This window comes from Haloarcula sebkhae, from assembly GCF_014647415.1.
Taxonomy (GTDB): domain Archaea; phylum Halobacteriota; class Halobacteria; order Halobacteriales; family Haloarculaceae; genus Haloarcula; species Haloarcula sebkhae.
In genome coordinates, this window is sequence record NZ_BMPD01000009.1 from 55,035 (window position 1) to 147,977 (window position 92,943).

81 protein-coding genes, 1 tRNA gene and 1 pseudogene (1 of these 83 cut by a window edge) are annotated in these 92,943 nt (G+C 63.4%); 31 read left to right on the plus strand and 52 right to left on the minus strand.

Annotated features, from left to right (window positions below; genetic code table 11):
• The 6 genes and pseudogenes from IEY38_RS19145 to IEY38_RS19170 all read right to left on the minus strand — a co-directional run.
• Positions 1–202, minus strand: partial view of a DUF7344 domain-containing protein gene (locus tag IEY38_RS19145; RefSeq protein WP_188980302.1) — the 5' portion only. 137 nt of this gene lie to the left of the window's left edge; only the first 202 of its 339 coding nucleotides appear in the window; its start codon is at positions 200–202; the stop codon falls past the left edge of the window.
• Between the two features lie 55 nt (positions 203–257).
• Positions 258–557, minus strand: coding sequence for a DUF5785 family protein (locus IEY38_RS19150; protein ID WP_188980305.1), 300 nt, complete (start codon positions 555–557; stop codon positions 258–260).
• Positions 558–602: 45 nt separating this feature from the next.
• Positions 603–1,864, minus strand: a pseudogene (locus IEY38_RS21790) (PGF-pre-PGF domain-containing protein).
• Positions 1,865–2,330: 466 nt separating this feature from the next.
• Positions 2,331–2,963: a hypothetical protein gene (locus IEY38_RS19160; RefSeq protein ID WP_188980307.1), complete on the minus strand. Its 633-nt coding sequence runs from the start codon at positions 2,961–2,963 to the stop codon at positions 2,331–2,333.
• A gap of 269 nt (positions 2,964–3,232) precedes the next feature.
• Positions 3,233–3,316 (minus strand) — tRNA-Ser (locus tag IEY38_RS19165).
• 26 nt (positions 3,317–3,342) lie between these two features.
• Positions 3,343–4,095, minus strand: a complete 753-nt coding sequence (locus IEY38_RS19170; RefSeq protein ID WP_188980309.1) for a hypothetical protein — start codon at positions 4,093–4,095, stop codon at positions 3,343–3,345.
• A 100-nt stretch (positions 4,096–4,195) separates the two neighbouring features.
• On the opposite strand from IEY38_RS19170, the gene IEY38_RS19175 reads away from it, so the two are divergent.
• Entirely contained in the window at positions 4,196–4,738 is a 543-nt protein-coding gene (locus IEY38_RS19175) for a hypothetical protein (RefSeq protein ID WP_188980311.1), read from the plus strand.
• On the opposite strand, the gene IEY38_RS19180 is transcribed toward IEY38_RS19175, so the two are convergent.
• The 4 genes from IEY38_RS19180 to aroA all read right to left on the minus strand — a co-directional run bounded on the left by IEY38_RS19180 (position 4,739) and on the right by aroA (position 8,402).
• Positions 4,739–5,365, minus strand: a complete 627-nt coding sequence (locus IEY38_RS19180; protein WP_188980313.1) for a uracil-DNA glycosylase — start codon at positions 5,363–5,365, stop codon at positions 4,739–4,741.
• Between the two features lies 1 nt (position 5,366).
• The gene (gene aroC, locus IEY38_RS19185) at positions 5,367–6,566 is read right to left on the minus strand and encodes a chorismate synthase (RefSeq protein WP_188980320.1); all 1,200 of its coding nucleotides are present in this window, start codon (positions 6,564–6,566) and stop codon (positions 5,367–5,369) included.
• 48 nt (positions 6,567–6,614) lie between these two features.
• Positions 6,615–7,010, minus strand: coding sequence for a hypothetical protein (locus IEY38_RS19190; protein WP_188980322.1), 396 nt, complete (start codon positions 7,008–7,010; stop codon positions 6,615–6,617).
• Positions 7,011–7,112: 102 nt separating this feature from the next.
• Entirely contained in the window at positions 7,113–8,402 is a 1,290-nt protein-coding gene (gene aroA / locus IEY38_RS19195) for a 3-phosphoshikimate 1-carboxyvinyltransferase (protein ID WP_188980323.1), read from the minus strand.
• A 97-nt stretch (positions 8,403–8,499) separates the two neighbouring features.
• Here aroA and IEY38_RS19200 point away from each other — a divergent pair, with 97 nt between their 5' ends.
• Positions 8,500–9,207 carry an SDR family NAD(P)-dependent oxidoreductase gene (locus IEY38_RS19200; protein WP_188980325.1) on the plus strand — a complete coding sequence of 236 codons (708 nt, stop codon included), beginning with the start codon at positions 8,500–8,502 and terminating at the stop codon, positions 9,205–9,207.
• Between the two features lie 45 nt (positions 9,208–9,252).
• Entirely contained in the window at positions 9,253–10,119 is an 867-nt protein-coding gene (locus IEY38_RS19205) for a ZIP family metal transporter (protein ID WP_049943963.1), read from the plus strand.
• Positions 10,120–10,128: 9 nt separating this feature from the next.
• Here the strand turns inward: IEY38_RS19205 and IEY38_RS19210 are convergent, their stop codons facing one another.
• From IEY38_RS19210 to IEY38_RS19225, 4 genes are all read right to left on the minus strand, one after another.
• Positions 10,129–11,529, minus strand: a complete 1,401-nt coding sequence (locus tag IEY38_RS19210; RefSeq protein WP_188980327.1) for a PAS domain S-box protein — start codon at positions 11,527–11,529, stop codon at positions 10,129–10,131.
• Between the two features lie 6 nt (positions 11,530–11,535).
• Complete coding sequence (locus tag IEY38_RS19215; protein ID WP_188980329.1) at positions 11,536–13,026, minus strand: ATPase domain-containing protein; 1,491 nt, start codon at positions 13,024–13,026, stop codon at positions 11,536–11,538.
• A 127-nt stretch (positions 13,027–13,153) separates the two neighbouring features.
• The gene (locus IEY38_RS19220; RefSeq protein ID WP_188980330.1) at positions 13,154–14,383 is read right to left on the minus strand and encodes an ornithine cyclodeaminase, nickel-pincer nucleotide-dependent; all 1,230 of its coding nucleotides are present in this window, start codon (positions 14,381–14,383) and stop codon (positions 13,154–13,156) included.
• A 60-nt stretch (positions 14,384–14,443) separates the two neighbouring features.
• Entirely contained in the window at positions 14,444–14,830 is a 387-nt protein-coding gene (locus IEY38_RS19225) for a hypothetical protein (protein ID WP_188980332.1), read from the minus strand.
• Positions 14,831–14,992: 162 nt separating this feature from the next.
• On the opposite strand from IEY38_RS19225, the gene IEY38_RS19230 reads away from it, so the two are divergent.
• A complete protein-coding gene (locus tag IEY38_RS19230) occupies positions 14,993–16,642 on the plus strand; it encodes a thiamine pyrophosphate-binding protein (protein ID WP_188980335.1) in 1,650 nt (549 codons plus the stop codon).
• A 34-nt stretch (positions 16,643–16,676) separates the two neighbouring features.
• Entirely contained in the window at positions 16,677–17,378 is a 702-nt protein-coding gene (locus IEY38_RS19235) for an SOS response-associated peptidase (RefSeq protein ID WP_188980337.1), read from the plus strand.
• 8 nt (positions 17,379–17,386) lie between these two features.
• On the opposite strand, the gene IEY38_RS21705 is transcribed toward IEY38_RS19235, so the two are convergent.
• Positions 17,387–17,512 carry a hypothetical protein gene (locus IEY38_RS21705; protein ID WP_005535496.1) on the minus strand — a complete coding sequence of 42 codons (126 nt, stop codon included), beginning with the start codon at positions 17,510–17,512 and terminating at the stop codon, positions 17,387–17,389.
• 119 nt (positions 17,513–17,631) lie between these two features.
• Between IEY38_RS21705 and cysK the strand changes: the two genes are divergently transcribed.
• Positions 17,632–18,558, plus strand: coding sequence for a cysteine synthase A (gene cysK, locus IEY38_RS19240; RefSeq protein ID WP_188980339.1), 927 nt, complete (start codon positions 17,632–17,634; stop codon positions 18,556–18,558).
• 35 nt (positions 18,559–18,593) lie between these two features.
• On the opposite strand, the gene IEY38_RS19245 is transcribed toward cysK, so the two are convergent.
• Positions 18,594–19,205 (minus strand): translation initiation factor IF-2 subunit beta, encoded by a 612-nt coding sequence (locus IEY38_RS19245; RefSeq protein WP_005535493.1) that lies wholly within the window; start codon positions 19,203–19,205, stop codon positions 18,594–18,596.
• A 97-nt stretch (positions 19,206–19,302) separates the two neighbouring features.
• Between IEY38_RS19245 and IEY38_RS19250 the strand changes: the two genes are divergently transcribed.
• Positions 19,303–19,683 (plus strand): DUF7344 domain-containing protein, encoded by a 381-nt coding sequence (locus IEY38_RS19250; protein WP_188980341.1) that lies wholly within the window; start codon positions 19,303–19,305, stop codon positions 19,681–19,683.
• Positions 19,684–19,693: 10 nt separating this feature from the next.
• On the plus strand, positions 19,694–20,413 hold the full coding sequence (locus IEY38_RS19255) for a DICT sensory domain-containing protein (protein WP_188980343.1): 720 nt from the start codon (positions 19,694–19,696) through the stop codon (positions 20,411–20,413).
• 40 nt (positions 20,414–20,453) lie between these two features.
• Here IEY38_RS19255 and IEY38_RS19260 read toward each other — a convergent pair whose 3' ends face one another.
• Entirely contained in the window at positions 20,454–21,581 is a 1,128-nt protein-coding gene (locus IEY38_RS19260; protein ID WP_188980345.1) for a CapA family protein, read from the minus strand.
• Positions 21,582–21,702: 121 nt separating this feature from the next.
• Here IEY38_RS19260 and IEY38_RS19265 point away from each other — a divergent pair, with 121 nt between their 5' ends.
• Positions 21,703–22,074 carry a hypothetical protein gene (locus IEY38_RS19265; protein WP_188980347.1) on the plus strand — a complete coding sequence of 124 codons (372 nt, stop codon included), beginning with the start codon at positions 21,703–21,705 and terminating at the stop codon, positions 22,072–22,074.
• A gap of 36 nt (positions 22,075–22,110) precedes the next feature.
• Here IEY38_RS19265 and IEY38_RS19270 read toward each other — a convergent pair whose 3' ends face one another.
• The 6 genes from IEY38_RS19270 to IEY38_RS19295 all read right to left on the minus strand — a co-directional run bounded on the left by IEY38_RS19270 (position 22,111) and on the right by IEY38_RS19295 (position 30,353).
• Positions 22,111–23,934: an L-aspartate oxidase gene (locus tag IEY38_RS19270; RefSeq protein WP_188980348.1), complete on the minus strand. Its 1,824-nt coding sequence runs from the start codon at positions 23,932–23,934 to the stop codon at positions 22,111–22,113.
• A gap of 137 nt (positions 23,935–24,071) precedes the next feature.
• On the minus strand, positions 24,072–25,547 hold the full coding sequence (gene arcD, locus IEY38_RS19275) for an arginine/ornithine antiporter ArcD (protein ID WP_188980350.1): 1,476 nt from the start codon (positions 25,545–25,547) through the stop codon (positions 24,072–24,074).
• Positions 25,548–25,749: 202 nt separating this feature from the next.
• Complete coding sequence (locus IEY38_RS19280; RefSeq protein WP_188980457.1) at positions 25,750–26,844, minus strand: ABC transporter ATP-binding protein; 1,095 nt, start codon at positions 26,842–26,844, stop codon at positions 25,750–25,752.
• Positions 26,845–26,869: 25 nt separating this feature from the next.
• Positions 26,870–28,735 carry an ABC transporter permease gene (locus tag IEY38_RS19285; RefSeq protein ID WP_188980352.1) on the minus strand — a complete coding sequence of 622 codons (1,866 nt, stop codon included), beginning with the start codon at positions 28,733–28,735 and terminating at the stop codon, positions 26,870–26,872.
• Between the two features lie 12 nt (positions 28,736–28,747).
• Positions 28,748–29,872: a thiamine ABC transporter substrate-binding protein gene (locus IEY38_RS19290; protein WP_188980354.1), complete on the minus strand. Its 1,125-nt coding sequence runs from the start codon at positions 29,870–29,872 to the stop codon at positions 28,748–28,750.
• 64 nt (positions 29,873–29,936) lie between these two features.
• The gene (locus tag IEY38_RS19295; RefSeq protein ID WP_188980356.1) at positions 29,937–30,353 is read right to left on the minus strand and encodes a hypothetical protein; all 417 of its coding nucleotides are present in this window, start codon (positions 30,351–30,353) and stop codon (positions 29,937–29,939) included.
• 534 nt (positions 30,354–30,887) lie between these two features.
• Here IEY38_RS19295 and pdhA point away from each other — a divergent pair.
• From pdhA to IEY38_RS19315, 4 genes are all read left to right on the plus strand, one after another.
• A complete protein-coding gene (pdhA, locus tag IEY38_RS19300) occupies positions 30,888–32,000 on the plus strand; it encodes a pyruvate dehydrogenase (acetyl-transferring) E1 component subunit alpha (protein WP_188980358.1) in 1,113 nt (370 codons plus the stop codon).
• 60 nt (positions 32,001–32,060) lie between these two features.
• Positions 32,061–32,765 carry a hypothetical protein gene (locus tag IEY38_RS19305; RefSeq protein WP_188980459.1) on the plus strand — a complete coding sequence of 235 codons (705 nt, stop codon included), beginning with the start codon at positions 32,061–32,063 and terminating at the stop codon, positions 32,763–32,765.
• Positions 32,766–32,939: 174 nt separating this feature from the next.
• Positions 32,940–34,265 (plus strand): divalent metal cation transporter, encoded by a 1,326-nt coding sequence (locus IEY38_RS19310; RefSeq protein ID WP_188980360.1) that lies wholly within the window; start codon positions 32,940–32,942, stop codon positions 34,263–34,265.
• A complete protein-coding gene (locus IEY38_RS19315) occupies positions 34,262–34,816 on the plus strand; it encodes a hypothetical protein (RefSeq protein WP_188980362.1) in 555 nt (184 codons plus the stop codon). Before IEY38_RS19310 ends, IEY38_RS19315 begins: the two co-directional genes overlap by 4 nt.
• A gap of 36 nt (positions 34,817–34,852) precedes the next feature.
• Here IEY38_RS19315 and IEY38_RS19320 read toward each other — a convergent pair whose 3' ends face one another.
• From IEY38_RS19320 to IEY38_RS19330, 3 genes are all read right to left on the minus strand, one after another.
• Positions 34,853–35,101, minus strand: a complete 249-nt coding sequence (locus tag IEY38_RS19320; RefSeq protein WP_170098181.1) for a DUF7861 family protein — start codon at positions 35,099–35,101, stop codon at positions 34,853–34,855.
• A gap of 20 nt (positions 35,102–35,121) precedes the next feature.
• Complete coding sequence (locus IEY38_RS19325; RefSeq protein WP_170098180.1) at positions 35,122–35,277, minus strand: hypothetical protein; 156 nt, start codon at positions 35,275–35,277, stop codon at positions 35,122–35,124.
• Between the two features lie 79 nt (positions 35,278–35,356).
• Positions 35,357–37,273 carry a beta-CASP ribonuclease aCPSF1 gene (locus IEY38_RS19330; protein WP_188980371.1) on the minus strand — a complete coding sequence of 639 codons (1,917 nt, stop codon included), beginning with the start codon at positions 37,271–37,273 and terminating at the stop codon, positions 35,357–35,359.
• Between the two features lie 265 nt (positions 37,274–37,538).
• On the opposite strand from IEY38_RS19330, the gene IEY38_RS19335 reads away from it, so the two are divergent.
• Entirely contained in the window at positions 37,539–38,021 is a 483-nt protein-coding gene (locus IEY38_RS19335; protein ID WP_188980373.1) for a hypothetical protein, read from the plus strand.
• Between the two features lie 725 nt (positions 38,022–38,746).
• Here the strand turns inward: IEY38_RS19335 and IEY38_RS19340 are convergent.
• Positions 38,747–39,805 (minus strand): DUF7350 domain-containing protein, encoded by a 1,059-nt coding sequence (locus tag IEY38_RS19340; protein WP_188980375.1) that lies wholly within the window; start codon positions 39,803–39,805, stop codon positions 38,747–38,749.
• Positions 39,806–39,915: 110 nt separating this feature from the next.
• Between IEY38_RS19340 and IEY38_RS19345 the strand changes: the two genes are divergently transcribed.
• Positions 39,916–40,398 carry a hypothetical protein gene (locus tag IEY38_RS19345; protein ID WP_188980377.1) on the plus strand — a complete coding sequence of 161 codons (483 nt, stop codon included), beginning with the start codon at positions 39,916–39,918 and terminating at the stop codon, positions 40,396–40,398.
• A 14-nt stretch (positions 40,399–40,412) separates the two neighbouring features.
• On the opposite strand, the gene IEY38_RS19350 is transcribed toward IEY38_RS19345, so the two are convergent.
• From IEY38_RS19350 to IEY38_RS19360, 3 genes are all read right to left on the minus strand, one after another.
• Positions 40,413–41,678 (minus strand): DUF7405 family protein, encoded by a 1,266-nt coding sequence (locus IEY38_RS19350; RefSeq protein WP_188980379.1) that lies wholly within the window; start codon positions 41,676–41,678, stop codon positions 40,413–40,415.
• Between the two features lie 78 nt (positions 41,679–41,756).
• Positions 41,757–42,260, minus strand: coding sequence for a winged helix-turn-helix transcriptional regulator (locus tag IEY38_RS19355; protein ID WP_188980381.1), 504 nt, complete (start codon positions 42,258–42,260; stop codon positions 41,757–41,759).
• Entirely contained in the window at positions 42,257–42,592 is a 336-nt protein-coding gene (locus tag IEY38_RS19360; protein WP_188980384.1) for a DUF7471 family protein, read from the minus strand. The genes IEY38_RS19355 and IEY38_RS19360 overlap by 4 nt, the downstream gene beginning before the upstream one ends.
• Positions 42,593–42,673: 81 nt before the next feature.
• Between IEY38_RS19360 and IEY38_RS19365 the strand changes: the two genes are divergently transcribed.
• The 3 genes from IEY38_RS19365 (at position 42,674) to proS (ending at position 45,853) form a co-directional block, all read left to right on the plus strand.
• Positions 42,674–43,396 carry a hypothetical protein gene (locus tag IEY38_RS19365; RefSeq protein ID WP_188851603.1) on the plus strand — a complete coding sequence of 241 codons (723 nt, stop codon included), beginning with the start codon at positions 42,674–42,676 and terminating at the stop codon, positions 43,394–43,396.
• Positions 43,397–43,492: 96 nt separating this feature from the next.
• On the plus strand, positions 43,493–44,278 hold the full coding sequence (locus tag IEY38_RS19370; RefSeq protein WP_188980386.1) for an SAM hydroxide adenosyltransferase: 786 nt from the start codon (positions 43,493–43,495) through the stop codon (positions 44,276–44,278).
• Positions 44,279–44,398: 120 nt separating this feature from the next.
• Entirely contained in the window at positions 44,399–45,853 is a 1,455-nt protein-coding gene (gene proS / locus IEY38_RS19375) for a proline--tRNA ligase (protein WP_188851599.1), read from the plus strand.
• On the opposite strand, the gene IEY38_RS19380 is transcribed toward proS, so the two are convergent.
• The gene (locus tag IEY38_RS19380) at positions 45,847–46,830 is read right to left on the minus strand and encodes a patatin-like phospholipase family protein (protein ID WP_188980388.1); all 984 of its coding nucleotides are present in this window, start codon (positions 46,828–46,830) and stop codon (positions 45,847–45,849) included. The genes proS and IEY38_RS19380 overlap by 7 nt on opposite strands.
• 487 nt (positions 46,831–47,317) lie before the next feature.
• Here IEY38_RS19380 and IEY38_RS19385 point away from each other — a divergent pair, with 487 nt between their 5' ends.
• The 4 genes from IEY38_RS19385 to IEY38_RS19400 all read left to right on the plus strand — a co-directional run bounded on the left by IEY38_RS19385 (position 47,318) and on the right by IEY38_RS19400 (position 54,798).
• Positions 47,318–47,731 (plus strand): CBS domain-containing protein, encoded by a 414-nt coding sequence (locus tag IEY38_RS19385; protein ID WP_188980390.1) that lies wholly within the window; start codon positions 47,318–47,320, stop codon positions 47,729–47,731.
• 154 nt (positions 47,732–47,885) lie between these two features.
• Positions 47,886–52,433, plus strand: a complete 4,548-nt coding sequence (gene gltB / locus IEY38_RS19390; RefSeq protein ID WP_188980392.1) for a glutamate synthase large subunit — start codon at positions 47,886–47,888, stop codon at positions 52,431–52,433.
• A gap of 189 nt (positions 52,434–52,622) precedes the next feature.
• On the plus strand, positions 52,623–53,594 hold the full coding sequence (locus IEY38_RS19395; protein WP_188980394.1) for a prohibitin family protein: 972 nt from the start codon (positions 52,623–52,625) through the stop codon (positions 53,592–53,594).
• A 220-nt stretch (positions 53,595–53,814) separates the two neighbouring features.
• Entirely contained in the window at positions 53,815–54,798 is a 984-nt protein-coding gene (locus IEY38_RS19400) for an NAD-dependent epimerase/dehydratase family protein (RefSeq protein WP_188980396.1), read from the plus strand.
• A gap of 3 nt (positions 54,799–54,801) precedes the next feature.
• Here IEY38_RS19400 and IEY38_RS19405 read toward each other — a convergent pair whose 3' ends face one another.
• Positions 54,802–55,872 carry a TrmB family transcriptional regulator gene (locus tag IEY38_RS19405; protein ID WP_188980398.1) on the minus strand — a complete coding sequence of 357 codons (1,071 nt, stop codon included), beginning with the start codon at positions 55,870–55,872 and terminating at the stop codon, positions 54,802–54,804.
• Positions 55,873–56,055: 183 nt separating this feature from the next.
• Complete coding sequence (locus tag IEY38_RS19410; protein ID WP_188980399.1) at positions 56,056–58,644, minus strand: glycoside hydrolase family 3 protein; 2,589 nt, start codon at positions 58,642–58,644, stop codon at positions 56,056–56,058.
• Between the two features lie 285 nt (positions 58,645–58,929).
• On the opposite strand from IEY38_RS19410, the gene IEY38_RS19415 reads away from it, so the two are divergent.
• The gene (locus IEY38_RS19415; RefSeq protein WP_170098164.1) at positions 58,930–59,988 is read left to right on the plus strand and encodes an NAD(P)-dependent glycerol-1-phosphate dehydrogenase; all 1,059 of its coding nucleotides are present in this window, start codon (positions 58,930–58,932) and stop codon (positions 59,986–59,988) included.
• Here IEY38_RS19415 and IEY38_RS19420 read toward each other — a convergent pair.
• The 3 genes from IEY38_RS19420 to IEY38_RS19430 form a co-directional block, all read right to left on the minus strand.
• A complete protein-coding gene (locus tag IEY38_RS19420) occupies positions 59,985–60,500 on the minus strand; it encodes an NUDIX hydrolase (protein ID WP_188980402.1) in 516 nt (171 codons plus the stop codon). The two genes, IEY38_RS19415 and IEY38_RS19420, sit on opposite strands and share 4 nt — an antisense overlap.
• Positions 60,501–60,618: 118 nt before the next feature.
• Positions 60,619–62,430, minus strand: a complete 1,812-nt coding sequence (locus IEY38_RS19425; protein WP_188980404.1) for a S9 family peptidase — start codon at positions 62,428–62,430, stop codon at positions 60,619–60,621.
• 74 nt (positions 62,431–62,504) lie between these two features.
• Positions 62,505–64,295, minus strand: a complete 1,791-nt coding sequence (locus IEY38_RS19430; RefSeq protein ID WP_188980406.1) for a DUF2339 domain-containing protein — start codon at positions 64,293–64,295, stop codon at positions 62,505–62,507.
• A 131-nt stretch (positions 64,296–64,426) separates the two neighbouring features.
• Here IEY38_RS19430 and IEY38_RS19435 point away from each other — a divergent pair, with 131 nt between their 5' ends.
• Positions 64,427–65,485, plus strand: coding sequence for a glycosyltransferase (locus tag IEY38_RS19435; RefSeq protein WP_188980408.1), 1,059 nt, complete (start codon positions 64,427–64,429; stop codon positions 65,483–65,485).
• Between the two features lie 47 nt (positions 65,486–65,532).
• Here the strand turns inward: IEY38_RS19435 and IEY38_RS19440 are convergent, their stop codons facing one another.
• Positions 65,533–67,272: a Na+/H+ antiporter NhaC family protein gene (locus IEY38_RS19440; protein ID WP_188980409.1), complete on the minus strand. Its 1,740-nt coding sequence runs from the start codon at positions 67,270–67,272 to the stop codon at positions 65,533–65,535.
• A gap of 102 nt (positions 67,273–67,374) precedes the next feature.
• On the opposite strand from IEY38_RS19440, the gene IEY38_RS19445 reads away from it, so the two are divergent.
• Positions 67,375–69,240 carry a DEAD/DEAH box helicase gene (locus IEY38_RS19445; RefSeq protein WP_188980411.1) on the plus strand — a complete coding sequence of 622 codons (1,866 nt, stop codon included), beginning with the start codon at positions 67,375–67,377 and terminating at the stop codon, positions 69,238–69,240.
• Positions 69,241–69,252: 12 nt separating this feature from the next.
• Here IEY38_RS19445 and IEY38_RS19450 read toward each other — a convergent pair whose 3' ends face one another.
• The 5 genes from IEY38_RS19450 to IEY38_RS21420 form a co-directional block, all read right to left on the minus strand.
• Positions 69,253–69,861 (minus strand): class I SAM-dependent methyltransferase, encoded by a 609-nt coding sequence (locus tag IEY38_RS19450; RefSeq protein WP_188980413.1) that lies wholly within the window; start codon positions 69,859–69,861, stop codon positions 69,253–69,255.
• Between the two features lie 116 nt (positions 69,862–69,977).
• Positions 69,978–71,471, minus strand: a complete 1,494-nt coding sequence (locus IEY38_RS19455) for a globin-coupled sensor protein (protein WP_188980415.1) — start codon at positions 71,469–71,471, stop codon at positions 69,978–69,980.
• A 136-nt stretch (positions 71,472–71,607) separates the two neighbouring features.
• Positions 71,608–74,052, minus strand: coding sequence for a dihydropteroate synthase (gene folP / locus IEY38_RS19460; protein ID WP_188980417.1), 2,445 nt, complete (start codon positions 74,050–74,052; stop codon positions 71,608–71,610).
• Between the two features lie 190 nt (positions 74,053–74,242).
• Entirely contained in the window at positions 74,243–74,647 is a 405-nt protein-coding gene (ribH, locus tag IEY38_RS19465) for a 6,7-dimethyl-8-ribityllumazine synthase (RefSeq protein WP_188980419.1), read from the minus strand.
• A 287-nt stretch (positions 74,648–74,934) separates the two neighbouring features.
• The gene (locus IEY38_RS21420; RefSeq protein WP_229775389.1) at positions 74,935–75,177 is read right to left on the minus strand and encodes a hypothetical protein; all 243 of its coding nucleotides are present in this window, start codon (positions 75,175–75,177) and stop codon (positions 74,935–74,937) included.
• A 523-nt stretch (positions 75,178–75,700) separates the two neighbouring features.
• Here IEY38_RS21420 and IEY38_RS19475 point away from each other — a divergent pair.
• Positions 75,701–76,771 carry an alkaline phosphatase family protein gene (locus IEY38_RS19475; protein WP_229775392.1) on the plus strand — a complete coding sequence of 357 codons (1,071 nt, stop codon included), beginning with the start codon at positions 75,701–75,703 and terminating at the stop codon, positions 76,769–76,771.
• A gap of 119 nt (positions 76,772–76,890) precedes the next feature.
• On the opposite strand, the gene IEY38_RS19480 is transcribed toward IEY38_RS19475, so the two are convergent.
• From IEY38_RS19480 to purH, 4 genes are all read right to left on the minus strand, one after another.
• Positions 76,891–77,607, minus strand: a complete 717-nt coding sequence (locus IEY38_RS19480) for a hypothetical protein (RefSeq protein ID WP_188980429.1) — start codon at positions 77,605–77,607, stop codon at positions 76,891–76,893.
• Positions 77,608–77,649: 42 nt separating this feature from the next.
• A complete protein-coding gene (locus IEY38_RS19485) occupies positions 77,650–78,189 on the minus strand; it encodes a hypothetical protein (protein WP_188980431.1) in 540 nt (179 codons plus the stop codon).
• Positions 78,190–78,225: 36 nt separating this feature from the next.
• A complete protein-coding gene (locus IEY38_RS19490; RefSeq protein WP_188980433.1) occupies positions 78,226–79,212 on the minus strand; it encodes a formate/nitrite transporter family protein in 987 nt (328 codons plus the stop codon).
• 151 nt (positions 79,213–79,363) lie between these two features.
• Positions 79,364–80,944 (minus strand): bifunctional phosphoribosylaminoimidazolecarboxamide formyltransferase/IMP cyclohydrolase, encoded by a 1,581-nt coding sequence (gene purH, locus IEY38_RS19495; protein ID WP_188980435.1) that lies wholly within the window; start codon positions 80,942–80,944, stop codon positions 79,364–79,366.
• Between the two features lie 145 nt (positions 80,945–81,089).
• Between purH and IEY38_RS19500 the strand changes: the two genes are divergently transcribed.
• The 5 genes from IEY38_RS19500 (at position 81,090) to IEY38_RS19520 (ending at position 86,616) form a co-directional block, all read left to right on the plus strand.
• Entirely contained in the window at positions 81,090–81,644 is a 555-nt protein-coding gene (locus tag IEY38_RS19500; protein WP_188980437.1) for a hypothetical protein, read from the plus strand.
• A gap of 248 nt (positions 81,645–81,892) precedes the next feature.
• Positions 81,893–82,960, plus strand: coding sequence for a zinc-dependent alcohol dehydrogenase family protein (locus IEY38_RS19505; protein WP_188980439.1), 1,068 nt, complete (start codon positions 81,893–81,895; stop codon positions 82,958–82,960).
• Positions 82,961–83,093: 133 nt separating this feature from the next.
• Entirely contained in the window at positions 83,094–84,476 is a 1,383-nt protein-coding gene (gene purB, locus IEY38_RS19510; RefSeq protein ID WP_188980441.1) for an adenylosuccinate lyase, read from the plus strand.
• Between the two features lie 95 nt (positions 84,477–84,571).
• Positions 84,572–85,879: an MFS transporter gene (locus IEY38_RS19515; RefSeq protein ID WP_188980443.1), complete on the plus strand. Its 1,308-nt coding sequence runs from the start codon at positions 84,572–84,574 to the stop codon at positions 85,877–85,879.
• Positions 85,880–85,971: 92 nt separating this feature from the next.
• Complete coding sequence (locus tag IEY38_RS19520) at positions 85,972–86,616, plus strand: phosphoribosyltransferase (RefSeq protein ID WP_188980445.1); 645 nt, start codon at positions 85,972–85,974, stop codon at positions 86,614–86,616.
• A 16-nt stretch (positions 86,617–86,632) separates the two neighbouring features.
• Here the strand turns inward: IEY38_RS19520 and IEY38_RS19525 are convergent, their stop codons facing one another.
• The 6 genes from IEY38_RS19525 to IEY38_RS19550 all read right to left on the minus strand — a co-directional run bounded on the left by IEY38_RS19525 (position 86,633) and on the right by IEY38_RS19550 (position 92,509).
• On the minus strand, positions 86,633–87,760 hold the full coding sequence (locus IEY38_RS19525; RefSeq protein WP_188980447.1) for a M20 family metallopeptidase: 1,128 nt from the start codon (positions 87,758–87,760) through the stop codon (positions 86,633–86,635).
• Positions 87,760–88,995, minus strand: a complete 1,236-nt coding sequence (gene lysA, locus IEY38_RS19530) for a diaminopimelate decarboxylase (RefSeq protein WP_188980449.1) — start codon at positions 88,993–88,995, stop codon at positions 87,760–87,762. Before lysA ends, IEY38_RS19525 begins: the two co-directional genes overlap by 1 nt.
• A gap of 204 nt (positions 88,996–89,199) precedes the next feature.
• A complete protein-coding gene (locus IEY38_RS19535) occupies positions 89,200–89,679 on the minus strand; it encodes a Tfx family DNA-binding protein (RefSeq protein ID WP_229775390.1) in 480 nt (159 codons plus the stop codon).
• Positions 89,680–89,796: 117 nt separating this feature from the next.
• Positions 89,797–90,168, minus strand: coding sequence for a hypothetical protein (locus IEY38_RS19540; RefSeq protein ID WP_188980451.1), 372 nt, complete (start codon positions 90,166–90,168; stop codon positions 89,797–89,799).
• A 1-nt stretch (position 90,169) separates the two neighbouring features.
• Positions 90,170–91,696 carry an aldehyde dehydrogenase family protein gene (locus IEY38_RS19545; protein ID WP_188980453.1) on the minus strand — a complete coding sequence of 509 codons (1,527 nt, stop codon included), beginning with the start codon at positions 91,694–91,696 and terminating at the stop codon, positions 90,170–90,172.
• A 285-nt stretch (positions 91,697–91,981) separates the two neighbouring features.
• Complete coding sequence (locus tag IEY38_RS19550) at positions 91,982–92,509, minus strand: hypothetical protein (RefSeq protein ID WP_229775391.1); 528 nt, start codon at positions 92,507–92,509, stop codon at positions 91,982–91,984.
• Positions 92,510–92,943 lie beyond the last annotated feature (434 nt).

Genomic DNA, 92,943 nt, shown 5'->3' on the forward strand with positions numbered 1-92,943 from the left:
CAGTGTCAGGGACTGCCGCTGGCTCGATGTCACGCTGGGCCGCCAGAACCGCCGTCACGAGGTCTGCTACGACCACTGGTTCACCGCGGTCTGCCAGTATCGAGAGCGCGCGACGGCGAGTGTCGTCCGACAACAGGTCAGCAACAACCTCCTCGGGGAGTCCCTGCTCGGCGCGGTCGCCGCTTGAAGATGTCGTCGCCATACGCGACGCTACACCGGCCTCCCACAAGTATGTGTCGTGCCCACACACTACACAATCAAGCCTGTTCGAGTCTGTACGGCCACCAGTCTGCCTCGCGCAGCGCGCGCCCGAGAGATTTGTGGAAGTCCGGGAAGTCCTCGAACTCATCCTGGTCGACGTACTCGAAGATGTCCGCTACGCTGACGACTGTCTCATAGTCGATCCGAACCGGGTGGTCCCCGTACTGTTCGACGTACTCCTCGGCAGTCAGTGGGAAGTCCTCGTCCTCGTCGACTTTCTTCGCCAGCACAGCGTGGCCGTATTTGCGGCGGCCCTCGCTTCCTTCCTCACCGTCCGGATCGTGTGGCCAATCCATACGCGATTCTCTGGACACTGGCACAAAAAGGGTTTCTCTCCCCGCCTACAGTTCGAAGCCGCTGTCGTTCCGGCTGCCACCCCGTCGGAGGAGCACGATGACGACGCCGAACAGCAGCAACGCACCGAGAAGTCCACCGATGACCAGTACCGTACTGATACCCATGACTGTGGCTGGGAGCGGTCCGAGTCCGCCGTCACCGTCAACCGCGGGTTCGGTCTGGACCGCTGGCTCCGTTCCCGTCGGCTCCGTCTTCGGCTCGGCACCGCCGTTCTCATCGGTCTGGAGCTGGCTTTCGGTTACCTGAACCTCGCCGGCGTTGACGTCGTTGAAGCCGATCTGGAACGTCCCCGGCGTCGTCACGACCGTCGACAGTGTCACCGTCTGTTCGGTGTCCGCTGGCACAGTCATCGAGGTCTGGTTGACGACTTCACCGTCGACCAGCATCTGCGCGTCATAGGTTCCCGGGGCACTGCCAGCGTTTTCGACAGTTCCCCTGACGGTGACACGATGTCCATCTGTCGCCTGTTCGTTGACGACTGACGTTCGTGTGACGGAGAACGACGGCTCGATTTTCCCGATGGCGTAAGCCGTCGCTCCTTTGTATCCGCCTCGTAAACGACGCGATTGGGCTGTTCCGAAGCGACAGCCGTTTCGGCAGCTTTCCAGGAGCCGTTGACGCGATGATACACGCGGACGTCCTGTGCGGCTATCCCAGCTTGCTGGAGTGTTGACCGGTTCAGTGCAAACTGCATCGACGACGGTTCGACGCCGCCTGACGACCCGACAGTCACCACGCCGAACACCGATGCAGCGTCACCGGATGGCACCGAGATGTCTGCCGCACTGGGTTCGGTGTATTCCGTCACGTCCTGGGTGAACGCCTCCTGTGACGCGTTGACCGTCCAAGACTGGAGCGTGAACGCGCGGTTCGCTGGCCCCGAGACGTTCATCACATAGGGTTCGTTCGTCGGGACCATCCCGCCGCGTATCTTGAGCTCCCGCATAGTCGAGTCCGTACGCGTGGTCTCGACTATTGCCGGTTTGACCTTGACTCGCCCGGCTGAATTCCCTGGGCTCTTGACTTTAATCCTGTACGTTCCGGGGGTGTCGAACTTCAGCGCCCGTGTTCGCTCAACTGCGGACTCGGCGTCGACGACTACCCGTTCGGTCGCTCTCGTTGTACCGTTTACTACGTACTCAATGCTCATTGCACCGCCCGAGTTGCCGGTGTTCTGGACTGTCGCGGTGACGTTCACCGAGTCACCGGCGAGTACCGTATTCGTGTCTTTCGAAGCGCCGGACACGAACAGACTCGGTTCAGCAACAGCAGGCCCTGCGGCCGTCACTGCGAGGAGGAGGGCGACGACACACACAGTCAGGAAGCCCGACCAGTGCTGTCTCGGGGACCTATCTTCACGTACCATTACACGGATATAATCCCGACCATCGACATAAAACCGCCTGATTGCCGGAATCCAGTATACTGTCCCTACGAGTCAGAAAGCGGCGAATTCTGTACCCTCCTTTTGTGCAGTCCTGAACCGGGCCGAATGCCGTGTGGGTCGTGCTCTAACCGGAGTAAGTCGGCCGAACGCACGACGTTGCGTCGGCTACGACTCGCTGGCTCCTCATCTCAGTTTGTGCACTCTACAAACAGAATCCAAAACTCGTCTTGTCCGCGCACTCCCACGTCAAGATTAGTGAGCGGACGGGTCCCATACTCCACTGGGGTAGGGGGTGGAATTGTTCGGGCAGTCTGTTGGACTATTGTTAGCCGTTCTGCTGTTCTGTATCCACGCCAAGCAATTCTCGGAAATGGTCCTCAAGCTCTTTCTTTAGTTCTGGGACTTCATCATCACTTACTCGCTCCCACAATTCCAGCCAATGCTCAGGGTCTTGGGGGTCCCCAGGCTCAGATTCGTGAGGTTTGTAAATCATAAACTCATGAAATATCGATTTCATTTCCTCGTATACTTCATCTACTGTCTTACAAACATCCTCTGGGAAATAGATTTGATTCCTTCTATAATACCTCAGAAATTCATTGCCAGATTCCTTTGCAGACATCAACAATTCACGTTTAGGGGGTCTATCGCCAAGCTCTACGGGGTCGGTCAGTTCTATCATATCCAACTCAAATTGAACGAGCTTTTCGTACAGTTCCGCCGTGACTTGCGCTCGGTCGGTATGGAGTTGTGAGTATCGAAGTTTTTCTTTATCAAGTTCAGCCTGATATTTACTCAGCTCTTTATCTATTTCTGCTTGATATTTATTCAATTCTTTTTCAAAGTATTGACCTATCATATCTTTTGCCACCCAACCAATCACCGTAGCCCCAACCGCAAATATACCCAATTCCTCAATAAGGAACACAGCCCCGCTGATAATAGAGTCCACAATCATATCCTTATATATAAATACTTACTAATAATTTTTACTCTTAAGCTGATGACTTTGCGAAGACTACACCGTCATTACAAGGCTACACAATGTGGTGCGAGAGGTCCGCACCACCGGGGTGGTCAGAGGTCAAGCCAGCCCCGATTAGCCCCGAGGCTATCGTACCTAGGATTTATGACCATGAATCTAGTTTAGGTGGGTGTGAACGCTGCGGGGCTGGATGCCAGAACCACCAAAACCGCAGTACGTGGCGCTAATTACGTAGAAACATACGGTGGGACTGGGATTTGAACCCAGGAATCCGTGAGGATACCTGCTTTCAAGGCAGGCGCAATAGGCCGCTCTGCCATCCCACCGCAGTCAAGCATATTCGGTGGGCCTTCTAAGACCTGTCGGTCTCTCGGACCACAGTCGGATCGCCGTCGTCATCGACAACACGGATTCCGAGGTCATCGAGGAACGTCGCCGTCCGTTGCGGTACGACCCGACCAGCCCGGTTCCGGGCGCGTAGCAGCGGAACCATCGTTTCGAGGTCAGATTGCGTTTCGAGGACGGGCGCTGATGGGAGGAAGTCCACATCGAGACCAGCATCTGCGGCACGCTCGCCGATGGTTTCGACCGCCGGGGTGGCGTAGCTGTCCTCGAAATCTATCGGTTCGCCAAAGCCCGCGTAGTAGACGCGGCCGCCCGCAGCGGGGCCGAGTACCACGCCGCTGGATCGGAGTTTCATCGCCGCGCTGTCGATGAGTTGGCGGTTCAACAGTGCTGCTGTCGGTTCGACGGCGGCGACGGTTGCGACGTCTTCCCGGTCGAGAAGGTGTGTGACAGTGTTCCCGACCCGACCAGAGAACGTCGAACCGACCTGTACCTCGAATCGGGCGTTGCCCGGTGATTCGAGGGCCGCTGTCACTGGCTCCCGAACCGCGGTCTCGGGGTCGACACCGTCCGGGATCTGGTCCGATGGCCGGTAGTTCACCAACAGCTCAGCACCGCTGATCTCCACCGCACGACAGACATCAAGCAGCATGGCCTCGTATAGCTCGGCGGCCTCGGCGTCGTCTACGATGCCGCCCGCCAGCTCCTGCAACACGAACCCTTCGACTGGCGGATCAGCCAGCACAGTTACCGTAGTCATACTGTCTTCTCGGCTCGACTGTGATTAGTCGCTTGTGTTCCACTGCAGCGACAGAACAATTATAACATGTGAGCAGTATTTGATAACTAAGAGAAACTATATGGAGCAATCCCAGACCTACAGATGCGATGGATGTGGGTCGGAGTACCGTGTTCTTGGTGACTCGCAACCGAAGATCGTGTGTCGTGACTGCGAACGCGAAGCCACGCTGTCCGGGACCGCGGCGGCACAGCGGGCGTACCATGTCGGCTACATACGGTATCGTGAGGCACGTCGCCAGCTATCCGATGCACTGGCGACCGTCGAAGACGGGGAGATGGCGCTCGCTCGCGGTGGGTTCGACAGTGCCGCATCGGACTTCGAGCAAAGCGTCGAGGAGTTCACAACGGCTGTTCGTGAAGCAGACGACAATGCGCTGGCCGAGTTGTCGGAACGAGCGCGCAAGAAAGCGACCTGTTTCTGGCAGGCTGCCGAGTGGCTCAGCGGTATGACCTACGCCAGCGAACAGGGTGCATCGACACAGGCGAGCCAGTACCGCCACGATGCTGAAAACCGGTTGCAGGCAGCAACGGAGTACGGGACAGTGTCGAGCCCGGACGAGTTGCTCCAGACCGCTGAAACCGAAGTCCAGTCCGACACCTAATTACCGCCCGCGCCGGCCCTTCGTCTGCCGGTAGTCCTGACCGAGCGTCTCACTGAAGTGCTCTAGAAACGCTGTCCGTTCCTCGTCGGTCTGCTCGCTCGGCGGAATCATCGGGAGGATTTCGAACCCGCGACCGCGAATCGTCGTCGCGTGTCGTTCCTCGATATCCAGTTCGTCCTCGCTCATCGTTGTGTACTCGAAGGCTAGCTCTTCGAGGGGGCGCTGCCCGACCGGCAGCAGGATTTCGGGGTTTATCATCCGTATCTCACTGTTGAGATACGGCTCGCAGTTGACGACCTCCTCGTCAGTCGCCTCCCTGTCGGGATGGCGGCAGCGGGTGACGTAGGTCAGGAAGGTGTTCTGTAACTGCGGTCTGTCGGCGTCCGGGTCCGAGCACATGTCGACCGCGGCGAGGATGTCGAGCAGTTCGCGCTCGCTCTCGCCGGTGAAGGGGACGCCCGACTCGTCAGCGCCGATTGCGGGCGAGTCGCCAAGGACGATGAACTCGGCGCCCACGTCACCGTAGCCATGGACGACGTTCTCGCGCGTTTCACACAGCGCGGGGCAGTTCTGGCACTCCTCGTCCATCCCGAACGGGTTCGATTTGGACTCCTGTTGTGCGTCCATCTTACTCGTCGTCGATAGTTTTCGCGTGGGTGTCCGCGTCCTCCGGATCGTTCTGCGGGCTGGACGGGTGGTAGTCGGTGTCGTACTCGCCCGGCCGGCCGTCGAGCCGGTCGGGGTTGATGCGGCCGCCAAGCAGCATGAAATCGAGCACCGTACAGGCGAGCATGGCCTCCACGACCGGGACCGCCCGCGGCGGCAGGACTGGGTCGTGGCGACCGGTGACGGTGATCTCCTTGCCTTCGTCGGTCTCCCAGTCGACCGTCTTCTGGGTCTTGGGAATCGACACCGGCGCGTGCCACGACACTTCGCCGTAGATCGGCTGACCGGTCGTGATGCCGCCCTGAATGCCACCGTGGTCGTTGCCGACCGGCGTCGGGTGGCCGTCCTCGTCGAACTCCCAGTTTTCAGTGTACTCGCTGCCCCGGGTCGTCCGGGCCTCGCGGCCGATGCCGTACTCGAAGTCGTTGACCGCCGGGATGGAGTACATCGCCTGTCCCAGCCGGGACGGGAAGCTATCGAACCGGGGTGCGCCGAGACCGGACGGGACGCCGCGACACTCGAAGTAGATCGCGCCACCGATGGAGTCCCCTTCCTTCTGGTGCTGGTCGGCCACGTCGCGCATTTCTTCGGCGGCCTCTGGGTCGGCACAGCGGACCTCGTTCTCCTCGCTGTGTTCGAGCATGTCCTCGAAGGTGACCGGACCGGCCTCTACGTCGCCGATCTGGCAGACGTGGGCCTTGATCTGGACATCGTAGTCGGACTGTTCGAGCACCTGCTTGGCGACGCCGCCCGCCGCGACCCAGTTGACCGTCTCGCGGGCAGAGGAGCGGCCGCCGCCGCCCCAGTTCCGGGTTCCGAACTTCGCGGAGTAGGTGTAGTCGCCGTGTGACGGCCGTGGTGCCGTGATGAAAGGTTCGTACTTGCCCGAGCGGGCGTCCTTGTTCTGGATGACCATCCCGATGGGGGTCCCGGTGGTGTAGCCGTCCTGGATTCCGGAGTTGATCGTCACCTTGTCCGGTTCCCCTCGGGAGGTGGTGATCATCGACTGGCCGGGCTTGCGCCGGTCGAGGTCTTTCTGTATCTCTTCCTCCGAGAGTTCGACACCCGCCGGAACGCCGGAGACGGTACAGCCCATCGCCTCCCCGTGGGACTCGCCGTAGGTCGTCATGCGGAACAGACGACCGAACTCGTTGCCGTTCATTACAGTGGTGTCGGGGTTGGGGGCATTTGAACCTTGTAGATGCGCCCCTCAGTCGTCGAGCCACCTGACACGGTCGAGAAACTGCACCGTCTCCGTTGCCTTGATCTGTTTTTCAAGAACCGCATCGAACACCTTGTCTGCGTCGTCGGGACAGGGCTCCCAGGTGTACCGTACCAGTGTCGTGTCCGTATACTTCGTGTTGACCGTACGGGCAAAGTTGCCCACTGAGGGGGTAGTACGCCGGCGTCCAACCACCACGCAGTCGAATTTGCGGTCGGCCAGCAGTGTCATCGCCCGGTCGGTGTTCGGTGTCGTTACTAGTTCGACTGCCTCGCGCTCGTCGGCGATATCGGCCTGCAAATCAAGCAACAACTGGTCGTCATCGACGTAGAGGACTGTCGTGGGGTTCGCAGTAGATTGTTCGGAAGCGCTCGTCTGATTCACAACGTGTGTTGTAAATGTTCTTCACTGCGTAAAAGCACACCTATCTACGATAGACACAACGTTCTTTCATAACAAAATCTGGTCAGGCAGTGACCTGCTACTCTATTTTCCGACAGCAGCCCCGAGCAAGTCGAGCACCTCGAAGAAGTCTGGGAAGGACACGTCGACGTGCTCCGCGCCGGTCACCGTCGTCTCTCCATCGGCGACGAGGCCGGCGACGGCCAGCGACATGATGATACGGTGGTCCGCGCGCCCCTCGACCGTCGTGCCGACGAGATCGCTGTCCGCGCCGTAGACGAACAGTTCGTCCTGGTGTTCCTCCACCTCGGCGCCCATCTTCGTGAGTTCCTCGGCCATCGCGCTCACGCGGTCAGTCTCCTTGTACCGGACGTGCTCGGCGTCGGTAATCCGCGTGACGCCGTCGGCGGCGGCTCCCAGCGTTGCGATGGTCGGCAGGAGGTCTGGTGTGTCTTCGACGCCGACCTCGATGCCGGTCAGATCTGACTGTGAGACGGTGATTTCGCCGTTTTCCTCGTCCCAGTCAAGGTCGGCCCCCATCCGGTCGAGGATGTCGACGATGGCGGCGTCGCCCTGGGCGCTGGGGAACGCCGAGGTGACGCGCAGGCCGTCATCGGCGGCGAGTGCGCCGGCCGCGAGCAGATAGCTCATCGACGAGAAGTCCCCGGGGACGTTGTAGTCGCCGCCCGCTGGCGCGTAGGACTGGCCACCGTCGACGGTGAACCCGGCGTCGGTCTTCTCGGCGTCGACGCCGAAGGCTTCCAGCACCTCCAGCGTGATGTCGACGTACGGCGACGATTTCAGCTCGGTCGTCAGATCGATGTCGATGCCGTCCGGCGAGACGGCACCGGCCATCAACAGCGCAGTGATGTACTGCGAGGATACGTCGCCGGGGATCTCCACTGCGCCGCCGTCGATGCCGCCGCCAACCACGAGCGGGGCCTGCCCGTTCCGGCGCGTCGACTCGGCGTCGCCGTCCAGTTGTTCGACGGCGTCGAGCAGCGGCCCCTGCGGGCGCGACCGGAGGGACTCGTCCCCAGTCAGCACCGCGAGGTCGTCCTGCAGTGCGGCCGTCGCGGTGACCAGTCGCATCGTCGTCCCGCTGTTGGCACAGTCGATGACGTCGTCCGGCGTGCTCGGCCGGCCGTCGAAACCCGTGACCTCAACCGTCGATTCATCCGCTGCCAGCGAGACGCTCCCGCCGTAGGCCTCGACCGCTCGCATCGTGGCCTTCGTGTCCGCACTCACGAGCGGGTCGTGGACCACTGCGCCGTCAGCGTAGCCCGCGGCCAGCACCGCCCGGTGCGTGTAGCTCTTGGACGGCGGCGCTTGCGCCGTCCCCGCGACCGTCGATTCGGCAATCGTGATGTCCATGCCCGGTCGGTAGCGGGCGTTCGACAAGAGGCTACCGCTCTCTCACCCCACCGACGGTGGGAGCAACGACCTTGTGGCTGGCAGCGGTACCACCGCTATGGTCCCACGGATGGACAGTGCGACCGCTGTCGTCACGGGTGCAAGTAGAGGAATCGGCGAGCAGATAGCCCACGCGGTAGCGAGTGCAGGCGCACATACGGTCATCTGTGCCCGCGACGCAGAGGCGCTTGAGCGTGTCGAGGCCGATATCCGGGACGCGGGTGGCTCTGTGACCGCGATTCGGACGGACGTGCGCGACGAGTACGACGTGGAACGATTGGTCGAAACTGCCACGCGGGAGGGTACCGGTGCGATACAGTACGTCGTCGCCAACGCCGGCGTCTACCACGGAACCGCCGGCGAGACACCGCTTACCGAGGAGTCCTATGCCGCCTTCGACGATCACCTCCGGACGAACGCTCGGGGCGTGTTCTCGACGATTCGCGAGGCCGTCCCACATCTCGGTCCGGACGCCCGTATCGTCGTCCCGACGGGCGTCGTCGCCCGCGAGGGAATGCCCGGCTACGGCTCGTACGCCGTCTCGAAGGCCGCCGCGGAGGCTGTTGCTCGCGGGTTCGCGGCCGACCTCGATACGCCGGTCGGTGCAGTCGACCCCGGGCAGGTCGCGACGGACCTCTCCGGTGACGGCGGACGCGACCCGGAATCCGTCGCCGAAATGGTTCTCTGGGCGCTCCGGGATGCGGACCCGTCCACACTGGACGGCGGTGTCCTCGACTGGGGTGACTATCGGTCAGCGACGCGGTGACCGCCACCGATGGGTTTATTGGCAACAGACCGGTGAATGTAGACAATGTCTATTAACTCTAGCTCAGTTTTTAATAACACTGGGCGGGTGTCCACTGCCGGTATCGCGAGCGTCGTCGGCCTGGTAGTCCTGTCAGCCGTCGCAGCTGCCGGCGGGGCGAGTAAGGTTCTGGTCATCTCCTGGGTTGCGTTCGTGGCGATGGGACTCGGCGCGTGGTTCGGTGCCCGGGCCGACGAGACGAACCCCTACCGACTGGTCTGGGGCTACGGGCTTGCGAGCGGGGCGATGGTCACGTCGGCGGCCATGTTCCTCGTCCCGCAGGCGATGGGACTGGGCGGCCAGGCCGGCGCAGCGCGAATCGGCGGCGTTGGCATCGCCGCTGGACTGGTTACCGGCTACGGCACCCACACTATCGGCCACCGGCTGACCCACATCGAGACTTCCTTCGACATAACGACGCTCGCCATCGCCGCCCACGCGCTCTCGGCCGGACTGGTTATCGGGCTGGTCTACGCTTCGATGCCGGAACTGGGCATCCTGCTCGGGCTCGCTATCGTCTCGCACAAAGGGCCGGCCGGCTACGCTGCCGCCCGGCGGCTCGGACGTAGCGACAAGTCCGCCACGGCACTGTTGCTCCCCGCGGCCGGTGTTGGTCTGACGGCGATCCCGTCTGCACTGCTTCCGATCCCGGAGTCAGCACTCCTCAACGCAGTCATTTTCGGGTTCGCCGCCGGCATCTTCCTCCACGTCGCGATGGACTTCCTGCCCAATTGCGAGGCCGGCAGCGAAATCGACGAGGTCTGTGAACTGCACGATCACTCCCACGACCTCCTCGACGAACTCCGGACGCACGCCGTCGGCTCGACGGTGGTCGGCGCTGCCGTCATTGTGCTGGCGTGGGTCGCTATCTGACGTTCACGGTCACCGTACGGGGATCGTCACGGAGATGCTCGTCCCGTCGGCAGCGGTCTGGATGTCGATATCGCCACCGACGTAGCTGATAAGCCAGTACGCGAACCACAGCCCCAGCCCGGACCCGTGTTCGAGCGGCTTTTCCTCCGCTGCCTCGATGACCCGCCGCTCCTGATCTGGGACGCCCGGTCCGTTGTCCACAATCGTCACTGTCACTGTCGAGTCGTGGCACTCTGTCCTGACAGTGACTCGCGGTGCCGATGCGTCAGAGTGCTTGATACCGTTCTCGATAAGTTCCTGCAACGCCGGGACGACCTTTGCGTCTATCGTGGCTGACGAGCTGGGACCGACCTCGACGGCGAACTCGGCGTCGGGATATGCTGCGGCCAGCCCGTCCGTGATGTCACTGAGGGCGTCTTCGAGTCCGCGCTCGACGTCGTCGGTAAGCGAGTCCGCGAGCAGTTCCTGCACATGGTGTGCTTTCTCGCTGATGTCGAGCAGGGACTGCACATTCGATTTGATCGTCTCAAGATGGGCGAGAGCGTCGTCGTCATCGACTAGCTCCGACAGAATATCCGCACGGCCGCTGATCGTCGTGCCGTTGTTCCGGAGATTGTGCCGGAGAATCCGATGAAAGACGGTGAGCTGTTGCTCGCGCAGCCGACGACCGGTAATTTCGTCCTGCATTCCGACAAATCCCTGAATCGTCCCGTCCGCGTCCTGGATCGGAGCGATGGTCTGGTTGATGATGAACCGCTCGCCGGACTTGCGCTCGTTTACGATCTCGCTTGTCCAGACCTCGCCGCGACAGATCGTGTCCCAGAGCCGTTCGTAGAACTGTTCGCCCTGTTCACCGGACTTGAGTATCCGCGGCGTTCGACCGATCGCCTCGTCGGCGCTGAACCCGGTGAGTTCCTCGAACGCCGGGTTCACGTACTCGATAACGCCGTTAGTGTTCGTTATCAGAATCGCGTGGCCCGCGTGTTCGACGGCGTTCCTGAACCGCCGGAGTTCGCTGTTTTGCTCCCTGAGGTCCTCGACGAGGTCTTCTGTGTGGCTACGTCGCGCGAGGAGGTTCGCGATGGTTCGAAAGAGCGCCTGCGTGTCGACCGGCGCTGTCACGACGTCGTTCACGACGAGTGGCTGCTCGGCAGCGTCGATATCGGGGAGGTCGATCCGTGTCGGCGTCTCCTCGCGACGGACCAGAATGACGGGGCAAAACACCGGATCTGCCCGGTGTTTGTACGCCTCTATCGCTTCTCTGTATTTCGGAAACGACGACTCGTCGACGATGTGGAGATCGGCCTCCCGGAACTCGCCGTCCGTGATCGGCGTGTGGTGTTCGGCGACGACGGAGGCGAGTGCGTTCCGGTTACCATCGCCAGCCAGCAGTAGTTGGATGTCGGCCATCGGTGGTTAGCGAGTGGACGAGCGTCCGTCGCTGTCTCCATGCTGTTCGGGAACGCCCTCGAACACACCGTGCATCCCTGAGACGGGGTCGCCGACCTGAAGGCCATCGGCGGTTATCTCGAACTGGCGAGGCACCGTCTCGAACCCGCCGACGCGCTTTTTCAGCGCGCCGACGACGCGCTGGAGTTCGCCCTCGACCTCGATGTAGTTCTCGAAGACGATGTTGTCGGCGAGGTAACTGACGTTCTCGCTCGTCGGTTCGTGCAGGCCCGTCACGTCTCTGCGCTGGTCGATCAGAATCACCGCGGTGTTCCCGCGCGTGAGATGCTGTGTCAGGGCGTGGAGCCGTCGACGCAGTTCCACGTCGTCCTGTCCGTGCTTGATCGCGTTCTTGTAGCCCGCGATCCCGTCGATAACGACGAGTTCGGCCCCACGCTCCCCGGCCTGTGTCTTGACGCGGTTTGCGAACTCCTCGGGCGACAGCGCCAGCGATCCAACCTCCTCGACGAGAAGTGTCCCCTCGTCACGCAATCGCTGGAGCGGCATCCCGAACGTCTCACAGCGGTGTGTGAACGTGTCGATCGATTCGTCGAACAGGTAGGCGAGTGCCGGGGACCCGTCCGCCGCTGCGGAGGCCAGGAACTCCGTCGCCGTCGTCGACTTGCCGACGCCGGAGGGCCCGCTGAGAATCGTCACCGTCCCGCGTTCGAGTCCGCCATCCAGAAGCGAGTCCAGCTCCGAGACTCCTGCGGAAAACTGCGTGGGATCGAACGACCGCGTCCGCCGTGCCGGTTCGAGCGCCGGGTAGACCTCGACACCGGACTCCCGGATTTCCATCCCGTGTGAGCCGTCCTGCTGGCCGATCCCGCGATGCTTTCGCAGCCGAATACGCCGGCCTGCCTTCTCGTCGCCGTAGCTGAGTGAGATGATGCCGTCGCTGAGCGACCTGAGCTGGCTGTCCATCTGATTGCTCGGCGTCTTGGTCGCCAGCACGGTCGTCTCCCTGTCCTGTAGAAAGCGCGCGAAGGAGATGACGCGCTTGCGGAACTGGTACTCGGTCGGTTCGAGATATTGGAAGTGCGTGATGGGGTCAATGAGGACGCGGTCCGGGTCGACCCGCTCGATAGCCTCGCGGATATCTGAAATCAGGTTGCCGTCCTCGACGTCTCGCGGCTTGACCACGTCGTACGACTCGGCCTCCTCGAAGAACTCCGAGTCGGGGCCGACGTCGAGAAACGTCGCGTCGCCGATATCGATGCCGAGTTCGGCAGTGTTCGCCAGCAGATCGGCGGCAGACTCTTCAGCGTGAATGAACAGCACGTCGTCATCAGCTTCGAGTCCCGCTTCGAGAAACTGCGTGCCAAGCAGTGTCTTGCCGGTCCCGGGCGGCCCAATAACGAGATAAAGTCGCCCTTCTACCAGCCCACCTCTGAGAAGCGAATCAAGGCCAGAGATACCGCTAGAAAGCTGCGTGAACTGCCGCTCGGAAGAGGACATAGTAGGAGTATCGGACGGCCAGTAATAAGCATCTCGCGAGAATACCGGCGTGACAACCGGGGACAGTCCACGGATCATCGATTCGGTCGCCTCGCTCTTTCGCCCGCTCACGTCGCTCGTGGTCGACCTAGTCCTCACTGAGTAACTGCTCGGCCAGAATCGGCACGAAGGTCCCGATGTCGGTGACCATCCCGACTGCCTGTGCGGAACCGCGGTCGAGGAGTTGCGTTACCGTCGCGGGGTTGATGTCGACGCAGACGACCCGAGTCGTCGAGGGGAGGCAGTTCCCGACGGCGACCGAGTGCAGCAGGGTCGAGAGCATCAGGACCATGTCGGCCTCGTGGGCCTGCTCCCGGATAGCGTTCTGGGCCTCGACGGCGTCGGTGATAGTGTCCGGGAGCGGGCCGTCGTCACGGATCGAGCCCGCGAGGACGAACGGCCGGTCGTTGTCGATACACTCGTACATTACACCGGATTCGATGGTCCCCGATTCGACGGCTTCCTCGATGCCGCCCTCGCGAATGACTTCGCTGATGGTGTAGATGTGGTGCTTGTGGCCGTGGCGGGGGTGGTCCAGGCTCTCCGTGTCCATTCCGAGTGAGGTGCCGTAGATGTCCCGCTCGATGTCGTGGACGGCGAAGCCGTTGCCGGCCGAGAGCATATCGACGTAGCCCTCTCGGACAAGGCGAGCGAGGTCCTCGCGCGCCCCGGAGTGAATGAGCGCCGGCCCACAGACCGCCATCACCTTGCCGCCCTCTTTTTTCGTCTCCTCGATCGCGTTCGCGATCTTGCGGATGGTCGACTCAGAGGGTCGCTCCGATGAGACGCCGCCCTGCATGAAGCCGAACGCGCCGCTGGAGTCTCGGGGCCGCTCCGGGGGCTGGACCTTGATGCCGGTTTCGTCGGTGACGACCAGATCGCCCTCCTCGATGGCGTTGAGGACTTTTGTGTAGGCCCGCGGGGAGTCGCTATCCTCGACAACCACGGCGCAGTCCATCTCCATGTCTTCGACCTCGACCCACTCGCCGTCGTGACGGATGTACGTCGGGTGGTTCGTCGTCGAGTAGAACCCGTGCGGGACGACCTGGTCGTCGGGCGCAGGGACGAGCGTGGCGTCTTTCGGGTCCGAAGGGTTGACGCCGTGCTGGTGGAGTTCGTGGACAATCGACTGCAGTTGGTCCTCGTCGTCGGCCTCGACGAGCATCCGGGCGTAGGACTCCTCGTCTTTGTGGCGGCCGATATCGAACTCCTGAACGGAGAAGGAGCCGCCCAGGTCCATGATGATGCCGAAACAGGACTGCATCATCCCGGAGTCGATGATGTGGCCCTCTAGCTCGACTTCGCGAGAGACGGTCATGGCCAAGACATGGAGGCAGGTGTGTAAGACGGTTTTGGGTCCGTACGATCCGGCGGCCGGCTACTGCCTGTCGACGTGTCGCTGCACCGCCCATGACTCTCCTCCGGCCGTCTCACACAAGCGATCAAAGAAGCGCTGTAGCCCGTCGGACTCCGTGGTTGGCAGGACGTGCAGTCGGACCGTCCCGTCGCGGACCGCGACGCGGAACACGTCGGTCGTCTCCTCGTCCCGGACCAGCCATAGCGGCATCGGCAGGTCGTGGAAATCACCGAAGCGGTACGGTCCAGCCTTGAGGATATCGACGACTGTCTCGGCGAGGTCCGGCGTCGCCTGCTCCTGTTCCGGGATGAGTCGGAACTCCGTCCCACCCTCGTATTCGACCCCGCTTCCGTGGGGAAAGCGCCGCTGTGGGTGTGCGGGGATGCTGAACGAGGGGTCCGTGGTCATCTGTCACGTAGTTGGGCGCTTTCGGATTTAAATTCGCGGGCCATGCAGGGCTTGGTACCCATACTCTTGGGACTGTGGCGGCCCGACGCGGTCTCGGGTCTAGCATGACCGGTGGCGAACTAAAGTCATGAGAGTGAATTGTCTTCGGAGTGAGGAATCAGTATGCGCGTTAGTCTGGCGGTGGTAGACCGTCTCGTCGCGAACGGTATCGATACCGTCTTCGGAATCCCCGGAAAGCAGTCCCTCCCGCTGAACGAGGCTATCGGCAATCGAGATGATATCCGCTTTGTCGTGGCACGCCACGAAACTGCGGTTTCACACCAGGCCTGGGGCTATGCAGAAACGAGTGGAGAGATAGCAAGCACTGTCGTCGTCCCCGGCCCGGGCGATATGAACGCGATGAACGGCCTGAAAAACGCGCTGAACGACTGCACGCCGCTGGTGCATTTCGCTATCGAAACGGAGCCGGCGCTCCGGGGTGGTGATGCGATCCACGAAACCCCACCGGACACCTACGACAACGTCGTCAAAGAGAACATACTGCTGAAAAATCCCGAAACGACAGCGGCGACGATCGACCGGGCGGTACAGGTCGCTCAAACACCCCCGAAAGGACCAGTCAGGGTCGGGCTTCCCAAGAACTACCTGCAGATGGACGTCCCGCTTGCCGGTGCAGGCACATCGTCGGCTCCGTCACCCAGCACCGTCCCGGAGCAAGAGGTTTCGACAGCCGCCGAGCATCTGCTCGCGGCCGAGCGGCCCGTTATTCTGGCCGGCGGTGGTGTGCGAGCGTCGGGTGGGACGGCGGCGCTCCGAAGCCTCGCCGAGCGACTCGACGCGCCCGTCGTAACGACGTACAAGGGCAAGGGCGTACTCCCCGAGGATCACGGCCTCAGTGCCGGCGTGCTGGCCGGCAGCGCGAGTCCGGAGCTACTGGACTGTCTCGCCGATTCTGACGCTGTGCTCGCCGTCGGTTCAGACCTCGACGCACACGGGACACGTGGGTGGTCCGTCGACCTGCCTGAAACGCTCGTTCACGTCACCATCGACGCCGATGACCTCGGCACGGGCTACGACCCGACCGTCGGCATCCTCGCAGATGCCGCGGACGCGATGGCGGCGATCGAAAACAGAATTGCGGCGGCCGACACTGCTCCAACCCCGAAGGCGGACGGTATCGACCGCGCACAGGCTATCCGTGATGCCACGGCGCGCCGTATCGAACCGCTCGTCGACTCGGAACCACCGCTCACCTCCGTCCATGTGCTGCAACTCCTTCGAGACGCACTCCCTTCGGACGCCATCACAGCCGTCGACGCCGGGGGATTCCGCGTCTGGGCGCTGAACACGTTTGCGGCGCACGGACCACGCAGCTACGTCAACCCCGGGTCGTGGGCGACGATGGGAACGGGACTGCCGTCGGCGATTGGGGCACAGCTAGCGAACCCGGACACGCCCGTCGTTGCGCTGACTGGTGATGGCGGCCTCATGATGTGCGTTCATGAACTCCATACCGCGGTCGCTGAGGACCTCCCAATCACTGTCGCCGTCCTCAACAACGACGATTACGCGATCATCAGCGAGGAGGCCGGGCGCAGCTACGACCTCGACGATCAGGCGTACGGATGGGACAGGACGCCGATTGACTTCGAGACTGTCGCTGCCGGGATGGGGATGGAAGCCATGCAAGCCGACACACCGTCAGAAATCCGCACGGCGGTTCGAGAGGCAGTTCAGACGGACGCGCCGACGCTCGTTGAGGTCAGGACCGACCCGACGGAGCCACAGGCAAGCGAGTGGATGCGCGAGTAGTGGGTTTATCCAGCGGGAACGCCAAACACAGGTTATGTGTGGCCGCTACAGTTTGTTCTCCCCTCGCGAGGAAATTGAGACGCGGTTCGACGCCGAGTTTGCCTTCGATTACGAGCCCCGATACAACGCCGCCCCGAGCCAGGACTTACCGGTCATCACTGGCGAGTCGCCAGGCACAATCCAGCGGATGGAGTGGGGACTGATTCCGACCTGGGCAGACAGCCGAACGGACCACGGGCACATCAACGCCCGCGCCGAGACGCTGGCGGAGAAACGTTCGTTCGCTGATGCCTACGAGTCCCGGCGCTGTCTGGTTCCCGCTGATGGGTTCTACGAGTGGGTCGAGACGAGCGACGGCAAGCAACCGTACCGCGTGGCGCTGCCGGACGACGACCTGTTCGCGATGGCAGGGCTATACGAGCGGTGGGAGCCGCCACAGCGCCAGACCGGGCTGGGCGAGTTCGGCGCAAGCGGCGGCGATTCGGGCGACGAAGACGATACCGTCGAGTCGTTCACGATTGTGACGACCGAACCGAACGAGGCCGTCGCCGACCTCCATCACCGGATGGCCGTCATTCTGGACCCATCAGAGGAGTCGACGTGGCTCCAGGGTAGCGCTGACGATGTGTCGGCGCTGCTAGACCCGTTCGACGGACCTATGCAGACCTATCCGGTTTCGTCAGCGGTCAACAGCCCTGCTAATGACTCGCCAGAACTCATCGAACCGGTCGGGTAGCGACGGCGTTACTCGCTCGGCGTGTTCTGTCGCTTGAACTGGTGCAGCATTTTCCAGAGCGTGTCTTCCTCGACCTGATCTTCGGCGGCGGATAGCTGTCGGTACAGCCCCTCAGAGACGGTAATCTCAGGCATTACTGAGACGATCGGATGGAGACAACATAAGCTTCTGGAGACTCGGAACCGAGTGAATGTATTCGACCCGCAGTATTCGGGGAACTCTGTTACGGGGATCAATCGTCTTCTCCCGGTGTATGCAGTCGTATGCCCAGCGAGATGACGGTACTGTCGCGTCCAGTGTGACTGCGCTCATCGGCGACACGCCGTTGGTCTGTCTCGACAGCTTTGCGGACAATCTGCTCGGCAAGGTCGAAGCGGCGAACCCCTACTCGGTGAAGGACCGCATCGCGCTGTACATGGTCGACGCGGCTGCCGAGTCCGGTGACCTCCCCGATGACGGAACGGTCGTCGAAGCGACCAGTGGTAACACCGGCATCGGGCTGGCCGCCGTCTGCGCCGCGCGAGGGTACGACTGCGTGCTGACAATGCCCGAATCGATGAGCGAGGAGCGCCGGCAGTTGCTCTCGGGGCTCGGTACGGACCTCGAACTCACACCGGCCGATGGCGGGATGAGCGGCGCAATCGAACGCGCGAACGAACTCGCGGACGCACCGGGCACCGTTCGCGCTCGGCAGTTCGAGAACGAGGCGAACCCGCGAGCACACCGCGAAACGACGGGTCCGGAGATCTGGAACGACACCGACGGCGATGTAGACGCCGTCGTCGCCGGCGTCGGGACCGGCGGCACAATCACCGGCATCTCGGAGTACATCGAGGAGGAGGTCGGCGCGAACCTCACCTCCGTTGCTGTTGAGCCGGAACAGTCCAAACTGCTCTCGGCGGACGAGCCCGATAGCCACGATATCCAGGGCATCGGTCCCGGGTTCGTTCCGGACATTCTCCGACGTGACCTTATCGACGAGGTGCGGACTGCGAGCAAAGCGGAATCTACCGACGCGACCCACCAACTCGCCAGCGAGGAGGGCATCATGGTCGGCATCTCCTCGGGTGCGGCGCTCCACGCGGCGACAGAGTACGCTACCGAGAACCCTGACGAGACGGTGGTCGCCGTCCTGCCGGACACCGGCGAGCGATATCTCTCGACGGATCTCTGGGAATAAGCGAAACCGTAGTTGCGCGGCGGAGAAAACAGCCCTCAGGCGACTCGGCCGAACGCTAGCGTGCCGCTGATGCTCTCGATGTAGGCTTCGACGACCTGCCCCTCGCGCGCTCCGGAGACGAAGATGGTGTACTTGCCTTTTTCCGCAACGCCGTCGCCCTCGCGGCCGGTGCCGGTGATCTTGACCTCGTAGGTCTCGCCCTCTTCGAGCGTCGGTCGGTCCTGCTGCGTGTTCGAACTCGCACCCTTGGCGACCGGGCGGAACGCACCACAGGCCTGACAGCGCAGCATGTCGACGCCGTCCTCGTTTTTGAGGACGGTGTCGGGCAGGCCACACTCGGAACAGGTGACGTACTCGGCGATGTACGCGTCAATAGCGGCCTCGAAATCGCTGGTGTCGAACGAGCCGTTGTAGCGGGCTTCGCCGCCATCGAACTGGCCGTTGGTCCCGAACTCGCGCTGAATGGCCCGGTGGAGGTGCTGTGCGTCCCGCGAGACCGCATCGGCAATTGTCTCTAAGTTCGTCAGGCGTGTGAACGCCCCGTCTGTCTGGCCTTCCGGGTCCGGAATCGAGAGCCGTTCACCCGCCTCCCGAGGCTGGTCTGGTAGCACGTCGTACGCACGCTGTAGAGCGGACTCGTAGTTCATACATTTTAGACGGTGCTGGCACGTAAATGGATTCCGTCACATCTGTGACTAACTACTGTCCAATGATATTAATACCGAGAGTGGATAATTAATTGACATGGATCAGCACGAACAGCCTGTGGAGACGCCGGGACTCTCGTCCGAGCGACTCGATACGCTATTACGAGTGCTGGCAGCCGAGCCCCGGCGGATGATATACACGTACCTTGCCGAACACGACTCGGCCTCAATCTCGGAACTCACTGACGTGGTCGTGGGCTGGTCAAGTGCGCGTGGCCGAAACACCGATGCCTGCAACTGGGACGATACCCGCACTGCGCTCCACCACCGTCACCTTCCCGTTCTCGATGACGCTGGCATCGTTACCTACGATGCTGACCAGCAGACCGTGACGCTGGCCTCGCTGTCGCCATCTACGGCCGAGGTTCTGGCGACGATAACCGATCTGGATACCGCCGAGACAGACCACGAGGACTGATCGTGGGCCAATGACAGTTCGTACCCTCCTCCGGCGCTTCGAGGACTCGGACGTGGCGATAACTGTGTACGGTCCGCCCACAACGAAGACTGTGGGCGAGCGGCTGGCAACTCAGGGGATCGACGCCACCTGGCGGAAACTCCCGACCGGACACCAGAACGCGTTTGCCGTCATCCGTCGGGACGGTGTGTTCGCCGAGGCAGTCCCGCTCACAGCGATGGAGACGTTCCTGTGCGATCCGATGGCTGGTATTGGCGACAGCGGAACCCCTGACAGTGACCCGGGCAGACAGCTTCTTCACTCGGCGCTCGCGAACACGCTCCTGTCATCGCTCACGCCGGCACAATTGCTCGCAACGTCCCACGAGTTCGAGGATAGAGCGTACCGCGTCGGGGCGGGAACCCTTCGAGTGAGCTTCCAGTCACTGTCGATATTCCGCTCGCAGCGCGCCCGATACGAGTCGCTTAGCAGCGACACGGACCTCGACATCAACGTGTACGGACAGGGCGACTGGGAGCCGCCGGCGATTCCCGGAATCTCGTTCCATCCGCTCACAGGCTCCGCACTCGAACAGGTGTGGTTGCTGGCGTTCGACGCTGACGGTGACGACCAGAACAAGTGTGCGCTCGTCGCCGAGGAAACCGAGGACGGAGCGTTTCGGGGCGTCTGGACGTACAACCCACGGCTGGTCGACGAGATCATGGCGGCGGTTGTGGCTGTCGACGAGTAGCAGCCGACGACGAGCCGCCCAGAAACACACACAGCGGATGCTATGCCGGACACGAAAGCGGGATTCGAAGTCCCCCGCCGTCGCGCTCGATAGTCGTTCCGAAGGGCCGAGAGCGTTCTCGTACTGTCTTACGAAGCCACTCAGCCACCGCGTCGTCGGCGTATCTGACCTGTGTATACGCGTTCTCGACCGGCGTGAGTTCGAGCGCGGCCAGCCGCCCGTCTTCGATGTGCAGTTCGAACAGGAAACTCCGGTCGTTGTGGTAACCGTCCTTGATCGCATAGTCGTCGACGAAATTACCGGTGTCGTACATGATGGGACGACCGCGGTACACCTCGATACCCTGGACGACGTGGGCGCTGTGGCCATGGACCACGTCCGCACCATTGTCCACCAGCCAGCGGGCGAATGCCTGCTGTGTCTCGCTGGGCTCGGTCACCCAGTTCGGCCCCCAGTGGACGGTGACGACGAGCAGGTCCGGGTCGGCGTCGCGGGCCGCTGCCAGCGCGTCCCCGACGCGGCGGCGAGTCAGCGGGTGGTTCGGGTCCAGCGGCGCGTAGGCCGTGCCGGGGCTGTCGCCGTCAGCGGCGTAGCTGGGCGACTGATCGGTGACTGCGACAACGGCGACCGAGAGGTCGGCGATGTCGACGACCGCTGGCTCGAACGCTCTCTCTCTATCGACGCCGGCCCCGGCCGAGGCGATGCCAGCGTCGGCAAGGTGGGCCGGCGTGTCCGTGAGTGCCACCGGTCCGAAATCGAGCAGGTGGTTGTTCGCCAGTCCAGCACAGGAGACGCCGGCGCGGTCTAGTGCGGCCACTGCCCATTCCGGGCTCGCTCGGAAGTGGAACGTCCGGCCGGGCCGTGGTTCGCCGCGGTCCGAAACACAGCATTCGAGGTTCGTCACCAGCCCGTCGAGTGACTGGAGTCGGCCGAGCATCGACCCCCAGACGGCAGTCGGTCCGTCGGAGTCATCGTGCCAACGTTCGTCGACGCTCCGGCCCAGCATCACGTCGCCGACGAACCCGATGCGTAGCGACGCGTCTGTCGGGACCGACGGCGGACACGACACGTCTGCATCGCCGGCAGCACCCAGACAGCCCGAAACTGCGGTGAGGCTTCCGAGAGCGGGGCCGCCGCTGGCGAGGACGGTTCGGCGAGTCGGAGCCACAGTAGGTTCACTGTCGACTGCGACCGTCTTGAATTTCGGTGCCGTATAAAGCCATTCGGGGTGTGTCGTATCGAGACACACTCTAGCTGGTTACTTTTGGTTACCTCCACTCTTTCAAGGTATGTCAAGCGATACTCCGCGTGACTACGGCGCGGACGAAGAGTGTACGACCACGGAGTCGTTCGCCGATCACGGCCTCGACGACGGCAGCGTCCTCATTAGCCGGACGTACAACCGAATCGCGGCGGACGGCGAACCGGCGTTCGAACCGACGCCGGAGTTCTTCGACACGCTGGAGGCGGCGTTCATCTGGGCCTACATCGGGTCGATTGACGAACCCGGCGTTCCGCCACACGTCGAAGCGGCTATCGAAGACGCGCGGGAGTTCACGCGCCAGAAGTTCGCTGACAACTCTGACCCGGACCTCCGAACAAACGTGATTCCGACGTTCTACCAGCAGGTCGCTGGCTTCCACTGCGCCTACCGGGACTGACAAAACAACTGCGGGCAGGCCGCGTTGCAGACCGGTCTATTCGAGGTGGTGGTAGTCGAGTTCGTACCCCACGTCGACTGCCTCACTGACTTCCTCGCTCGGCTCGGCGACGCCGCGGGTCGTCAGTTCGAGTCCGGTGTCACCCTGGGCCACGAGGATGTTCCGCCGCCACTCAGGGTCCACGTCGGGCGCGTCGGTGCGGTAGTGTGCGCCACGGGACTCGTCGCGCTCGCGTGCGCCCAGCAGCAAGGCCTCGGCGACTGTAAGACTGAACGAGAGGTCGACGGCGAGTTCGAACGACAAGCTGGTCCGGTCGCCGTCGACGCCGATGTTCCCCCTCCGCTCGCGGAGGTCCCGGAGTTCGGCGAGTCCGGTCGACAGCGAGTCCTCGTTGCGGAGAATACCGGCGTGCTCCCACAGCAGGTCGCCCAGATCCGCAAGGAGCTCTTCGGGCGTCTCGTCGCCGTCCGAGGCTTCCAGTTCCCGCAGCGATCGGAACTCACGCTCGGCGATCGTGCGTTGCCGGTCTGGCAGCGCACCGTCGCGCTCGCCGCTCGTCACCTGCGTTGCGACGTGGTCGCCGACGAGCGCGCCGATGGCGACCGTCTCCGCGAGCGAGTTCCCGCCGAGCCGGTTCGCGCCGTGCACGCCTGCGACCGTCTCGCCGACGGCATAGAGCCCACCGACGCCGGTTTCGCCGGTCTCGAAGTCGATGTCGACCCCGCCCATCGAGTAGTGGGCCGTCGGTGCGACTTCCATCGGCTTCTCCGTGATGTCGACGCCGAGGTCCATGAACCGCTCGTACATCCGCGGGAGCCGCGATTTGATGTACTCGTCGTCGCGATGGGAGATGTCCAGATAGACGCCGCCGTTCTCGGTGCCGCGGCCCTCACGGAGTTCCTGTGCGATGGCTCGGGCCACCACGTCCCGCGCGTCGAGTTCCATCTGGTCCGGCGAGTACTCTTCCATGAACCGCTCGCCATCGGCGTTGAGCAGCCGTCCGCCTTCGCCGCGGACTGCTTCAGTGACGAGTCGGCCGTCCCAGTCCTCGCCGTAGCGGTCGCCGACCATTCCTGTCGGGTGGAACTGCACGAACTCCATGTCCATCAGCGACGCGCCGGCTTGGAGTGCCAGCGCCGGACCGTCGCCGTTGTTCTCCTCATCACGCGAGGAGTGGCGGTTGTACAGGGCGGAGGAGCCACCCGCTGCCAGAACCACGTGGTCCGACTCGAAGAGGATGAACTCGCCGCTCTCCATGTCGTAGCCGGCCGCCCCGTACACGCGGTCGCCGTCGGAGAGCAGGCGGGTAATCATCACGTTGTCGCGGTAGGGAATCCCGAGGCTCTGGGCCTTGTCGACGAGGGTATCCAGCATCGCCTCCCCCGTTCGGTCGCCGACGAAGCACGTCCGGCGGAACGACTGCGCGCCGAAGTACCGCTGATTGATCTTCCCGTCTTCGGTCCGGTCGAAGGGCATCCCCCACTCGTCGAGTTCCCGGATGCGGTCGGGCATATGTTTGGCCGTTAGCTCGACCGCTTTCGGGTCGTTGATGAAGTGCCCCTCGTCCAGCGTATCGGCGGCGTGAATCGTCCAGTCGTCCTCAGGATCGAGCGACCCCAGCGAGGCATTAATGCCGCCGGCTGCCCACGTCGTGTGCGCATCGCCGTGGTCGCGCTTGCCGATGACCAGCGGCTCAACGCCGTTTTCGGCGAGTCCGATTGCGACCCGCGCCCCGGCAGCGCCAGCGCCGACGACCAGCACTGGGACCGACACCGTCTCGTAGTCGACCGCCGGGCCCGCGTCGCTTGCCCGACCGTCGACAGCTTGCTCGCCGTCAGCGGATGGCTTCTGTGGTGTCATCATCTGAAGTAGGGGCTGTGGACTTATTAGGGCTTCGCGCGCACGCGCACGCGGACCCCGAGCGACTTTCAGACGTGGTCAGAAGACGACTTCCAGATGTAGTCACCGACTCGCTACTGCAGGCGACTCGGAGCCGATTAGTCCTCGCCCGCTGTCACCGATCCGGCACCACCAGACCTTGTGGCTGGCTCTTCGCTGTCGGCTCGGTCCGCATAGACGATCTGCCAGCCGGTCACCCCCATGAACAGGAGTACGAGCGGCGAGAGGAAGCCGAAGAAGTAGTACGGTGCGTATTCCAGCGTCGGGACGCCGAGCGTTCCGGCCATGAACAGCCCGCCGCTACTCCACGGAATAAGCGCACTCGTCGTCGTTCCCGACGCTTCGATGGCCCGGGAGAGGTTCTGACTCTTGAGCCCCTGTTCGTTGTATAGATTCCCGAGTGTCATCCCCGGCACGACGATGCTCACGTACTGTTCCGCCGCCAGAATATTCATTGAGACGGCGGACACAGCGGTCACGCCCGTGAGGCTCGCGACGCTGTGGCAGAGTCGCCCGAGATGGTGGGAGAGCACCGCGAGCACGCCGGCCCGTTCGAGCAGGCCACCCAGTGCGAGCGCGGCAATCGCAATCGTCACAATCCATGCGCCGCCGGTCAGCCCGCCACTCTCTAGGAGTCCGTTCACAAGCTCCATGCCGGTTTCCGGAGCCGTCCCGGACTGCGCCGCTGACCAGGCTGCACCGAATCCAGTTCCCTGCACGAGCATCGCGGTCCCGACGCCTGCAAAGACTCCCGCTCCCAGCGTCGGCAGTGCGGGGACGCCACGCAGCGCGAGTCCGAAGGTCACGACGACCGGCAGAAACACGAGCGGCGAGACGACGTACGTGCTTTCGATGGCCGCCTGAATGGACGCAACGCGGTCAGCAGGGATGGTTCCGGCGGCCCGCAGTCCAAGGCCGGCATACAGGAGGACGGCAATCGTGAACGCGACGAGCGTTCCAGCCCGCATCGCGTTGATATGCTCGTACAGGTCCGTGTCCGTCACTGCGGCGGCCAGATTCGTCGTATCCGAGAGCGGGGACTGCTTGTCCCCCGTGTAGGCCCCGCTGAGAATCGCGCCGGCAGTCATCGGTTCTGGAATACCCAGTCCCGACCCGATTCCGATGAGTGCGACCCCGAGCGTCCCGGCCGTCGTCCACGAGGAGCCGACGGCGAACGAGATTACCGCGGAGAGGATCGCCGCTACCGGGAGAAACACTGTCGGTGTGAACAGCTCCAGCCCGAAGTACATCAGGCTGGGAATCGTGCCCGCCTGAATCCACGATGCGATGAGCGCATAGACGGTGAACATGATGAGAATCACTCGCATGCCCATGAGCAGGCTACTGGCAATGCCGTCGTACAGGTCTTCCCACGAGAGCCCGAGATGGTACCGGGCGAACAGGCCGGTGAAGGCAATCCCCCAGAAAAGCGGGAACTGTGGGTCTAAGTCGAAGGCAATGAGGCCCACGCTGAGGAACACGATCATTCCCGCGATCGGCACGAGTGCGGCACCCAGTGACGGCCGCTCAGACGGGTCGATCTCGTCGAACAGCCGAGGTTCGAACTCGACCATCACTGACCCCCGTCGCGCCAATCTGGCCGGACTCCGGCGTGGCTCCAGTCTGGAAACGCCGACTCCCGCCAGCCCTGTCGACACGCTCCGATACGCCCGTTTCGATTACTTGCGACGGCACCGCGTGTCATATTGATATCGGCGATAACCACAGGTGGGTTAAAACAGACTCCATTCCGGTGTCGGCGTGTGGATTGGTAGCTTACGACCGTCTGTCGACAATGTGTGCATCCGTCGGGGCAAAGCCGACTGTCACGGTGCCGGTCGGCGGGTCTTCGGCTCGCAACAGGAGTTCACGCCCGTCCCAGTCGAGGTGCACACGCGTGGTCTCTCCGAGGAACTCCGCACTTGTGACCGTCGCTGTCAACGCGTTTCGGTCGGCGTCGACAGCAAGCCGCTCCGGTCGCACACAGAACGTGAGCCGGTCTCCGGACGAGAGGTCGCTGTCGGCTTCCAGGGCCACTGGGAGCGTCGTACTGTCGACCGTGACGTCCGCGATGGTTTGTCCACTATCAGCGTCCGCGGCATCGGTCGACCGTACTGCCGTTACCTCGCCGCTGAGAACGTTGTTGTCGCCGACGAAGGTGGCGACGAACTCCGTCGCCGGCTCGCGGTAAATGGTCCGCGGCGGCGCGACCTGTTCCGGCGTCCCGTCGCGCATGACCGCCACGCGATCGGACACGGCCAGCGCCTCCTCCTGGTCGTGGGTGACGTAAATCGTCGTGATACCCAGTTCCTGCTGAATCTCGCGGACCTGCACGCGGAGGCGCTCCCGGAGCTTCGCGTCGAGGGCGCTCATCGGCTCATCGAGCAAGAGCACGTCAGGGCCGGGAGCCAGTGCGCGGGCCATCGCCACCCGTTGTTGCTGGCCGCCGGAAAGCGTGTCCGGGTCCCGGTCGGCCATCCCGCCGAGGTCCACCAGCTCAAGCAGCTCCCGCACCCGTGCCTCGGCGCTGCCGCCGCCCGGCGGGTCGGTGAACGAGAGTCCGTAGGCGACGTTCTCCCCGACGGTCATGTGCGGGAACAGCGCGTAGTTCTGGAAGACGACACCCACGTCGCGGTCCTCTGGGGGGACGCCGGTGACAGATTCGCCGCTGAACCGGACTTCGCCCTGCGTCGGGTCCTCGAAGCCGGCGATGAGCCGGAGTGTCGTCGTTTTCCCACAGCCGGAGGGCCCGACCAGCGTGAAGAACTCGCCCTCCCGGACGGCAAGCGACAGGTCATCGACGGCGGTCGTCTCGCCGTAGCGTCTGGTGACACCGTCGAGTTCGACGGCCGGCGGGCCAGTCCGGTTCACGGCAGCACTGTTTGGTGGGGCCTCCTTAGAACCCAACGTCGTCACCTCCCAGCCGGTCGATAAGCAGGAAACTCGCGCTAGTGACCACGAGCAGGACGACCCCCATCGCCGTTGCGGGACCGAGTCGCCGGCCGATGAACCGCTCGATGGCGATGGGCATCGTGAACTGGTTCGTCCCGGAGGCAAGCACAATCGTCGCCGAGAACTCCCCGATAGAGATAGCGAACGCGAAGGCGGCTCCGGCGATGACGGCCGGCCACACGAGCGGCAGTTCGATGTCAAGCAGCGCTCTGGCCCGCGGCGCGCCGAGGGCGCGAGCGGACTCGACCAGCGTGTGGTCGACCCCCTCTAGTCCGGGTGCCACTGTCCGAACGACGAACGGGTAGCCCGCGACGGCGTGAGCGGCGACGATAGCGAGGCCGCCACCGACGGCGAAGCGGGAGCCACCTACCTCGACACCAAAGACGAGGCCACGAAGCAGGCCGAGGCCGACGACGATGCCCGACACGGCTAGCGGAGCCATTGCGACGGCGTCGACGAGTTTCCGGCCGCGGTAGTCCCGTGTCGTGAGGACGGCCACGACGACGCCCATCGGCAGGGCAACGACGAGCGAGGCGACCCCGAACAGCAGTGAGTTCCGGACGGCGTCCCACGGCTGGACTTGGAACGACGCGCCGGTCGTCTGGCGGTCGATGAGGAACTGATAGTTCGCCAGCGTCAGCCCCTCCGGCCCACTGAAGCTCGCCACAATCATGCTCGCTATCGGCGCGATGAACACCGCCAGCGCGACGAGGGCGTAGACGGCGAGTCCCATTCTGGGGAGCAGTTCCCGGACCGAGAACGACGGCGGCGTCAGCGACCGTCGCGGGAGCGGTCGAATCCCCCGGGACCGGACGGTATGCTTGGCCTCGTAGCGGAGATACGCGTACAGCAAGCCCAACGAGATGCCAAGCTCGATGAGCGCGAGGGCGGCCGCCTCGGCGTATTCCAAGTCGCGGATGAGCCGATAGACGAACACCTCGACGGTGGCCAGCTGGAACCCACCCAGCGCGAGGACGATGGGGAACGTACTGAAGGTGAACACGAAGGTAAGCGCCGCGCCCATCAGTACTGACGGATACAGTTGCGGGGCGACCACGTCGCGGAACGCTCGGAAAGGACTCGCGCCGAGGCTCCGGGCCGTCTCGACCGCGCTGGCGTCGACGGACTCCCAGGCGGCGGTGGTCACACGGGCGACGAGCGGGGCGTTGTAGAACGCGTGAGCGATGACGACGGCCTCCAGCGTGAACAGGAGGTCCACCTGTCCTAGGCCGAGCACGCCAATTACGGCGTTGAACGTCCCGTTCCGGCCGAACGTGGCGACGAAGCCGACGCCGACCATTATCGACGGGAGGACGAAGGGAAGAATCGTCAGCGACCGGAGCGTCCGCCGGCCGGGGAACTCGTAGCGCGCCAGCAGATACGCCGCCGGCAGGCCGAGGGCGACGCTGGCGACCGTCGACAACGCCGCCTGATACGCCGTGAACCCGATGACGCCCAGCCGTCGGTCCGGCGACAGGACCCCTTCGATGACGCTCGCTATCGGCTCACCGGCGAGGAGCCGCGCCGGCTCCCCGAAGTAGAACGGGTCTTGCAGTATCGAAATGAACACCCGCCCCGTCAAGCGCCCGTCGACGAGGACGCTATCGATGAACACCGTCGCAACCGGGTAGTAGAAGATGCCGAGCAACAGCGCGATCGTGGCGACTGCGAGGCCGACGATCCCCCGGCGTTCGATAGTGTTTCGGACGGTCCGGCCTCGCTCGCGGGACAGACTGCTCGCTGTCTCTGTCGCCTTTTCGCTGTGGTCACTGCCGGCACCTTTCGCATCGCTGTCGTGATCTCGGGCCACAGTCTGTGGTCGTTAGTTCGCGGCGAACTGCCGTTCCCAGTCGGAGATCCAGCCCGAGACAGAGCCCTTGAGTTCGTCGTAGCCGAACGTGACCGGTTCCGGCGGCTCCTGAGCCAGTTTGGCGTAGTCCTCGGGAAGCTCGGCGGATTCGGTTGCCGGGAACTGGACGTTCCGGACGGCGATTTCCCCCTGAATCTCCGGGCGCAGCAAGAAACCCATGAACTCCCGGGCGAGGTCGGGCGTGTCCGCCCCATCGAACACCGCCATTCCCTCCGGGTTGGCGTAGCCTTGGTCGTTCAGGAAGCGGATCTGGTGTTTCTCCATGTTCGCGTCGTTCTGATCGGCAAACACCTGGTCGGTGGAGTAGGAGACGACCATCGGCGCTTCGCCGCCCGACCACGCGCTGTAGGCGTCACTCCAGGAGCCAAGCACCCGAACGTCGTTGTCCTGCAGGTCGCTCCAGTAGTCCAGATAGCCGTCCGGGCCGAACTGCTTGATCGTGTGCAGCAGGAACGCCCGCCCGGTCGCCGAACTGGCGGGGTTCTGTGTGATGAGATCGCCAGCGTGTTCCTCGGCAAGGAGGCCATCGAAGGTCTCCGGTGCCGTGGTGGCTGTGCCGTCGAACACGAGGCTGATGTAGCCGGTATCGTAGGGAATCGCCCGGCCGTCGGGGTCGAACTGCAGGCCTGGCTTGATGTCGTCCTGCCCAGCCACGTCGCCGACATCGGCGAACAGGCCGTCGTCGAGGTTCTCGTCGACCCGGACGAGGTGGTCGGTGTTCAGCCCGAGGTACATGTCGGCCTCGATGTCGACACCGGCGTTCCGGCGCTCGATGTAGTGGTTGACCTCGTTGCTCGGCGTCTGCCAGATTAGACGGGCGTCGAACTCCTCCTCGAAGCGCTGTTTCACCCACGCGCCCGGACTCGTCGACGGCGAGTCGACGAACGCGCTGTAGGTCCCGACGACCAGCGTCTCGTCGGTACCGCCGGCGTCGCCGGTACTTGTCCCGGAAGAGGTTGACTCGTCCGTGTTCGACGCTTCGGTGCTCGCTTCGTCGTTGCCACCCAGCCCGGCACAGCCGGCAAACGAGACAGACACCGTCGCGCCGGCCGCTGTCAGGAAGGAACGTCTATCCATTACCCCGTGGTCACACCCAGTGGTACTTAATCCCGCTGTTCCTGAATTCTAAGGTTTCAACCCTTCAAATACCCGCAGCAGCCGTTATTATCCCGCGGTACTGCAGGATGGTGACTGAGTTGTAGGCGACGACTGCGAGTGTCACCATGGCGAACAGGGCAAGAAAGACCGTCGCGTTGCGCTCGGGAAGCAGTCGCCACCCCGCGACCAGCCACAGCATCGCCCCGAACTTCACCAGCCAGAGGCCCGCCAGCCCGAACTCCGCAAGCATCGTGCTGACGACGACGTTGCCCTCCTGTAGTCCGACCGTGAGCCCGGTCATTGTCAGGAGGATATCCCCGACAGTTGCGACGAGGATGACGGTCCAGAGTACCGCGTGGGTGTGTGACAGGTGGTGGTCCCGCCAGAGCGTCACCTGCTCACTGTCTGCCGCTGGCCCCTCTTTGCCGAGCATCGTGAATACGTTGGGCGGAACTGGCATGAATACTCGGGCTCGATTGGGCTGCTGAAACATCTGCTATGTAGCTGCGACCGACTGGTCAAACCCAGTTGCTCGCGCTCAACCCCAGATCGATTCTGGAACCGAGATGAGGAGGACAACGAAGACGACGAGGGTACTGAGGCCGAGTATTCGCAGGACTCCCGCTGAACGTCGTCGATTCGGGGGCAGGAATTCCGCGACCCCAGAGAACGCGAACGCGATACCCAAAAAGAGCATGTTGTGAGGGCCGTCGAGTACAATACCGAAATATACCCATCCAAGGATGCAAACGAACGCGAAGAGTGAGAACAGGAGGCCCTTCTGCCGCCCGTCTGGCTCACGAAATAACATTCGCCGAATTGTCATTACCTGTACTGACAGACGGTTGATTTAATAAATCGTTCGGCTGTATCGATCACAATCGGATCAGGATGTCTCATCTGGGGAGGGGTCAACAGGGCTTCGCGCCACGAAACACTGCCACCCGAGCCGAACACAGCTTTTTGACGGTCCTCTCCGAGTGTAGGGTACGAAATGACACAGGACGTTCTCAATCGGGCACCCGACGAGCGCATACAGGCGCTCGATTCAGACGGCGAGATCGTCGACCCGGACCTCATCCCGGACCTGTCTGACGAGGCACTGGTGTCGATGTACCGTGACATGCGTTTCGCCCGCCGGTTCGACGAGCGGATGATAAGCCTCCAGCGACAGGGTCGGCTCGGGACCTACTCATCGCTGGCGGGCCAGGAAGGGTCACAGATCGGTTCGACGTACGCACTGGCCGATGAGGACACGATCTTCTATCAGTACCGGGAACACGGCGCACTCGTCGCTCGCGGACTCCCCTGGGAGTACGTCCTCTACTGGATGGGCCACGAAGCGGGTAACGCCGCTCTCGGCGACGTGAACGTATTCCCGCTGAACATCTCCATCGGCGCGCACCTGCCCCACGCTGTGGGCTGGTCGTGGGCGGCAAAGAAAAAGGGCGACGAGCGGGCGGGCGTCGTCCACTTCGGCGACGGAGCCACCAGCGAGGGGGATTTCCACGAAGCGATGAACTTCGCCGGGGTGTTCGAGACGCCGACGGTGCTCTTCTGCAACAACAATCAGTGGGCCATCTCCGTCCCGCGGGAGCGCCAGACCGCCAGCCAGACGCTGGCGCAGAAAGCCGATGCCTACGGCTTCGACGGCGTGCAGGTCGACGGGATGGACCCGCTGGCGACCTACACCGTCACCGAAGCCGCCAGGGAGCGGGCTGTGGGAGCAAACGGCAAAGAGCAGGAACCAATGTTCATCGAAGCCGTCCAGTACCGCTTCGGCGCGCATACGACTGCCGACGACCCGGACGTGTATCGGGACGAGGCGGAGGTCGAGAAGTGGCGCGAACGCGACCCGCTGGACCGCATGGAGGCGTTCCTCAGAAACTGCAATCTGCTGGACGACGGGAAAATCGACGTGATGGACGACACCATCGACGAACGCCTCGGCGAGATTATCGACAACGCTGAGGCCCACGCGCCGGACCCGACAGACCTCTTCGCGGACGTGTACGACGAATCGACATCGAACATCGACGAGCAGCGCGAGTACTTCCAGGGACTCCGCGAGCGCCACGGTGACGACGCGCTACTGGAGTCCGAGTAGCCGACCGAGCCTGTTATTGCCGTCCCGTCGCTTCCGTCTACTGTGACAGAGTGGCCACCGGTGGACCCCGCCGACGCAACGGCCGTTGCACAGCAGCGTGACGAACTGGTCGCGGCGGTCCGGGACCACGCCGGACAGGTCGCCTACCAGCTTGCCCGGCTGGAGGGCGGCGACTACGGACAGGCGGACATCGAGACCGACCGCGGCGAGTGGACCGTCAAGTACGAAGGCGGCGACTTGGAGTACCTGCGGTTCTCGCCGTCGCGTGGCTCGGATACGTATGTCATCTCGACCAAACAGCCACCAGAGCCGGAGCCGCTGGCGGCCGCGCTCGCCGACTACGACGCCTTCGTCGAGGGGTTCAACGACTACGTCGCGTCGCTCGACGGCGTGCTCGACGACGTGTCGACGGAGTTCCCGGAAATCACGACGACAGATGGCGTCGTGGCCGAGCGCGACCGTGTCCTTGGCCGCATTCGCGAAATCTGTGACCAGATCGCGCGGGAACTCCAGCGCTACGAGGGCGGCGACTACGGCACGTTCACCAGCCGAATACAGGGTACCCGCTGGGAACTGAAGTGGGACACCGACGGCGCGTCGTACCTCCGCGTCGGCGGGAGCAACGGCCTCTACCTGCTCTCCCAGTACGAACCGCCCTCGGCCGCCGACATCCGCGAGTACGCCCCGCAGTTCGCAGACTTCGTGGACGCGTACAACGACCACGTCGACGAACTGGAATCGGACCTCGGGACCGTCGAACTCTGAGCCGGCGCAGTCTGAACTCCTTCTGGTAGCGTTCCGCCTGGTGAGCGTGTAGTGCGTCAATTCTACCAGCGCTGTCGTTTTCGCATAATCGCTGTACAGCAGTTGAATTACCGCAGAATACCACCGAACAATATGTCGGCAGTATTTTCAGGGGGCCTCACCCAAGCCGGAGGTATGAGTTCGACCGAAACCGTCGATAGTTCGGCTGTGAGCAGCGGGACAATCAGTGATTACGTCGAAGCGATGGGACCGTCTTGGATTGCGGGCGCAATCGCCGCCGGTCCGGCGACGATAGCCAGCCTCGTCACTGCCGGGGGTGCGTTCGGCTACAGTCTCCTGTGGGTTGTTGTCCTCTCAGCAGGGGCGGGAACGCTGGCCCAGTACCTCGCGATGCGGCTGGGATTGCTGACCGAGCGCGGTATCGTCGCCGTCGTCGAGGACAACCTCGGCGAAACGTGGGCGTGGCTGCTTGTTGGCGATGCGGTACTTGCCGCCGGCGTGGCACAACTCGTCATTATGAAAACCGTCGCTACGGTTTCGGCGACAGTAACCGGTATTGACGCACGCATCTGGGGCGTCGTCTGGGCGCTCGTCCTTGCGGCGGGATTGGCGGGCGGCGGCTACCGGTTCCTCGAACTGGCCGCGAAAGTCCTCGTGCTGCTGGTCGTCGTCGCGTTCGTCGCCAGTTTGTTCGTCGTGCCCATCGACGCCGGCGCGGCGGTGGCCGGACTGGTCCCCTCGGTCCCGTCCGGGAGCGCGCTGGTCGCGGCCGGCATCCTGGGCGGCGCGGTCCACATCACGCTCATCACGATGCACTCCTACACGATGCGGGCACGGGGCTGGACCCGCGAGGACTACGACCTCGCGACAGTCGACGTTGGGGCGTCGATGCTGGTGGCCTTTGGCATCTACAGCCTCGCAATCTTCCTGGTGACGGCGAGCGTACTCACCTCCGGCGACCTCACGACGGTCGGCGCTGCTGAGGCCCTCGGTCCGCTGGTCGGCGACAGCGCCCGCTGGCTGTTCCTGCTCGGTCTGTGGGGCGCTGCTGTGTCGACGCTCGGAGGCAACACCATCGTCCCGCCGTTCCTGCTCGCGGACAAACTCGGCTGGGGCACCACCATCGAGGACAGCCGCTACCGCGGACTGCTCGTCGCTGTCGCGCTGCTGTCCGCGCCGGGTGCCTTCATCGGCGGGAACGTCCTCGGCCAGCTCGTCCTCGTGCTCGCGCTGGGCACTATCGGCACGCCCTTTGCCATTGCCCTCGTCCTCTATCTCCTGAACTCGGATGCGGTCCCAGAGTCGAACTCGCTGGTGGCTAATGTCGGTGGGCTATCCCTGATCGCTGTTTCGGGTGGGCTGGCCGCGAACTTCGTTGTCGAGCAGCTCGGCGGTGGCGTCGGCCCGCTCTCCGGGTTCGTGCTGGTCTTTGCTGTCGCGCTTGGCCTCGCTATGGTCGGCCTCGGCGGGAAGTTCCTCCGGGAGGAACTCCTCGCGTGACCGGCCTCCAGTTCCCGCTCTCGGGGTCGACGCTCGTTACCGGTCCCTCCAACGCCGGCAAGACGCGGACGACCGCTGCCGCCCTCGATGCCTGGCTCGACAGCGAGGGACCCGCGGGCGTCGTCGTTCTCGATTTCGCGCCAGAACTCGAACGCGACGGGACAATTCTGGGCGGCCGCCTCGACAGATTCATCACCGTGCCAGAGGCGGCCTGGGTCGGCCGGATCGATGCCAGTGCGCCGCGCGCTGAAAGCGAGATGGACGATCAGGCGGTCGCGCTCGCCCGGGAGAACGCCCGCCGTGCCGAGCAACAGATGGACGCGCTCCCGGAGAATCCCCGTGCGGTGTTCGTCAACGATGCGACGATTCCGTTCCAGCACGACCTCGCATCGGTCAGCCGGCTTATTGACTACTGTGACCGGGCAACGTTGGCCGTCCTCAACGCGTTCGACAGCGACGAACTGGGCGTCGATAACCCCGTATCCCGTGCTGAGCGGGACGCGCTCGGCCAGCTCCGGCGCTGGGCCGACCGAACCGTCGACCTGTCGTAGCGACCGCGACCGCTGCCCGGACGCGTAAGCGGCTCGCTACTGCCCGCCACGCTTCCGGAACCAGACGCGCTCGCCGACCGGGCTTTCGTCGTCGCCGATGTCCAGCCGACTGACGAACAGGTCGCGGATGGCCAGAGTGACGACGAGTTCCGTCGGCTCGCCGGCCCCGTCTTCGACGGTGACGACGCAATGGCCGTCCCGCTCAGCTATCCCGATAATCGTGCCGACTGTCCAGCGGTCGCGGTGGTGTGACGGCTCCTGCGCGTGAATGCGGTCGTGATTCATTGATACTCCTGTGAGTTATCTCACCGGTTCCACTCGTAGAACCACCATGCCCCGCCGAGCATCATCAGGCCGATCCCGAGTGTCGATGTCGCGGGTTCCGGGATGATGAACAGTACGAGGCCGATGAGTACCATCCCGACCGGTTCGAGTTCGTCGAGATACTGGGTGATGTCCATATGTGACGCTTCACCCGCCTGCAGTATAGAGGTTCGTCCGGTTATCGGGGAGAGAGAATGAACGAAAAAAGCAACCAGATCAGCGGAAGCGGAACGTTTCGAGGTTCTCCGGCGCGAAGGTCCGGATGTTCTGGTCGTGATACAGCGACGAGGAGAGGTCCTGTGTCGCGGACTCGTCGCCGTGGACACAGAGGATCTTCTCGGGCCGTGGGTTCATCGTCTTCACGAAGTTCTCCAGTCCCTGCCGGTCGGCGTGTCCGGAGAAGCCGTCGACCGTCTCCACGTTCATCTCCAGTGGAACCGTCTCGCTGCGCCCGCTGCCGCCGACGGGTACCTCGTCGATGCCGCGCTGGATTCGCTTGCCGAGCGTTCCCTGCGCCTGATAGCCGACGAAGGTAAGCGTCGAGTCAGTATCGGGGCCGAGCTGTTCGAGCCAGGACATGGCTGGGCCGCCAGTGAGCATCCCGGATGTGGAGAGAATGATCGAGGAATCGCCGTCGGCAATCTCCTGTCGCTCCTCGTCGCCGCCGTCGATAGGGTTGAACTGGTCGGCCAGGAAGGGGTTCTCGTCTTCGTCGAAGATGCGGTCCTGTAGGCCGTCGCGGAGATACTCGGGATAGGTCGTGTGAACGGCTGTCGCCTCCCAGATCATCCCGTCGAGGTGGACCGGCATCTCGGGGATGTCGCCGTTCCGCATCGCCTCTTCGAGGACGAGCATGAGTTCCTGCGCCCGTCCCACGGCGAAGGTCGGAATGAGAACCTTTCCGTCGCGGTCGTAGGCGTTCTGAATGATCTGTTTGAGCTTTCGCTCCGAGTCTTCCTGATCGGTCTGGTAGTCGTTGCGGCCGCCGTAGGTCGACTCCAGCACGAGCGTCTCCACTCGCGGGAAGTCGTTGACTGCGCCGTCGAACAGGCGCGTGTCGTCGTAGTGAATATCGCCGGAGAAAGCGACGTTGTACAGGCCGTCGCCGACGTGGAAGTGACACACCGATGAGCCCAGAATGTGGCCGGCGTTGTGCAGTGTCAGCTTGATATCGGGCGCGATGTCGGTCACGTCGCCGTACTCCAGCGGGATGGTGTGTTTGATCGCCTCGCGGACCATCTCGGAGTCGTACGGCGGAGTCCGGCCTTCGTCCGCGGCGGTATCAAGGTGATCGAGCGTCAGCAGTCCCATCAGGTCTCGCGTCGGCTCGGTACAGTAGATGGGGCCGTCGTAGCCGTACTCGAACAGCAGCGGGACCAGTGCTGAGTGGTCGAGATGCGCGTGGGTCAGAACGACAGCGTCGATACCGTTTGTCCCGGCCCCGAACGCCTCCGGGATGTCCAGATACGGCTTCTCGCCGTTCGAGCCGGGCTTGTTCCCGCAGTCGATGAGGATTCGCGTGTCCGGCGTTGAGAGGATGAACGCGGCGCGGCCGACCTCACGACAGGAGCCCAGCGTCGTGATGCGGACGTACTCGTCGTCCGACATCGGCTCGCGGTGGATCTGCCGGCCGACGCGTTCGAGGATATCACGGCGGTCCTCGCGCTCCTGTTTGAGGAAGTTCCGGACGTTGTCGACCGTCGAGGATTCGATTGGTGGCGTCCGAACGACTTCGGGCGTCCACCCGACTTCCTGCGTGATTTCGCGCAGAGTTGCGCCACGGCGGCCGATGACGACGCCGGGCTTCTGTGCCTGAATGACGACTTCGCCGGTGTCAGTGTGGAAGTTCAGGTCCATGACGCCGGCTTCCTCCGGGATGAGTTCCCGAATCGCCGATTCGGCTTCGGACGGCGGGGCCAGTACGTCCGGGTCCGGGCGGACCGTGATGCGTTTCCGGAGCTTCGATGCGAGCCGGCGAACGAGGTCGCTGTTCGCGGCGAACTCCTTCGGGTCACGCGTGTATATGACGAGTTCCGGTCCCTCGTACGTGACATCCGAGACGGAGATACGGCGCGGGACTTCCTCGTCGATCGTTGCCTTCACGTCTTCGAGTTGCTTGTCTACAGTGCTCATAGCTCAAAACGGGTCATCCCGGTAGCGGGGCCGTCCACGGCTGGTGCGGGCCGACCTGGTGCCGCGGGATGTACGCTCTCTAATAAAGTCATCAGTTATCGGTGAGTTGCCTCCGGACGTGGAGAGATGTCCGGAAAACCGTCCTCTATTTCTCAGTATTCCCCTCGTGTTATAAAAGCCTTCGCAATACGGAGGTCGGAACGGTCCCGAAGTTGCCGTCGTGTGTGCCCACAAGCGGTAAGCGGCCGCCACGTGAGATACCGCCATGCGACTGACGCCTGAAACCGTCCACGAGGAGTATGAGTTGGTACAGAACCGGGCTGACGACGTTGTCCCGCTAATAAACGAAACGCGAGCGTATCTGGGCTCGCAGTTCGGTGTTGACGTTGACACGCTCACAGACGACGCCTACGCGGCCGCTATCGACGAGGTATTCGCCGACGGCGACCGGGCGGTCAACGTCGCCGCGCTGGTCCGTTTGCTCCGAGAACTGGACGTTACAGGCGATTACCCAGGCTTTGTTATCGACGAACTCCTCGGCCGGGAGCTGGCGGCTATGATCGCCGGTGAGCAACCGCTCCGACTGCTCGCAGAGGCGACCTTCCATGTCGCGGACTTGCGAACCCACGGTGACGACACGGCCACCGCAGGTGCTGATGATCTCAACGCCGCGCTCGCGGCCGGGGTCCAGACACGCGTCCCGGGCTGGCCGTGGCAGCAGACGGAGAGTCCGTTTGCTGTGGAGTGAAATCGGGTAGACTGTTACTGTACCGGTCTGTTATGTTTTCTGCCAATTAACGCCTAAATATAACGAGTATTATGTTATTTTAGGGAAGAAATATCAAACAAGAATTGGATTGTGACTCTACAGATAGTACCAATGCATGTTTGGTGAGCCGGTTCCGAGTCAGTGTCCAGAGTGTGGAGTCGTCGCTGTCCGGATACACAGGGTTGCACCGTCCTTTCACGAGCGCGGAGACGAGTGGAGTATCCGCGCCGAGTGCCGCGATTGTCACGATTACACCGAGTGGTTCGACTGACTGGAAACGGGTCGTAAGCGTGGTGTTGCAGTCCACCGCAGTATCTGGGATGGTGCCGGGAGTGGCCGTTGACATTCCTTATCGTCTCCCTACTGGGTAGTTACCACTGTCCTAACTGTGTGGCCTCTCAGAACCGCAACCGGACAGTCCTGTTCTACAGGAGTTGTTGACTGTGCTATGAGTTGTACGCTGCCGGCCAAGTCGTAATTCAGGGGGAAAATAACATTACTGACAACTGAGAATTGTTTATTAGCCAAGAGGAACTCCTACGATGTCCAACTCCAAAATCCCAGGACAGTGTCCGAAATGCGGTTCAGTGAACGTTACCGTGATCAAGGTGGCACCGTTGAACCACGACCGCGGTGAGAGATGGGCGACCCGCGTGGAGTGCGACGAGTGCCCGGACTACGTCGAGTGGGTTGACTGATCGCGGTTAGCCGCCGGAGAACGAAAACGACGGCGTCGTCAGGAACGCCGTCTCGTATCCCTCGTGGCGAGACACCTGCGGCGGGGCAACGATCTCAACACCAACAGACGGCTCTTGGGCTGTTGTCTCGACGATTGCGCCGTAGTGATAGCCGATTTCGGGATGCACGGCGGCGGTTAGCGCGTCCTGGAACACCGTCTCACCGTCGGCGTCTACGGTTCCGTCCAGCGACATCATCGGCAGGGGAACGCGGTTGTACGGCGTCCGAGCCGAGACGGCGAGATACGACTCACCGTCGGCGAGGAACGCGGCATCCTGCAGCCAGGTGACGGCGTAGACACCGTCGCTTCCCTTGTCCGTCCCGAGCACCGTTCCGGGCAGGGCCGATACTTCGGGGACCTGCGAGGTCGGCACCATGTCCATGTTCATCAGGTCGACCGCCGCGCGTTCGCCCTGTGCGTCCGGGAACTCTTCGAAGGAGAGCTGGTCGCGGGTGCCCTGTGCGAAATCGAATTCGACCGTCGCTTCGCCGGCCTCGTTGAACCGGCCTTCGAGGGCACCCAGTCGGCGCTCGCCCATGCCGTTGACGCGGACCGAGAGTTGATAGACGCCGTCGCCGTCGAGTGCATAGTTGTCGCCGTAGTGAAACCCCATGTTCTGGGAGATCATCGGCCACGGGGACTTGTCGGCAACTGTCTCGCCGTCGCGCTCGACGGTGATTGACAGCCCGGCTGACACCGGGAGGACCATCTCTGTCTCGGGGTCCCAGACAGTCGCCATCAGGTGAACGCTGTCCTTGCTCCGGATGTCGACTTTTTCCGCCGTCGTCCCGGTCACCGTCCAAAAGCGGTGCGGAAAGGAGTAGCTCAGTCCGACCATGTACTCGCCCGCTTGCGCCATTCCGGCCATCCCCATTCCTTCAGCGTGGGTTGGGCGGTACGTGGCGTCGGGGCGGTTCTCGACCAGCGGTGGGGCGCGTGTCGACTGGGAACTCAGCGAACCACACCCCGCCAGGATCGTCGTGCCGGCGAGACCGGCACTGGCGAGGAACTGTCGTCGATTCATGAACCGCCTTTGGGCCCTCATCTGAAAGACCGTTCTGGTACGATAGCCGAATGCCGTGGCGGGATATAGACGGCACAAGGCACTTGTCATCGGTCGGTACATTTTCCCACATGCCCTCCCAATCTGTTCGCCTTGCAGTCCTCGGGGTCGTCGTCCTGACAGCAGGCTGCTTCGGCGCGCCGTCGCCGGGGTCACCGACCCCGTCGGAGGCAACGACAACCGTTGCCCCTCCGACCGGGACCGTCGAGTTCCACGACGGTCCGAAAGAACGGCCCGACCGGCCCGCGACATTGAACGAGTCGTCCGCCCGTGAGTTTGTCTACAACTACCAGTACCGGAGCGTCTACAACGGTCTGTGGCAGGGTGAATACACCGAGATGCGTCTCGCCTGCCGCGTTGATACCGTCACCGAGCGGTCGTGGGGGTACGATGTCGTCATCACCTGTACGGGGTCTTCGACGACTGACCCGCCGGTTGGGTCGACGGCGACGGAAGGACCGATATCCGACTACTTCACCCAGTCGTATCGCTACAGCGTCAGTGCTGACGCCCTCGCTCGCGAGTCAGTCGAGAATCGTGATCAAGTATCCTGACGACAACGGAGCCGTCAGGCCGGATCGGCCGGCGGGAGTGCGCGTAGGTCACGCGGCGGGAGCAGGTAGTTCCCGCGTCGCGCGACCGTCATGTACTGGAGGATACCGTTGTTCACCCGCTGACCGACGGCGGATTCGTTGGCGATGTCCGTTCCGTTCATCGCCTGTTTCGTTCCGACGAAGTCGGCGATAGAGCGCTGCAGCGAGAGGAAGTGCAATCCCGCTTCACCGCCGTCGGTCGAATCAAAGTCCCGGCGGAGAATGGTCGGTGTCCCGTCTTCCCTGACACGGGACATCTTCTGTGCGTGGCCGACGACACCCTCCCGCCGGCCGCTGTCGACCACGTCTTCGGGGCATTCGCCGGCACCGTTGTCCGTCCCGAGGTTCTCGCCGACTCCCTCGACCTTGTCCTCGGCGGCGTGGGCCGGACAGAACATCTTCGAGACGCGCTGGTCCCGGGAGTCCTGTTCGTACCACTGCTGGAGTTGCAGTCGGATTTTCGAGAGGTGCTGGGTCGCGCCCCCGGCGAACGGTCCCGAATCGACCGTCACCCGGTCCTCGGAGGCTTGGTTCTCCTTGAACCCTGACTTGAAGCCCATGAACAGCGGGGCCTCTTCGGGGACCGGTTCGGAGTCCGGAACCCCGTCGACATCCTGGTTCTCGGCGGGTAGACCGGCCCCGACGAACCCTGTCCGGCGCTCCGCCTCGCGTAGGACGCCATCAAAGGTCGCGCTCATTTCGTGGCCGTTGGCGCTGTCGCGATTGGCTTTCAACGCTTCTTCGGCCTCAATAATCGCTCGCTCATCGTCGCTCGCGAGGTGCAGCAATGCGTCGGGGGTGTCGAGTTCGGGGTCTTCGAAGGGTGCGAGCGCCATTGGCTCGGGGAGGTCGACGCCGGCTACGTCGGCCTCGAAGCGGTCGAAGTAGGCCGGACTGTACCCCAGCGTGAACAGCAATCCCTCGTTGCTCCACTCGTAGGCCCGTTCGAGGTCCCGGAGCGCCGTCTCGACCTGCTCGCGGTCGGCCTCAGTCGGTGTTCCGTCGCCGGTGTAGTCCAGCAACAGGAGGACGTGGTGGCGCGACAGTCGGTGGTTCCCCGCGTCGTCTGTCGCCAGCGACGCGTCCCAGGCGTGCTGGCGCGCTGGGAGAGACGAGGGATCGTCGGTTCCGTCCGGGACTGTCCCTGACCCGCGGTCGAGACAGGCGGCCAGCGCCGCGGTGCCGCCGATGGCGACGGCGCTCTTGGCGAACTCGCGTCGGGAAATCCCGCGTTCAGTCATCACCCACACTATGGGCTGCCCGTGCAATTGGGTTGTGGTACAGGACTCGAAATCGGCCACTGTCCACGGCTAGCCGAGCTAGCCGCTCTCGAAGAGGCGGTCGAGTAACCGGGTGAAGCGATCCGACAGGCGGTCGGGGGCTTTGGGGTCAACCGCCGCGAGCAGTTCGACCGTCAGGTCCGGGCGACAGAGCGCCAGCGTCACTCGTCCCTCGCTCCGGCGCTTTTCGACGATGTCGTGCTCGACCAGCCCGCTGAGATGGTGTTCGAGCGTACTCCGTGCGATATCGAGGTGGTCGGCCACCTCGCTGGGGCGGGCGGCTTCGCACTCTATGAGCATGACGAGAACGTCTCTCGCTGTCTCGCGACGGAGAAAGGCGATGGCGTGGCGTTCCCAGGGGTCGAACGACGACGTGTAGTAGTGCGTGCGCCCGTTGACCGACTCGCTGTGAACGCGGTCAAGTCTGGCCAGGTGGTACTGTACCTGCCCCGTCGCGAGGTCCAACGCCCGTGTCAGCTCTCGGAAGTGGACGCCGGGATGAGACTCGATATGCCGGTAAATCCGTGATCTGGTATCGCTCATAGTCCCTCCTCATCGAGGCGTTTCTCGACTGTCCGGGCGTAGTACACTGCGCCGAGGACGAGGACGACAAAGACGGTATCGAGCGCGTGTTCGAGGAGATGGTGGGTCGGTGCTGAAACCACTGAAAACCCCGACAACAACGCGATGAGTGGCCGGGTGAACAGCGCGACAAGTGCGAGCGCAATCAACAGATACGCACGAGTCCCGCGCTGACGGTACGCGGCGAGGGCGAGTCCACACAGGACTGCCCCGGCCACAGCGGAGAGGACGACGACGGCGGCGATGTCCCAGCCCCCGGCACCGAGATGGCCCCCAATACTGAGCGGTTTCATCAGGTGCTCACTTCGGAACCACGATGCCTCAGTCGTTCGGTTTTGCGCGGCTTTTTTATCGGACCGCTGAGACGTGGCGGTATGGACTGCATCGGCTTCATCTGCGAGCCTGAACACCCGGTGTTCGGTGCCGTCGCAGAGCGGCTCTCCGCCCGGGGGTTTGATGTCCAGTTTCTCCGCCCCGGAAACCCGGTCGCCAAAGCCGATATCGACGAGCTGGCCGCACTCGTCAACACGACGCTCCGGCCCGAGTCGTTCAGCGCTCTCAGATACGCCGACAGGGCTGGTATCGAGACGTGGAACGGATTCTTGCCGACGACAGCGCTGTCCTGCCGACTCGTCGCCCTGCACGGCCTGGAACAGGTCGGCTGTCAGGTCCCGTCCGTCTGGTTCGAGAAGCCGGATCGCGATTACATCGCCCGGACCCGCTACTCTTGGGACGGAATGCCGGCGAACTGTGACGAGGGCGATTTCTACCAGGCCCGGGTTCGGGAGGAGCCGGTAGAGTACAAGTACTTCGCCGTCAACGACGGCCGCGAAACCCATCTGCGAGCGATTCAGGTCCGGTCGGAAGTGTCCGGGCTGGACCACGTCATTAGCGAGGAAACCGTCGAGGTGACACTCGCGGCCCGCGTCCGAGAGTTACTGGACCGCTTCGGTGCGCGCGCACTCTGTGTCGAGTTCGTCGAGAGCGAGTCGGAGTTCTACGCACAGGGTGTCGACCCCGCGCCGGGGTTCACCGGGACGGGGATGGAACGCCGTGTCGCCGACTCTATCGCCTCATTGACGACGATTGGGGCCTGAGTGTCGGCGTCGTCAGGGACGCTCGATAACCTCATGTCTGGTACCAAGGCACAAGATTATACAGGCGCACCGACGTGGTAGCGACCGGAGCTTCACATGAGCACGTTCGTTCATCTCATCGCGGATTACGGCCCGGCCGACCCGGCCTTTTCAGAGGTCGTCCATCGTCTCACTGCCGCCGACTCGACGATGACCGTCCAATCGACCGAGGTCAAGCCGTTCTCGACGGTCGCCACGGGGTTCTGGATCGCGCAGCTCGGCATCCACAATCCGTCGTTCGACGACCTGCTGATTTACTCGAACACGGCACCGCGAACAACGGAATCGACACCCGAGCGGCCCGATACCGGCGGGGCGCTCTGCTATCTCGAACTGGACAACGGCGTCCCCGTCGTCGCCGTCGACGCCGGCTACAACCTCTCGTTTGTTACCGACCACGCCACGACGTTCCGCGAGATCGAACTGCCGGCGGACACCGGCCAGTTCCGGTCGCGGGACGTGTTCCCGCGCCGTGTCGCCGAAATCGCAAACGGGAATCACTCGTCGCTCGGGGCGGAGCGGTCACTCGACGACGTGCCAGCCCCGCCCGAATCCGTGGTCTGTCACGTCGACGGCTACGGGAACGTCAAGACCTCGATTCGGACCTCGGAGTTTGACCCGGCAGCGGAAACGGTCACTGTCGAACTCAACGACGAGTCCCATGAAGTCGTCGTCAGAGCTGCCGTGTCGGCCGTTCCAGAGGGGTCTCTCGCCATCGTTTCCGGCTCTGCGGGGGGCGGGGACCCCTATCAGGAACTGTTCCTGCGCGGCGGGTCTGCGGCGGCGGCCTTCGGTGATCCGGAGCCCGGAGATGCCCTCTCCATTCGGCCGAAACGGGCCTGAAACCAGACCGTACAATAGCTCTAGCGGCGCGGGGCAACGGATATGTCTGAGCCGGTCAGCGTGCCAGTGGCTCACCACCCTTCGGGGAGTTTATTAGCGCCGTGGGCCACGACACACCTAATGAGTGGCGAGCAGGAACTCGGCATCACCGAGAGCAAGGAGCATTCACCCGGCGAGTGGTACGCCGAGGTCGTCCAGAAGGCCGGCCTCGCGGACTACGCCCCTATGGGCGGGTTCATCGTCACGCGCCCACGCGGCTATGCCATCTGGGAGCGTATCCAGAACAACCTCGACGGCTGGTTCAAAGACACCGGCGTCCAGAACGCCTATTTCCCGCTGTTCATCCCCGAGAGCTATCTGGAGAAGGAGAAAGACGTCGTCGAAGGGTTCGACCCCGAGGTGGCGTGGGTAACCCACGGCGGCCACGACGAACTCGAAGAGCGTCTCGCGGTTCGGCCCACCAGCGAGTCCATTATCGCGCCATTCATGGCGCAGTGGACCCGCTCGCATCGGGACCTCCCGATGCGGCTGAACCAGTGGTGCTCGGTCGTCCGGTGGGAAGCAACGGAGACGAAGCCGTTCTTCCGCACCAAGGAGTTCCTCTGGCAGGAGGGTCACACCGCCCACGCCGACGAGGACGGCGCGTGGGAGGAGACGATGACCCGTCTGGACCAGTACGCCCGTCTCTACGAGGAGGTCATGGCGATGCCGCCGCTGAAGGGCCGCAAGCCCCCTCACGATAAATTCCCCGGCGCGCACACGACGACGACCATCGAGACGCTGATGCCCGACGGCAAGACCGTGCAGGCCGCTACCTCCCACTACCTCGGGACCTCCTTCGGTGAGGCGTTCGACATCACCTACGCCGATGCCGACGAGGAAGAGAACACGGCCCACACGACCTCGTGGGGACTGTCCTGGCGCGCGATGGGTGCGCTCATCATGACCCACTCCGACGACCAAGGCCTCGTGCTTCCACCCGCACTCGCGCCCGATCAGGTCGTCGTCGTCCCGATCTGGCAGGAGGACAACAAGGATGAGGTCATCGACTACGCCGCCGACCTCGCCGCCGAACTGGACGAGGCCGGCGTCCGCGTCGAACTCGACGACCGCGAACACCGCAATCCCGGCTTCAAGTACAACGAACACGAACTCCACGGCGTTCCCCTCCGTGTCGAAATCGGCCCCCACGAGGTTGAGGACGGAGAGGCCACGCTGGTCCACCGACCCGACGGCGAGACGGAGACCGTCGACCGCGACGGCATCGCTGACACCGTCACCGACCACCTCGACACCGTCCACGCCAAGCTATACGCCGACGCTGAGGAGACGCTGGAGGGCGAAATCCGCGAGGCCGAGTCCCGCGAGGAAATCCTCGGCACCATCGGCCAGCACGGCGGCTACGTGAAGTGTGGCTGGTGTGGCGACGAGGACTGCGAGGAGCCGATCAAGGACGCGATTGCGGCCGAGATTGTGATGGTCCCACTCGACCGCGACGAGGAGCCAATCCACGACGATTGCGCCATCTGTGGCGAGGACGCCGAGGAGACGGCGTACTTCGCGAAGAGTTACTGAACAGACGGTTCGGTTGCATCTTCCGGCACCCGATCCAGAAACGCGTCGGCTTCGGCTCGGCCCGTTTCCATGAGGTCCTCGATAAACCGGGGATCGCGGTCGCGTTTCGAGGCTGCTGTCAGCTTTTCATCGAGTCCTAGTCGCCGTATCTCCACGTGTTTGAAATCGTCCGGGAGATACCCTTTTTCGACCCAGTCGTTGACTTTCCGGACGAAGAACAGCTCCTGATTCAGCGAGAGATTCCCGGACAGCTCCTGCCGGCGGTCGGTGATCTCTGCCAGCGATGTTGGGCGATCGTCGCGAGTCTGTGGTTCGATCTGGATGACCCAGATCTCGTCCGGTTTTGGCCGGTCACTGGTCAGGAACTCCCTGATCGGCGGGTTCTGTGAGAATAGGCCGTCCCAGTGCCAGTGGCCGTTCAACTCGACCGCTTTGTACAGCAGCGGGAACGCGGCCGAGGCAAGCACCGCCTTCGGTGTGATGGCAGCGTCGCTGAACGTCTCGAACACGCCGTTGTTGACGTTGACTGTGCCGACGGTCACGTGTGGCGGGGCCTCCTCGGCGAGGCTGTCGAACTCCTCGAACGCGATGTGGCGGTCAAGCAGCGACAGATACCAGTCGTGGCCGACAGCGCCCGATGCCGCGTAGGGCGAGATATCAGCCACGGGGAGCATCCGGTTCTGCAGTCGCTTGTGCCACACGAGAGATTCGTTCAGCAGGAACGAGGGCGGCGTCGTCGCGGCGACATCACACCAGACCTCCTCCAGTAGTGCCCCGGCATAGTCGGGGCCCTCACTGAGCAGGCCGTACCAGGCAGTGACCGCACACAGAGCGCCGCCGGAGGTGCCACTCAACCCCACGAGATCGTACTCGTCCTCGACCGCTGGCAGGAGTCGTTGCAGCGCACCGGCGGTAAACGCGCTGTGGCTGCCGCCGCCCTGACAGGCGATGGCGACGCTGGGGCCATGACCAGACATGGTTTAATTCATATACGAAGAGCTTGCATAGATAACTGCCGGCCAACCGATACTGCCGGCTGTGCGCCTGTGAAGCATACTGCCACCTCAGGTGGCACGTCTCTTCACGAAGGGACAGCTAGCAGTATGAAGGAAGGATGGGGTCGGGGAGCGTGTGACATTTTCCTCCGTGCCCCCGATGACCACTGCTGTCCCTATGTATATAAATCGCCGTCAGACTAGGGTCATACAAACGCCAAACGGCGAACAGATACCGTCGTGGGAACCGAGGATGTGTCGGACATTCTGGGTAATCAGTGGCGGGCCGACAGCTCTGTGGTGAGATCAGTCGGGGTGCGCTGTCGGGGAGACGGCGGGCGACTAATTGAGCGGTTGTATACGTCGTAGCGGGCGAAAAATATTAAGACCTTATACATTTCTCTGTCGCCGCAATCGGTAGATGTCCGGAACCAACACGGTTATACCCCGTCCTATGTTATCTGCTGTCATGGACGACGTGTTTGTCGGACGAATTATGTCATCGCCTGTCACCACTGTTGCCGCCGATGCGAACGCGAAAGCGGTCGCCAAGCGGATGCTCGACGAGAACATCAGCTCTGTTGTCGTTGTCGACGCTGACGGAGAGTTGTTAGGGATTCTCACCTCCACGGACTTCGTCGAGATCGCCGCAGAGGGTGGCGATACGACGGCGCTAGACGTGTCTGACTACATGACGACGGAACCGGTTACAGTAACGGCAAACGACCCCGTCGAGGCAGCCGCAAGCCTGATGCTCGACCACAGTGTCCACCATCTTCCGGTCGTCGATGAAACGGAAGGTGTCGTCGGGATGTTAACCACGACTGACATGACAGCATACGTTTCGGGTATCGAGCAGTCATCCGCACCCGTACTCGGCTGAACAGCGTGTGAACCGCCAGCCAGCGGACCATCATTTATTAACCATGATACAGCTTCAACAATAGTTATAAATATATACTCCCTAATGTGGGGTTAAACAACACTAATACCATTAGGATTACCCTCTTATAGTGGCATCCCCAGTTGTGAAACACATGGTTGAGCGACAGACAGGTCTCTCTGCAGGCGATGCCGGGCTTGCAGATCCCACGGACGAACGGTCGAACTGTGGTGTCGGGGTCGTCATGGACCTCGACGGCGACAGCGACCACTGGGTTGTATCGGACGGACTCGAACTCCTCGACAACCTCGAACATCGAGGAACGACAGGAGCCGAGCAAGATACGGGCGACGGAGCGGGCATCATGCTCCAGATTCCACACGAGTTCTTCGCCGCCGAAGTCGACGCCGACCTGCCACCCGCTGGCGAGTACGCCGTCGGCACGCTCTTTCTCCCGCAGGACGACGAGGTTGCCGAGAGTCTGAAAGACCTCGTTGAGACGGAACTCGCCGCGGAAGATCTGGACGTCCTCGACTGGCGCGACGTTCCCACGGACAACAGCGACCTCGGCGCGACGGCGCTCGAATCCGAGCCCGACATCGTCCAGTTTTTCGTTACCTCTGCGACGGGCAAGACCGGCGACGCCTTCGAGAACCAACTCTATATCGGCCGCCGGTCGCTCGAAAACACGGTTGAGGAGGAAAAACCGGCCGGTCACGAGCGCTTCTACGTCGTTTCGCTCGCAACCGACGTGGTGGTGTACAAGGGCCTGCTCAAGGCCGAACAGCTCGAAGACTACTATCCCGATCTCGAAGACGATCGGATGCAGTCGACGTTCGCGATGGTCCACGCTCGGTTCTCGACGAACACGCTTGGCGCGTGGCATCTCGCCCATCCGTATCGTCGCGTCATCCACAACGGCGAGTTCAATACGATTCAGGGAAACATCAACTGGATGCGCGCTCGGGAAACTGACATCCAGAGCGACGAGTTCGAGGGCGATCTGGAGAAGATCAAGCCCATCATCGACGACCCCGAGCAGTCTGACACGGCGAGCGTCGACAACGCGCTCGAACTCCTGCTGCAGGGCGGCCGCGACCTCCCTCACGCCCTCCGGATGCTCATCCCCGAGGCCTGGCGCGGCGAGATGAACGACGTGACCGGTGACCGTCGTGACTTCTACGATTACCACGCCTCGCTGGTCGAACCGTGGGACGGCCCGGCGCTCGTCGCAGCCACCGACGGCGACCGCATCGGCGCTGTGCTGGACCGGAACGGCCTCCGCCCGTGCCGCTACGACGTGCTGGAGGACAACACGCTCGTGATGTCATCGGAAGCCGGCGCGCTGGAACACGACGCCAGCGAGATTCGGGAACGGGGCCGGCTTCAGCCCGGCCAGTGTTTCCTCGCCGACCCCGAAGAGGGTCGCGTCATCCCCGACGAGGAAGTGTTCGACGACATCACCGACGACAAATACGGCGAGTGGGTCGACGAAGAACAGGTCGACATCGACGAGGTTGCCGACCGCGAAGACAACGCACCCCGGGACCCCGCGGACGCGCTCCGGAGCCACCAGGCCATGTACGGCTACACGTACGACGAGGTCGACCACCTCATCGAACCGATGGCCGAGAAGGGGAAAGACCCCGTCGGTTCCATGGGTGACGACACGCCGCTGTCCGTTCTCTCGCAGTTCAACCGCCCGCTGTTCACCTACTTCAAGCAGCTGTTCGCCCAGGTGACGAACCCGCCGCTTGACTACATCCGCGAGGAACTCGTCACCTCGCTGGAGTCCCGGCTGGGCTTCCAGCGCAATCTGCTCGACGAAAGCCAGGACCACGCTCGCCAGCTCGTGCTGGACTCGCCGATCCTCACCGACGAGGAGACCCAGTCGATCAAAGATCTGGACGCCAACGGCATGTCCACGAAGGTCATCGACATCACCTACGAGAAGGACGGGGACCTTCGCCAGGCTGTCGAGGACGTACGGGCCGAGGCCGACGCCGCTGCCAAAGAACACGATGTCCTCGTGCTGTCGGACCGAGGTGCCGACGAGGACCGCGTGCCGATCCCGAGCCTTCTGGCCATCGGGGGCGTCCACCACCACCTCGTCCGCAACGGGCTCCGCAACCACGTCGGCATCGTCGTCGAATCCGGCGACCCGCGTGCGGTCCATCACTTCGCAACGCTCATCGGCTACGGGGCCGGCGCGGTCAACCCCTACCTGGCCTACCAGACTATCGAGGATCTGGTCGCCGGGCCGGACGGCGCGGACCTGGCCGACGCCATCGACGCCTACATCACTGCCGTCGAGGACGGCCTCCTGAAGACGATGGCCAAGATGGGCATCTCCACCGTCGAGTCCTACCAAGGCGCCCAGATCTTCGAGGCCGTCGGCCTCTCCTCGGACTTCGTCGCCGAGTACTTCGAGGGGACGACCTGCCGGACTGAGGGTATCGGCATCGGAGAGATAGAGGACGACCTCACCCAGCGCCACGAGATCGCCTGGAGCGAGGAAGAGCCGGACATGCCCCGCCAGGGCGAGTACGAGTTCCGCTCGAACGGTATCCACCACCAGTGGAACCCCAACACGGTCGGCAAGATCCAGCAAGCCGTCCGCATGGGTGACTACGACACGTACAAGGAGTTCGCTGAACTGGTCAACGACCAGAACGAGGAGCTCCAGACGCTGCGCGGCCTGCTCGAATTCGACTCCGACCGCGAGTCCATCCCCATCGAGGATGTCGAGCCGGTCGATGACATTGTCGAGCGCTTCGAGACCGCGGCGATGTCGCTCGGGTCGCTGTCGCCCGAGATGCACGAGAACAACGCCATCGCAATGAACCGGCTCGGGGCCAACGCCAACACCGGCGAAGGCGGCGAACCGCCCGAACGGTTCGACACCGAGAAGGAGTGTACGACCAAGCAGGTCGCCTCCGGCCGCTTCGGTGTCACCTCGGATTACCTCGCGTCTGCGGACGAACTCCAGATCAAGATGGCCCAGGGCTCCAAGCCCGGCGAGGGCGGCCACTTGCCCGGCAAGAAGGTCAACGAGATGATTGCCCACGTGCGGTACGCGACGCCGGGCGTCGGCCTCATTTCGCCGCCGCCGCTGCACGACATCTACTCCATTGAGGACCTCAAGCAACTCATCCACGACCTCAAGGCCTCGAACCCCGAAGCCGACATCAACGTCAAACTGGTTTCCGAAGACGGTATCGGGACCATCGCGGCCGGCGTCGCCAAGGCCAACGCCGACGTGGTCCATATCTCGGGCCACGATGGCGGGACCGGTGCGTCGCCGAAGACTTCAATCAAGAACGCCGGCCTTCCCTGGGAGTTGGGCGTCTCTGAGGCCAACCAGATGCTCCGGGCGACCGGCCTGCGCTCGCGCATCAAGGTGACGACCGACGGCGGCATGAAGACCGGCCGCGACGTGGCTGTCGCCGCCTTGCTCGGTGCCGAGGGGTACACCTTCGGGACCGCCTCGCTGGTCACCTCCGGCTGTGTGATGGCCCGGCAGTGCCACGAGAACACCTGCCCGGTCGGCATCGCCACACAGAACGAGAACCTCCGCGAGCGCTTCCCCGGCGAGCCACAGCACGTCATCAACTACATGACGTTCGTGGCCCAGGAACTGCGAGAGATCATGGCCGAACTCGGCTTCGAGACCATCGACGAGATGGTCGGCCGGCCGAGCGTGCTGGCACAGCGTGACGACGTGAGCCAGCCCAAGGCCCAGAAGCTCGACCTCTCCTCGGTCATCGCCGAGCCGGCTGACAACGATGGCCGCTACAAGCAGCGCGAGCAGACCCACGAGGTCGACGAACAGCTCGACTGGGACCTCATCGACGCCGCCGAGGACGCCATCTACAGCGGTGACCCGGTCGCTATTGACACCAATATCAGCAACGTCGACCGCGCGGTCGGGGCAACACTCTCGAACCGCATCTCCCGCGAGCACGCCAGTGACGGCCTCGCGGACGACACTATCCGGGTCGACTTCGACGGCACGGCCGGCCAGTCCTTCGGCGCGTTCCTCGCACAGGGCGTGACGATGGAACTGACCGGGACAGCCAACGACTACGTCGGCAAGGGCCTCTCCGGTGGGAAGCTTGTCGTGAACACACCGGATCAGGCCTCCTTCGATCCGATGGAGAACATCGTCATCGGCAACGTCGCGCTGTACGGCGCGACCCAGGGCGAAGCCTACGTCAACGGCATGGCTGGCGAGCGGTTCGCCGTCCGCAACTCCGGCGTCAAGGGCGTCGTCGAAGGCGTCGGCGACCACGGCTGTGAGTACATGACCGGCGGCGCGATCGTCGTGCTGGGCGAGACAGGCAAGAACTTCGCGGCCGGGATGTCCGGCGGCGTCGCCTACGTCTACGACCCCGACGGCGAGTTCGAAGCGAAGGCAAACACCGGCATGGTATCACTGGCCGATACGCTCGAAGGGAAGGACCGCCAGATGATCACCCGGCTCGTTGAGAACCACGCGGCCTACACCGACTCCGACCGGGCGGCCGAGCTGCTCGAAGACTGGGACACCGAAGTTGAGAACTTCACGAAGGTGATGCCCGACGCCTACGCCGAGGTCATCGCCGACCGCGAGCGCGACGACGTGCGCAACGAGCCGCCGGCCAAGGCCGCGCCGAGCGCCGAAGCCACCGAAGCGGACTTCGCCGCCTCCACCGACGACTGAAGCACCGCTGTTCGACGTTTTTGTCTCTGTAGTCAGTCATAGCCAGTTTTCTTGCGACCACATTCGGGACGAGTTCCAGGAGCCGTGATGCCACACTGTGACAATCAACCGCTGGCCCTATAGCCGTCGGGCCAAAGTGCTGGACATGGTCCCCGTACAACCACCCGTCGTATCGCATCGGAGCACAGCATGAGTGACATCCCCGGTCCTGACCCCGATTCCGGGTCGGACATCGACATCGATGTTGGCCGCGGCCTCCGCATTGCCGTCAGCGTCGTTGTCGCCCTCGCCGTCGCAACGGCGCTGTTCGGTGGCTATCATCAAGTCCCCGAGGGCCACGTCGGCGTCCAGAAATCGTTTGGCGCGGTAACCGGTGATCAACTCCAGCCGGGCGCACACATCATCGTACCTGTCAAGGATTCGGTTCAGGACGTGGAAATCCGGCCACGGACCTACACCATGGCCAACACAGAGGGCGAAGGCGACAGACCGTCACAAGCCGATGCGGTGACCGTCCAGACGATCAATGGGACGACGGTCGACATCGACATCACCGTCCGGTACAAGATCCAAGAATCAGACGCATCAGGATTCGTCACTGAATGGCGGACCGTCGGCCAGGCGGAGGAGCGACTTATCCGACCGTCCGTCCGGTCGCAGCTCCGTGATGAGGCCGCAGGTATCCAGACGAGCGAGATATACACCAACGACGGCCGCGAGCGACTCGGCGAGGCAGCACAGCAGAAACTCGAATCTGCGTTCGAGGGCGAAGCGCTCGTCCTCGAAGAGGTACAGGTTCGTACTGTTGACCTCCCGGACTCGTACGATCAGGCGCTCAACGACAAGGAAATCGCAAAGCAACGCGTCGAAGAGAAGAAATTCGAGATTCAACAGGCCAAACGCGACAAGGAACGGCAGGAGATTCAGGCCGAAGCCGACGCCCGAGTCATCGAGATTCGCGGTGAGGCGCTTCGGGACAACCCGGTGGTGCTGAAACAGCAGTACGTCCAGAGCATCGACGATTCGGATAAGGTGATTCTGGCGACTGACGACGAAGGGACACCCATCATCCTGCAGACTGGCCGAAGCAGCGGCGGAAACACTTCTAGCGCCGATACAGGCTTCTCGACAAACGTGACGAACGCGACGGGCGGCAACTGACCGCAGACGCGAGGAAGCGTCTCGTTCGTTTTCTCCCAGTACCGTTCGCCAGAGATGACTGCCGGTTCTTGTGCAGCGGGCATCAATCATCAATCTTACCGGCTCTGTCGTCCATCTCTGGAGAGTCACCTTGCTGCCTCAGTAAACAATGTGTGTCGAACCCGCGGCAGACGCTGTCGGTGAGCCACACTGTTTTGCTGGTCCCGTCCGAGCACGGCGTATGGACAGTGTCCTCGTCATCGGCGGCGGTCGGTTCATCGGTCGGCACACAGTCACCGAGTTCCGCGACGCAGGCTACGACGTGACGATGCTCACCCGCGGACAGCGTCAGAATCCGTTCACGGACACCGATGTCGCCCACATCGAGGGCGACCGGACCGACCGGGAGACACTCGAAACCGCTCGCGAGCGGGTCGACCCGGACGTGGTCGTCGACTGTGTGGCATACTTCCCGGAGGATGTCCGGGTGGCGACCGACGTGTTTGCCGATGTCGATGCGTACGTGTATATTTCGAGCGGTGCGGCCTACGGCGCTGAACGGACACCCAAGCGGGAGGGGGAGACACCGCTCGCAGGCTGTACTGCCGAGCAGGCCACAACTGACAGCGCAGAGACCTATGGACCACGGAAAGCCGAAGGTGATCGCGAAGTGTTCGCCGCCGCCGAAGACGGCGTGCGGGCGATGAGCGTCCGACCGACCGTCGTGTACGGCCCCCACGACTACACCGAGCGCTTCGCCTACTGGGTCGACCGCGTAGCCGAGTACGACCGGATCGTGGTTCCCAGCGACGGCCTCAGCCTGTGGCAGATGGCCTATGTCGAGGACGTGGCCAGCGCGCTCAGACTCGTCGCGGAACGAGGAACGGCCGGCGAGGCCTACAACGTTGGCGACGAGCACGCGCCGACGCTCCGGGAGTGGATCGGCCTGCTCGCCGGCGTACACGAGACGGAGGTCGAGACAATCGGCGTCGGCGAGCGCGAACTCGGGGCTGCGGGGCTGGAACCCGATGATTTCCCCATCTACCGCGAGTCGCCGCATCTGCTATCGACGGCGAAGCTCCGTGAGCTGGGCTGGTCGTCGACGCCCCACGAGACGGCACTGGCTGTGACCGTCGCCGAGCATCGGGAGAACGACCGAACCGGCCGGGAGTTCGGCCCTGACCGGGACACGGAGACAGCGCTCATCGACCGTGTGACAGAGTGAGGACTACGCCCGGCGGAGCGTCGTGTGCTTGACCTCGTAGTCCTCTAAGAACGCGCCGTATCCGCCGACAGTAATACGCCCATCCCCGGTGTCGACGACCAGCGAATTCTCGAACCCGAAATCGCTGTTGTGCGGTTCGACGAGGTTCTGTCGGACATCGACCACTTCGCCGGATATCACTTCGAAGTCGTCGTCGGAGCCCGTTGGCCGCGCGTACAGGTCGGCGACGATGGACTCGCCGGCCCGGAGCGCGAGCGCGGTCGTGAACACGACCGGGCGGAACATGTCGTACCGGGCCGGGAGTGACGGGGGCCGTGAAACGAGGACCTCCTCGCCGATCGGCCAGTAATTGCCCAGGTAGGAACCGATCAACACCGCCGCGACGGCCTCCTGCGTGAACGTGATCGCGTTCGTCTCGTCGTGGTCCCAGCTGAGCATCGTCGACGGGGAGACGAACCCGCGCTGCTGGTCCGTCGCAAGCAACGAGGGCGCGCCGTCGAGGCCGATTCGGACAGCGTTGGCGACGCCTTCCAGTTCCAGCTCCATCGTAGCCGCGTCGTAACTCGACAGCGCTAGGAGTACAAGGATGCCCCGCTCCCGGGCACGGCGGAGCGTGTCGTGGATCTCTGGGAGCCGGCGGGCCGGGATCTGGAGCACGACCTCGCAGTCGGCGGCTTCGATGTGCTGTTTCAGGCGCTTGATGATGGTCGGTCTGGATTTGACCACCTCGAAGGAGTTGTCCTCGGCTGAGTTGTCCTCGTACCGGGTCTGTACCGCCGCCTCCAGCGTGTCGAGTTCGCGTTTCAGCGCGCTGAATGCCTCCGACGGGGGTGTCGCATGGATGACCGTTGGTGTCCGATGGTCGTCAACGGTGACGAACCCGTCCGCAGCCAGCGAATCACAGATGTCGTACACGTAGCTCTTGGAAACGCCTGCCGTTTCGGCAACCGTCCGGGCCGTTGCCGGTCCCTTTTCGACGACAGCGAGGTACGTTTCCGCCTCTGTCTCAGAGAGGCCGTACTGCTGGAGCCTATCCAGAACGGTCGCACCGTGTTGGCGTGTGGAGTCAGGCATCGGAGTACCGCTCAAACCATGTTGGTTGGTTCCGTGTCACTGGATCGCTGTTTTAGCTACTATAATCGAACATATATAATTATTTGTGGGCGTGCGAGCGGACCGGCGTGTATCTGTGCAGGGTGGCTCTCTGTGGTCCGGTGTCCCGGCGAGAACACCGCGGATCAGGTCACAGGACCCGCCTCAAGATCCGCTCCGAACCTCGTCGAGCAGGTCGACGACGTCTTCCATGGTGGGGTCGCGGCTGGTGTTGTTGCCGTTGCCGTTTCCGTTGTTACTGTTGTCTGCTCTATTCCCACTATTGCCCCGACCGGGGTTGCCCGCTGCTCCGTTTGGGAGGCCCGGAACGGGGTCCGGATCAGTGATGCTTGCCGTGTTCTGGACGGTGAGCGTGGCCGTCGGGCCGTCCTGTCCGACTGTGAGTTCGTACTCGCCGGCCTCGACGACTTTCGGGCCGAGGCCGAGTACGTCACCGGGAACGACCTCCAGTGCCGTCAGGTCGGCGATCACGTCCACTGTGGCTGCCTCGCCGGCGGCCAGCGAGACGCGCTCGTAGCCGAGCAGCCGGCGTCTCGGTTGGAGGACCGAGCCGTATGACTGGGTATTGAACACCTCGACGATGTGCTCGCCAGCCATCTCGCCGACGTTCGTCACCTCGACGCTGACGGTCACTTCGGACTGATTGGCCGGGTTACCGACAGTAGGCTGCGTGACCGAGACACTGCCGTACTCGAAGTCGGTGTACGAGAGCCCGTGGCCGTACTCGAAGAGCGCGGTGTTGTCCGTCGCGCCCGTCGAGGTCGGGTCGTAGCGGTTGTGCTGCACGGGCGTGGTACCGACGTTCTCGGGCCAACTGAACGGGAGCTTTCCGGACGGATTGTACTCGCCGACCAGCGTCTCGGCGATGGCGACCCCGCCGTCGCTGCCGGGCTGGCCGGCAAACAGGAGGGCGTCGAGCTGGCTGAATGTCTCCGGAGACCCCCGCGGCGAACCGGCGAGCATGACGCCGATGATCGGCGTCGAATCGTCTGTGTATTCGACGACGGTGTCCAGAAGCGCCTGCTGGGACTCGTCGAGCACCAGTTCGTCCCGGTCGCCGAACCCCTCGTTGTGGGTCCCTTCGCCGATAACGACGACCACGGCGTCGGACTCGGGAGTAGCCGACTCGACCTGTGACCGCTGCTCGTCGGTAAAGTCGAAGTTGCCGTTCTCGTCGCTTTGCTGGTTCTCGCCGTCCCCCTCGCCGGCCCACCAGGTGGTGTTCTCGTACGAGGTCGGAACGTGCGTTAGACTGCCGACGCGAGAACGGAGTTCCGCTTCGAGGAGGTTCTGGCGCGGGAACGGGCCGCTGGCGCTGGCCCCCTGCCAGCCGAGCGTCCAGCCGCCGTGTTGCATCAGCGCGCGAGTGTTGTTGCCCTCGCCGTCGACTCCAGGACCGGTCAGCAGGACGCTCTCGTCGCCCGACAGCGGGAGCGTGTCCTCGTCGTTTTTCAGGAGGACCAGCGACTCCTTTGCCATCGTCTCGGCGGTCTCCTGTGCGCCGCCGAGCACGCTTCCGATTCGGGACTCGTCGACCGTCGGCTGCTCGAACAGGCCGAGGTCGGCCTTCAGTTCGAGGATTCGTCGGACCGCTTCGTCGATGCGTTCCATCGGAATCGCACCGTCCTCGACGAGGCCGACCACGGTGTCGATGAACTGGACCGGTCCCGGCGCGTCGCCGCCGTTGCCGATCATGTACATGTCGACGCCGGCGTTGATCGCCATCTCCGTCGCCGTCTCGAAGTCGGGCGCGTAGTCGTGGTTCGTGATCATCCGGCTCAGGTCGTCCCAGTCCGAGACGACCATCCCCTCGTAGCCGTAGGTGTCCCGAAGTAGTGTCGTCAACAGCCAGTGAGAGGCATGGGCCGGAACCCCGTTTATCGACCCGCTGTTGACCATCACCGTTCCGGGTTCGGACGCCAGTGCCTCCCGATACGGCGGGAGGATGTTCGTCCGGAGGTCGCGCAATGATGTCGAGGCCGGTGCACGGTCGTTGCCGTTGTTCGGGACCGAGTAAGCCGCGAAGTGTTTGACACACGCCGTCAGCCGGTCGTCGTCCTCAAGTGCCTGTGCTCGTACCCGTGAGACATCCGCTTCGAGTTTCGGGGCCTCGCTGATACCCTCGAAGAAGCGGCCCCAGCGGGGGTCCCGCTGGAGATCCGTCGTGGGTGCGAACGTCCAGTGTGCCCCCATCGACGCCGTCGAGTCGCTCGTGTGACGTTCGGCCGCCTCGATCAGACTCAGGTCCCGCGTCGCACCCATGTTCAGCCGCTGGGGGAACACCGTTGCCCCCTCCAGCAGGCCGTTGCCGTGTGTCGCGTCGACGCCATAGAGGAACTGAATATCGTGGTCGGCGTTCGCTAGGTTATACTCCTGTAGGGCATTGATTCCCTGAACCACGGTCTCGCCGTCGAAGCTCGGCGGTTCGGCCCCACCCGAGAGAATCGACCCGACGCCGAGTTCACTGAAGTACTCGCCGACCGTGTCGACCCCGAAGCTGTCGGGGACGTTCGATTCCTCCGGCTCCGCCTCGAAGGAGCTGATCGCGACCTGTGTCATCTGGGCCGCCTTCTGCTCCAGTGTGAGGTCGCCGATGAGCGAATCGACGTCCGGTTGCGCCGCGGCGGTCCCAACACCTGCGCCGGTGGCGGCCGCTGCCGTGGCCACACCGGTCGCTTTCAGAAACGCCCGCCGAGACGCTCGCATGCCGTCGTCAGTTGTGTCACGTGCCATGACAGGCGCACCCACCCGCTGATGTTAATAATTGTTTTTGTAAAACTGGTGTGTGATAGTTGTCAAAAGATTTCGGCTGCTACCGTCGCCGGTCGACAGTTGGGTAGTGTTTAGTTTAGCAATGACGACCGCAGCGAGCCAGAAAGTCCCGCCCAACATAGCTTGTCCAACCGGCTACGGGTGGGACTGAAAGGGGCGGCTGGCTGTTCTTGATTTCTGTCTACTAACTAAACTGCCGATAGTTGCACCTAAACTGTTTTCACGCGTGCCCGGAGACAGGCAACCATGTTCGAGAAACGCACCTGGATCCGCCTGCCCCGGAACGTCGTGGTCGGGCACGGGGTCCTCGGGCAGACAATCGAGGCCGTGAGCGAGCTCCACCTGACCGGCCGGCCGCTCGTTGTCTCCAGCCCGACGCCACACGACGTCGCCGGCAAGCGGGTCGTCGAACAGTTCGAGGACGAGGGGTACGACCCATCCGAGATCGTCATCGATGAGGCCAGTTTCGACGCCGTGCAGCAGGTCATCGACCACGCGTCGGAGATCGACGCGGGCTTCCTGCTGGGCGTCGGCGGCGGGAAGGCCATCGATATCACGAAGATGGCGGCCGACGACCTGGGATTGGGGTTCGTCTCGGTGCCGACGGCCGCGAGCCACGACGGTATCGTCTCCGGTCGCGGATCAGTTCCCGAAGGTGACACGCGCCACAGCGTCGCCGCAGAGCCGCCACTGGCCGTCATCGCCGACACCGAGGTGCTGGCGGAGGCCCCCTGGCGGCTGACCACCGCCGGCTGTGCCGACATCATCTCGAACTACACCGCGGTCCGGGACTGGCAACTCGCCCATCGGCTCAAGAACGTCCACTACTCGGAGTACGCCGGCGCGCTCTCCCAGATGACCGCCGAGATGCTCGTCGAGAGTGCCGACTCAATAAAACAGGGCCTAGAGGAGTCCTCGTGGATCGTCGTGAAAGCGCTCGTTTCTTCGGGTGTTGCGATGTCCATTGCAGATTCCTCGCGTCCGGCAAGCGGCGCGGAACACCTGTTTTCTCACCAACTGGACCGGCTCGTCCCCGACGGCGCGCTTCACGGCCATCAGGTCGGTGTTGGCTCGATCATGACCGAATACCTCCACAGCGGCCAGAAAGGGAAGTGGAAAGACGCCAGAGATGCACTGGCCGCCATCGGCGCACCGACAACGGCAGACGAACTCGGTATCGACGACGAAACCGTGATCGAAGCGCTGACCACGGCCCACCAGATCCGCGACCGCTACACCGTACTCGGGGACGGAATGAGTGAAGAAGCTGCTATCGAAGCAGCGACGGTTACCGGCGTTATCTAAACCAGTTCTGCGACCGCGACATCGCTTGCATCGTCCCACCTGATCGACGCGTCAGCGTCGTCAGCCGTTTCGGCGACGTCGCTGTCGAGCTTGGCGCTGTTGATTTCGGCGTCGAACACGATGCTGAGCCGATACACCGTCTCGGCGTCCGGGTCCGACTCGTTTCGCACGCCACAGATGGTCGCCCGAACCGCGTCCCGAATCGTACACGCGACGCCGGCCGTTTCGGTGACGACCCGCTCGACCGCTGCCGCCGGCCGCTCACCCCCTTGTGTCTGGCCCTGGGGGATCTCCCAGGACCCGTCAGCGTCGCTCAGCAACACGTCGCCCGACTCGTTGTGGACGAACGCGTGGACGTCCACCTGTCCTTCCTGTGAGCGCTCGACAGCACGCTGGTACGCCTCCGAACCCACCGAAAAGGTGGTCTGGTCCACCGGCGTCGAGCCGAACTCCTGTTCGAGACGGGCGAGGCGCTCCTGAACCCGCGCTCGCGAGCGCTCGGCTATCTCCATACGAAACGGTGCTTCGGCAGCGTAATAAATCCGCCTGAACGCTCTCATAGTTTGAAACCGCCCTATGGGCCGGCTGTGATCCCTGTAATCCACGTCCGCCACAGCACTCGGGGATGTCTCAGACGTGCTCGTCGAGGAACTCGACGACCGCGGTGTACGCTTCGATGCGGTTCTCCCGTTTGCTGATACCGTGGCCTTCGTCGTCGAAAACGATTTTCTCCACGGGAACTCCCTGCTCGGTTGCTTGCTCGGCGATTTGCTCGGCCTCGCCGACCGGGACACGCGGGTCGTTGGCTCCGTGGAGGACGAACAGCGGCGCGTCGATACGGTCGACGTTGTTGATAGGTGAGATAGATTCGAGGAACTCGCGGTCCGTTTCGAGCGAGCCGTACTCGGCCTCGCGGAGTTCGCGCCGCCAGTCACCGGTGTTCTCCAGAAACGTCACGAAGTTGGCGATGCCGACCACATCGACGCCGGCTGCCCAGAGTTCCGGGTACTCGGTCAGGGCCGCAAGCACCATGAACCCGCCGTAGGACCCGCCCATCGCCACGATTCTGTCGGGGTCGACAGCCGGGTGGTCGTGGAGCCAGTCGACACCGGCCCGGAGGTCTTTCACCGAGTCCATCCGCTTTTCCACGTCGTCGAGGTGCGTGTAAGCCTTCCCGTAGCCGGTCGACCCGCGGACGTTCGGCTCGAAGACGGCGTAGCCTCGCGAGAGGAAGTACTGGGTCAGCCCCGAGAACGACGGGCGCCGCTGGCTCTCCGGGCCGCCGTGGATGTCGACGATGACGGGCGTGTCGCCGGTAGCGCCGCTCTCGTTAGCTGCACCGTCCGGCAGCGAGAACAACGCAGGAATCTCCCGTCCGTCGAAGGAGTCGAATCTGACGACGTCTGGCTCGATGAACGTCTCACGCGGGATGCCGGCTGTCGAGGCGGCCGTCCACTGCTTGCTCTGGCCGGTTTCGGCCTCAACGACGAACACGTTGGTGTTGACCCTCCGGCCAGTGACGCTGACGGCGAAGCGCTCGGCATCGGGTCCCCACGAAACGCCCCCGGCCAGCCCGCCCGGCAGGTCCGGCGTCGGGAATGTCTCGATGGTCGTCGGCCCCGTCAGTTCGCCGACGGTGAGTTGGTTGTAGCCGTCGACGTTGCGCGAGTACACGAGGCGGCCGCTGTCTTTGTCGAGCGCGACGCCGTCGATGTTCCACTGGTCGTCCGATCTGACGATGTCGAGGTCGCCGCTGAGCGAGAGGCGAGCCAGTTCGAGCGTGTCGCTTTCGCCGTCGGTGACGAGATACACTGCATCGCCCTCCGGCCCCCACGATGCGCTCGTGTAGCGGACTTTCCCTTCATGTGGCGTGAGATGGCTGAGGGTGCCGCTGTCGATGTCCAGCACGTAGATGTCTTGATCGAAACTGGAGTGGGCTTCGCTGACCAGCAGGCGCTCGCCGTCGGGCGAGAACCCGCCCACCGAGAGCCAGCCATCGCCCTCCCAGACCAGTTCCGCGTCGTCACCGGTCACGTCGCGGTCCTGTACGTAGATGTCGAAGACGGCCTCGTCGCGGCGGTTCGACGCGAAGGCGAAGCGCTCGCCGTCGGGCGACCAGCCGCCCCAGCGGTGTTTCGCGTCGGGCATCCCGGTGAGTTCGTGGACGTGTCCGTCCGCGTCGAGCCGGTATAGCTGCGCTCGCTCGTTGCCGCCCTCGTCCATGCCGAAGACGAGTTCCTGGCGCTCGGGCGAGTAATCGACGAAACTCACAGTGTCGTCGTAGAACGTCAACTGTTCGGGCCAGCCCTGTGGTTCGGTGAGCGACCAGAGCTGGGCGACGCCGGTCGTGTTCATCAGGAAAGCGAGCGTCCCGTCCGGCGCGAACGAACTACCGTAGGCGCTCCGGACGTTGAGATAGCGCGAGAGGTCGTACGCGGTCACAACGGGAGGGAGGGCAGGCACGGCCAAAACCCTTTGTGGCGGCCGCGTGGTCGAATCAGTGCCGTGCAGCGGTACTAGCCGGACAGTCGCTGGAGCGGCTTTTCGCCCTGCCAGCGGGCGTACGCGTACGAGGCAACGAGCAGAATACCGCCAAGCACGAGGAACGAAAGGGTTCGAGCGAGCGTATCGAGCCCCCGCGTGTCGTAGAGGAACACCTTGGTCGTCACCAGGCCGAGGACGACGACGCCCTGAAGCCGGCGACCACGGTCGTCCAGCGCGAGGCCGACCCCGACGAACGCGAGCCCCAGTACTGCCCAGGCAACCGACAGGCTCGCTCCCGAAAGCTCCAGTCCCAGAAGTACCACTGCGAGTCCGGTCGCGGTCCAGGCGTACGGAGCGGCCACTGGGAGTTCGCGGTCAATGCCGGGTACCGTCGTCGATGCCCCGCCAAACCATCGACCGAGCACGTAGAAAACCGCGATTCCTAGCAGGTAGGTGGCCGGCCGTCCCGTCACGGTCGCAAGCGGGTCCGCAAGCGAGAACGCCGGTAATCTGGTCGCGTCCACGGCGAGCAGTTTGGCGACGGTTCCGACGGCGACGAGGTGCCCGCCGATGCGAACCGCTCCCGCACCGCGACTGGTTCCGAGCGCCAGCGCCCCACAGAGCAAGACGAGGAGGCCGACGGTTTCGGCGAACGGGTCGGCCGCGAGGATGACACTGATGGCGAGTAGAACGACGGCAAGCACCCCAGCGGCGCTGTTTTGCTGTCTCAGGCGTGACTCCGTGACGGCGTAGATACCGCCGAGGGCGAGTCCGACTGCGCCGACAGCTACCCCGTCCGGTGCCGTCGGGAGAAGGCGACGAACGACGCTTTCCAGTAGGATCGCGGCGAACACGGCATTGGACGCGGTCGTCACTTCCACCAGTCGGCGGTGCCACCGGTCCGTTCGGTCGCTCGCACGGAGCACGTACACACCAGCGGCGTAGACAGCGAACGTTGCGGCGAGGACGACGGCGGCGACCGTGTCGGGTGGCTCCAGCCTGTTCATCCAGGCGACGTGGAGCACGTAGGCCGGGAGGACGCTGCCGAGGACGAGCCGGCTCCACGGGCGGACAGCGGCGATGGTCACGAGCCCGGCCGTGAGAAGCACGACGTAGGCCGGCGAGACGACGAAGGAACCGGCGTCGAGTCCGACGTAGGCAGTGACGTATCCCAGCAGGAACGCCTCGCCGGCGACAGCCGGTGCGTGGTCCCGGACCGAGAGCGCCGCGGTGGCGGCCACAAGAGCTGTCAAGACCAGCAGCACCGCCCACAGTGGCGCCCCGATGGCAGCGCGGTACGACTCAAAGCCGTAGGCTGCGTAGACGCTGAAATACGCGATTGCGAGGCCAGTCCCGGCGACGAGTCGTCCCCACCGGCTGTAGCCCTGTGCCTCGGCGGCGTACCGGCCGCCAGCGAGCAGTATGAGCCCGCCCGCCGTGCCGGTGAGTACACGCCCAAGCGGGCCGAGGTAGCCTGCCTCGATGGCCAGCCGAATGAAGAAGACGACGCCGACCACCAGCGCGAGGCCGCCGACCCCGCCGAGCCACTTCATCCCGATGTTGCGCTCCCAGTTCCGTTCGTCTGGTGGGGCCTCGCCGTCGGCTGCCTCGCCTGTCTCCGGTGCTGGCTCCGAATCGCTCGGGGACCTCGATTCGGCGGCCGCCGTGTCCGACCGGACCGCGGTACTGGCAGCTTCGTCCTTGGCGGACGGAGGCGGGTCGGTGTTTCGCTCCGACTCAAGGGCGGCGATGCGTGTGTGGAGGGCATCGACCTCGGCGCGGAGTTCCCGTACCTCCGCACGGAGGTCGTCTTCATCGCTCATACACCGACACATTGCGGAGTTGCTGTAATAAACCTCCAGCCGAACGACAGCGTTCTGGAGCGTTGACCTGCCGTCTACCGCCGTCAACCGCGAACGGGTGGATTTTTGAGCGGCCACGTCGTCGCCCCTGTATGCGTGTCGCGGTCGTCGCCATGGAGACGAGTCAGTACCGGGACACAGTGGGCCGGACCCGGCTGGAGCGGGTGGCTACCGAACTCGCCGCTGCCGGCCACGACGTGACCGTGTTCTGCTCGCAGTGGTGGCCGGGGTTCGACAACCAGCGCGAGCGCGACGGCATCACGTACCGCGCCGTCACCGTCTCGCCGACCGTACCCTCGTTCTGTGTCCGCCTCCCGTTCATGTTGGCACGATTCCGACCGGATGTCGTCCACGTCCACCCGACGCCGGCGTCGGTCGCGCTCGCGGCCAAGGCCGGCGCAACACTTTCGCGAGCGCCGCTTCTCACGGAGTGGTACGGGGATGAGGACATACCCGAGAGTCGCCGCGCCGACCTCGCGCTCCGGGCCTCGGACTGCCTCATCACACCCTCTGAACTCGTCCGTACGCGGGTCCGCGAACGGGGAGCGACGGCGGACCAGACTGCGATACTCCCACAGAGCATCGACATGGGCCTCGTTAAACAGGCCGACGTCGACGAAGAGATCGACGTGGTGTACGCCCACCGACTGGACGGCAGCGCGAACGTCGAGTCGCTACTGCTGGGTCTGGCAGAACTCAGACAGAAGGGCTGGTCGGCGACAATCATCGGTGACGGCCCGGAACGGGAGTACTACGAACAGGAGGCTGCCGACCTCCGAATCGACGACCGCGTGACCTTCGTCGGCGCGTGCGACATCGAAGAGCGCGTCTCGATTTACAAGGGTGCACACGTCTTCGTCCAGACAGCGTTCCGGGAGTGCTTCGCCACGGACCTCCTCTGGGCGATGGCCTGTGGCTGTATCGGCATCGTGGAGTACCAGGCCGAGTCGTCGGCCCACGAACTCATCGAACAGCGTGACCGCGCGTTCCGGGTGACGAACCCGCAGGAGATCGCCGACAAAATCACCGAATCGGCCGGTTTCGAGCGCCGGACCGTCGACGAGTCCTTCGCCGAGTTCGACCACGCGCAGGTCCGGGCGGAGTACGAGGACCTGTACGAGTCGCGTATCGAGAGTGTCGGTCTATTCTGATCGAACGGCGTTCAGACGCGCTGACGACGCGGACAAATCGCCACCAGTCAGTACGGGATGACGCGGAATCCTTCGGGAAGCACCAGTCCGAACACGAGGAACAGCGCGGCCGCGATACCCGCCGCCATGAGGGCATAGGGTGCCTGGCTCCTGACGTGGACCATGTGGTCGCTTCCGCTCGTTGAGGAGGCCAAGACGGTCGTATCGCTGATCGGCGAGGTGTGATCACCGAAGATACCGCCACTGAACACCGCGCCGAGGACGAGTGGGAGGTTCGCGCCCGTCGAGAACGCCAGCGGGATGGCGATGGGGAACATGATGCCGTAGGTCGACCACGATGACCCATCGGAGAAGCTGACAAACGACGTCACAAGGAAGACGCCGACCGGAATGATGAACGCCGGCACGCCGCCGAAGACGTTCGTCACGAACGACGAGATACCCAGTATCGTCACCGCGTTCTGGATGGAACTGGCGAACATCAGGATGACAGCCGCGAGGAGGATGCCCTTGAAGCCGACCATCATCGCATCGGTCGCGTCGTCGTTGGACGGGATGTCGCCCTTCCAGCGATACAGCAGGAAGCCGACGATGAGTGCTGAGAACGAGGCGAGACCCAACTGGACGCCCCCGATGTTGAATGCCCACGGCCCGCTCGGCGGCGTGATTAGCTGCCAACTGCCGAGCTGGAGCAGCGTGGCCCCCATCCCTTCCTTCCCCTTGACGTAGATGACGGGGCTGGCCCGCCAGAACATCGCACCGAGGCCGACGACGATCATGGTGACAATGGGCCAGGCGAAGTTCCGCCAGTCCGGCGTGGCGGTTTCGGACACCTCGTACTCGTCCATCTCCGCGGAAATCATCGGGTCGGCATCGTCGCCGACGACCTTCCCCTCGTTTCTCGCTCGGGACTCCTCGGTTCCCATCCCGTAGATGTTTGGCACGACTTGCCACGCGACGAGGCCAGCGAGGCCGAGCGCAATCCACGAATAGAAGCCGGTAAACAGCGTGTTGAAAAACAGCGGCCAGACGGCCCCGGTCGCCGCGGTGACCTGCTCGCCGCCGGTGTTCACGAAGTTGGTCATGCTGGCCGGGAGCGTTCCCTGCTGCTGTGCCTCGACGAGGCCGCCCCCGATGAAGCCGACCATTGCCGCGCCCCACGTTGAGTAGAACGCAAGCCGGGACGCTGGTGACCCCGCCGAGTCGACGTAGTAGGCCAGTTTGGCCCGTGACACGTCGAACTTGTCTGTCAGCGGGCGCATCATCGAGCCGACCACGAGGCAGTTGAAGTAGTCGTCGATGTGGATGGCGATACCGGCCAGAAATGCGGCTTTCTCGGCATCTGCGGCGGAATCGGCTCGCGCCACCAGCGCCTCCAGCACGCCCTGGATCGCCCCGGCTCGGATCATCAGTCCGATCAGCCCGCCGATTGCGAAGATGGCGAGCAGGACGTTCTTCACGTACCACTCCCCGAACAGCGGGGCCGTGGCGATGATCTCCGGAACGAGCTTCAGCCCGAAGATACCTCCGAGTACGATGCCACCGACGCCGACTGTCCAGGGACTCCCGTCGTCGGCCTGTGGCTGGATAGTTGCCACTTCACCGCCAGCGGTGATCAGGTCCGACGGGACCCCAACAGCCTGAGGATGTAACGCGCCGACCAGCATGCCTGTGATGACGATGCCTACGAACAGCCCGATAAGCGCGTCCCGGGTGTACCAGGCGAGACCGATGGCGACGAGCGCGGGAACGATCGACCACGGTCCAGCCGCGATTCCCTCAACCATGCCGGCAGGTCTAGGTGGCGCTATATTAAGGTATGTATTCGCAACCGCCTCAGTGAGTGTCCAGACGAAACCCGTTTGAGCGTCGACACCCTCCAATCAGTAGTGACAGCTGAGGAGCCAGCCGACCGAGACGACGACTCGGACCCCGCCACGGAACTCGAACTCGACGCCGTCTACGACGCTATCGACGCCGTCGGTCGTCCGCACCTGACGGCGACGGAGTTCTCCCGAAAGACGGACCTGACACCCGACGAGGCGCGGGCAGAACTGGAGCGTCTCGCCGACGACGGCGACATCGAGCGCCAGAACGTGTCCGAGGTCGAGTCTGTATGGTATCCGACAGACATCGCCGAGGTAACTGACCGAGAGCGTGTGGTCCTGTTTCCCGACCGCAGGGAGGTCGTCGTCGAACACCCCGACCAGTTCACGCGGGCACAGCTCTCGCAGTTCGCCCGCCTGCAGGACACCAACCGCTCGGGCGGCTACGTGTACGAACTCCGCGAGGAGGACATCTGGGCCGCACCGCACGAATCCCTGGAGGACCTGCTAGCGACGATGCGGGACGTGCTGGGCGAGCGCTCGCCCCACCTCGAAGAGTGGGTGACGAGCCAGTGGGAACGCGCCCGGAAGTTCCGCCTGAAGACCCACGAGGACGGGTACGTCGTGCTCGAAGCCGACAGCGACGACCTGATGGGGAACGTCGCCCGGCCGAAACTCGACGACGACCACCTCCGAGCCCCGATTTCTGACTCCGAGTCGTGGGTCAACGAGGACGCGACCGCCGAAATCAAGCGCACGCTGTACGAGGCGGGGTATCCGGTCCGGGACGACCGTGACCTCGAAACGGGCGACGCCATCGAGATGGACCTCCGTCTACGCCTGCGAGACTACCAGCAGGACTGGGTGGAGCGGTTCACCGAACAGGGCTCGGGCGTGTTCGTCGGCCCGCCCGGGTCTGGCAAGACCGTCGCCGCGATGGGTGCGATGGCCGCTATCAGCGGCGAAACGCTGATTCTCGTCCCCTCCCGTGAGCTCGCGACCCAGTGGCACGACGAACTGGTCCGGCACACTTCGTTGACCGACGACGACATCGGCGAGTACCACGGCGGCGAGAAGTCTATCCGCCCCGTTACCATCGCCACTTACCGGACCGCGGGGATGGACCGGCACCGGAAGCTGTTCGACCAGCGCAAGTGGGGCCTCATCGTCTTCGACGAGGTCCACCACGTCCCGTCGCCGATTCACCGCCGAAGCGCCGATCTCCAGACCAAACACCGCCTGGGGCTGACCGCCACGCCGACCAGAGAGAGCGACGACGAGGAGGAGATATTCACGCTCATCGGCCCGCCCATCGGCACGGACTGGGGCAAACTGTTCGACGAGGGCTACGTCGCCGAGCCTGAGGTCGAAATCCGCCTTGTGCCGTGGGGGAACGAGACCGAACAGTCCGAGTATAGCTCTACCTCGGGCCACGACCGCCGGCAGGCCGCTGCCAGCAACACCGGGAAAATCGACGAGATCCGCTACGCGCTGGCCGAGAACCCGGCCGCAAAGGCGCTGGTGTTCATCGAGTATCTCGACCAGGGCGAGGCCATCAGCGAGGCCATCGATGCGCCGTTTATCAGCGGCGAGACGCCACACGCCCGCCGGGAGAAGCTGTTTGACGAATTCCGCCGTGGCGAACTGAACACGCTGGTCGTCTCCCGCGTCGGCGACGAGGGGATCGACCTGCCGGACGCCGAACTCGCGCTCGTCGCTTCTGGTCTGGGTGGGTCCCGTCGGCAGGGCGCACAGCGGGCCGGGCGGACGATGCGCCCCGCCGGTGACGCCCGGATGGTCATTCTTGCGACGCGAGGGACGACGGAGGAGGACTTCGTCCGCCGGCAGATGCGCCACCTCGCCTCGAAGGGCATCCGCGTGACAGAGACAGAGGCCGAGGCCGTCGAGCCGCCGGTGAAGACGGAGTGAGCAGGCGAGGAGCTACGCTCGCGCCCGGAAAAACGCGAACACCCCACCGAGTTCGTCGTCGACGGTCTCGACATCGGTGACGGAAAAGCCGGCCTCGGTCAGTAGCTCACGATTGCGCTCGCGGCCGTGGAAGCTCCAAGCCATCTCAGTATCGGTCCCTAACCAGTCCTCGTTGGTGCCTTCCCACTGTTCGTCGCCCAGCGCGGCCAGTAGCCGACCGCCCGGTTCGAGCACGCGCTCGAACTCGCCGAAGACAGCGGCGTGTTCCGCTCGCGGGACGTGGATGACCGCGTGCAGTGAGACGACCGCATCGAACGTATCTGCCGGGAACGGCAGCGCCGCCAGCTCTCCCTGACAGAGCCGCGATCCGGGGAGCCGCTCGCCTGCCATCTGTAGCTGCTCACGAGAGATATCCAGCCCCGTGACGGTGTGATCGGCTGCGAGAACGTCCATCGCGGGCGTCCCAGCGCCACAGCCGGCATCGAGAATCCGGCTCTCGGCGGGCAGCCGATCCGCAAGGTCCGCGACCAGATCGCGCTCGCGACCCTCGCCGTCACGCTGGGCTGCGTATGCCGCGGCGATATCGTCGTAGCCCTCGCGGACGATGTCGCGTCGGTTCATACGCGGTGCTCTCGACTGTCCGGAATAGCTCTTTGGGTGGTGTGTGAGCGGGGACACTCCGGGCACCCTCGCATACACGGCTGGCCGGCGATTGAACTTCCGGCGTATAATCGAAGTTACGCCGTATCTGTGTCGAGTCGCCGCGCGGTCTCTGCCACGTCCTGAATCTTCTCCGTCTGCTTCTCATTCGTCGCCGCGAGGTCGTCGAGCTGTGCCGACATCTCGTCGATGCCGTTCGACAGTTCGTCGACCATGCTGGCGACTTCTTCTGTCGACGCCGCCTGGTCGTCGGTCGCTGCGGACACCTCCTGAATGCCCTGTGATGCCTCGTTGACCGCCGAGACGATCTCTTCGAGTCGTTCGGCTGCCGTCTCGACCTGGTCGATACCCTCCGTTACCTGCTCGGTCACAGTTTCGAGGCTCTCGACGGCGTCGACGGTCTCGTCCTGAATCTCCGTGACGGTGTCCTCGATCTGGTTCGCGTGTTCCTGTGAGTCCCCGGCGAGCGTTTTGATTTCGTCGGCGACGACGGCGAACCCGTCGCCCGCTTCCCCGGCGCGGGCAGCCTCGATGGAGGCGTTCAGCGCGAGCATGTTGGTCTGGTCCGCGATGTCGTTTATCACTTCGACGATGTCGTCGATCTCGTCGGCCTGCTCCTGTAAGCCCGCGATGTCAGCCGACACCGTATCGACGGCGTCGTCGACATCGTTCATCATGGCCGCGGCCTGCTGTGCGGCTTCGTTCCCGCGCTCAGCTTTCTGCTCGGCCGATGTGCTGGTACTTGCGACCTCCTCGGCGGTCGAGGCGATCTCTTCGATTGTCGCGCTCATATCCGCGACCTCGCCCGCCACTTCGTCCATCGACTCGGACTGACTCTCGGCGGCGGCGTTAATCTGCTTGTTCGTCTGGGCGACCTCCTCGGCGGAGGTGCTCAGTTCGTCGATAGGCTCCTGCAGTCCGCTTTCGACTTCCTGCATCAGCGTCTGCTGGTCATCGATTGCCGATTCCAGACGCTGGCTGTACGAGTCGATGTAGGTGTCCATCGCGACCTGCTGGTCGAGGTTGAGCAGTTTGAACACTGACAGCGCCCGCGACTGCATTTCTTCGAGGGCCTCGTCCCGGGCAGCGTCGCCCGATTGCAGGTCTTCGACGATTGTCCGCAGGAAGTGTTCGAAATAGATGGTGTAGGCCCCAAGATAGATCTTCGGGCCGAGGTCGAGCATATCGTGAATCTTCCCGATACGGGCCCGGTTCTCGAAGTACTGTTTGTCGTAGGTCCCGGCGACGAGGTCCCGGAGGTACTGCGACTGTGTGTTTTTGAGCTGGTCGACTGACTTGGTGGACCGTCCAAAAATCTCGACAGTCTCGTCGAACGACTGGAGGTGATCGTAGAAGTCGTCGACGACAGATTCCGCCCGGGCGTTCGTCTCATCTGCCATCGCGGTGAGATTGTCGGCGTCAGACTCGTCAAATCCAGTAAAATCCTTCCGCCAGCGTATCTCCCCAGCGTCCAGTCCGATACGATCGGTCAGTGTCCCGCCGTCGACGCCAGACCTGTCAGATTCAGTGATACGTTTCCGAGAGCCCGTACTCTCGCTCTGGAATGCCATGGAGAAGAGTCAACCGACATAGGGGTTATATGTTCGCCCCTGATTCTCACCATTGAGAAATATAAAAATGGTGGCCAAATATTTGGGTTGTCGGTCACGTCTGGCGATTATCCGGCCGCCTGTTTAGCAGTCAGAATCAGTCCTCGAACTTCTGTGGATCGCGGGCTGCCTCGGCGACGCGAACGGCGGCAACGTTCTCTGGGACGTCGTGGACACGAACGATGTCAGCCCCCCGCTCGGCCGCTAGCGTCGTTCCGGCGATGGTCGCCTCCAGACAGTCGCCCGCCTCCTGTCCGACAAGCCCGAACAGCGACTTGTGGGAGTGGCCCACCAGAATCGGGCAGCCGAGTGCCTCGAACTCCGGCAGTCGGTCGAGTAGTTCGAAATCTTCTGTGGGCGATTTCCCGAAGCCGATGCCTGGATCGACGATAATCTGGTCGCGGTCGAGCCCGGCCTTCTCCGCGAGCAGAACGCGCTCGGTCAACTGGTCGATGCAGTCCTCGACCACGTCGTCGTAGTGGATATCGCTGTCCGGGTCGACTGGCGTCTCGATGGAGTGCATCACGACCACCGGCACGTCGTACTCAGCGGCGACGAGGCGCATCTCCGGGTCTTCGAGCCCGGACACGTCGTTCAGGATGTCTGCACCGGCATCGAGCGCTGCTCGCGCGACAGGAGCTTTCCGCGTATCGACGGAGATGGCGACGTCCAGCTCCGAGAGCGCCTCGATAACCGGCACCACGCGGTCGATCTCCTCCTCGACCGGAACCGGCTCGGCACCGGGACGGGTCGACTCCCCGCCGATGTCGAGGATGTCCGCACCGGCCTCAACCATCCGCTCGGCGCGGGCGACGGCGTCGTCAGTGGCGTTGTACTCGCCGCCGTCGTGGAAGGAGTCCGGGGTGATGTTACAGATGCCCATCACGGCCGTCCCGTCGTCCCAGGGATACGCTGCCGTCGTATCGGGCGCTGGCTGCTGGATAGACAGCGCCGCCCGTAGTTCGTCGGCGAACGACGCGAGCCCGTAGGACTGGCCGTCGAGTTTCCCGGCAAGCCGCCTGTACTGGGCCATCGTCGCCATCGTGACCACATCGATTGACTCCTCGTCCTGACTGCTCAAGCCGGAAATCGCACATTCGCCGCCCAGCGACAGCAGTTCCTCCTTGAGGTACTGGGCCTGTCGTGGCTGGACGCGAGTGTGCAGGACGCGGTGGACGCCCTTCCCCCGCATCCGCTGGGTCCCGGCTGCGGTGACGTGAGCGCTCTCGATGGCCTCGCGGGCCTCGGCCAGCGAGTCGACCTGTTTAGGGACCAGCGAGCGTGACCAGTTGGTCCGGGCCTCCCGCACAGCGTACAGCGATCCCACCACGAGGACCGCATCACCGGACTCCGCGGCGTCGAGTGCGATATCGAGCGCCCCTGTAACGTCACTACGCGTCTCAACTGTGGCGTCGGTCGCGTTCTCCACCGCGGTCGCGACGACGTGGTGGGACTCCGCCCGGTCGACGTTCGGCCGGCAAGCGACGACGTGGTCCGGGTCCGGCAGCGCCGCGGCGATGTGTTCGTGGTCCTTGTCCACCATCGCGCCGATGACGACGTGGAGGTCGTCGTAGTCGAACGAGGACAGCGTTTCGGCGGTGCGCTCGATGCTTCCGGGGTTGTGCGCACCGTCAAGGACGACTAGCGGCGACTCGTTCACCACTTCGAACCGACCGGGCCAGTGGGCGTTTCGCAGACCGCGTTCGAGGTCCGTTTGTGAGACATCCGCGACCTGCCGACACAGCGTGGCCGCGATGCCGGCGTTCTGTGCCTGGTGTGCGCCAAGCAGCGGGAGGTGTGTATCGACGCTCCAGTCTGGACCGTCGACCGAGATTGCCCCTTCCAGCCCCTCGCGACCGCCGTACGTGGCCGTCACGTCGTCGTCGTCGTCTTCGCCGACAGTCACAACGCTGTCGGCGACCTCACGGACGGTGGCCAGCGCGTCGCCAGTCGTCCCGGTCACCAGCGGCGCGTCCTCGGGGGCGACGTGGGCCTTATCGTGGGCAATTTCCTCGACAGTATCGCCGAGAATGTGAGTGTGTTCGAGCGTCACGGATGTGACAGCGCTGGCGACCGGGTCGACCACGCTCGTGGCGTCGTATCGGCCGCCGATACCGACCTCCAGAACCGCGACATCGACGTCCTGACGGTCGAACTCCCACAGCGCCATCGCGGTCATCGTCTCGAAAAACGTGGGCGAGTCGTTGGCTGCGCCCTGTTCGGTCACGTACGTCCGGACCGATTCGACGAACTCGACGAGGGCGGCCTCGGAGAGCTTCCGCCCGTTGATACGGATCCGCTCACGCACGTCGTCGAGATGCGGCGAGGTGTACAGCCCGACATCGAGGCCGGCTTCCCGCAGCGTTCGTTCGACCATCCGCGCGGTGGACCCTTTTCCGTTGGACCCCGCAATCTGGACGCAGCGAAGGCCCTCATGTGGGTCACCGAGCGACGATAGCAGGTCCTGCGTGGCATCAGTGCCGGGTCGCGGGGCGAACCGGCGCAACTCGAAGAGGAAGTTCGCGGCCTCGTGGAACTCCATGGTCGGGCTATCGGAGCCGTTCGCTTTAGCCTGTCGGACTGTTGCGTGTTTCGGGCCAGAACGCCCGCTTCCTTACCAGTAGTTGGTAACCGGGTTTCTGTATTCAGCTAACCCTCTGAAACTGAAACGGCCGTATCGGTCAGTGCAGGAAAGAAGACAGCAGTGCGATGAAGATACAAACGACACTACGCTACGGTAGTTCTTTGACAGTTTCAACGGCAATCGGGATGGCTTCAACGCCATATTCGATTCGCTCGGATGCCTCCGTCGAACTCATCCCTGGTCCGATTATCCCGAATGCCACGGGGGTATCACGCTGGAGGCTCACGTCACTCAGTTTTCGAGCTGCGGTATGTGCGACAACCTGATCGTGGTCTGTATCACCGGATATTACAGCCCCTAACACGGCAACCGCATCAATCTCGTTCCGGCGTGCAAGGCGGTCAGCGGCCAGTGGGCTGTCATAGACCCCTCGAACAGACACCGTCCGAGCGATCTTGGCATCCAGTCGTGAAGCCTTATTGAGCGCCTGTTCTTCCATTGACTCCGCAATATCCTCGTAGAATTGAGCAATGACAAGGCCAAGTGATACCATTGCGAATCAGAAGTTACCACCTTTCCACAAATGTGTTATGGATCTCAATTTTGCGAAGGCCATATATCTATTTGTCAGTCGTTGTTACTCCGTTCGCAGGCTCACTGAGCGGGCATTTCACCTCTTCTGCTGAGTAATGAAACCGTATTGGCACAGCTAACCAACACAAAGGCTACTTTCTCACCCTGTGTTGGTTAGCGTACGAGCCACGAAGAAAACGCCCACCAAGCCCTGTCGGCGTTGGAGCGGATCAACGTTGAGGCACTCGACCAGGACGCTCGCGATGCCTACGAACTTTGGTGGGGCACGATCTCGTCCGCGTCGTCGACGACCAAGCGGAAGTCGGCGAACTCGTGGCCGGAGCGGTAGTTGTCCAGCAGCACCGCCACGAGGAGCGTGTGGTACTTCAGACTCGTGTAGGGGTAGTAGACGCTCTCCGTGAACGCCGAGACGATGTTGCTGTCCAGCCACGCCCGATGCATCGTTTCTGGGTCGTTTTCGGTCAGGAGGTCGCGCACGGCGCCCTCCACGCTGTTGTGCGTGAAATCCTGTGGGTCGTACCGACTCTCGCCCTCGACGAGCGACAGTCGAAAGAGCGTCTCGTGGTTCCCGACGGTCTGCTCAGGCTGGCCGCTGGGCCGGCTGAGTGCCGACGCATCTCCGTCCGCGCCGTGAGGAACGCTGGTTCACGGGAACGCCCGCGAACGTCTCTGGGGCGCAGTCGTGCGGCCGGCCGTTCATCTTGTGAGCACTATCACCAAATGAAGAGTTCGACAAGTCCTCGCCTCTCACTCGCTATACGGGACCGCCGTAATAACTAACCCCGTCGGTGATTTTATTGACTCATATATCGAGTAACTACCCGTGCTCCAGACAGAAATAGAGGGGTATCTTCGGGAGCAGTATCAAGAGGGCACAGCGCTCTATCCGGCATACGACGACTACTGCTTCGCTAATATTCCTGGTACAGCCGCAAGCGTTTTGAACGTCGATGTCGGACCAACGCTCCCTAACGACGTGTTCGGTAATATCGAGCCTTCGGCCGAACACGTCGTGGTTATTTTGTTAGATGGCCTCGGATGGAAGCGTTGGCAGCGAGATTCCGACGACCCGGTCGTTTCGAGTGTCTCGGAGCAGGGTGTCGTGACTCCCCTTACCAGTATTGTCCCCTCCGCAACGGTAAGTGCTATCACTACAATTCATACGGCACGTCCGGCTGGCACTCACGGTGTGTTTGGGCGTAGTTCCTACATTCCGCCTCACAATAGCATCGTACACTCGTTCTCGTTTTCAGAACACACAAACACGTCGGCGGCGTCGTCAACTCCATCTTTTCCACCGCGTGACCTCATCACGGCCGATCCGATCTATCCACGTCTAGAGCAAGCCGGAGTCCGAACACAGATAATTCAACCAGCCCCAACTCTTGGAACCAATTATGCGAACGTCGCCTTCCGGGGTGCCACCCAGATGCCGGTCGAAGGACCAGCAGAGACAGCAGCTAAGCTCAGAGAAGTACTCGAATCGGCCACTGCTCAGACCTACACTTACGTCTACCTTCCACAGATCGATACAGTCACCCACGATCAAGGTCAGGATTCAGAGGCGTACCATCGAACACTGGCCGACATTACACGCCCGTTCAAACGCGAGTTGGGTGAGAAATTAGACGCCGAGACAGCGGCCGACACACTCGTGTTTGTCACCGCCGACCACGGGATGATCGATATGGAACCAGGCCCGCCTGGCTGCCTCGACCTCCGAGACATAGAGGCCGTCTACGACAATTTACGGCGAGTTAATGGTGTGCCTGGGATCTACGGAGCCCAGCAGATGACACACCTCTTGGTTGATCCGGAAACGCAGGACACAGTGATTACAGCCCTCGAACGAGAGAACGTTGACGTCTACCTGAGAAAGACTATCGAGGATGGTAGGTTCTTTGGCGGTGGCTCAGCTGTCGAACAGCGCTGTGGGGATCTTGTTATTACGCATCGGGACCACAAACTCATCCACGACTGGGCCGAATCCGTGATCCCGACTATCGGTCAGCACGGCGGGTTGAGACCGGGAGAAATGCTGATCCCGTTCGGTGTGATCCGTGGGTCGAAATTAAAAACGTGAGCCTGAATCTCGCCAGATTGCTCGATGGGCAGGCTCACTGAGCGGGCGTTTCACCTCTACAGCTGAATAAAGACAGTATATTGGCAACTACTGTTACCTATCGCCACTACCGGTGACAACTACGCCTGGTCGCTCCGGTCACGCGTGGCCCACCGACCGAGCGCGCTCGACAGAATCAGGAACGCGGCACCCAGCAGCGGTGCCGGGTCGATCTTCGCCCCCGGACGCTCGTCTGCGTCCGTCTCAGTTGGCTCCGGCTCCTCTTGCTCCAGAGTGCCCATCTCGGTCGCCGACCCGGCAACGCCGGCCGGTTCGGTGTCTCCACTGCTGTCCTGCTGTCGGTACCCGGACTCACTTTGTGGCATTTCTCCGGCCAGCGCAGTTTCCTCCGCCTCTGGAGTCGGCGTGTCCTCGGTCTCTTCTACCGCTGCTGGTGGCTCGAACTCTGTGTCGGTCGGCGACGGCGTGTCGACGCTCGGCTCAGCCGGCGGTGGCGTCTCGCTTGGACGTTCCGTGGCCCATTCCGACGTGTCCTCGTCGGTGCTACCGACATCAGTTTCGGCAGTGTTGCGACGGCGGTACCACCAGAGTCCGGCTGTCGCCGCGCCGAGCGCGATCAGCGACAGCCCAGTGCCGAGCAGCCCCCACTGCCGCCACAGTGACCCGAGACGGTCCGTGAGACCGGGACCGGAATCCTCCGTTGCAGCCGGCCCTGCTGATCCAGACGCGGGGACAGCAGTGGCGTCGTCGACAACGGCAACGCCGGGAACAGCGTCAAGCACCGAGGCGACGGCGTCCCGTTCCACCTCGACTTCGAGAAACGTGGGTGTGTCCATATCTGACCTGTTGTCGGGCGAGTATGTAAAACCCGCTCAGTACTATTCGCGGGCCGGTTCGTACTCGGTGTCGGTTGTCGTGGTCCGCGACAGTTCCGTCTCGATATCGGCGTCGGCCTGTAGTTCAGTCTCCGGGTCCTCGTCTTCGCCGAGAAGCGCCTGCAGTTCCCGCTCGTACTCGGCTTCGGAGAGTTCTCCCTCGACGTACCGGCGCGTCAACGCCTCGTGTCGCTCCTCGATTGTCGGCTCCGGCGGTGCGAACACGTCTGAGAGGCCGAGCGATGCCAGCGGTGGCACAACGGATTCCAGACGGTCGAGCCTACCCGCGACGCGCTGGCTCTTCGGCACCGACGCCCGTCGGGCCAGCGCACGGACCAGCGCGACCGAGAAGACGATGTCGACGCCCACGAGCAACAGTGTGCCAAGCAGGAATCCGGCGAAGGTCTGGACGACCGCGCCGCCACCGAGGAGCGCCCCGACTGTTGCGACGACACCGACGATTCCCAGCCCGACAGTCCCAAGCGTCGTCAGAACGACGGCGGCAAACAGAAGTAGCAGCCGGTTATCTCTCACCCAGTTCACACCAACGATAGCCGGAGGGCGTTGAAATGGTTTGTGTCAGGGTTCTTCTTCTCGCGATTCCGGCTCGCTCCGGGGAATTTCGTCGGTCGCCGGCACGTACGAGCGACCCGAAGCGGACCACCCGCCCCAGATCCACTCCCGGATGGTAAGCTGGCGCTTGGAACCCTGATCCCGCGCTGTTTCGAGCCGTCGTTCGGTCGTATGGAAGTAGTTGACGACGGTCACGAGGACGACGCCGCCGACGGAATTGCCGAGAAGTACTGGGAGAACGAACTGCCAGAGGCCAACAGACAGCGCCAGTTCGCCGATGAACACCAGGTAGAACATCTCTGTCGCGGAGACGACGACGTGATAGAGGTTTCCGAACGGAATCGCCAGAAAGGCGATGTAGATCAACATAAGCCGAGAGATACTGTCCCGCAACGAGTAGTCGACCCAGACGACGCCAGCGACGATGAGGCCGGCGAACACCGCCTTCGAGAACAGTGTTAGCTGTGACGTTGCGATAGCTTTCTGCGCGAAGCCGGCGGCGGCCGCCGCCGCGTCGTCGGAAAGAACGTTCGTCGTCGCCAGTGCGAGCGCGCCGAGCATCCCGCCGAAGATGTTCGAAACCAGGACGACGCCCCAGATGCGAAGCATCGACGGGATGCTCGATAGTCGTTCGAGGACGAGCGCGACCGGCGGGAGCGTGTTCTCGGTGTAGAGCTGGTAATCCCCGAGAATGATGAAAATAAACCCGAGTGGGTACAGTAGCGCGCTCAGTATCGGGTCGCCGCCGGTCGTGCCGTACAGCGACGCGTACAGCAGGAACGTCACTGTGATAGCGAACCCGCCGGCGAGCCCGCTGAAAAAGAGTTCCCGGGTTCCGGACGTCACCTCCTCGTCGGCTGCGACGATGATACGCTGGAATATCTCGTCGGCGGAGAACCGGTCACGGATGACGCTCCCACCCGCTGGGGCACCGCTTCGAGAGACGTCCACGGCATCGCGGACGGCTTCCTCCCTGTCGTTGTTGTCTGCCATCGAAACCCGGTTCAATAGCTGGTAGCAAACCTCTTTCGTTGCCGACAATCAGCCCGGCGAAGCCGTAAAAAGTCCGCCGTCAGTCATGTCTGAACCACCGATAGACTCGCTGCACTCGACTATCGAGGTTCAGCCACTTCCTCGGTACTGCTCAGTCGTGTCTGAACGACCGCTGCCCAGTGAACACCATCGCCATATCGTGTTCGTCCGCGGCCTCGATGACGCTCTCGTCGTTCTTCGAGCCGCCAGGCTGGATAACAGCCTCGATGCCGGCGTCGGCGGCCTCCTCGATGCCGTCCGGGAACGGGAAGAAGGCGTCCGAGGCCATCACCGCGCCTTCGGCGTCCTTCCCCTCGGCGTGTTCGTCGGCTTTCATCGCGGCCAGTCGGACGGCGTCGACCCGTGACACTTGCCCCATCCCGATACCGACCGTCTCCGTCCCCTTGGCGAAGAGAATGCCGTTGGACTTGACGTGTTTGAGCGTGTGCCAGGCGAACAGCAGCGACTCGATCTGCTCGTCGGTCGGCTCGCGTTCGGTGACGACTTCGAGGTCGTCAGCCGAGAGGTGCTGGGTGTCCCGCTCCTGCACGAGTCGGCCACCGACCAGTGGCTTCTCGGTCAGGCTATCTGTGACCTCGAAGTTCTCGTTCACATCGAGAACGCGGAGATTGTCCTTCTCGAACAGCACATCGAGCGCGGCGTCGGTGTAGCCGGGCGCGACGACGACTTCCTTGAACGAGTCGATGATCTGCTCGGCGGTGGCGGCGTCACATTCGCGGTTCAGCGCGACGATGCCGCCGAAGGCGCTCATCGGGTCCGTCGACAGCGCCTTCTCGTAGGCGTCAGCCACGGTGTCAGCAGTCGCACAGCCGGCCGGGTTAGTGTGTTTGATGACTGCGGCGGCTGGCTCCTCGAACTCCTTAATGAGGTTCAACGCGCCGTCGGCGTCGTTGTAGTTGTTGTACGACAGCGCCTTCGCGCCCTCGTTGAGCTGGTCGGCGTGGACGACGCTGGCCTCCGAGACGGTCGTGTCGGTGTACAGCGCGGCGTCCTGATGCGGGTTTTCCCCGTAGCGAAGATTCGACGCGAGGTCGTCCGAGACGATGCGACGGGCGGGGAAGTCGCCGCCGTCGTCGCCCTCGACAGAGACTGTGCCTTCGTCCCAGTCGATGGTGACGCGGTCTTCGGCAAACCACTCGATGACCCGCGGGTAGGCGGTGAACTCACCCTCGTAGAGCACGCGCTCCTTGAGTCTATCCTCGTCGTCGTCCTCGAAGACGGGGATGGGTTCCTGCGTGACGATAGGGCCGCCGTCGACGCTCTCATCGAGGACATGGACGGTACAGCCCGTCACCTTCACGCCAGCCTCAAGGACCTGCTCGTGGGCGTTCGCCCCGGCGAAGTTCGGCAGGAGACTCGGGTGGATGTTCAGCGCGGTCGGTGTCTCGTCCAAGAACGTCTCGCTGAGGACGCGCATGTAGCCGTCCAGCGTGACGAGATCGAAGTCGTACTCCGAGAGCGCGTCGAGAACGCGCTCCTCGTGGGACTCGCGCGACTCGTCCGCGCCGCGCTCGACGACTTCGGTTGGGATGCCGCGTTCGGCGGCTGCTTCGAGTACCGGTGCATCTGCGTCGTTAGTCAGAACGACCGCGAACTCTGCCCCGCCCGGGGCGCGGTCCGCGATGTTCATGAGATTTCGGCCGCGGTTGCTGGCCATACCGGCGAGTTTCATGTGGGACTGACCGACCGGACCGTGCAAAGTTGTTGCGAAACCCCCGGGCACTCTGTCGTATGTGACCGAGACACACTATTTATGTCCGTGGTGTCGGCGTCTATCGGTCCGGTGTACATTTGTAGTCCGCCACCAACTCGCCCGTATGGCGAAGCTTCGGTGTCAGCGCGCTGGCGCGGTCGCTGCCGTTGGCGGTATCATCTGGATCGGCTGGGCCGCGGCGCTGTCCGCGACCGGCCAGACAGCCACGAGCCTGCCCATCATAGCCGGAACCATCGCCTCCGCACTCGGTGTCGTAGCCGGCCATTATGCCATCGAGGATTTCTACGGTGCACGGATGAAGCGACCGGGGACCATCGGCGCGTGGGCCGGCGGCCTCGGTGGTCTCGTCTTCGCAGCCGGACAACTGGTTCGCCTCCTCAATGGCGGCGGCGAGGCAGTCATCGGAATCGGCGTGCTCGTGCTGGTCAGCGGGTCACTGCTGGTCGCCGCTGGCCTCGTCAGGACACGTATCCAGCCGCCGTGGCTGGGCGTGTTGCTGGGAGCCGGGACCATTGCGTTTCTCGGGTTCGGGATCCAGCCAGCGACGGCGACTGTTTATGGCCTCGCGTGGGCTGCACTTGGACAGGATCTCTACCGCTTCGACCCGCCGGACGGCCGCTTCGGCGACGCCGAGGCCGACTACGGCTGGCTGACCTGAAGATTGCCCGCCAGCGAGACCATCTCTTCACTCTCTTTCGAAGGCACTTCGATGGAGACGGTTATGAGTATATCTGACAGGTTTCGACGGATTTGGCAAATGTGGATGAGTATTTGGAAGTAGTCTGAATGTATCTTGTAAGAACTACCACCCCTCAAAATGAGGGTATGGACACCTCTCGGCGACACACATATTGTAGTTTAAAAACCATAATATTCATTAGTAAGATATCCAATGTTAATACTGTAATGCAGGCAGTACTACTAGAAGAGTTTCAGGAACCGCTAACAGTACAGGATGTCGAACGCCCCGAGCCGGAGCCGGACGGTGCCGTCGCCGAGGTCATCGGCTGTGGCATCTGTCGGTCCGACTGGCACTGCTGGCAGGGGGACTGGGACTGGTTCGGCTACCGGCCCGACCCGCCACACGTCCTCGGCCACGAGCCGACAGGCCGAATCGTCTCTGTCGGTGAGGACGTCGAAAACGTCGAGGAGGGTCAGGAGGTCGCAATTCCGTTCAACTTCGCCTGCGGGAACTGTGACCTCTGTCGGAACGGACGCGAGAACATCTGTGAGAATCACATCGGCCTCGGGTTCATGAACCAAGCTCCAGGTGCGTTCGCCGAGGAAGTCCACATTCCCAACGCCGACCTCAACGCTGTTCCGCTCCCGGACGGTATCGACGCCGAGTCGGCCGCCGGCATGGGCTGTCGGTTTATGACCTCGTTCCACGCGATGGCCCACCGGGCACCGGTCAGTGCCGGCGACGACGTGGTCATCCACGGTTGTGGCGGCATCGGGCTCTCGGCGGTCCACATCGCGAACGCCCTCGGCGGCAACGTCATCGGGGTCGACCTGATGGACGAGAAACTGGACCGTGCGGAGGACCTCGGCGCTGTCGCCACCGTCAACGCACAGGAGGTTGACGACCCCGCCAAGGCGGTCAGAGATATCACTGACGGCGGGGCCGACGTGTCAGCAGATGCCCTCGGTATCGCGACGACCTGCCAGAACGCGGTAAACTCACTGCGTAAGGGCGGCACGCACGTCCAGATCGGACTGACCACCAGCGAGGAGGAAGGGATGGTTTCGCTCCCGACCGACGAGTTCGTCGCCAAAGAAATCGACTTCAAAGGGTCGCTCGGCCTCCAGCCGTCGCGGTACAGCGAAATGCTGGACATGGTGGAGTCGAGCAAACTCGACCCGACGGCGCTGGTCGAAGACACGGTCGACATCCATCAAGTGCCCGACGAACTGGCCGCGATGAGCGACTACAACACGGTCGGTATCCCGGTCTGCAACGAGTTCAGCAACTGACGGCGCGGCCTCCTTTTTTACCCGAACCCCGACGCACCACCCTTCCCGCCGTCACGCCACGCGTCGCTGCCGCACCACGCCGCGATTGGGGGAGAACGACACGCTTTTTCGCGCCTCCCGCGCACACTCGGGTATGACAGAGAGAGGGCCACTGGCCGCCGTTTCGCCGCTCGACGGCCGATACGCCCGCTACACCGAACTGCTCGTCCCGTACGCCAGCGAGCGGGCGCTGATGCGCGCCCGCGTCGAAGTGGAAGTCGAATACCTGATCGCGCTCGCCGACCTCGACGCCACGCCGCTGTCGATCAACGACGACCAGCGCGCGACACTCCGGGCGCTGTACGAGGCGTTCGACGACGAGGACGCGAGCGTCGTCAAGCAACTCGAAACTGAAGGGTACGGGGAGTATTCGGCGACCAATCACGACGTGAAGGCCATCGAGTACTTCATCCGGCTGGGGATGCCCGATGACCTCGACGCCGACAACTGGATTCACTTCGGGCTGACCAGCGAGGACGTGAACAACCTCGCCCAGCGGCTGCTGGTCAAGCCCGCCGCCGAGGAGGTGCTGGTACCCGAACTCCGCGAGATTCGGGATACGCTGGTCGAGATGGCCCACACCTACGCCGACGTGCCGATGCTCGCTCGCACCCACGGCCAGCCCGCGACGCCGACGACGTTCGGCAAGGAGATGGCCGTCTACGCCTCGCGACTGGGTCAGGCAATCGGGCGCGTGGAGCGGGCCGCCAAGGGCCTCTCCGGAAAGCTCGCCGGTGCGTCGGGAACCTACGCGGCTCACGTCGCCGCCTACCCCGACGTGGACTGGCCGATGTTCGCCGAGTCCTTCGTCAACGACCTCGGCCTGAACCACGAACCGCTGACGACGCAGGTCAATCCCTGTGACGACCTTGCGGTCCTGTTCGACGCGCTCCGGGGCGCGAACAACATCTTGCTTGACCTCGATCTGGACGTGTGGCTGTACGTCTCGGACCGCTACCTCGGTCAGGAGGCCGTCGAAGGCGAGACGGGGTCCTCGACGATGCCCCACAAGGTCAACCCCATCGACTTCGAGAACAGCGAGGGGAACCTCTCGAAAGCGAACTCAGACCTTCGCTTCCTCGGCGACTACGTCACGAACTCCCGGCTCCAGCGGGACCTCTCTGACTCGACGGTCAAGCGCAACATCGGGGCCGCCTTCGCCCACTGTCTCATCGGCTACAGCAAGTGCCAGAACGGGCTGGCGAAGGTCGTCCCCAACGAGCAGGTAATGGCCGACGACCTGGCTGCGACGCCGGAGATAATCGGTGAGGCCGTCCAGACGATTCTCCGCCGCGAGGGGTACGCCGATGCCTACGAGCAGGTCAAGAAGGCGACACGGGGCCGCGAGGTCACCATCGGGGACTTCCACGATATGTTCGCCGATCTCGACGTGAGCGACGAGGTGCGGGCCGAACTGGAAGCGCTGACGCCGACCGATTACACGGGCATCGCGGAGCAGCAGGCCGACGACAGCTGAGGCTCGCTGTCTGGCCGACGCCGTTCTTGAGTCGATACGCCCCACCTGCGGGCGAACGCAACTATCAGGAGTGTGGCCACCTTCATTGGCAGTAGATGGTTCTCGGCACTGACACGCGGGTTCTGACGCTGGCGTTCGCCCGGATGGCGGACGCACTGGGCAACTCGTTTCTCATCATCGTCCTCCCTCTGTACATCGCTAGCGGGCAGGTGTCGCTCGCCGGTATCGCCGGCCAGCAGGTACTTGGCCTCACGCTCCAGACGGAGACGCTGATCGGGCTGGTGCTGTCCCTGTTCGGCCTGCTGAACAGCTTCGGTCAGCCCTTCACTGGGCGGCTCTCGGACCGGACCGGGCGGCGCCGGATATTCGTCCTCATCGGACTGGTGCTGTTCGCTATCGGGAGCGCGGCCTACCCGTTCCTCTCCTCGTACTGGACGGTGCTCGCCGCGCGGGCGTTCCAGGGGATCGGTGCGGCATTCACGATTCCGGCGACGGTCGCGCTGGTCAACGATTACGCCGCGAGCGACGCCGAACGCGGTGGGAATTTCGGCGTGTTCAACACTTTCCGGCTCATCGGCTTCGGCTTCGGACCGATTATCGCCGGCGTCGTCATCACCGGCGGACTCGCGGCGAACGACGTGGTGACCTACCGGTTCGCTGGTACTGCGATATCGGGCTTCACCGCCGCCTTCGCTGTCGCCGTGCTAGGCGCTGTTGTGAGCTTTGCCCTCGTGTGGGCCCTGATTCAGGACCCGCCGTTCGAGGCGGAGGCCGGAAAAGACCTCTCGATAGCGATTCTGGACCGGGATGGTGAGGGGCTGGACTCGGTGTTTGTCCTCGGCGTCGGGACGTTCATGATGGCGTCCACTATCGCGCTGTTTGCCACGCTCGAAGGACCGGTCCGGATGCGGCTGGACGAGTCGACGCTGTTCTTCAGTGTTCAGTTCGCCGCCGTTGTCATCGCGAACGTCGTCTTTCAGGTGCCCATCGGTCGAGCGAGCGATCGGTTCGGCCGGCGGCCGTTCATCGTCGGCGGATTCGTCATCCTCGTCCCGTCGGTGTTCGCACAGGGGATCGTGACAGGCCCGTGGCTCATGCTTTTGGCCCGATTCGTTCAAGGGATCGCCGTCGCGCTCGTGTTCGCCCCGTCGCTCGCACTGGCCGGTGATCTGGCCGGCGCGCGCGGGTCCGGAACGACGCTGTCCGTCCTGACGATGGCGTTCGGTCTCGGCGTCGCTATCGGGCCACTGGCGTCGGGCCTGCTGTACAACTTCGGGTCGTTCAGTACGCCCTTCACTGCCGGTGCCGCGCTCGCGTTCGTCGGACTCGTTCTGACGTACTCGCAGGTCGAGGAGACGCTGGACCTCGGGCAGGGGTCGGACCAGCCGGCACCGCAGGACTGAGTACGAGGACTCCACTCGACTGCCTGGCCGGCCACCAGCCACAGACACCGCTAACCGGAATGATTAGGATGCACGATCTCATATAATGTGGTATGTTCACAGACCGCTCGGATGCGGCGCAACAGCTTGTAGCTGCGCTGCGCCGGCGGGATGTCGTCGGCGATATCGTCGTCACGCTTGCACCGAACGGCGTCCCCGTCGGCAACGTGGTCGCTGACGCGACCGGACTCCCGATGGATGTCATCGTCATACAGCGTATACGCGCGCCGAACCATCCGGACCTGACTATCGGAGCTGTCGCGCCGGGGGGCTTCTCGTGGATCAACAGCCCGATGATGCGGTTTCTGGACGTGAACTGGGAGTACATTCAGGAGGCGAAGACGCACGCGAGCGACACCGTCGAGTCGCGAGCGGTCGACTACGGCGAGACGTGGGGGCCACTCGATGTGGCCGGCAAACGGGTGTTGCTGGTCGATGACGGGATTCCGACGGGTGCGGCGATGCGCGTCGCAATCCAGCGCCTCCGGAAGGCAGGTGCGAACGAGGTCATCGCCGCTGCCCCTGTCGCACCGCCGGACGTGCTTGAGGAGGTGCAGCGATGGGCCGACGACGTCGTCGTCCCGCTAAAGCCGGCGGCGTTTCAGGCCACTTCGGACTACTACGAGGAGTTCGACAGTGTGACAGACGAAGACGCGACGACAGCGCTCTCTGATCTCGTCCAGCGGCGGTCGGCGTAGGCCACGAAGCCGCCACTCAGACCAGCCGCTCGACCGTCTCCCGAACGGCACGCGCGGCGGTTCGAACTTCAGAAAGGCGGACGTACTCGCGTTTCGAGTGCGCGACAGCACCCATTTCGTCGCTCAGAACACCGGGGCCGAACACCACAGTCGGCCCGTTGGTTGCGAAATACGAGGCTTCCGTCGCGGCCCCGAACTGCCGGACCGCGCCGCCGCTCGCTTCTTGGAGTGTCCGAACCAGTTCCGCATCAGTGTCGGTCGCGAACGCCTCCGGGAACGGCGTGTCCGGGCGGATGAGGTCCACGGTGAGGTCCATCGACTCTGGGAGCCACTGTTCGAGGTGGGCTTGCAGGTCAGCACAGAAGGACTCGCTCGTCTCTGGCGGGACGCTCCGCCGGTCGAACGTGATGGTACACGCCGCCGGGACCTGATTGGTCGCCTCGCCGCCCTCCACCATCGAGGGGGTGAGAATGGGGTGGCCAAGCGTCTCGTGTTCCCCCGGGCCTTTCTTCTCGTCATAGCTCTCCATCGCCTGCAGAAGCGGCGCGGCGGCCCGGATCGCGTTGTGACCGCTGCCGGGGTCGGCGGCGTGGGCGCTCTCGCCGTGGATGGTGACAGTGCCCTCGAACTGGCCGCGGGCGGCCGTACACACGTCGAGGCCAGTCGGCTCGCCGACGATGTAGCCGTCGGCGTCGATGGTGTCCGCGAGGTGTGCGCCACCGGTCTGTGTTGTCTCCTCGTCGGTAGAAATCGCCAGTGTGACCTGTCCGTCGTCGGGCGCTACTGTGAGGAACGCATCGAGAAGGGCTGCGAGCGGCCCTTTCGCGTCGCAAGCTCCGCGGCCACAGACGATGTCACCGTCCCCGTCGCCGCCAGTACCATCGACAGTCTCGTCCAGCCCCGGTGGCTCCGTCCGCCGCTCGTAGGGCAGATGTGGCGGCACGGTGTCAATGTGCGTGTTGAGGAGGATGTGGGTCCCGTCGGGATCGCCCCGCGAGACCACAATGTTTCCGAGGTCGTCGATCTCCGGGTACTCGCCGGCATCTTCGAGCGTGTCGACCAGCAACGAGCGCATGTCGTCGACGTGCTCGTCTGACCGCGTTTCGACGGCCCGCTGGTGGAACGAGGGGATGTCGAACGCCATTACTGCTCCATCCGGGTCACGTCTGCCAGCGTCTCGCGCTCCCTGACGACTCGCGTCTCGCCGGCCTCGAAAGCGATTTCGGCAGGGCGGGGCTGGGAGTGGAACTGGTTAGCTAGCTCGTAGCCGTACGCGCCAGCGTTACCGATGGCGAGCAGGTCGGCCCGCTCGGGTCGGGCGATGGGTCGGTCGGTACAGAACACGTCGGCGCTCGTACAGCAGGGACCGCCCACGGACACCGGTTCGGCCTCCCGTCCCGGCTCGGTGACGTTCCGGATCGGGTGGTAGGAGCCGAACATCGCTGGTCGAATGAGCGTCGCCAGCGAGGCGTCGACGCCGACGACGGTCGCCGCCGGCGTCTCTTTGACCGTGTTGACCTCCGTGAGGATACACTCGGCGTCGGCGACGACGTATCGGCCGGGTTCGAGTTTGACCTGCGCGTCGAGGTCCCCGACCGCCTCGCGGACCTTTTCGCCGACGACCTCCATCTCCAGTGGCTCGACATCCTCCCGGTACGGCACGCCGAAGCCGCCGCCGAAGTCGACAAAGTCCAGTTCCGCGCCGTCGGCGATGACCTCCCGGCCCATGTCGGCGACCTTCCCGATAGCCCGACAGTGGTCGTCGAGGTCGTCGTGAAGGACGCCGCTGCCGGCGTGGGCGTGCAGGCCGACGAGGTCGAAGCGCTCGCGTACGTCGGCCGCGACCTCGGGCACCTCGTCGTAGGGGATGCCGAATTTGGCGTCCTTTCCGGTGGCGACCTTCTCGTGGTGGCCCGTCCCGATACCCGGGTTGATCCGAATGGCGACCCGGCCGTCGTAGCCCCGCTCTTCGAGGCGATCGAAGGTGTCCCGCGCACCCCCTGTAATCGTCAGTCCGGGATTCTCGGCGGCCAGTTCGACAGCACGGTCGAGGTCGTGATCCGGCGGATTGACGGCCGTGTACTGGAGCGTGTTCGGGTCCGCGCCGGCGTCGATAGCCCGCTGGAGTTCTCCCCAGGCGGCACACTCGATGTCAGCGCCCGTCTCAAGCAGTTTCGAGAGGACAGCCTGACCGGTGTGGGCCTTCGCAGCGTACATGACGTGGGCGTCGGGAAACGCCGTGGCGAACCGCTCGTAGTTCTCGGCGACGCGGTCGAGGTCGACGACGTACAGCGGTGTGCCGTGCTCGGCAGCCACCGCCTCCAGACGCTCGTGGTCCCAGTCCGTGAGGCGACGGACCGGCGGTGAGTCGTGACTCATTGGGGATACCACGGTGTCGGCGGCTAACAAGGGTTCCGTTTCGATACACACAGCACCCCAACCGGGCATCTCCGCTATCGGGTGACGCTGGCTGGGGACGGCGCTGCACGCAACAACCGTCTGTCGGCGTGCGAGTCCACACCGGTATGTGAGCGGTGCCTGTCAGTTCGAGTCAGGGGTACTGTCGTTAGATGGTCTTCCCAGTCACTCTGAGTGTTCTACCGACTGCTCTCGAACGTGTACGACACCGTCGTTTGTCACATCGATGCGGAGTGGCACCTGCACCATGTCCTGCTGAATCGCACCATCGACGGAGTCATCGATGAGTTGCAATAGATTCGAGGAGCCGTAATTGACCTCCACACCGGCTTCGTCACACGCAGCGTACACCGTCTGTGGAATATCGTAGATATCGGTCCCAGCCTCGATGTCAACACGAACAGGGGCTGTGAGGGTGTTCGCAAAGGCGACTGTCTGGCGTGCCTTTTCGACGTTCTCTCGCGCATTCCGCTCTATGCTCGAAATATTCGCGCGTGACGTGCCGAGCAACTCCCCGATATCGCTCTGACGGACATCGTTTTCGCGGAGCGCCAGCACTTCCGCCTGACGACGCGTTAGCACGCTTTCGTCCGCATCAAATCCGACAGCAGCGAGCAGTTCGTCCGGGTCGATTCGCTCATCCATAGCCACAGGTCTGCAGCCGGAGTGAAAACAACGTTGTTGCCGGCCGCGGGCTGGCAGCCCTGATCTGTACTATGCGAGGTGGACCGACCCTGAGCGACAGGCTGCTGACTGCCGAGTTCACTGCTCGGTAACGGAGATCGTGCTTGGCGACTGCCAGCGGGTCACGTCGCCGCTGGGGTGGCGTGCCATGACAATCGATTCAGCGTCGTGTGCCCGGGCGAACCGCTTTACGACGGCCGTGTCGGCGAAGTCATCCGGGGCATCGATGTACACCCGTCTGGTCAGCCCGTCTGTGTGGAGTGACACCCAGCCGGCCAACGCCAGTTCGGTTTTGGGGTCCTGTGTCCCCTCACCGGCGTCGGGCACCACCGCCTGGCACAGCCGCTCGTGCATTCCCGATGGGACGACGTATTTCGTCCCGTCGGGGGCGATGGACACGTTAGCGGCTTCGATCTGTCCGGGTGGGACTTGCGGGAACGGAACCGTCACGTCAGTCGAGCGAGATATTCACCGTCTTCGTCTGTGTGTAGTGGTCGACTGTCTCCTGCCCGATCTCTCGACCGATTCCCGACTGTTTGTATCCGCCGAACGGCTGGCCTGCCGGGAAGTCGTTGTAGGTGTTGACCCAGATGTTCCCCGCTTCGATGTCTTTTGCACACTGGTGCGCCTTCGAGAGGTCTTCTGTGAGGATACCTGCCGCGAGCCCGTAGTCGACATCGTTGGCCAGCCGGATCATGTCGTCGTAGTCGCTCCAACTGAACACTTCCTGAACCGGGCCGAATATCTCTTCTTGGACCGCTTTGCTGTCGTGGTCGATCTCGTCGATGAGCGTCGGCGCGACGAAGCACCCATCCGAGAGGGCCTCGTCGTCCGGCTGGCTCCCCCCGGTGACGAAGGCCGCCCCTTCCTGTTCTGCCTCCTCGATGTATCCCAGCGTGCGCTCGACCTGCTCCGCGGTCACTTTCGGGCCGAGGTCTGTCGATTCCAGCAGTGGGTCGTCCACAGTCAGGTCTTCCGCTGCGGCCGCGAGCTCGTCCAGGAACTCGTCTTTGACGTCTTCATGGACAAACAACCGTGACCCGGCACAGCAGCACTCGCCGGTGTTGAAGAAGATCGACGTAATCGTCGTCTTGACGGCTTGTTCTAGGTCTGCATCGGGGAACACGACGAGTGGACTCTTTCCGCCCAGTTCCAGCGTCACGTCGGTGATGTGTTCGGCGGCGCTTTGCATCACCTTGCTCCCGATCTCTGTCGACCCGGTAAACGCTAGCTTCCGGATATCCGGATGTTTCGAGAGGGGTTCGCCCGCATCCGGACCGAACCCGGTGACGACGTTGACGACGCCGTCAGGAATCACGTCTTCCGTGACCTCCATCAGTTTGAGAACACTCAGTGGCGTCTCCTCGGCAGGCTTCAGTACGACAGTGTTCCCAGCCGACAGCGCCGGGGCGAGCTTCCAGGCCGCCATCAGCAGCGGGAAGTTCCACGGGATTATCTGTCCAACAACCCCGTACGGCTCTCGGAGTGTCTGGACGTGCCGGCTGTCGTCAGTTTCGATGGTTCGTCCCTCGCCCGACCGGGCGAGGCCTGCGAAGTACCGGAAGTGGTCGATAACGAGATCGATATCGATCCGCGCCTCGGTAATCGGTTTCCCGTTATCTAAACTTTCGAGCTTCGCGAACTCCTCGCTTCGCTCCGCAATGGCGTCTGCGATACCGTCCAGCATCGCCTGGCGTTCGCTCGTGGACATCTCGCTATACGTCTCGTCGTACGCGTCCCACGCGGCCGCAACTGCTCTGTCGATGTCCTCGGCGGTGCCGGCTTGCACCTCCGCAAGTGTTTCACCAGTTGTCGGGTCTATTGTTTCGAACGTCTCCCCGGCGCTGCTCTGGACCCATTCCCCACCGATGTACAGTTCCCGCCGATCCGGCAGCACTTCGTTTGCCGCCTGTTCGTGCCGCTTCTTTATCGCTGACTTCCGCTCTGTGGCGCTCTGCTTTTTGCTGTCACTAGACATATCTACGGCCGGTATTTGATACTATTAATACTTAAAGTTGTGCGGTGATGTAGCCAGTAGCAATTACACACAGCCAAATACTGGAGTAGATGAAACCAATATAGGTTTCGTGCTGGCTACACCAGCATGATGGTCGCAATGACACACCACTGGAGGCCGTTACCTCGCTTGCCACGCTACTCCCAGAGTGCGTTCTCTCACTCCGTCACTTCCGGCGTCCCTTCTTGCCGTCGGTGGCGATGACACCGCCGCGGCGTGAGCGCCGACTGACCGGGGCGACGACCGTCACACCTCGCTCGCCACGCTGTCGGGAGTTCTGTAGCCCCTGGCTGCGGCGTAGGTCCAGCCGAGGAGCAGGCCGTACACGAGGTGGGCAACGCCCACTGATGCCACGACGAGGGCGCTCCCGAGCATGCCCGGCAGCGGGACTAGCGGTTCGGGGAACGACTGGACCCCCAGCGCGCTCATCGAAACCGGGAGCAAGAACCCTGTCGAGAGCAGGCCGATGGCGGCCGCGAAGACCACGCCACCCGCGACGCTCTCCCCGACGGACTCGATCTGGCCGTGAAACACCGGCCGGGAGACGACGAACGTGAACAACAGGCCGGCGAGGACGCTGTTCAGCAGGTGGACCACCCACCCGCCGAGGACGGACGGCCAGCCGTACAGTGCCCCGATAAACGGCATGAGGTTCGCGCCGGCGTGGAACACGACGCCCATGCCGACGCCGGCGACCAGCCCACTCACACTGCCAGCGACCCATCTGTACTTCGTCATCGCAGAGAGGCGAGAGACGGTATGTCCCTGGCTCATGCGACAAAATTTGTGGTATGGTAACAAATATACAGACGATTGTTCACGCCGCGGTAACGAGTGCTTGTTCGCACGACCATAGCAACACACCCGGAGACGGCGCGTCACGGCTCACGGCGCTCCCGTTGTCAAGGGTCGCGCTTCGCGCGTCCTTTACCGCTCCCCGGTTCCAGCCGCTCGCCGTTCCGCCGAGGTTCTTCGCGTCGCTCAGAACCTCGCTACTCGCGGGTCACTCTGTTCCCCGCTCGTTGTTCGAGTTGCTTCCGCTGGTCGCAATCTCGCTGCTCACGGTTCGCTCCCCTCATCGTTCGTCTAACGAGAGCGGTTCCCTACGGTCGCGCCTCTCGCTACTCCACGGCTCACGAGGTTTGCCGTTCCGCCGAGGCCCGCTCACTGCGTTCGCGCGCCTCGCTACACCACGGCTCACGAGGTTT

What these genes read in the sequence shown, in the direction of transcription:
- IEY38_RS19325 (WP_170098180.1), bottom strand. Translation starts at nt 35,277, where the DNA reads ATGGACATCACCCAGTATCTCGACGAACTCGAACCGGTCGGGATGGTA.
- IEY38_RS19520 (WP_188980445.1), top strand. Translation starts at nt 85,972, where the DNA reads ATGTTCACAGACCGCTCGGATGCGGCGCAACAGCTTGTAGCTGCGCTG.
- IEY38_RS19420 (WP_188980402.1), bottom strand. Translation starts at nt 60,500, where the DNA reads ATGGAGATAGCCGAGCGCTCGCGAGCGCGGGTTCAGGAGCGCCTCGCC.
- IEY38_RS19435 (WP_188980408.1), top strand. Translation starts at nt 64,427, where the DNA reads ATGCGTGTCGCGGTCGTCGCCATGGAGACGAGTCAGTACCGGGACACA.
- IEY38_RS19415 (WP_170098164.1), top strand. Translation starts at nt 58,930, where the DNA reads ATGTTCGAGAAACGCACCTGGATCCGCCTGCCCCGGAACGTCGTGGTC.
- IEY38_RS19535 (WP_229775390.1), bottom strand. Translation starts at nt 89,679, where the DNA reads ATGGATGAGCGAATCGACCCGGACGAACTGCTCGCTGCTGTCGGATTT.
- IEY38_RS19255 (WP_188980343.1), top strand. Translation starts at nt 19,694, where the DNA reads ATGACAGTTCGTACCCTCCTCCGGCGCTTCGAGGACTCGGACGTGGCG.
- IEY38_RS19335 (WP_188980373.1), top strand. Translation starts at nt 37,539, where the DNA reads ATGCGACTGACGCCTGAAACCGTCCACGAGGAGTATGAGTTGGTACAG.
- arcD (WP_188980350.1), bottom strand. Translation starts at nt 25,547, where the DNA reads ATGGTCGAGTTCGAACCTCGGCTGTTCGACGAGATCGACCCGTCTGAG.
- IEY38_RS19405 (WP_188980398.1), bottom strand. Translation starts at nt 55,872, where the DNA reads ATGCCTGACTCCACACGCCAACACGGTGCGACCGTTCTGGATAGGCTC.
- IEY38_RS19205 (WP_049943963.1), top strand. Translation starts at nt 9,253, where the DNA reads ATGTCTATTAACTCTAGCTCAGTTTTTAATAACACTGGGCGGGTGTCC.
- IEY38_RS19290 (WP_188980354.1), bottom strand. Translation starts at nt 29,872, where the DNA reads ATGGATAGACGTTCCTTCCTGACAGCGGCCGGCGCGACGGTGTCTGTC.
- IEY38_RS21705 (WP_005535496.1), bottom strand. Translation starts at nt 17,512, where the DNA reads ATGCCTGAGATTACCGTCTCTGAGGGGCTGTACCGACAGCTATCCGCC.
- IEY38_RS19505 (WP_188980439.1), top strand. Translation starts at nt 81,893, where the DNA reads ATGCAGGCAGTACTACTAGAAGAGTTTCAGGAACCGCTAACAGTACAG.
- IEY38_RS19550 (WP_229775391.1), bottom strand. Translation starts at nt 92,509, where the DNA reads ATGAGCCAGGGACATACCGTCTCTCGCCTCTCTGCGATGACGAAGTAC.
- ribH (WP_188980419.1), bottom strand. Translation starts at nt 74,647, where the DNA reads ATGGTATCACTTGGCCTTGTCATTGCTCAATTCTACGAGGATATTGCG.
- folP (WP_188980417.1), bottom strand. Translation starts at nt 74,052, where the DNA reads ATGGAGTTCCACGAGGCCGCGAACTTCCTCTTCGAGTTGCGCCGGTTC.
- IEY38_RS19450 (WP_188980413.1), bottom strand. Translation starts at nt 69,861, where the DNA reads ATGAACCGACGCGACATCGTCCGCGAGGGCTACGACGATATCGCCGCG.
- IEY38_RS19220 (WP_188980330.1), bottom strand. Translation starts at nt 14,383, where the DNA reads ATGACCGTCTCTCGCGAAGTCGAGCTAGAGGGCCACATCATCGACTCC.
- IEY38_RS19545 (WP_188980453.1), bottom strand. Translation starts at nt 91,696, where the DNA reads ATGTCTAGTGACAGCAAAAAGCAGAGCGCCACAGAGCGGAAGTCAGCG.
- IEY38_RS19160 (WP_188980307.1), bottom strand. Translation starts at nt 2,963, where the DNA reads ATGATTGTGGACTCTATTATCAGCGGGGCTGTGTTCCTTATTGAGGAA.
- IEY38_RS19215 (WP_188980329.1), bottom strand. Translation starts at nt 13,026, where the DNA reads ATGTCCTCTTCCGAGCGGCAGTTCACGCAGCTTTCTAGCGGTATCTCT.
- purB (WP_188980441.1), top strand. Translation starts at nt 83,094, where the DNA reads ATGACAGAGAGAGGGCCACTGGCCGCCGTTTCGCCGCTCGACGGCCGA.
- IEY38_RS19170 (WP_188980309.1), bottom strand. Translation starts at nt 4,095, where the DNA reads ATGACTACGGTAACTGTGCTGGCTGATCCGCCAGTCGAAGGGTTCGTG.
- IEY38_RS19230 (WP_188980335.1), top strand. Translation starts at nt 14,993, where the DNA reads ATGCGCGTTAGTCTGGCGGTGGTAGACCGTCTCGTCGCGAACGGTATC.
- IEY38_RS19430 (WP_188980406.1), bottom strand. Translation starts at nt 64,295, where the DNA reads ATGAGCGATGAAGACGACCTCCGTGCGGAGGTACGGGAACTCCGCGCC.
- lysA (WP_188980449.1), bottom strand. Translation starts at nt 88,995, where the DNA reads ATGAGTCACGACTCACCGCCGGTCCGTCGCCTCACGGACTGGGACCAC.
- IEY38_RS19385 (WP_188980390.1), top strand. Translation starts at nt 47,318, where the DNA reads ATGGACGACGTGTTTGTCGGACGAATTATGTCATCGCCTGTCACCACT.
- IEY38_RS19250 (WP_188980341.1), top strand. Translation starts at nt 19,303, where the DNA reads ATGGATCAGCACGAACAGCCTGTGGAGACGCCGGGACTCTCGTCCGAG.
- IEY38_RS19440 (WP_188980409.1), bottom strand. Translation starts at nt 67,272, where the DNA reads ATGGTTGAGGGAATCGCGGCTGGACCGTGGTCGATCGTTCCCGCGCTC.
- IEY38_RS19350 (WP_188980379.1), bottom strand. Translation starts at nt 41,678, where the DNA reads ATGACTGAACGCGGGATTTCCCGACGCGAGTTCGCCAAGAGCGCCGTC.
- IEY38_RS19360 (WP_188980384.1), bottom strand. Translation starts at nt 42,592, where the DNA reads ATGAAACCGCTCAGTATTGGGGGCCATCTCGGTGCCGGGGGCTGGGAC.
- IEY38_RS19210 (WP_188980327.1), bottom strand. Translation starts at nt 11,529, where the DNA reads ATGGCCGACATCCAACTACTGCTGGCTGGCGATGGTAACCGGAACGCA.
- IEY38_RS19245 (WP_005535493.1), bottom strand. Translation starts at nt 19,205, where the DNA reads ATGAACTACGAGTCCGCTCTACAGCGTGCGTACGACGTGCTACCAGAC.
- IEY38_RS19370 (WP_188980386.1), top strand. Translation starts at nt 43,493, where the DNA reads ATGAGCACGTTCGTTCATCTCATCGCGGATTACGGCCCGGCCGACCCG.
- IEY38_RS19265 (WP_188980347.1), top strand. Translation starts at nt 21,703, where the DNA reads ATGTCAAGCGATACTCCGCGTGACTACGGCGCGGACGAAGAGTGTACG.
- IEY38_RS19345 (WP_188980377.1), top strand. Translation starts at nt 39,916, where the DNA reads ATGCCCTCCCAATCTGTTCGCCTTGCAGTCCTCGGGGTCGTCGTCCTG.
- IEY38_RS19150 (WP_188980305.1), bottom strand. Translation starts at nt 557, where the DNA reads ATGGATTGGCCACACGATCCGGACGGTGAGGAAGGAAGCGAGGGCCGC.
- IEY38_RS19500 (WP_188980437.1), top strand. Translation starts at nt 81,090, where the DNA reads ATGGCGAAGCTTCGGTGTCAGCGCGCTGGCGCGGTCGCTGCCGTTGGC.
- IEY38_RS19235 (WP_188980337.1), top strand. Translation starts at nt 16,677, where the DNA reads ATGTGTGGCCGCTACAGTTTGTTCTCCCCTCGCGAGGAAATTGAGACG.
- IEY38_RS19395 (WP_188980394.1), top strand. Translation starts at nt 52,623, where the DNA reads ATGAGTGACATCCCCGGTCCTGACCCCGATTCCGGGTCGGACATCGAC.
- IEY38_RS19340 (WP_188980375.1), bottom strand. Translation starts at nt 39,805, where the DNA reads ATGAATCGACGACAGTTCCTCGCCAGTGCCGGTCTCGCCGGCACGACG.
- IEY38_RS19365 (WP_188851603.1), top strand. Translation starts at nt 42,674, where the DNA reads ATGGACTGCATCGGCTTCATCTGCGAGCCTGAACACCCGGTGTTCGGT.
- IEY38_RS19295 (WP_188980356.1), bottom strand. Translation starts at nt 30,353, where the DNA reads ATGCCAGTTCCGCCCAACGTATTCACGATGCTCGGCAAAGAGGGGCCA.
- IEY38_RS19320 (WP_170098181.1), bottom strand. Translation starts at nt 35,101, where the DNA reads ATGAATCACGACCGCATTCACGCGCAGGAGCCGTCACACCACCGCGAC.
- cysK (WP_188980339.1), top strand. Translation starts at nt 17,632, where the DNA reads ATGCAGTCGTATGCCCAGCGAGATGACGGTACTGTCGCGTCCAGTGTG.
- IEY38_RS19490 (WP_188980433.1), bottom strand. Translation starts at nt 79,212, where the DNA reads ATGGCAGACAACAACGACAGGGAGGAAGCCGTCCGCGATGCCGTGGAC.
- aroA (WP_188980323.1), bottom strand. Translation starts at nt 8,402, where the DNA reads ATGGACATCACGATTGCCGAATCGACGGTCGCGGGGACGGCGCAAGCG.
- IEY38_RS19225 (WP_188980332.1), bottom strand. Translation starts at nt 14,830, where the DNA reads ATGACCACGGACCCCTCGTTCAGCATCCCCGCACACCCACAGCGGCGC.
- IEY38_RS19270 (WP_188980348.1), bottom strand. Translation starts at nt 23,934, where the DNA reads ATGACACCACAGAAGCCATCCGCTGACGGCGAGCAAGCTGTCGACGGT.
- aroC (WP_188980320.1), bottom strand. Translation starts at nt 6,566, where the DNA reads ATGAACGGCAACGAGTTCGGTCGTCTGTTCCGCATGACGACCTACGGC.
- IEY38_RS19455 (WP_188980415.1), bottom strand. Translation starts at nt 71,471, where the DNA reads ATGGCATTCCAGAGCGAGAGTACGGGCTCTCGGAAACGTATCACTGAA.
- IEY38_RS19200 (WP_188980325.1), top strand. Translation starts at nt 8,500, where the DNA reads ATGGTCCCACGGATGGACAGTGCGACCGCTGTCGTCACGGGTGCAAGT.
- IEY38_RS19515 (WP_188980443.1), top strand. Translation starts at nt 84,572, where the DNA reads ATGGTTCTCGGCACTGACACGCGGGTTCTGACGCTGGCGTTCGCCCGG.
- purH (WP_188980435.1), bottom strand. Translation starts at nt 80,944, where the DNA reads ATGAAACTCGCCGGTATGGCCAGCAACCGCGGCCGAAATCTCATGAAC.
- IEY38_RS19400 (WP_188980396.1), top strand. Translation starts at nt 53,815, where the DNA reads ATGGACAGTGTCCTCGTCATCGGCGGCGGTCGGTTCATCGGTCGGCAC.
- IEY38_RS19355 (WP_188980381.1), bottom strand. Translation starts at nt 42,260, where the DNA reads ATGAGCGATACCAGATCACGGATTTACCGGCATATCGAGTCTCATCCC.
- IEY38_RS19175 (WP_188980311.1), top strand. Translation starts at nt 4,196, where the DNA reads ATGGAGCAATCCCAGACCTACAGATGCGATGGATGTGGGTCGGAGTAC.
- gltB (WP_188980392.1), top strand. Translation starts at nt 47,886, where the DNA reads ATGGTTGAGCGACAGACAGGTCTCTCTGCAGGCGATGCCGGGCTTGCA.
- IEY38_RS19410 (WP_188980399.1), bottom strand. Translation starts at nt 58,644, where the DNA reads ATGGCACGTGACACAACTGACGACGGCATGCGAGCGTCTCGGCGGGCG.
- IEY38_RS19525 (WP_188980447.1), bottom strand. Translation starts at nt 87,760, where the DNA reads ATGGCGTTCGACATCCCCTCGTTCCACCAGCGGGCCGTCGAAACGCGG.
- IEY38_RS19180 (WP_188980313.1), bottom strand. Translation starts at nt 5,365, where the DNA reads ATGGACGCACAACAGGAGTCCAAATCGAACCCGTTCGGGATGGACGAG.
- proS (WP_188851599.1), top strand. Translation starts at nt 44,399, where the DNA reads ATGAGTGGCGAGCAGGAACTCGGCATCACCGAGAGCAAGGAGCATTCA.
- pdhA (WP_188980358.1), top strand. Translation starts at nt 30,888, where the DNA reads ATGACACAGGACGTTCTCAATCGGGCACCCGACGAGCGCATACAGGCG.
- IEY38_RS19380 (WP_188980388.1), bottom strand. Translation starts at nt 46,830, where the DNA reads ATGTCTGGTCATGGCCCCAGCGTCGCCATCGCCTGTCAGGGCGGCGGC.
- IEY38_RS19480 (WP_188980429.1), bottom strand. Translation starts at nt 77,607, where the DNA reads ATGGACACACCCACGTTTCTCGAAGTCGAGGTGGAACGGGACGCCGTC.
- IEY38_RS19330 (WP_188980371.1), bottom strand. Translation starts at nt 37,273, where the DNA reads ATGAGCACTGTAGACAAGCAACTCGAAGACGTGAAGGCAACGATCGAC.
- IEY38_RS19310 (WP_188980360.1), top strand. Translation starts at nt 32,940, where the DNA reads ATGAGTTCGACCGAAACCGTCGATAGTTCGGCTGTGAGCAGCGGGACA.